This window comes from Amycolatopsis thermophila (assembly GCF_030814215.1).
GTDB lineage: Bacteria > Actinomycetota > Actinomycetes > Mycobacteriales > Pseudonocardiaceae > Amycolatopsis_E > Amycolatopsis_E thermophila.
The window spans coordinates 6,710,914-6,824,682 of sequence record NZ_JAUSUT010000001.1; the positions used below are offsets into that span (position 1 = coordinate 6,710,914).

Genomic DNA, 113,769 nt, shown 5'->3' on the forward strand with positions numbered 1-113,769 from the left:
GGCCTGCCCGAGGCGAACTTCGCCGGGCCGACTGCGTGAGCCGGCCGGCGAGTGCCAGGACGAGGTCACGGAGCTCGTCGGGTCGTTCGATGACGAACGGCAGGTCCAGCGACGCGAGCACGCCGGGCAGCCAGTCGAGCCGTTCCACCCGCAGTTCGACCCGGGACCAGTGATCGGTGTCGGAGTCGGCGCCGCTCACCGGCGGCGACTCCGCCACGATCGCGACGCCGGCGGGAAGCCGCGCGCGGATCTGCTCGGCAGTCCCCTGGATCCGCAGAGTCACCTCGTGGCGGTAGGGAACGGTGGCGAGTCCCGTCAGGACGCGCTCCGCGGGGTCGAGCCCTCCCGGCGGGTCGAACGAGCCGGGCAGGGGCCGCGCGCCGGCGATGCGATCCAGCCGGAACGTCCGGTCTTCGCCGATCGCGGGATCGGTGCCCGTCACGTACCACCTGCCCGAGTGGGCGACGAGCCCGTACGGGTGCAGGGTGCGTTCGCTGCGCCGGCCGTCGGCGGCGGTGTACCGGATCGAGACCGGCCGGTGGTGGCTCACCGCGTCGGCGATCGCGAGCAGGACCGCGGCCTCCGGGGCGATCGGCTCACCGGCTGGAGCCGTGAAGGCGATGGAGCCGAGCACGGCGTCGAGCCGGCGGCCGAGCCGCTCGGGCAGCACCCGCCGGATCTTGGCCGCCGCCGTCTCGCTCGCCGTGCCGGTGGCGGTCATCATGCCGGCCCGGCGCCCGGCGATCAGGCCGAGCAGCACGGCGAGTGCTTCGTCGTCGCTCAACATGAGCGGCGGCATGCGGTAACCGGAGGCGAGCCGGTAGCCGCCGTAGCGACCGCGCACCGACTCCACGGGCACGTCGAGGTCGACGAGGTGGTCGACGTACCGCCGCACCGTGCGCTCGTCCACACCGAGCCGGCCGGCGAGTTCGGCCACCGTCCGGGTGCCCCCCGACTGCAGGAGCTCCAGCAGGGTGAGCACGCGAGCGATGGGGCGGGACATGCCCGGAAGTCTGCCACCTGTACCGGGCGGGTTCTGCCCGGTATTCGTCCTAGCGTGCGGTCAGCAGCACCGACCGACCAGGAGTGAACCCATGGACTTCGTCTCGATCCGCATCATCACCGGCGACGTCGCCCGCCTCGTCGACTTCTACGAGCGCGCCACCGCGGTGCGGGCGAACTGGGCCAACGAGGACTTCGCCGAGCTCAGGACGGCCTCGGCCACCCTCGCGATCGCCGGCACCCGCACCGTTCCCCTGTTCGCGCCCGGCTCCGCCCACCCGGCCGCCAACCGCAGCGTCATCATCGAGTTCCAGGTCGACGACGTGGACCGCGTGCACCAGAACCTGACCGGCTTCGTGACGGACGTCCTCAACGAACCCACCACGATGCCCTGGGGCAACCGCGCACTCCTGTTCCGCGACCCCGACGGCAACCTGGTCAACTTCTTCACCCCGGTCACGAAGCGCCCCAGCCCCCGTCGAGGACCAGTTCGGTCCCGGTGATGGACGTCGCCTCGGGTGAGCACAGGTACGCCACCGCGCCGGCGACTTCGTCCGGCTCGATCAGGCGTTTCACCGCCGACCTCGCCAGCAGCACCTGCGACAGCACTTCATCGGTGGTCAGCTCGTGCACAGCCGCCTGGTCGGCCAGCTGGTTCTCGACCAACGGAGTGCGCACGTACCCGGGGCACACACAGTTGCTGGTCACGCCCTTCGCCGCGCCCTCCAGTGCGATGACCTTCGACAGGCCCAGCAGCCCGTGCTTGGCGCTGACGTAGGCGGACTTGTAGGCGCTCGCCCGCAGGCCGTGGATGCTCGAGATGTGGACGATCCGCCCCCAGCCGCGTTCGTACATGTTCGGCAATACGGCGCGGCTCAACAGGAACGGCGCCTCCAGCATCAGGCGCAGCATGAAGGCGAACCGCTCGGGCTCGAACCGCTCGACGGGCGCGACGTGCTGGATGCCGGCGTTGTTGACCAGGATGTCGGCGTCGAACTGCCGCTCGGCCAGGTCGGCGGTCCGGCTCAAGTCGATCGCCAGGGCCTCCCCGCCGATCCGCTCGGCCGTCCGCGCCGCGGCCTCGGCGTCGATGTCGCACACGACGACGTGGGCACCGAGCGCGGCGAGCCGGGTCGCCACGGCGGCGCCGATTCCGCTCGCCGCGCCGGTGACGAGGGCGCGGCGACCGGACAGGTCAGGCCCGGGAAGAGTGTTCATCACGACCTCGGGGAAGCGAAGGGATTGGCGCTGGCGTGGTGGTGGCCCCATTCGTCGGAGCGACCGAAGTCGTGGGGGACCCAGTCGTCGCCCACCTCGATGCCCCCGCATCCGATCTCCAGGTGGAACCCGCTGGGGTTGCGGACGTAGAAGGAGATCGCCTTGTCGTTCATGTGGCGGCCGAGGCTGATCGAGATCGGCACGTCGTTGGCCTTGGCCCGGTCGTAGGCCCGCCCGACGTCGTCGATCGAGGCGTGCTCGAACTCCAGGTGGTGGATCGACGGCGTCTCCGCGGCCGCGAGGGCGATGCTGTGGTGAGTCCGGTTGCAGCGGAAGAAGAACAGCCCGGGCGCGCGGTAGTCGGTCAGCTTGAACTCGAGCACGGTTTCGTACAGCTCGCGAAGCTCCTCGAGGTTGGGGCCGGCCAGCACGAAATGCCCCAGCCCGGTGACGCCGCGACCACCGGCCGGGCGGTCGGCGCCGACGCGCACCTTCGCTTCACCCACCGCCAGCTCCACCCGGTAACCCACCGGGTCGGTGAACCAGCGCAGGTGGGTGGCTCCGCGCAGCTCCCGCTCCTCCGCGGTTCCCTCCGCGACGGCGAAGCCGGCATCCCCCAGGCGCTGTGTGAGCCGCTCGAGCTCCCGCGGCGAATCGACGATCCACCCCAGTTCCCGGGGGCTGTCCTCGGTAGACGGATACAGCGCGACGCGGTACTTGAACTCGTCGAGTTCGGCCAGGGCGATTTCGTCCGTGCCCACCTTGGCGTGGGTGACGCCGACCCCCAGCGTGCGTCCGAGCAGCTCGACCCACGCGTCGATGTCGGTGACGTTGAGACCGACGTAGCCCAGCTTCCTGATACCCACCGTGGTCATCCCTCCGATGCGGCAGCTGCTCCGCCGTGCAGAAATTCGCGAACGATGTGGTTGAACTCGGGCGCGCGCTCGTACTGGACCCAGTGCCGGCAGTGCGGTAGTACGCGCAGCTCGGCGTCGGGGATCCCGTTGAGGATCTTGGGGGCCCAGGCCAGGGGAACGGTCTGGTCTTCCCGGCCCCACACGAGCAGCGTGGGGGCCTGGATGAGGGCCAGGTCGGGGGTCAGGTCGCCGAAGTTCGGGGGGATCGGCAGTTCGGGGTGCGCCCGGAGGCTCGATTCGTACCGCTCGTCGATGAGCGCCTCGGTCGCCAGGGACTCGTCGAACACCATGAGCCGGACGAACCGGGCCATGGCCTCACGCGAGGGCTTCTCCGCCGCCATGTACGCGAAAAGGTGTTCGAGCCCGACGGGCCACGGCGGCGCGTCCGCCGGGAGAACCCCGCCCGGCGCCATGAGAACGAGCCGGTCCACGCGATCCGGGTAGCGCATCGCGATCCGCATGGCCACGGCACCCCCGTAGGAGTTGCCGACCAGGTGGGCCCGGTCGATCCCGAGTGCCGTCATCGCGCGGCACACCCGGTCGGCGGCGTGGAAGATCAACGGCTCGTCCGTTTCCGGCCGCGAGGACTGTCCCCAGCCCGGCAGGTCGACCACGATGTTCCGGTGGTCGGCGAAGGCGGGCAGGTTGCCGCCGAAGTTGCTCATCCCGGTGGCGCCCGGCCCCGAGCCGTGCAGCCACACGACCGGACTGCCCGAACCGGAATCGGTGTAGGCCAGACGCGCGTCTCCGACATCCAAGGTGCTCGTCACTGTGCCGTCCTCGTCCCGTTGTATGTAGCGCTCACTATACAACGGGCGGCGGCATTATCAAGGCCGGCTTGTCAGCCAGGGGATGACCGGAGTACGACGGGCGCCGTCAGCGCTTCCGCTTCGCCCCGCCGTCGCGATGCTCGGCCAGGCCGCGGATCAGGGCGACGAACGGGGCGACCTGCGAGCTGTAGCTCATGCCGTCGAAGCTGTTGCCCACCGAAAGGCCGTCCGTCAAGGCTCGCCCGAGGACGGCCAGCTGCTCGACGAGGGCTTTGTTGTTCTTGCCGCCGTTCGGCGCGAAGATCGGCGTGAGCGCGTCCACCCAGGAGGCGTGGGCGCAGTCGCGGACACGGCGCACGGTCGCCTGGACCGCTTCGGAATCCTTCTGCGGACCAATGCTGATGGCCACCAGGAGCTGAAGGTAGTCCGGCCGCTGGTCGAGGGACCTGCAGGCCGCCGAGAACCACGCTTCCAGACGCTCGAGGGGCGCCAGGCCGTCGAACGAGGACGGGCTGGGGAACAAGGCGTGCAGCTCGTCGAAGGTGCGGTCGAGCAGTGCCGCCAGGACGCCGAGTTTGCTCCCGAAGTGGTAGTAGATCGAGCTGGGCGGGAACCCGGACTGCGCACTCAGGTCCGAGATGGCCATGCCGTCGTAGCCCTTTTCGCCGACGAGGGCGCGAGCCGCGTTCAGGATGACCTCCCGGGTGCCCAATTCGGCACCAGCCGGCGCGGAGCCGGAATCCCTCACCATGCCGCCATGATAGGTCCGCCTCGACCGCACACCCCCACCGGGCGCGACGTGCGGCGACCCGGCCGGCCGGACCGATGCCCCACGTCGGTCCGGCCGGAGTGTCAGGCGACGGTCGCGTCGACCGTCACCGGGATGTTGCCGCGTGTGGCGTTGGAATAGGGGCAGATCGCGTGCGCGGCTTCGACGAGTTCGTCAGCCGTCGCCTGGTCCACACCGGACAGTTCGACGTGCAACGCGGCGCTGAGGCTGAACCCGCCCTCCGGTGTGGCGTGCACCTGCACCTCGGCGACGACCGCGGAGTCGGCGACCCGGGTCTTGCGCTGCGCGGCAACGGCCTTGAGCGCGGAGTGGAAGCACGAGGCCCACCCCGCCGCGAACAGCTGCTCGGGGTTGGTCGCGCCACCGGGACCACCCATCTCCTTGGGGATCGCCAGGGTGATGTCGAGCAGGCCGTCGTCGGACCTCGCCTGCCCACCCGCCCTGCCGTCACCGGTCGAGGTCGCGATGCCGAGGTACAGGGGTTTGCTCATGACGGGAAGTCCCTTCTCGATCGCGAAACGCTTCGCGATACCGAACGTTCTATCTCAGTCCATCATGAGGCCACCGGAGGGCCGTGTCAAGACCGAACGTTCTACCTCTCGCCGGTGGGACAGGACCCGTCGCTGTCGTCCGCGCGACTCCGATGTGGACAGCGGCCCCGGGGCCGGTATCCGGATGTCAAGCCCGCAGGCAGAACGGGTGGCCGGCCGGGTCACGAAGCACGCGAAAGCGTTCCCGGCCGGGTTGTGACGTCTCCGCGGTGGCCCCGAGCCGGATCGCTTCGCGTTCGGCGGCGTCGAGGTCTTCGACGGCGAGGTCGAGGTGGAGCTGCTGCGGCCGCTCGTTCGACGGCCAGGTCGGTGGCCGGTGATCGTCGACCCGGACGGCACCGAGGTACATCGTGCCGGTCTTGACCGCACAGAAGCCCGGTGTCTCGATCGCCATCTCACCGTCCAGCATGGCGGCCCAGAAACGGGCCAGGGCGACGGGGTCGGCGCAGTCGAGGTTGATCGCGGCGATACGGGGCACGGACACTCCAGGGAAGATCGAATTGGCCGGCGGTCAGACCACGGGGACGAGCGGGACGTCGAGGAGACCGCGGTCGCCGTCGACGCCGTGGGCCAGGGCGGCCGTCGTGTCCTCGTGGGGAGCGCCCGGCCGGATCGCACTGACCTCGTCCAACAGCCGGTAGTGGTGCGGGCCGACCTCGACGTCCAGGGCGTCGAGGTATCCCTCCAGGTGGGCCGGGGTGCGGGGACCCACGACGGGGACCATCGAGGTCGTGGCCTCGGCGGCTCGCCGGCAGAGCCAGGCCAGCGCGACCTGGACCGGACCCGTCCCCACCTCCTCGGCGACCGCGAGGACCGCGTCGAGCACAGCGGAGCCCTCCCCTTCCGTCGCCTGGGCACTGAGGCGGCCCTGCTCGCCGCGCCGGTACTTCCCGGTCAGCAGACCACCCGCCAACGGGGAGTACAGGAGGACACCCAGCCCATGGGCCTGCGCCATCGGCAGGAGCTCCCGGTCCGCGGAGCGCTCGGCCAGGCTGTACTCGGTCTGGATGCCGGCCAGTGGCGCATGCCCGCCCAGCTCCGACCGGACCGCGGCACCCGCGACCCGCCAGGCCGGGAAGTTCGACAATCCGGCATAGCGGACCTTGCCCGACCGGATCAGGTCCTCGAACCCGGCCAGGATCTCCGGCATCGGGGTCACTCCGTCCGGGAAGTGCGGCATGAAGACGTCGACGTAGTCGGTCTTCAACCGCCGCAAGCTCTCCTCCAGGGAACGGATCATGGTCTTGCGGCTGTTGCCGGTCGTCCCCGGGCGGATCTGGGCGTGCCTGCTCCCGGTGTACTTGGTGATCACCACGAAGTCGTCGCGTTCGCGGCCGAGGAGATCGCCCAGGACGGCCTCGGCCTCGCCGTTCTGGTAGATGTTCGAGACATCGAAGGTGGTGCCACCGGCCGCGACGAAGGCCTCGAAGATCGACTTGGCGCCCGCCAGGCCGGTGGCCGCCGGCGCCGACCCGAAGTTGGCCGTGCCCAGCACGTACTCCGAGACCCGCAACCCGCTCTGTCGTCCGAAGATCTGATAACGCACGAAGTCTCCTGAAGCACGTGGGCGTTGGGGTATGGTCTGGACGCTACCAGAAAAAACGAATGGTCGTTCTTTATGCCAAGAGTCAGCCAAGCCCATCTCGACGCACGCCGGCAGCAGATCATCGACGCGGCCCGCGCCCGCTTCGCCACCCACGGTTTCGCGCGCACGTCCATGACCGACCTCGTCGCAGCCTCGGGCCTGTCCGTCGGAGCGATCTACCGGTACTTCCAGAGCAAGGACCAGATCGTCGCCGCCATCTGCGAGCAGGCCGGCCAGGAGCTGCCCGCCGAGCTGACGGCCCGATCCGCGCGCGACTTCCTCCAGCACATCCGCACCCTGGCCCGCGAGGAGGACCACGCCCGGCTGGTCGCGCAGATCTACGCCGAGGCCGCCGTCTCCCCGCTGCTCGCCACGCTCGTCCGCCGGCAACTGGACGACCTGCGCGCCGCGGTCGTCGCGCGCCTGCCCGATCGTGAGCCGGTGGACGCCGAACGCATCGCCGAAGCATTCGTGGCCCTCTGCCACGGCTACACCCAGCAACTCGCCGTGCGCGGCGACCTCGACCCAGCCCCCTTCACCGCAGCTCTCACCACGATCCTCGAATCGTGAGGAAGCACCGCCGGAACGGCGTCCCTGAGGCTGGATGCGACAGTGAGGCCATGGATGAGGACACCCCGCGACTGCTGGCCGACACGAACCCGTTACCCGAGACGATCGACGCGAGGCTAGCGCAGCAGCTCACGTTCCTCATCGAGATCGACCGGCTCAAAACCGTCCTGCGACAGTCGCCCTTGGCGGCTGCGGACCGCCGGGAGAACGACGCCGAGCACTCGTGGCACCTGGGCCTGATGGTCGCGATCCTGGCCGAGTACGCGGACGAGAACGTCGACATCGGACACACCATCGAGCTGGTCCTGATCCACGACCTCGTCGAGATCTACGCCGGCGACACTCCGCTCTACGACGCCGGCAAGGGCCTCGACCAGCGCGAACGCGAGGCGGCCGCGGCCGGCACGCTGTTCGGGCTGCTGCCGGCGGACCAGGCGGCCCGGTTCCGCGCGCTGTGGGACGAGTTCGAAGCGAGGCAGACCCCGGAAGCCCGCTTCGCCAAGGCCGTGGACCGGCTCCAGCCGCTGCTGCTGAACTGGATGGCACGCGGCGGGACGTGGCGGACCCCGGGCGTGACCGCCGACGACATCCGCGCGCGCAAGGCCGTGATCGGGGACGCTTCGGCGGCGTTGTGGGCGGCCGGCCAGGAGTTGATCGACGAGGGTGAACGCCGCGGCTGGTCGCGGCCCGGAAGCGCATCGATCACCTGAGCTGCCCGGCTCGGTGAACCACGGTGGCGCGGATCTCGCCGGTCGCGGTCCGCATCCGCGGGTCGGACTCGCCCACCGGACAGTCGCTGTTTCGCCACCGTAGGAAGCCGAATCGTCCCGAAGCGCCGGCTGCGGAGAGCAATCTCTCGAATTCCGTTTTCCCTTGGCCGAAGTTGTGGCACACCTGGCCGTTCCGGACGATTTTCGCGGGTTGGCCCGGGACCGGTCTGCGTTACAATCTCCAGGTATGTCGGGTGGTAGCCGGCACAGCGTTGTTCCTGCCCGCGTCGGTCGTCGTCGGGCAGTGACGTCGCCATGATCTGGGAAGTGCTGGCTCTCGGTTTCGTCCTCAGCCTCGACAATTTCCGGGTCTCGATCGCGCTCGGCACCGTCCCGTTCGGTCTCAAGCGCGCGGTGCAGGTCGCGCTGGCGTTCGGGCTGTGGGACGCCGTCATGCCCCTCGCCGGGCTGTTGGTCGGTCACCAGATCGGCGAGTCCGTCGGCGACGTCGCCGACGTGCTGGGTGCCGCCGCACTCGGCGCGTACGGGGTCTACCTCGTCATCTCGGCCCTGCGGAAACCCGCACCGGACGAAGTGGACCATCCGTGGGCGCTGTTCGGCATCCCGCTGACCCTGAGCCTGGACAACCTGTTCGCCGGGGCGAGCCTGGGGATCCTCGGTCTCTCGCCGTGGATCTCCGCCACCGTCTTCGGCGCCATCACGGCCGTGTTGTCGCTGATCGGACTGCAGGTCGGGCGGGCCGCGGCGCGCCTCATCCGGATCCGCTCGGACCTGGTGAGCGGCGTCACCCTGATCATCGCCGCCGCCGCGCTGCCGTTGGTGTTCGGCGGCTAACTCCCGGGACGGGCCCGGCGGGCAACGCCATGTGGGCGGGGAATCAGCGGGACACCTCGCGCCCGTGCGGGAAGGTTGGCCGCCTCGACGGCCCGGACGACCAGGTCGTGGTCGGGTGACAGGTGACAGACCGGGTCGGTGCGGGCGGCGTCACCGGTCAGCTGGAACGCCTGGCAACGACACCCTCCGAAGTCGACCTCCCGCCGGGGACAACTCCGGCAGGGATCCGGCATCCAGCCGGTCCCCCGGAACGCGGTCATCACCGGGGACCCGGTCCAGATCCGCTCCAGCGGATCCTCCCGCACACTCGCCCGCGGCAACGGCAGGGACTGCGCGGCCGGGCAGGGCAGGACGTCACCGTTCGGCGTCACCGTCAGCTGCCGGGAGGCCCAGCCACCCATGCAGGGCTTCGGGTAGCGGCTGTAGTAGTCGGGGATGACGTACACGACTTCCATGCGGTCCCGCAACCGCTCGCGGGCGGCGCGCACGACGGTTTCCGCTGCCTCGAGCTGACTCCGGCTCGGCAGCAGCGCGTCGCGGTTGCGCCAGGCCCAGCCGTAGTACTGGGTGTTGGCCAGCTCCACCCGGTCGGCACCCACCTCCTCGGCCAGCCCGATCACGGCGGCGATGCGCTCGATGTTGTACCGGTGCAGCACCACGTTCACGGTGAGCGGCCAGCCGAGTTCCTTGACCAGGCGCATCGCCTCGATCTTGCGGTGGAAGGACGGGGTCCCGGCGATCGCGTCGGACGCCGCGGGTTCGTCGGCCTGGATGCTGATCTGCACGTGGTCCAGACCAGCGGCGCGCAACTGCTCGCCCTTGGAACGTGAGAGCCCCAGCGCACTGGTGACGAGATTCGTGTAGAGCCCGACGTCGTGGGCGCCCGCGACGATGTCCACCAGGTCGCGCCGCAGCAGCGGTTCCCCGCCGGACAGGTGGCACTGCAGCACCCCCAGCTCACTGGCCTCGGCCAGCACCCGCAGCCACTCGTCGGTCCCCAGCTCGTCGGAGTACTCGGCGATGTTCAGCGGGTTGGAGCAGTACGAACAGGCCAGCGGGCAGCGGTAGGTGAGCTCGGCCAGCAGACCGAAGGGGCTATCCATCACCGACCTCCACGCAACGCCGGGCGACGAGCCGGGTCAGGAACTGCCGCACCTCGTCGCAGCGAACTTCGTGGTAGCGCGCGCTCAGCTCGGCCCCGATCTGGGCCACGGTACGTTCGCCGTCGCACAGTTCGACGATCGCCGCGCCGCTGCCGTTGAGCACCACCACCGTCTCGGGGTGCAGCAGGACGTGCCGCTGCCGGGCCCGGCTGAAGGTCAGCCGGACGTGGCGCGCCAGCCGCGGACGGTCCGATGTGGACACCTCGTGCCCGGTGACCGGGTCCATGGCGCTCACTCCGGGTAGCTCTGGTCGATGGCATCCATGAGGCTCCACAAGACGTCGCACTTGAACGACAGCGCCTCGACGGCGCGCGCCTGGGACTCGGCCGACCGGCAGTACGCGGTGACCACCTCGAGGGCGTGCTCGCAGTCCCGGGGGGCCTGGTCGAGGCGGGCGCGGAAGTACGCGAGGCCCGCCGGGTCGATCCACGAGTACCACCGCTCGAACGCGGCCAGTCGCTGCGCCATCAGGTCGGGCGCGAACAGCTCGGTGAGCGAGGAGGCCACCGCCTCCACCCACGGTCTGGACCGCGCGAAGTTCACGTAGGCGTCCACGGCGAACCGCACCCCGGGGACCAGATGCCGGTGGTCCCGGACCTCCGCGCGGGTCAACCCGGCGGCCTCGCCGAGGCGCAGCCACGCCTCGATCCCGCCCTCGCCGGATGCCGTGCCGTCGTGGTCGACGATCCGACGGATCCAGCGACGCCGGACGTCGATGTCGGGGCAGTTGGAGATGATCGCCGCGTCCTTGCGCGGGATGTTCTCCTGGTAGTAGAAGCGATTGGCGATCCAGCCCTGGATCTGGCGGCGGCTCAAGCCGCCCGCGTTCATCCGCACGTGGAACGGGTGCTGGTCGTGATAGCGCTGTGAGTGGGCCCGCAACCTCTCGACGAAGCCGTCGGCATCGGTTCTCGTCGTGCCGGCCGTCCCGCTGGTCACCGTCATGGCCCTACACCTCGACCTCGAGGCCGTCCACGGCCACCTCCACGCCACGGTCCTCCACGATGCGCCGCTCGGGCGTGTCCGGCAGCACGATCGGGTTGGTGTTGTTCAGGTGCAGGAAGATCGCCCGCCCGGCACCGAGCGCGGGCAGCTGCACCAGGCTGCCGTCCGGCCCGTCGATCGGCAGGTGGCCCATCTCCCGGGACGTTCTGCCGGCCACACCGAGCCGTACCAGCTCGTCGTCACGCCAGCAGGTCCCGTCGATCAGCAGGCAGTGGCAGCCCCGGATCTCCGCGCACACCGCCGGCGTGAGCGCCTGCACCCCCGGCAGGTACACCAGCGTCCGCCCGCTGCGCACGTCCGTGAACCGGTAGCCCACGACACGGCCGTCGTCCAGGCCGGGGCCGAACCGGGTCCGCTTCGTGGTGGGCACGTCGAACGCGCGGCAGGACAGTCCCTCGGCCAGGGGCATGTCGGCGCCGGGGACCACCGCCCGCCACGCCACCGGGCAATAACGCTCGAGGATCCGCCACAGCCCCGAGCCCGCACGCAGCGTCTTGTGGACCGCCGGGGTGGCGTACACCACCAGGCCGTCGCGGGCTTCGCGGAGCAACAGCAGGCCGAGCGTGTGGTCCAGCTCGGCGTCGGTGAGTAGCACCCCCTCGATCGGCGTCGTCCGGTCCTCGCGCGGGCGCAGCGCGGGGAACGCCTCGATCTGGGTGCGCACGTCCGGCGAGGCGTTGATCAGGAACCACCGCCGGCCCTCGGCGCTGACCGCGGCCGAGGACTGGGTGCGTGCCGGGCCGGCGCCGGACCGGACCGCGGCGCACACGGGGCAGCCGCAGTTCCATTGCGGGGAGCCACCTCCCGCGGCCGAGCCCAGCACCCGCAGCAACACCATGGCACTCCATCCGCTGGAAGGCGCCGGAGGGTGTCCGGCGCCGTCCCGCGTCCTGCTAGTCCTCCATCTGAGCGACGTACATCGTCACTTCCGGCGCGACTGCGATCTCCTCGAATTCAGGCGTCTCCCACGCACCGAGCTGAGACTCCACGGATCCACCTCCTCTCCGCCAGACTCCGGCCGGCCGTCCCGCCGCACTACGACGTTTCCGGGAGGGCGAACACGATCAGCGCGCTTCCGTGGCCGGCGCCGAGCATGCCCGGGAGGAACCCCTCCGACCAAGCGCCCCATCCGACCGGCACCGCGACGTACTGCCTGCCGTCGACCATGTAGGTCGTCGGGTTGCTGTGGTGACCGCTTCCGCACTGGAACTGCCACAACAGCTCCCCGGTCCGGGCGTCGAGCGCGTTGAACTCCCCGGACGGTTCGCCGGCGAACACCAGATCACCGCCGGTGACCAGCACCGAGGCGCACATCGGGAGCTCGTTGCGCCAGCGCCACTTCTCCTCACCGGTGGCGTCGAACGCGCTGATGCTCCCCGTCATGTCCTCGATGTCCACCTGAACACCGGCGCCCCAGTACGGAATGCTCTCCTTGAACTCCCGCCGCCGCCGGGTGGCGGTGGCCCCGACGTCCTGGACGGGGACGTAGAAGAGCTCGGTCCGGGGGCTGTAGGCCGCGTGGGTCCATTCCTTGGCACCGGCCGGTCCGGGGTAGAAGTGAACCGGCACGCCCTCCTCGTCGGGATACACCTTCGCCGTCACCTGGCCGTCCCGCGTGATCGCCCCCCAGGTGATCCGGTCCACGAACGGGGTGATCTGGACCAGCGCGCCGTTCGTGCGGTCCAAGACGAAGAAGTAGCCGTTCTTGTCGAAGTGCCCGAGCAGCTTGCGCCCGTCCGACTCGAACAGGATGCACTCGCCGATGCTGTCGTAGTCCCAGACGTCGTGCGGCGTGCACTGGTAGTGCCAGCGGATCTGTCCGGAATCGACGTCGACGGCGATGATGCTGTCGGTGTAGAGGTTGTCGCCCTCACGGACTGCGCCGTCGAAGTCGGGCGCCGGGTTGCCGGTCCCCACGTACAACAGGTTGGTCTCCGGGTCGAAGGTGCCGGTGATCCAGCAGTTCGCGCCCCCGCGAGCCCACGCCTCGCCGTCGGCGGGCCAGGTGTCCGAGCCCGGCTCCCCGGGCTTCGGGACCGTGTAGCAGCGCCACTGGTGCTCGCCGGTCTCGAGGTTGAACGCGTCCAGGTGGCCGCGCACCCCGAACTCCCCGCCGGAGCTGCCGACGATGACCTTGTCCTTCACCACGAGTGGGGCGACCGTGGCGCTCTCCCCGGCGCGCACGTCACCGTAGGTCTGGTCCCACACCTTCTTGCCCGTGGTGGCGTCGAGCGCGAGCACATGGGCGTTGGCCGTGACGACGAAGACCTTCCCGGCGGCCACCGCGACCCCGCGGTTGACGTTCCCGCAGCACAGCGACACGTCGAAGGGGACCGCGTGCTTGTACCGCCAGATCTCGACACCCGTCTTCGCGTCGAGGGCCCAGACCCAGCCGTCCCACCCGGAGAGGAACATGACCCCGTCGACCACGATCGGGGCGGCCTCGAACGAGTAGGTCGACGCGCCCGCGATGAGCCCGGTCGTGCCGGCCTGGAAGACCCACGCGGGGCCGAGGCGGTTGACGTTCTCCGTGTTGATCTGGTCCAGGGGGCTGTAGCGCTGCCCGTTGTAGGCGCCGTAGTAGGTGAGCCAGTTCTGCGGTTCCGACCGCGCGTTCAGAATGCGCTCGTAATTGACGTCGCGGACCACCGGCGGCGCGATTTCGCCACCCGCGACCTTGCCGCTGAGCCGGCCCTGGTCGATGGCCTCGCCCGCGTCGACGTATTCGACGGTCATGGTGCCTGCTCCTTTCTAAGGCCGGGGCTGGTCGGGACGGTCTAGGCGGGCCTCCGGTGGCACGTCGCCGAGCACGACGATCGCACCGGTCAATCCGCGGCCCTCGTCGTTACCGGTGGGGGAACTGAACCAGTAGTAGCCGGGGCCGTCGAGATTGAGCTTCGCCTTTCCTTTCGAATGGTTGACCAGCCAGATGAATTTGCGGTCACCATTGCTCGGCAGGAGCGCGCAATGCGTGTTGAGGTCGTCGTTGACGAGCTCGAGCTCGAGATCGCCGCCGTGGGGCAGCACCAGGATCGAAGGATCCCAGCTGATCTCGTCGGGCCGGATCCGGACGGTCGCCTCCATGCTTCCATCGGCCCTCTCCGTGGCCTGCCCGATGGTTCCGGTCCCCAGCACCTGACCCAATGCCGCCTTGTTCTGCGCATCCAGCCCGAGTTCGTCCAACAGGTCGGCGCGCTCCTGCGCGGTGGTCATCGGGCTCACCTCCTCATCGAAAAACCGAATCTCCTTCGCACACGCAGCACGCGGCGCGACACGGCACTGCCCCGGCCGCCGCGCGCGGTAGCAGATTTCGAAGGCGCGAACCTGATTGTGATCGCCTGAAACAACATCGAAACTGAACCCAGGAAATGCAAGATCACCGATCAGGAAGAACTTTACGCCGGGCCGAATCGCGCCGACAAGAGCGAGCGCGACGTCGGGCGCGTTCTGCCGTTCGTCCCGCCGCGCCCGCCGTTCGTGCCGGATTCGCCACCGCGGGAAGGAGGGTCAGGCGAGGTCGTACCGGTCGAGGTTCATGACCTTGTCCCACGCGGCCACGAAATCGGGGACGAACGTCTCCTCGGCGTCATCGCTCGCGTAGACCTCCGCGATCGCGCGGAGCTCGGAGTTCGAGCCGAACACGAGGTCGACGCGGCTGCCGGTCCACCTGACCTCACCCGTGGCCCGGTCGCGGCCCTCGAACGTGTCCGGTTCCGCACCAGACCCGGCCGCCGCACACCAGTGCGTGCCCACGTCGAGCAGGTTGACGAAGAAATCGTTGGTCAGCGCGCCGGGCGTCGCGGTGAACACGCCCAGCGGTGACTGCGCGAAGTTCGCGCCCAGCACGCGCAGGCCGCCCACCAGGACGGTCATCTCGGGCGCGGTGAGGCCGAGCAGGCTCGCCCGGTCGATCAGCGCGTGCTCCGGCGGCAGACGGCTGCCCTTCCCGCGGTAGTTGCGAAACCCGTCCGCGGCCGGCTCGAGCGCCGCGAAGGACGCCACGTCGGTCCACTCCTGGGAGGCGTCCGTGCGTCCCGGGGTGAACGGGACCACGATGTCGTACCCGGCGATCTTGGCCGCCTGCTCGACCGCCGCGCACCCGCCCAGCACGATGAGGTCGGCCAGCGAGATCTTCGTGCCCCCTGCCCGGGCACCGTTGAACGACTCCTGAATCCCCTCCAGGATGCGCAGCACCCGCGCCAGCCGGTCCGGGTCGTTGACGCGCCAGGTGCGCTGCGGCTCGAGCCGGATGCGCGCCCCGTTGGCCCCGCCGCGCTTGTCGCTGACGCGGAACGTCGAAGCCGACGCCCACGCCGTGGACACCAGATCGGCGACCGACAGCCCCGAACCGAGGATCGTGGATTTCAGGGCGGCCACCTCGTCCGCTCCGGCGAGCGGGTGGTCCACGGCCGGAACCGGGTCCTGCCACAGCAGCTGCTCCCGCGGGACGAGCGGGCCGAGGTAGCGGTGGATCGGGCCCATGTCGAGGTGGGTCAGCTTGAACCAGGCCCGGGCGAACGCGTCGGCCAGCTGATCCGGGTTCGCCAGGAAGCGCCGCGCGATCCGCTCGTAGGCCGGGTCGAACCGCAGCGCGAGGTCCGTCGTCAGGACCGTCGGTGCGCGTCGCTTCGCCGGGTCGTGGGCGTCCGGCACGGTGCCGGCCCCGGCACCGTCCCGCGGAATCCACTGCCACAGGCCGGCCGGGCTCAGCTCCAGGTCCCACTCGTAGCCGAACAAGGTCTCGAGAAAGCTGTTGTCCCAGCTCGTCGGCGTGGGCGTCCACGTGCCCTCCAGGCCGCTGGTGATGGCGTCGCGGCCCTTTCCCGTGCCGTAGGTGCTCTTCCAGCCCAGGCCCTGCTCCTCGATCGGGGCGCCCTCGGGCTCGGGGCCGAGATGACGTTCCGGATCCGCCGCGCCGTGGGTCTTGCCGAACGTGTGCCCGCCCGCGATCAGCGCCACGGTCTCCTCGTCGTTCATGGCCATGCGCCGGAACGTCTCGCGGATGTCGCGGGCCGAGGTGAGCGGGTCCGGGACGGTGTTCGGGCCCTCCGGGTTGACGTAGATGAGGCCCATCTGCACGGCGGCCAGCGGCGTGTCCAGCTCCCGGACGCCGCGGTGGCGTTCGTCGCCGAGCCAGGCGCGCTCGGGCCCCCAGTAGACCTCGTCCGGCTCCCAGACGTCGGCCCGGCCGCCGGCGAAACCGAAGGTCGGCAAGCCCATCGTCTCCAGCGCGCGGTTGCCCGCGAAGACCATCAGGTCGGCCCAGGAGATCTTGCGGCCGTACTTCTGCTTCACCGGCCACAGCAGCCGTCGAGCCTTGTCGAGGTTGCGATTGTCCGGCCAGCTGTTCACGGGCCCGAAGCGCTGCAGGCCGGCGGCCGGGCCACCCCGCCCGTCATGGGCGCGGTACGTCCCGGCGCAGTGCCACACCATCCGGATCACCAGCGGCCCGTAGTGGCCGAAGTCCGCCGGCCACCACTCCTGCGACGTCGTCAGCACCGCGTCGACGTCCTTGGCCAGAGCATCGAGGTCGAGCGTCCGGAACTGCGCGGCGTAGTCGAACTCCTCGCCCAGGGGGCCGGCCACGGCACTCGGTTTCCGCAGGACCGACAGGTCCAGCCGGTCCGGCCACCAATCGCGCAGGCGCACGCCCACGGCAGGGTGGCGGCGGGGTTCGGCCGGGGCGGAGAGGCCGAGGCCGCCCGCGTTCCCCACCTGCGTGCCGCCGGCGACGGCGTCCGGGCTGACAGACATGGGAACCCTCCCGAAACGATGGTGGTGCGGCGGAGTTCAGATGTCCAGGGCCCGCCGCACGGCCGGTACGTTCCGCCGCGAAACCGGCACCATCCGGTTCGTGCCGTCGTCCATCACCAGCGACAGCTCGCCCTTGCCGCCGCGCTCGATCTCACGGACTCGGCTGAGGTTGACCACATAGCGGCGGTGCACCCGGAGGAACCCCGCATCCGCCAGCTCGCCCTCGAACTTGTCCAGGCCCGCCGACGCGGCCCGCAACCGCCCCTGGTCGGTGGACAACCACACGTCGTTTCCCTCCGATTCCGCGAACGACACCTCCGGCAGCGGCAGCAACACCACGCGGTTGCCCCGCGTCGCGACCACCCGCCGCGGGTGCGCTGGAGGGTGCGCGGGCCCGTCCGCCGAGGGCAACTGAGCCCCCTCGGCGGCACCGAAGGAGACCAGGGTGCCGATCAGGTGCCCGGCCAGGAAGACCGGCCGGATGCTGAGCGAGGTCGGCTCGTCGGCGAGGTGGGTGAAGATCTGCGTCGAGCCGACCCAGTCGGGATTGCGATCCGCCTGCCGGCTGGCGTACCGGACCGCTCCGATCAATTCCGGCAGCCCTGGCTTCCACCGCAGCGTCGGGTCGACCGCCGGGGTGAAGGCGGGGACACCCATGAGCACACTCGCCGTCTCGTCCGCGATCACCACCTTGCCCGCGGTGTCCAGCGCGGCGAGCGCCGCCCGCGAGCGCGGCCTGGCCTGGGTGAACGCGGCGACCAGCTCCGCGCCGCTGTTCCGGGCGCGCCTGGTCAGCCTGGACTGGGCCCTGGTGACCGCGTTCGCCAGCCAGCTCGCCGCGGCGGCCGGGAGCTGGCCGCGCCAGCAGGACACGTTCAGGACCGCGATCGGCGCCCTGGTCACCACGTCACGAACCGACACCCCAGCGCAAACCCAGTTGTGGAACGCCTGGCACCAGTGCTCCGGCCCCCTGATCAGGACCGGACCGTGCGCCTCGAGCGCGGTGCCGATCCCGTTGGTGCCGGCCGCGCACTCCGACCAGCAGGCCCACGGCGCCAGGTTCGCCTCGGTGGCCCGGGACAGCGTGGCCTGGTCGCCCCACTCGGCCAGGACCCGGCCGGTGGCATCGGTGACCGTGACCAGCCCGGCCACGTTGGCCACTTCAGAAGCCACGGACGCGGCACGGAAACCCAGCTCGGCGAAGACGACGTCGTGCTCGGGCGAATGCCCGGCCTCCTCGACCGCCATCGGAACCTCGGTCAGGTGCGGGTCGACCCGGTACTGGTCCCGGCAGCGATACCACGAAATCGCCACCAGGGGCCGGACACCCGGAACCTGGTCCTCGCCCTGCACGAACCGTTTCCACGCCGCCAGCACGGTGCCGCTGCCCGGGCTCCCCGGCAAGGCGTCAACCCGATGTACATCCCTCATGGTGGAAACCGCCCTCGGTCCCTCCCCAACGCCCGGCGGCGTACGTGCCCTCCCGCGCCACGGCTGTCGCCCGCGACCGGCTGCGCACCGCGTCGTGCGTCCTCGGCTTCGCCACTCGTGCCGGGCCCGGTGACGGACCGGCACGCCCCAGCGTAGGCCGAAAAACCCGGCAGAGTCACCGGAGCAAACGGTTCAACCGGAAGGAAAGCCGAGGTGTCGCCGGCATACCTCCGACCTACGATGACGTGACACTCCAGTTCGTCGCCTCACCCGTGGAGCGCCAGCATGGCGGACGAGATCGAAGACACCGAAGAACCAGAGGAGCCACCGGACTACGCCGACAACGCCGAACCCGACGTTCTGCTCGACGTGCCGCACCTCGCGGTCGAAGAGATCGCCCTCGACGTGGAGACACTTCGCGCGCGGGTGTCGTTGCGGGCCGAAGTCCTCGATCTGCTCAAGCTCGGCGTGGGCGTGGACGCCGAATTGACGGGGGTCCACCTCGACATCAAGGGCGTGGACGCGGAGGTGCTGCTCAAGGCCCGGCTGGACACCGTTGCCCAGATCATCGACAGGGTGCTGACCACCGTCGACCGCAATCCGGAGATCATCGCGCAGGCGGCGGGCCTCGTCGAACCCGACCGCGAGGGCGGAGCGGAGACCGGACCCGAACGTGGCGGCACCGGGACCGTGGCGGGCTTCCCCGACGTCGCCGGGGAAGCCGTCAAGGGCGTGGACAAGGTCCTCGACACCTCGGGCCGGCTGGTCGAAGGCGTTCTCGGCGGCGGCGGCCGGAAGGCGACCGGTTCCCGCGCCGACCGGCCCAAGCGGCTGCGGGGACGGGAGGAGCAGCCGCCCTGAACTGAGGGTGCGCCCGAGATCGAACTCTCCGCCACCGTGCGCGCCGACGATTTGCGGTTCGCCGGAACACCGCACACGGAGATCCGGTTCAGCGGCACGCCGGACCACCAGTCAGCGACGCGCAGCGACCGCACCAACCTCCCGGACCAAGTCGAGGCGGGAGTCCCCTATCGCGACGTCCGGATCGAATACCGGCTGCAGAACACGATCGACGAGTGACCTTGCGAGTGGCCCGGCGGCTGCCGCCGCACGCGTCGTCGTGCACGCTCTCCGGCGAGCGCGCGTCGTAGCTGAGAGTGCCCTCAGCGTTCATTTCAACAGCTGTGGAAATCTGGCACACTGGGACGCATGACCATTCAGAATCGCCGTCCACCGGCCTTCGCCCAAGGGTTCAACAAGATCGCCGCCCGGCTCGCGGGTCACCGGTTGGTGCCGCTCTGGGCTCTGGTGCAGCACCGGGGACGCAAGTCGGGCAGGGCGTACCGGACCCCGATCGCGATCGTCGGGTCCACGCCGAGCTCCGTCTACATCGGACTGCCCTGGGGGCGTCACACGGACTGGATCCGCAACCTCCAAGCCGGCGGCGGCACGCTCGTGTGGAAGGGGCAAACGTTCGCCGTCGCAGAGCCGGCCTTCGCCGGCAAGGACGAGGTGCTGGCCAGCACCTCGGGCCTGCGCCGCGAACTCGCCCGACGGTGGCCCCTGCAGGACTACCTGCGGTTGACGGTGCAGCCGGCCGGGCACTGACCGGCAGACAGTTCCTGCCCGTGTCGCGAGAGTACGGCTGGGCTTGATCGACGACCTGCTGCCCAGTTCCGGCCGACCCGAAGCCCGGCAGGCGTGGTTGGTGCGCGCTATTCGTGGGCCCAGGTGCAGCCGCCGGAGAGTTCGAAGAACTCGCCGCTCTTGACGGTCACACTGGTCGGCCCTTGCACGATGCCGTTGGCGATGATGGCGCTGAAGTCGCCGGAGTCATTGCTGTTGCGGGACCAGTAACAGCCCAGTGAGCCACGGGGACCGGCGGTCTTCCACCGGCCGGCTTTCGCGTCGGTGCCGATGCGGTGCACGCCGTCGCTCAGGGTGCCGCTCCCGCCGGTGGCGGGAGCCGCCGCGGCGGCGGACGGTGTCACAGTCCGCGTCACGGTCACCGGCGGGGCCGTAACCGTGCTGACGATCGTGACCGGTGCGGCGGCGGTGGTCGAAGCCGGCACGGTCACGGTGCGCGTGACGGTGGCCGGGCCTGCCGCGGACGTCTGGTCGACGACCGGGCGCTGGACGGTCGCGCCGGCGGCGCCGACACCGACGAGGAACGCAGCGACCACGCCGACGATCCAGGGCCAGCGTCGCGCCGCGCGGGCGGTGGAGGTGGTCGGGGTTCCGGGCGCAGGCGGCATCGGCTGCTGGCTCATCGCAGGGCTCTCTCTGAGATGCGCGGAGCGCCCCGAGGGCTGTGAACCGGTCGTGGCTGAACCGTGCCTCCGCGGTTGACCGGCGTTCGCCGTGTACCTACCCGGAGACGGCGGCGGCCGTGCCCGCGTTACGGATCAGGGAGCGCTGATCATTCCGCATGGCGGGGCCCGGCGGCGCGGCGCAGCCGGTTGGCGATCGCGAGTCCGAGCCCCTCCTCCGGCGGCAGGGACGCGACGATGAGGTCACACCCCCGCTGATCGAGCTCCCGCAGGAATCCGTAGAGCTGGCGCGCGTAGGCGGCCATCGAACCGGGAACCGGCACCACCGCGTGCGCCGTCGCCGGGCCATCGCCGGACGAAGGGGGCAGCAGGACGCCCACCTTGTGCCCGCGCTCCTGCGCCAGCTCCGCTTCGACGACGACCTTCTCGGGCTCGACCAGCACGACCCGCGCCCGCGGCGCGTAGTGCGAGGGATGCTGACCCGGCACCCGGATGTGGCTCGTCGACGGGACCGCGACCGGGCGCTCCAGCACCGCTTCGAGGTCCTCGCGCGTCACCCCGCCCGGCCGCAGGACGCTCGGAGTCTCGCCCGTGACGTCGACGATGGTCGACTCCACCCCGACGTGACACGGACCGCCGTCCAGCACGAAGTCGACGGCATCGCCGAGCTCGGTCCGCACGTGATCGGCCATCGTGGGGCTGACGGAACCGAACCGGTTGGCGGAGGGGGCCACCACTCCCCCGCCGAAGGCGGACAGCAGCGCGAGCGCGACCGGATGATCAGGCACGCGCACCGCCACCGTCTCCAGGCCGCCCGTCGCTTCGAGCGGCACCCGGCGAGCACGCCGCAGGACCAGCGTCAGCGGCCCGGGCCAGAAGCGCTCGGCCAGCAGACGCGCCGTCGCGGGCACCTCCGCGACCCAGTCCCCCAGCTGGTCCGCGCCGCCGATGTGCACGATCAACGGATGCGACGGGGGCCGCCCCTTGGCCTGGAACACCCGCGCCACGGCGGACGCGTCCTCGGCGTTGGCGCCCAGGCCGTAGACCGTCTCGGTGGGGAAGGCCACCAGGCGCCCGGCGCGCAGCAGACCGGCCGCCTTGTCGATGTCACTGGTACTCGCCGTCACGCGCGCAATTCTCCCAGGTGCCGGAGGTCGGCCACCCCGGTGCCTCCTGCCACGGGCCGACGGCCTGGCTCCCTCGCGGTCAGGCGGTGGTCGTCTGCTGCTCGTCGCTCGTGGTGGGGCGGGAGCGCCGGCCCAGCTCGGCGAGCGGGGTGCGGTAGGTCTCGCGCATGGTGAGCATCGCGAGGCAGGCGACGACGCTCGCCCCGGTGGTCAGCGCGGCCACGGGCACCCAGTTCACCAGCCCCGGGCCGGCGAGGGCGGCCGCGATCGACGGCGCGAACCCGCCCAGGGCGAACCCGAACTGGGTTCCGACGGCCACCCCGGACATCCGGACGTCGGTGCCGAACTGCTCGGTCCACAGGGCGAAGCCGACCCCGCCGTACGCGCTGTACACGACGCCCGAGAGGAGGATGCCGATCACGAAGACGAGTGCGACGTTGCCCTGGCTGACCGCCCAGATGAAGGGCCAGATCAACACCGCGACGCCCAGCGCACCGGTGGCGTAGACGGGTTTGCGGCCGTACCGGTCGCCGAGGCGTCCCCACAGCGGGATGGCCGCGAGCGCGACGATGTTGCTCAGCATGATCATCCACAGCATCGCGCTGCGGGACAGGCCGATCGTGGACACCCCGTAGGTGAGCGAGTAGATGCTGACGATCGTGCTGGCCACCGACACCAGCGCGGCGAACACGACCTTGAGCACGTCCAGCGGGTAGTGCCGCAGCAACACCGCCAGCGGCGCCTTGGCCGCGGCGCGCTTCTCCCGCGCGTTCAGGAACTCCGGGCTCTCGTGCAGGGACCGCCGGATCCACCAGGCGATGACGGTGACCACGGCGCTGAACAGGAACGGGATTCGCCAGCCCCACGACAGCAACGCCTGGGTCGGCATCGCGGAGACCGGGATGAACACCGCGGTCGCCACGATCAGCCCGAACTGCGTGCCCGCGAGCGTGAAGCTGGTGAAGTACGCGCGCCGGCCCGGCGGCGCGTGCTCCAGGGTGGTCGAGCCCGCACTCGACTGCTCACCGGCGACCGCGACCCCTTGGACCAGGCGGAGCACGACCAGCAGGATCGGGGCGGCGACACCGATCGTGCCGTAGCCGGGCAGGGCGCCGATGAGGAACGTCGCGATGCCCATGCCGAACAGCGTCAGCAGCAACACGCGTTTGCGGCCGAGGGTGTCGCCGAGGTGACCGAGGATGAAGGAGCCGACCGGGCGGGCGACGTAGGCGACGCCGAAGGTGGCGAACGACGCGATCGTCGCGGCGGTGGCGTCGCCCGCGGGGAAGAAGACCTTGGGGAAGATCAGCGCGGCGGCGGTGCCGTAGATGAAGAAGTCGTAGTACTCCAGCGCGCTGCCGATCCACGAGGACACGGCAGCCCGGCCGGGCGTGCGGCCCACGGTGGGCGGATCCTGCTCCAGGCGCGTGACGGCGTCGTCCACGTCGGCCTCCCTTGATCGCGGCGATGCGAGAACCGGACGTTGAACGTACCGGTTAGTTAGTTGGGGATCGTGGTCGACGACATGGACGATGTCAACCCCTTCCCCTAAGGTACGAACCAGTACGTTAGCTGGAGCGGTGCCGGGGCTTCGATCCGCGACGACGTCCTAGAGTGGGCCCCATCAGCCGACGCGGGGAAGGATGTACGTGGCAGCACCATCGCCGGACGAGGTGTCGAACGTCGTCACGAAGGGCACCCCCGAACGCATTCGTGACGCCGACCGGACCCGTGCCGAGATCCTCGACATGGCCGCCCGCGAATTCGCCGAGAAGGGCTTCGACGGCGCCCGGGTGGACGAGATCGCCGCGAAGACCCGCACCACGAAGCGGATGATCTACTACTACTTCACCAACAAGGACCAGTTGTTCGTCGAGGTGCTCGAACGGGCCTACACGGTCATCCGGTCCCTCGAGCAGAACCTCGACGTCGACCACCTCGACCCGGCCGAGGCGATCCGGCAGCTCGCCGGGCTGACGTTCGACCACCACGAGTCGCACCCGGACTTCGTGCGGCTGGTCAGCATCGAGAACATCCACCGCGCCGAGCACATCGCCCGGTCGAACGCGCTGTCCAACCTGGCCAACCCCGCGCTCGACGTGCTCACCCGCATCCTCGCGCGCGGCCGCGAAACCGGTCAGTTCCGCGACGACGTCGACGCGCTCGACGTGCACATGGCCATCAGCGCGTTCTGCGTCTTCCGCACCGCGAACCGCCACACGTTCAACGCCATCTTCGACCGCGACATGCTCGACCCCGCCTTCCGCGACCACCACCGGCGCATGCTCGCCGACATGCTCGTCAGCTACCTGACGACGCGCTGACTCCGCCCGCGGTCACCGGTGCGGCGGGATATCGCCGGCGCGGCGCGCTGCAGTTCCGACGTCCCGGTGACCTGGACCGCGCCGGTCGATCACGCCGGACCCGCCCGACGCCCTGATCGCCACCGCCGCCGCCCATCGCAAGACCGTGTGCGGGGCCGGCTGGCGGGCCCGCCGCGCAGGCCCGCCAGCAGGTGGCGTTCAGACGAGCGACGCGGTGAGCCCGCCGTCGAGGACGTAGTGGCTACCGGTGATCCACGTCGCCCGGTCGGAGGCGAGGAAGGCCGCCACCTCGGCGATGTCCTCGGGGGTGCCGAGCCTGCCCTGCTTCATCGCGACGAGATCGCCGAAGGGGATCTGGGTCGCCGCCTCGAAGTCCGGCACCAGCCGTTCGACCATGGCGGTGTCGGCGAAACCCGGACAGACCGCGTTGACCCGCACGCCCGCCGGCCGCATCTCCACCGCCGCGACCCGGGTGAGCTGGATCAGCGCCGCCTTCGTCGCGCAGTACGAGCCGAGCAGCGGGCTGCCGCCGATGCCGGCGATGGAGGCGATGTTGACGACGTTCCCCTTGGACGCCACCAGGTGCGGGGTTGCCGCCTTCATCGCGACGAACGGCCCGCGCACGTTGACCGCGTAGATCCTGTCGAAGCTCTCCGTCGACTGCTGCAGCAGCGGCGAGGAGATCTCGATCCCGGCGTTGTTCACCAGGACGTCCAGGCCGCCGAGGAGGTCGGCCGTCTGCTGGATCGCGGCCTGGACCTGTCCCTCGTCGGTGACGTCTCAGTTCGCGACGCCCGCGGCGCCGATCTCGTCGGCCGCCCGTTTGGCCGCGTCGGCGTCGATGTCGCTGACCACGACCCGCGCGCCCCGTTCGATGAACAGCTTCGCGATCGCCTTGCCGATCCCGGCACCGGACCCGGTGACGAAGACCCGCTTACCCTCGAGCTCGGACATCTGTCTTCCTCTCACTTCGTTGTGCGGGAGGCGCCGCGGCGCGGAACCTCGGGATGGGGCTCTCGGTCGTCGCGGTCGGCTACATGGCCTCGACCTTCGGCATGATCTCCTCCTTGAGACGCTTGAGGTCGTCCAGCGTCTTGGTGACCGGCACGTCCGCGAACGGAGGCCAGAGCATCGGCATAGTCATGCCGGCCTCCCGGTAGCGCTTGAGCATGTCGGTGATCTGCGCGGCGGAGCCCGCCAGGAGGTTGGTGCCCTTGCCCAGGGGCGTCTGGTCCATGTCCTGGTCGGTGATGACGAACCAGATCATGCTGCTGATCTCGAGGTCGTCGATCGAGCGCGCGGTGTCGAGCTCATCGAGCTCGCGCTGGATCTCGCCGCGCCACCGCTGGATGTCCTCGGGCGAGTCCTGGATGCCGATCCAGCCGGCGAGGCCGTACTTCGCGATCCGGTTCGCCGCCCGCTTGGGGTCCTTCAGACCGCTGAAGAAGATCGGCGGGTGCGGCTGCTGCAGCGGCTTGGCGCCGAACCCGCACCGCTCGAAATCGGCGAACTCGCCGTGGTACTCGAAGACCTCGTTGTTCCAGATGCCCTGGATCACCTCGAGGGTCTCGCGCACGTGCTTGTTGCGCTTGGGGAAGATGTGCGAGGCGCTCGAGGCGGCGAACTCCTCGGGCATCCAGCCCGCGCCGAGCGCGACGTTGAGCCTGCCGCCCGAGAGGTGGTCGATGGTCCCCAGCTCCGCGGCGAGCACCCCGGGCGCGCGGTAGGGCGTGTCGATCACGCTCATGCCGATCCGGACCTTGGACGTCTTCGCCGCGAGCCACGGGAGCAGCGGCATGCCCTGGAACCACTGCCCCCGTGAGGACACCGGCAGCCCCTTGGGGAAGCCCTCGATCATCCCGAAGGCGTACTGCATCTCCTGGCGGTCCGACGCCTCGGGAACGACGATCCGGTCCAGCGTCCAGACGGAGTCGAAATCGAGGTCCTCGGCGAGGGCGGTGAGGTCCTCCAGCTCCTTGACGGTCACCTTTTCGCGGAAGTTGGGCAGGTAGAGGGCGAGCTTCACGGTGCGGCCTCCTTGCGGCTGCGTGAACTGGCGGTCGGTACCTCAGCGGGCGCTGAGCCGGGAACGGATCTCGGTCTTGAGGACCTTGCCGATGGTGGAGCGCGGCAGATCGGGCCAGATCTCGATCTGCTTGGGCGCCTTGACGCTGCCGATGCGGTGCTTGACGAAGGCGATCAGCTCGTCGAGGTCGATCTCCGCGCCGGGCTGGGGCTGGACCACCGCGGTGACCCGTTCGCCCCACTTCTCGTCGGGCAGGCCGACCACCGCGCAGTCGCGCACGGCGTCGTGGGCCATCAGCGCCTGCTCGACCTCGGCGGAGTAGACGTTGAACCCGCCGGTGATGACCATGTCCTTGGCGCGGTCGACGATGTGCAGGTAGCCGTCCTCGTCGAGGAACCCGATGTCCCCGGTGTGGTGCCAGCCGTGGGCGGAGACCTCCGCGGTCGCGTCCGGGTTCTGGTAGTAGCCGGCCATCACCAGCGACCCGCGCACGCAGATCTCCCCCCGCTCCCCCCGCGCGACGGGCCGGCCCTGCTGGTCGAGGATGGCGACGGTCACCAGGGGCGACGGCCTGCCCGCGGAGGACAACCGCGCGGTGTTGATCGCGCCGTCGGCATCACGGTGCTCGGCGGGCGACATCGTCGAGATCATCATGGGCGCCTCGGACTGGCCGAAGAGCTGCGCCATGGGCCCGATGCGGTCCAGCGCCTCGGACAGCCTGGCCGCCGACATCGGCGCCGCGCCGTACCAGAAGCACTGCAGCGACGACAGGTCCGTCTCCTCGAGCGCGGGGTGGCCGAGGACCATGTAGATCAGCGTCGGCGGCAGGAAGGTGTGGGTGACGCGGTGGCGCTCGATGAGCTCGAGGAACCGGCCGACGTCGGGCTCGGCCATGATCACGACCTCGCCCCCGCGGGCCAGCACCGGGAAGCACAGCACGCCGGCCGCGTGGGTCAGCGGCGCCAGGGCCAGGTACACCGGGCGCCCGTCGAACGGGTAGCTCATCAGCGTGATGGCCGACATCGCCTCGAGATTGCGGTCGGTGAGCATGACGCCTTTGGGACGTCCCGTGGTGCCTCCGGTGCCGACCAGCGCCACGACGTCGCCGGGCGGCGCTGCTTCGGCTGAGGGATCGTCGCGCGCGGCATCGAGCCAGGCACCGAAGCCCGCCGCCAGCTCGTCGCCATCGCCCAGCCGCACGAGTGCGGTCAGCTTCGGCAGGCGCGGCGCGATCGTGGCGACCAGTTCGTCGAAAGCCGGCTGGAAGATCAGCGCCGAGCAGTCGAACAGGTCGAGGAGCTCGGCGTTCTCCCCCGCCGCGTTGCGCGGGTTGATCGGGCACCACACCGCGCCCGCCCGCGCGATGCCGAACACGCAACTGAACGCGACCGGATCGTTGGCCGAAAGGATGCCCACCTTGTCCCCGGGCGCGACACCCGAGCGCCGCAGCGCCCTGGCAACCGCGTGCGACAGGTCGGCGACCTCACCGTAGGTCAGTGACTTCCCGTCGAGCGTCAGACAGGGCGCGCCCGGATCGAGGGAAGCGCCTTTGTCCAGGTAGAAGGTCAGGGACACCGTTGTCTCCGTCGGTCGCTGGGGCGCGGGAAGGGGCTGGTTCGGGAGTGCGGCCACCGTCGTCGGAGCCTGGCAGGACTGTTTCTCATCTTTGGACACTTGTCAAGATTTCTTTGGACAGTTGGTCAGGAAAACGCTCGATGGGTATCGTCATGGCGTGAGCAGCTCAGCAGCCGCGCGGCGGCGAACCCGCGTCGACAAGTTCGAGGACCGCCGCCGCGAGCTCGCGGACGCGGCACTGGCCACCCTGGCCGACTTCGGATACGCCCGCACCAGCCTGCGCACGATCGCGGACAACACCGAGTTCTCGCACGGGCTGCTGCACTACTACTTCGCGGACAAGATCGAGCTGATCACGTACTGCGTGCGGCGCTACAAGACGTCCTGTGTGCAGCGCTACGAGAACCTCCTCGCCGAGGCGTCCACCGTCGACGACCTGGCCGCCGCCTGCGGAGCCGGACTGGCCGCCACACTCGCCGAAGCGCCACTGATGCACCGGCTCTGGTACGACCTGCGCTCGCAGTCGATGTTCGAGGAGGCCTTCCGGGACGACGTCGCGGAGATCGACGGCAGCCTGCAGAACATGATCTGGCGCGTCGTCTGCGCCTACGCCGACCTGGCCGGCATCTCCCCGACGTGCTCACCCTCCCAGGCCTACGCCCTGTTCGACGGGCTGTTCCAGCAGGCGCTGCTGCGCCACCTCGCCGGTTCCGAAACGGCGCTGGACGACCTCCGCGAGGGGGCCCGCGACCTGCTGCCGCGCCTGTTCGCCTGACCGCCGGGCACTGCGCGGACGATCGACCAGGGCCCGACTAGTTCCCAGTTTCGGAAACACCTTGTACAGGTGTGCGGCCGCAATCCGGTGCGACACGGAGATCCGGTCGGCGATCTCGCGGTTGGTCAATCCGGAGGCGGCCGGCTGAGCGATCTGCAGCTCTTGTGAGGTCAACGTTGCCCTGAAGTGGTCCTCGGCTTCATCGTCGGTGGGGCCAGCAACAAGATCGCCGCCGCGGACGCCGCGGTCATCGGCAGGTTCATGTCCTCGGCCATCCGCAGCGCGTTCTGCGCTGTGATCACAACCGCCTCCGCCGCGGCCCTGCGACATCGCCTGAACACCCATCGACAACCCGACTCGAGAACCGAGCGGACCGACTATTGGGGGGCATCGCGCTCACCGCCTCGTCTCGTACCTGGTCAGCACCACCCCGCCTTGAAACGTCCGCGTCTCCACCAGGTTCAGGTTCACCCAGCCGTCCACCGCGGTGAAAACCGGTGTGCCGCCGCCCAGCAGCACCGGATGGGTCACGATCTCGTACTCGTCGACGAGCCCGGCCCGCATGGCCGCGCCGGCGAGCGTTGCCCCACCGACCCTCATCGGCTCGCCGTCCTCGGCCTTGAGCCGGGTGATCTCCTCGACCGCGTCGCCGGTGACCACACGGGTGTTCCAGTCGACCTTGCCGACCGTCGAAGAGAACACCACCTTCGGCGTATCCCGCCAGTTCCGCGCGAACTCGACCTGCGCCGGGGTGGCGCCCGGCTGCTGATCGCCGGTCGGCCAGTAGGAACTCATGGTCTCCCACAGCTTGCGCCCATACAGGAACAGACCGATCGCCCGCTCCTGGTCGAGCCACCACTGAAACAGCTCGTCGCTCGGCGCGCTCCAGCCGAGGTCGTCGCCCGGCGCGGCGACGTAGCCGTCCAGGGACACGTTCATGCCGTAGACCAGCTTCCGCATGGCGCCACGCCTTTCCGTCCGTCGGTCTCGGGAGTCTAGATCAGCCCGACGCAGAAAACCGCGAGTCCGCTCGCGAGGGCAGGAAGACCCGGGCAACGACAACGTGTCCGGCGAACGGGGGCAAGGTCATCCCGTCCATCGACCTTCAGTTGATGTTGTTGCGGCGTTCGAGGAGGACGGTGTCGTGCCAGGTGCCGTCGCGCTGGGCGATGCGTTCGCGGATGCCGATGGTGCGGTAGCCGGCCGAGTGGTGCAGGGCGAGGCTGGCGCGGTTCTCGGTGAAGACGGAGGTTTGCAGGGTCCAGTAGCCGGCCTCGTCGAGGGCGATGACTTGCCGGCGGATGAGGGCCTTGCCGATACCGCGGCCGCGGTAGCCGTCCGCGACGTAGATCGATGTCTCGGCGACGCCGGAGTAGCACTCGCGAGTGGAAACCGGGGTGGCGGCGGCCCAGCCGACCACAGTGCCGTCGATCTCGGCGGCCCACCGCTGCCCGGTGATCCACTTCGCGTCGAGGGTGGCGCTGCTGGGGACGGCGGTTTCGAAAGTAGCGACGCCGGTGTCCATGCCTTCGCCGTAGATGCGGCAGACCGCGGGCCAGTCGTCGTCGCGCAGGGCCCGGACGGTGACGTCGGCCGGGACGCCTTCCGGGCAGCACGGACGCGGCGCGAGCAGACCCATGACCGCGTCGGCGGCCTGCGGAAGGCCGGCACAGCAGGCCGCGTTGACGGTGACGATCGTGGCGGTGCCTTCTTTGCGCACCCGCACGAACCCGACGTCGGCGAGTTTCCGCACGTGGTGGGAGCACGTGGACTGGCTGATGCCGAGTAGTTCCGTCAGGGCACCGACCGTGATGCCGCGCGGCGCGGTGGCCACCGCGTGCAGGAGCCGCACCCGGGTGGGTTCGGCCAGGCAGGCGAACCAGCCCGCGTAGGTGGCGGCTTCGCCGTCAGGCAGGACCTGGGCCTGGGGCGCGGCGGTCGTGGTCACGAGCCGAGTATATCGACCCGAATCGATCATTGCTTCGATCGATGACTGTCGATACAGTCTGCCTCAACGACGCTCGATCGAGCTGGATCGATGAAAGGGGCCGGGATGAGCGAACTGCCCGTCGTAGTCGTGGGGGCCGGACCGATTGGGCTCGCGACTGCCGCCGAGGTGCTGGAGCGGGGTCTGGAGCCGCTGGTGCTCGAACGCGGATCGCAGGCCGGCGCGTCGGTGGCGCAATGGAACCACGTGCGCCTGTTCTCGCAGTGGAAGGAGCTGGTGGACCCCGCGGCCGGCCGCCTGCTGGAGGCGACCGGATGGGAGCGCCCCGCGGCCGAGGGCTACCCGACGGGGCAGGACTGGGTGGCCCGGTACCTCGCCCCGCTGGCCGCCGCGCTGGGCGAGCGGGTGCGGTTCGGTGCCGAGGTGGTCGGGGTGGCGCGCCGCGGTCGTGACCGCGTGGTCGACCACGGTCGCGACACCGAGCCGCTCACGGTGCACGTCCGGCACCGCTATGGCCGCGAGGAGCTGATCACCGCACGCGCGGTCGTCGATGCCTCGGGCACGTGGACCAACCCGAACCCGCTGGGCGGCGACGGTCTCCCGGCGCTGGGCGAGCGGGCTGCCGCCGACCGCATCACCTACCAGGTGCCCGATCTCCAGGACCCGGCCGTGCGCGCCCGGTTCGCCGGCAAGCACGTGGCGGTGGCGGGCAGCGGACACTCCGCCTTGACGGCGCTGGTCGCCCTGACCGAGCTCGCCCGCAGCGACGGCACGCGGATCAGCTGGATCCTGCGTCGAGGCTCGGTGGGCAGCACGTTCGGCGGCGGCGAGGCGGACCAGCTCCCGGCGCGCGGGGCACTGGGTCTGCGCGCGAAGGAGGCCGTGGATGCCGGATCGGTGCAGGTCGTTGCCGGGTTCCGGACCGAGGCGGTGGAGCGGGACGCGCAGGGACTGCTGGTGTTGCGCTCGCCGGACGGTCGCACGATCCAGGCTGTGGACGAGGTCGTGGTGGTGACCGGGTTCCGGCCGGACCTGTCCTGGCTGTCGGAGCTGCGGCTGGAGCTGGACGCCACCCTGCAGGCGCCGGTCGCGCTCGCGCCGCTGATCGACCCCAATGTGCACTCCTGCGGCACCGTCTACCCCCACGGCGCGAAGGAACTGTCCCACCCCGAGCCGAACGTCTACCTGGCCGGGATGAAGAGCTACGGCCGCGCCCCGACATTCCTCGCCATGACCGGCTACGAGCAGGTTCGCTCGATCGCCGCCGCCCTCGCCGGTGACCACGAAGCCGCCGCGCGCGTGGAGCTGGTGCTGGCCGAGACCGGGGTGTGCGGCGGGGCGGGCTTGTTCGACGAGCCCGCTGCTGACGCCTCGGCCGGCGGGTGCTGTGGCGGTTCGGCCGAGCCGGAGCTGATTCCGCTGTCCGCCCCTCCGGCAGACCGGTGACGGTCGATGCCTCCGCGCAGCCCGGCTCCCTGTCGAAGGCCGGGATGCGCCGGGTGCTGGTGACCTTGTGCGTCACCGAGATCACCAGCTGGGGCGTGCTCTACTACGCCTTCCCCGTCCTCGCGACGGACATCGCGACGTCGACCGGGTGGTCGTCCACGTCGATCACCGCGGGTTTCTCAGCCGGGCAGCTGGCCGCCGCGCTCGCCGGGATTCCCGTGGGGCGGTGGCTGGATCGGCACGGCCCGCGCTGGCTGATGACCGGCGGCTCGGCCCTGGCGGTGCCGGCGGTGGTGGCGATCGCGACCGCGCAAAACACCGCGTGGTTCGTCGCGGCCTGGCTGCTGGCCGGGGTGGCGATGGGCGCGACGCTGTATCCGCCGGCGTTCGCGGCGCTGACCCGCTGGTACGGGCCTCGCCGGGTGGGAGCGCTGACGGTGCTCACCCTCGCGGCCGGGCTCGCGTCGACGGTGTTCGCCCCGCTGACGGCCGCGCTGGCCGCGCACCTGGACTGGCGGCGGACCTACCTCGTGCTCGCCGTCGTACTGGCCGTGGTCACGATGCCGGGACACATCTGGGGGTTGCGGGGGCACTGGCCCGATCCCGAGCCGCACGAGCACCCCGCGCAGGTGGAGCAGACCGGTCCGGGACGCATCGCGCGCAGCCGCGCGTTCGTGGCACTGGTGCTGGCGTTGAGCTTGTCGGCGTTCGCGGCGTTCGCGGTGGTGATCAACCTGGTGCCGCTGCTCACCGAGCGCGGCCTCAGTCCCGGCGCCGCCGCCGTCGCGCTCGGACTCGGCGGGGCCGGCCAGGTGCTGGGCCGCCTCGGCTACACGACCTTCAGCCGTCACACGAGCGTCCGGGTCCGCACAGCGATCATCCTCGCCGCGGTCGCGGCCACCACAGCGGTCCTGGGCCTGCTGACCACCGCACCCGCACTCGTGATCGCCGCCGTGGTCGCCGGGATCGCCCGCGGCGTGTTCACGCTGTTGCAGGCCACCGCGATCACCGACCGCTGGGGCGCGGTCCATTATGGACGGCTCACCGGGCTGCTGTCCGCTCCCTTGACGATCACGGTGTCGCTCGCCCCGTGGGCGGGCGCCGCGATCGCCGACGGGCTCAGCGGCTACTCGAACACCTTCCTCGTGCTGGCTCTCGTTGCTGTGGCGGCCGTGGTGATCTCCCTGGCGAGCATCCCCCGCCGGATCACCCGGTAGCCACGTTTCGTGGTACTGAAAGGGCTTCGTCATGCCTGTGCTTACCGTCCTGCACTCCGGCGAATACCGCGAGCCCAGCCCCTTCGCCCGGGCAGCGCGTCGTGGTCGTCGGCGCGGCCAACTCCGCCGGGCATTTCCCGGTCGACCGGGTTGCGCCGACCACGATTCCCCTCGCCGTGTCCGGCAGGGCGCCGTTCGCGGGACGAGGTGGAGGTCCGGCACCGCGCGGTGCCGGACCTCCGGTCGTCACCACCGGGTACCGGCGGGCTCCTTGATCGTCACGTTGATGCGGTTGAACAGGTTCGTCAACGCGATCGTCAGGATCAGCCCGGACAACTGCCGCTCGTCGAAGTGGTCCGCGGCGTCGTCCCAGATCTCGTCCGGCACGCCGTCCCCGGTGCGGTCCGCCAGGCGCGTCGCGGTTTCGGCCAGCGCCAGGGCGGCCCGCTCGGCGCCGGTGTAGAACGGGGCCTCCCGCCAGGCCGAGACGTTGAAGATGCGCTCGTCGCTCTCCCCGCTTTGCGGGCCTCCTCGACGTGCCCGTGCACACAGGCGGAGCAGCCGTTGATCTGGCTCACCCGCAGCCCGGCGAACGCACGCACGGCGGCGGACAGCCCGCTGCCTTCGATGGCCTTCAGCAGCCCGCCGATGCCCTTCATCCCCTCGGGCAGCACGTAGGCCGGGTTCTTCATCCGCGTAGTCATGTTTTCCTCCGTCAAGTCGGTGACACTGCCCTGACGGACGCCGGCCGACGGATGTGACCATCACGGCCCCCTTCGCCGCTTCAAACCTTCCCCGGGGATCTTTCAAGATCCTTCCGCGACATCCGGACGGCCCGTCCTCGCTACGGTGCGGGCGTGGCACCGCTTCGCTCCGCTGCTTCCGGTCTTCACCGACAGGCCTGCTGGACCACCCTCGCCGCGCTCGCCCTCGCCGCCGGGTAGGCGGTGCTGGAGGCGGCACGGGCCGAGACCTCCGCCGCGCCCGCTCCCCGGCCGGTCCCCCCGCCGATGCCGCTGTCCAGCACCGCGGTGAGCAACGGCGCGGAGCGAGCCCAGCGCGCCGCCGCCCGCAGCTCAACAACGGCGACTTCCCACGCGACCTGCCTCCAGCCGAACTCGACTGACCACCTGAGGCCGGGAAATGTCGCCCACGACGCCGAGAATGCGCGCGTGGACGAGCATTCCGTTGTCGCGATGTCGCTGGATGACCTGCCCGAGCACCGGCGCGACGCCCTGTTGTGGCGCTATGCCGTGGAGCTGGACTACGACGGCGTCGAGGTACTGCGCGCTGACCGGCACGGCCGCCCCCGGACCGGTGTCACCGGCATCGTCGCGCACAAGGACGACTACCAGTGGTTTCCCGACCCGCACTGCGGCTATCGCACCAAGCCTGGCCCCTCCGCCCCTCCCGACGGGTACTCGACCAGGGGCCGCACCACCGTGACCTGGACCTTCGGACTGACTGGGGAGGACGTCGCTCCCGTCGACGCGATTGAGTCCGCGGTTACTCAGCGCAAGGTCACGTGTGTGGGCTGACCAGTCCTGTTTGGTAGGCGATGACGACCAGTTGGGCACGGTCGCGCGCACCGAGTTTCGCCATGGCGTGGCTGACGTGGGTGCGTGCGGTGGCTGGGCTGAGGAACAATGCGGTGCCGATTTCGTCGTTGCTCAGGCCCTGTCCCACCAGGGTGAGTACCTGGCGTTCGCGTTCGGTCAGCACCGCGAGTCGGTCCTCCGCGGCCTGGGTGGCTGTGCGGTGCGCGGTGAACTGGCTGATGAGGCGGCGGGTGATCCGCGGGGCGAGCAGTGCTTCTCCGGCGGCGATCACCCGGATGGCGTGGAGGAGCTCGGCCGGGCCGGCGTCCTTGAGCAGGAAGCCGCTCGCGCCGGCCTGCAGTGCCTCGACGACGTTGTCGTCGGTGTCGTAGGTGGTGAGGATGAGGACTCGGACCTGCTCCAGCCCGTTGGTCTCGGCGATCCGGGTGGTGGCTTGGATGCCGTCCATTTTGGGCATGCGGATGTCCATGAGGACGACGTCGGGGCGGGTGAGGCGGGCCTGCAAGACGGCCTCGGCGCCGTTGGTGGCTTCGCCCACCACGGTGATGTCGTCTTCGAGGTCGAGTAGGACCTTGAACCCGGATCGCACGAGTCCCTCGTCGTCGGCGAGCAGCACCTTGATCGGAGCGTTCACGGGCGTGGTCCGGTCGGCGCGAGGGGCAGGTGTGCCCTGACTTCGAACCCGCCGCCCGGCTGTGGTCCGGCGTTGAGGTCTCCACCGAGCAGTTGGCAACGCTCGCGCATGCCCAGGATCCCGCGGCCGGGATTGGCGCCGTTACTCGTCGGCTGCTGGGCTGGTACTCGGCGGCCGTCGTCAGTCACGCGGATCTGCAGGGCGTCGATCCCGGGGGTGAGCACCACCGTCACGCGGGTCGGACCGACGTGGCGGATCACGTTGGTGATCGATTCCTGAACGATCCGGTAGGCGGCGCTCTCCACGGCGCTCGGCAACGGCGCCGCGGGCGAGGCCTGCTCGAGTTGGATGTCGAGTCCGGCGTCGCGTGCTTTGGTGGTGAGTTCGTCGAGCTGCGCCAGGCCGGGAGTAGGCGCGTTTCCATCGCTGTCGTCGCGGAGTACTCCGAGGATGGTCCGCATCTCCTGCAGTGCCCGGGAACTGGTCTGCTCGATGGTGCGCAGTGCCTCGCGGGCGCGTTCCGGCTTCTTGTCGAGCACGTGCGCGGTGACTCCGGACTGGACGTTGATGATCGCGATGGCGTGGGCGACGGTGTCGTGGACCTCGCGTGCGATGCGGAGGCGTTCGGCGTCGGCTCGTGCCCGCGCGACCTCCTCGCGAGTGCGTTCGGCGAGTTCGGCTCGCGCCTGGGCTTCAGCCGCGATGACCCGTCTCGATCGGACGGACTCACCAAGGGCCGTGCTCATGACCGACACACCGATCCGGAAGAACACCCAGCCGATCGCGGCGCGGGGCTCGACGTCGGCCGCGGCGACCAGCCAGCCGGTGGCGAGCACCGTGATCCCCACGCCGGCGGTCACCAGCGACCGGCGCCCGTCGCCGTACGCGGCGAGGGTGTACAGGGCGACGAGCAGCCCGAGCCATCCGGGCCCGTCCGGGAAGTCGAGGCCGTAGTAGACCAGGCTGACGAGCGCGACGGCGACGAACACCGGCACCGGCCACTTGCGACGGGCGGCGACGGCCAACCCACTCACGATCAGCAGGATGTAGCCCAGGTGTCCGAAGTCAGCCAGGGGCCGCTCGGCTCCCTCGACACCCCGGACCAGGGTGCCCTGGACCTGCATCGCGGTGAGGAACAGCGCGAGCAACACGTCCTGCACCCGTGCGGGCAGGCGTGGTGATGCCGCGCGGTGGTTCATGTCGCGATCATACGGTTGCCCACCGCGGACACCCTCCGCCCGGAAGCGCGACCGCCTACGTCGACGGGCGTAGCCGGGCCCCGGTCGGCTACGCGGAATTGCGTAACCGCTGCCATCCGCTGTCCGAGGCGAACGTTGCCTCGACGACGCGACGATCATCGTCATGCGTAAAGCGTTCACCGGCCTGGCGATGTTGCTGATGTTGGCCGTAGTAGCACAGTTCTTCCTGGCCGCGAGCGGTGCGTTCGACCCGGCGCCGGTCGACGAGTCCTTCCGGCCGCACCGGGCGTTGGGGTACGGGATCGTCCTGTTCGCGCTCGTGTTGACGATCGTGGCCGCGATAGCCCGGATGCCCGGACGACTCATCGGGATGACTGGGCTGGTCGCCGGGCTGGCGGCCGTCCAGGGCGTGATCAGTGCCATCGCCAAGGCGTTCGGCGACACCGGCGGGCCGATCGTCTTCGGTCTGCACGCGGTCAACGCCCTGGTCATCGTGGCGGTGATCAGGACGGTCATCCAGCAGGCGCGCGCGCTGCCGGTGTCTGCCGTGCCGGTGTCATGACAACGGGTCGATTGATCCTCCTGGACCATGCGGTTGCGCTGCTGAGCATTGCCACGTGGCTCGGTGCCGGTATCGCAGCGGCCCGCCGGCGCACCCGGGTGGCGCTCGCACTCCTGGTGGCGGCCCTGCTGGTGACGCTCACCCGGGTGGCCACGGTGGTGGTGCTGACCAGCCGGGGCTGGTGGTTCGGGCAGGAGAAAGCGCTGCTGGTGCTGCCGATGCAAGCGATCGCCGGGCTAGTGGCCGGACTGGTCGCCGGCCCGCGACTGCTGGCGGCGAGGCGGGCGCCCGGCGAGGCCCGGCCGGCGACCAGCGTCGTCGTCCTGCTCACCGCGGCCTACGCGGCGCTGGCCGGTCTCGTGGTGACCTTCGTGGTCGGGTACCCGCTGACCTGGAGCGCGGCGCTGATCGCGATCTCCCTGGTGTATGCCGGAGCGTTGCTGACCCGGCGTGTGCTCGCGACGCCGGTCGAGAACACGCCCGATCACCCCGGGATCTCGCGCCGCCGCTTCATCGGTCTGACCGGTGGGGCGATCGTGGCGAGCACCGCCGGTACCGGCGTCGGCCTGTCGTTCCTGCCACCCGAACCGGTGACCACCGGCGGCGGTCCCGGGCCGTCGCTACGGGCCAGCGTGCCGGTGACCGAACTGCGAGGCGCAGGCGCACCGGCACCGGGCGGCACTCTCCGACAGCACGTGCTGACCGCGCGAACGGCCACCGTCCGCCTCCCGTCCGGACGTGTGGTCGACGCGTGGACCTTCGACGGCGAGCTACCGGGCCCGGCGATCACCGCGACCCAGGGCGATCTCGTCGAAGTGCGGCTGCGTAATGCCGACATCGCCGAGGGTGTGACCCTGCACTGGCATGGCTACGACGTGCCGTGTGGTGAGGACGGTGTGCCGGGCGTGACCCAGGACGTCGTGGCACCTGGTGCGGACTTCGTCTACCGGTTCCGCGCCGACCAGGTGGGGACCTACTGGTACCACACCCACCACGCGTCTCACGAGGGCGTGCGTCGAGGCCTGTACGGGCCCCTCGTCGTGACACCCCGCGACGCCGCCGCGGAACAACTGAATCTGACGCTGCCCGTGCACACGTTCGACGGCACCGTGGTGATCGCCGACCAAGACGGGCGCACCGAGCACACCGCACCAGCCGGCAGACCGGTGCGGCTGCGGTTGATCAACACCGATTCGGACCCGCACCGGTTCGCACTGGCCGGCACACCGTTCCGGGTGGCCGCGGTCGACGGCCGAGACCTCAACCAGCCCGGTGAGGTCACTGGCGTGGCACTACGCCTGGCCGCGGGCGGGCGATACGACCTGGTGTTCACCATGCCGGACACGCCCGTGGTGCTCGTGCTCGACAACGACCGCGACGGCGGCCTGTGGCTGCGCCCGCCCGGCAGTCCACCCGATCGGTCCATCGCGGACCCCGCCGACTGGCCGGAGCTCGACCTGCTGCGGTACGGAACCCCGGCCGCCGTGCCGTTCGACCCCGATGATGCCGACCGGCACTTCACCATGGTCCTGGACCGTGGGGTGGCCATGGTGGACGGCTCGCCGGCGTACGCGCAGACCGTCAACGGTCATGCTCACCCGTCGATCCCCGACCAGCTCGTCGCGGAGGGCGACGTCGTCCGGTTCACCGTGGTCAACCGAAGCCTGGAGACCCACCCCTGGCACCTTCACGGCCATCCCGTGCTGATCCTGTCCAAGGACGGGGTCCCGGCAACTGGTAGTCCACTGTGGATGGACAGTTTCGATGTTCGTCCGGGAGAGGTGTGGGAAGTCGTGTTCCAGGCCACGAATCCCGGGATCTGGATGAACCACTGCCACAACCTGCCCCACATGCATCAGGGAATGATGCTGCGGCTCCGCTACGACGGCATCACCGGAACTCACGAAGAAGGACACGAGGAGGAGCATTGAGAACCGAGACCTCCAATGCTGGTGGAGCGCTGGCGAGACTGGCGCGGTTCTGTTACCGGCGCCGCCGTCTGGTCCTGCTGACCTGGATCGTCGGCGTGATCGCGGTGGCCGTGGTCGGCTTCGGGTACGGCGCGGCCGCGGACAACGACTTCACCGGCGGAGACGCCGAGTCCGCCAAGGCACAGGAGCTGCTCGAGCAGCACTTCCCGCAGCAGCAAGGGGATACGCTGACCCTCGCGATCAAGGCAGAAAGCGGAATCGACGATCCCGCCGTTCGGCAGAAGATCGAGAAGATCATCGCCGACCTCGCCGCCTCATCCATCACCGGACCGGTGATTTCACCGTACCAGGACAAGAACCTGGTGACCGAGGATCGCCGCATCGCCCGTACGACCATCCCCCTGAGCGACAAAACCGCGGACAAGGCCGAGGTCAAGCCTTTGGTGGACATGGTCAAGGGCGCCTCCGACGACAGCGTCACCCTGGGGCTGGGCGGGTACATGGCGGAAAAGGCCGAGACGCCCCCGCAGGGTTCGGCCGAGAGCGTGGGCATCCTGGCAGCAGCAGTGATCTTGTTCATCGCCTTCGGATCCCTGGTGGCAATGGGCTTGCCGATCGTGACCGCCATCCTGGCAATCGTTGGCGGCCTCGCGCTGATGAAGCTGGTCGGACACGTGGTTCCCGGCCCGGACTTCACAGTGATCTTCGGCGCGATGATCGGGCTCGGTGTCGGCATCGACTACGCGCTGTTCATCGTGACCCGCTACAAGGACAGCCTGCAGGATGGCGATGCGCCCGAGAGCGCCACGGTCGCGGCTATCACCACCGCCGGTCGCGCGGTGCTGTTCGCCGGCACGACCGTCGTGATCGCGTTGCTGGGCCTGGTCGTCATGGGGCAGCGGCTGATGACCGGGGTGGCCGTCGCCACGTCCGTGATCGTGCTGGTGACGATGATCGCCGCAGTGACGCTGCTGCCCGCGTTCCTGGGCTTCATCGGCTACAAGATCAACTCGTTGCGCCTACCCCGTCGTACGTCCCGCCGGTATCAGCCGGGCAGTGCTCCGACCCAGCCTCGCCGCACCCTCGCCGAGCGGTGGGCCGGCGTGGTGCAGCGCAAGCCGCTGGTCGCCGCGGCGCTGGCCGGCGCGGTTCTCCTGCTGCTGGCCGCTCCCATGCTGTCGATGCGGCTCAGCCAGCCCGACGCCAGTGTCCAGCCCCGCGACAGGAGCAGCTACATCTCCTACGAGATCCTCTCCGAGGGCTTCGGGCCCGGCTACGGTGCGCCCCTGATCTTCGCCACCCGGGTCGACTCCACCTACGCCGATCTGCGGCCGGTCGTCGACGCGGTGAGCATGACCGAGGGCATCGCGTCCGCTACGCCACCCCGGGTCAGCGAGGACGGGCACGCCGTCACCTTCACCGCCTTCCCCACGACCGGGTACCAGGACGAGGCAACCGCGAACCTGGTGCACAGGCTCCGCGACACCGTGTTGCCCAACGCACCCGGCGGCCAACAGGTCCTCGTCGGCGGACCGAACGCCGCCACCATCGATCTCGCTGACGAGACCGGCTCGCGCCTGCCCCTGATGATCGCGGTCGTCATCGCGATCTCCATGGTCCTGCTGATCGCGCTCGTCCGGTCGGTCACGATCGCCCTGCAGGCCGCCGTGATGAACCTGCTGTCCATCGGCGCCGCCTACGGTGTGATCGTCGCGGTCGTACAGTGGGGATGGCTCGGCCCCACACTCGGGTTCCCCACCGCCATGCCAGTCACGACCTGGGTCCCGATGATGATGTTCCCGGTCCTGTTCGGCCTGTCCATGGACTACCAGGTCTTCCTGACCGCACGGGTCCGCGAGGAGTACGAACGAACCGGCGACACCCGCACGGCCGTCGCCCGAGGGCTCGCGCGGACCGCCAAGGTCATCACCGCGGCGGCCGCCATCATGTTCGCCGTCTTCACCACCTCCCTGCTCGGCCCCGACATCGCGGTCAAACAGGGAGGCCTGGGCATGGCCGTCGCCGTGCTCATCGACGCCACCATAGTCCGGATGATCCTCGTCCCCGCGGTGATGGAACTGTGCGGCAAGACCAACTGGTGGATGCCAGGCCGTCGGACACCGAAGCCGACCCCGGCCGCGCAAGCCAGCACCGAAGAGGCCAGGGTCTGACACTCACACGAGACCGAGTGCGGGCAACCCTCGGGCGGGTTCCCGCACTCTGTCGCACGGTCCTGTCCTCGCTCAGTGCCGCCGAACCGCCCCTGACCGAGATCATCCGGCGCACCGGTCACTTCTGTCACTCTCTCACTAAAGGCCAGTTGACCTGGGAAAACAGCTGTGACACTCGAGTGACACCAGGTGTGACAGCAGTTCCCCACACTAATCTCCTGTCACAGGGTTACAAGGCCGCTGAAACAGGCGGGGGGCGAGGCCCGGCGGACACCTCCGCCGCGGCCGGCACCTCCGCCGGCACGCTGCCCTGCGCCTGCGCGATCCGCGTCAACCGGTTCAGGTTCTCTCTCCCCCCGCCCGCCGCAGCAGCCGAGACACCCCCAGAATCTCAACAGCGATCGCCTCCCGCTGCGCCACGCTCAACCCCGACGCCGACCGGCAGAAGGCTTCCCACGTGCGGTCAGTGGCTGCGGCCGCTCCCAGCCAGCCGCCAGCAGGCGGTTACCAGCTTCCGCTTCGCGCGCCCGGCTCACCGGGATACCCACCAGAGGAAGCCGCGCTGGCGCGCGGCTTCGCCGCCACGGCGGCGCAGCGAGCATAGACGAGAAGCACGTCCTTGCCGGCAAGGTCGAGGACGGCTTCTCCCGGCTCGTCGAGGCCGTGCGCCGCACGGCGGGCCCGGACCGAAACCGCGTCCGCGAGCACCTGGTGGGCCTGTTCGACCTGTTCGACCCGGCCGACGACCGCGGCGCGGCGGCGCGGCGGAACCTGGCGTCGGCCCTGTTGTGAGACGGCGTTCCCCGCGCCGCGAGGTGGCGGCGCGGGGAGGCCCCCTCACCAGGGGATGACGCCCTCGTCGTCGAAGAAGCCGCCGCGCGGCCCGTCGTCGGGCAGGGTGGCGAGCCGGATCGCGATGGCCGCGCCCTGTTCGGGAGTCCGAGGCGCGGCGAAGCCGGTGAAGTCAGTCGCGACATAACCGGGGCAGGCGGCGTTCACGATGATGTTCGTGTCGGCGAGCGCGCGGGCGTACTGCACGGTGATGCTGTTGAGCATCGACTTCGACGGCGCGTACGCGGCCATGACCGGGCCGGTCCGCAGGGTCAGCGAGCCCATGTTGCTGGACATGTTGACGATGCGGGGCGCGCCGGCGCGGCGCAGCAGCGAGAGCATCGCGTTCGTGACCCGGACGACGCCGAACACGTTGGTATCAAGGACGGTCCGGACGACGTCCAGGTCAAGCGTGGTGGGGTCCTGCGCGCCGTCGTCGGTCCGGCCGCCGATGCCCGCGTTGTTGACCAGGACGTCGAGCCGTCCCGCTCTGCGCTCGATCGTCGCCGCGGCCGCCGCGACGCTGTCGTCGGAGGTGACGTCGAGGGCCACCCCGAACGCGTCGACGCCCACGGCGCGCAGCCGCTCGACGGCCTCCTCGCGGCGGGCGTCATCGCGGGCTCCGACGGCGACCCTGTGGCCGATCGCGCCGAGCCCTTGCGCGATCGCGTAACCGATTCCCTTGTTCGCGCCGGTGACCAGCGCAATCTTCGTGTCGTTCACGCGGCCCATGCTCGGCGCGCGGGAACGCGCTGTCCAAGACCAGTTGACTATCTTCTGATACTCCCCAGGTATCACACCGTAGACTCGGAATCGTGCGTGATCTGGAAACCCGCGAGCTCCGGTACTTCGTCACCGTCGCGGAGGAGCTGCACTTCGGCCGCGCCGCGGAGCGGCTCGGGATCGCGCAACCGCCGCTCTCCCGCGCCATCCGGCAACTGGAGCAGCGGCTCGGCGCCCGGCTCCTCGACCGCGACCGTCGCGGGGTGGCGCTCACCGACGCCGGCCGGGTGCTGCTCCGCGAGGCGCGGGTGGCCCTCGACGCGGTCACGGCCGCCGCGCGCCGGACGCGCCGCGCCGCGGGCCCGAACCGGCCGCTGGTGCTCGTGACGAAAGCCGGGGCGTCCCACGAACTCCTGCAAAGGCTCCTGGACGCCGTCGCGGCCGAACCGGGCGCGCCGCCGGTCGAGGTCCTCCTGTGCGAAGTGGGCGAGCAGGCCGGGTTGCTGCGCGACGGGCAGGCCGACGTGGCGATCATGCACCGCCCGTTCGACGACCTCGCCGGCTTCGACACCGAAGACCTCGTCGTCGAAGGCCAGGTCGCGATCCTGCCCGCGGCGCACCCGCTCGCCGCACGCGAGCAACTCACGCTCGCCGACGTCAGCGACGTCCCGGACCTGCCGATCGCGCGGTGGCCCCGGCTCGACGGCACCTATCCGCCCGGCCCCGGGCCGGAGGTGCGCACGCAGTCGAAGCTGGCCCAGCTCGTGGCACTGGGACGGACGCTGCTCGTCATCCCCGCATCCAGCCGCGCCTGGCAGTGGCCCGAGCACGTGGCGGTGCCCGTCGTCGACGCGCCGGAGGTCACGACCGTGCTCGCGTGGCCGGCGAGCAGCCGCTCACCTGCGGTCGCCGCACTCGTCCGCTCAGCGGTCGGGCTCTACGAGACCCCGTGACAGCACGAAGCGGTGAAGATCAGGCGGAGACGGTGTCCCGGACGATCAGGCCGGTGCCGCCGTAGGTGAGGCGCTCCGGGCCGTCCAGCTTGCCGGTGCGCAGCGCCCACGTCTCGAACCACCGGGCGAACAGCGGCGGGGGCACGTGGGGTAATAGCTTGCACGGCCACACCGATCAGCACCTCGTGAACGCTCGACGTCCCCGGATCGGCGGTTGAGCCTTGGTCATGCCGCCACCACCGGAGTCCCCACTGGGGGACGAACTCCCCCGCCGGGATGCGGTACTCGCCCAAGCAATCCCCTAAACCCAACCCGGTGGAAGAGCCTGCTGCCCGCTGCGGACCTCTGGCCAGCTGAACTCGACGCCTGCCCCAGCGCGGCCGATGGCCGCGGGTGGACCGCGCAACCAACTTCCGGGTGGCGCGACAAGCCGAGGGCCTGATGGGCGCCGCGGTCCATGTGGTGCCGGTTCGTCGGGTGAGGCCACTCCAGCGTCCAGCGCGGGCGGCCGGTACAGCTCGGGTGGCTGGGTTCCAACGCCGGTGCGCGGCATCGAGGACCGGGCAGGCGCCGTCACGAGGAGAGCAGGTCCATCGAGAACCCGACGGCGAACAGGGTGAGACCGATCCATTTCAACCGGGTCTCCAGGCCCGCGCGGGTTTTCAGGTTCCCGAGCGTGGTCACCACTAGCCCTTCGAGCAGCAGCAGGCACACCAGATATCCGACGGCACCCAGGAGTCCACCGATGATGACCCCGACGGCGATCGTTACCACGACAACAAAAATTGGCGTCGGGTCGTTGTTGGGTGAGGTGTCCTCGTAGTGCGCGGCGGCGAACACGAGAAAGCCCGCCACGACAGCGCCCGCGATGACGAACGCCCGTAAACCTGCTGGGTCGCCCGGCGGCGGTGGGGGCGGTTTGGGAGGTCCCGTGGCCGGAACGTGTTCGCCCTGCCATCGGGCGCGTAACTGGGCACGCCAGTCCCGCAGCGTGACATGCAACGCCGTCAGCTTCGTGATCGCCGGCGCCTTGCTGGATGCGAGCAGGTGGAGCGTCATTCCCACGAGCCCGTTGAGGAGCACCAGGCTGATCACATACGCGACCTCGCCGAAACCCACGCCGAGCATCCAGCCAACGAATACGAGAGACAGCTTTCCTAGTGTCTGCGCCGCGGCCGAACCGGTAACGTCCCAATACTCTATCTCCGCGAAAACTACCAACGCGATGGCGCCGATGCGGTGGAACGCGATGAGGCCAGGAGGGTGGACGAGCTTCGCCGGTACCGACCGCGCGGATCTCCGGCGTCCAGTGCGCCAGCGCCGCATGGTCGAGACGAGCCGGATACGCCTGTTCCGCAGGTGCGTGTGGACGGCTTCCATCCTTGTCCGGCCCAGTAGGTCGATCACGACGGTGAGGCCGCCGAGGAACTCGAGTGTCTTCCCGAGCCGCCCCCACCACAGAACCACGATCCCGAACACCCGGAGTTGGGCGGTGTCCTGGCCTGCGAGCCATTCACGCCATGCGTGTAGCAGATCCCACATGTCTCCCCAGTCCGTGCCAGCCGTCCGATGTCCTATTTGCGGGGTCGATCGTCCACGCTCAAGGAGAGATTCTGGCAGCAGCTATCCGGACAGCCCGAAGACCATCGTGGATGGTCACCGCGAACACGACACAGATGAATCCAACCCGGCGCCAGTAGCCTCAGTGGATGCGCGACTGACCAGCGCGGACGGTCGGCGCCGCGAGGCGGAGGCGTTCGAATACCCTGCGAGGTGGGGTACCCAGCGAAGGGAGCCGCGCTCGCGCGCGGCTGCGACGCTGCGGCGTTGCAGCCGGGCTGCCGAGAGTGCCGCGAAAGCAGGCCGAGCGCTGACCGCGTCGCACCCTCGGCTCCACCTCCACGACCAGCTCGGGCTTCGCCCGGCGCACACCAGGCCGGATCGAGGTTCGGTTCGACCGCCGGTGGGACACCTGGGGCGGCTGCTGGTGCTCGCCGCGCTGTCCCGCGGCCGCGGCTACGCCTGGTCCACGTCGAGCCCGGATCCTGCCGGTTCTGGAAGACGCTAACGCCCCATCTACCTGCTCGTTTCAGCACCGAGACCCGAGGCGCCACCACAGCCGTTCAGCGTAGCGGCGCACCATCTCCCGGCGGCGCGAAGTCAGCCCTTCCATGATCGCGCGAATGGTAGGCCGGTCCGGCAGGCTCTCGTGGAACGGGTCGTTCTTCTCCGACACCCACCGCTCTTCGGCGTAGCGGCGCAGGCTGGCCAGCGCGTGGTCGTCCAGCTCCTCGCTCACCGCCTCCACGGCGACCTTGTCCAGCGACCACTCGCCGGGGAACGGGTAGCCGAGATCGCGCATGAAGGCCTCGTACAGCACATGCGGGTGGCACCCCATGGCATTCGCCAGCCGAGTCAGCGTGACCGGGTCAGGCGGGCGCTTGCGCACCGCCGCCTCGCGCCTCTTGAAATACACGGCGAGGGACTCGGGCGAAACGCTCTGCCACTGGCTGCTCCATTTGAGTGTCTGGGCATGCGTACCACGTAGGGCCAGTGATCACACAATCGGCCGGTGCTGCTGCATCGTGCGCCAAAAGGCCTGGAGGGCTCGCAACTTTCGTGTATGCAGTCAACTCCCCTGGACTGCTGGCGTGTCACGCGGGGCGCCAGCTATCAGCAAGTGGGAGACGTCCACATGCGACCGATGCGAACGAAAGGAGGAACACTCCGGTGTGGAGAAATCTCTGCCTGACTGTCCGATTCCGAGCGTCCACAGGCTCTGCGCTGGAATTTTCTCCCGTGACATAAGTAGTGCCGACACTCGGATCCACTCGAATGGACTATCGTGGTGCTCGATGAGAGCGGGCCCCGTATCGCGAGGACACGAGGGCCGGTGTGGGCTTGCTACTTCACGGGCTGTCCAATCACGACTTGGCCTCTACCAAGGGATGCTTGGGTAGGTAGCCGACTGCGGGCAGAATGCGTGTCTCCTCGGTCGCCAGTTCGACTGCGGCAACGATCCGCGTCGGCAGCTTGGTCGAGACAACGGGCGCGAGCTGCCGGGTCGGTTCGTCTTCGATCGCGGTGGCCAGGTCCTCGGGCGTGCGAGTCATCCAGCTCTGGTCCTTGGCCTTGAAAATCGCCCAGTACATGGCCGGGCGGATCAGCAGCAGGTTCACCAGGGACACCAGTGGCGTGAGGAAGATCCACGCCGTCAGGCGGGTGCCGAGCTTCATCTCCGGCCGCATCGCCGCGTACATCGCGGTCTGTGCCCAGGTCATGATCACCCAGTAGCCGAAGCCCTGTATCAGCACGAGCTTGCTCTGTCCGGGCAGCAGGATCAGCACCCAGGCGTACACCAGCGGGCTGACCAGAGTGAAGATCATGCCGTATGCGCGGAACAGCAGAGGGATGAGCGGGAAGTGCTCGATCTCCCAGCCGACGTAGCGCCAGTAGCTCTTGAACCACCGGACTCGCTGCCGCCACATCTGCCCCAGGTGCTCGGGCAGTGCGGAGTGCACCAGGGCCTCGTTGACGGCGACCACCTGCCCGCGCAGGAGTGCGTAGTGGGTCAGGCGCCGGTCGTCCCCGGCGGTGCCGGAGGTGACGTAGTCCTCCAGGTTGTCGTAGACCAGGTCGGCCCGGTAGATGGCCAGGATGCCCGACGTCGGTGCGACCGCGCCGAGGATGGACCGGGCTACCCGGGTGACCATGCACCAGGTGACCATTTCCAGGTCCACGATCCGCGTGAGCAGGTTCCGGTGCCGGTTCTCCACGAGCGTGAGGCCGGTGGCCGCCTGAATCCGATCGTTGGACATTGCCCGCAGGACGTGGGCGAGGGCGTGCTTGTCCAGCACGGAGTCCGAGTCCACCGTGACGATGTAGTCGACCTTGCGCCGGTCGAGCTTGTTCAGCACGTTGGCCTGGGCGTGCCGCTTGCCCTGGTTGGTCTGGCGGTGCCAGGTGACCAGCGGGTGGTGGAACGGTTCGACCGGGACGGCGGAGCCGTCGTCGACCACGTGGATCTCATCCGGCGGCCGGGTCTGTTGCACCAGGGCCATGACGGTCCGGCGCAGCAGCTCGGCCTCTTCGTTGTAGGTGGGGACGATCGCGACCACCCACCCCTTCGCAACCGGCAGGTGGGTGAACTTGCGGCCGATCACCGCCGCCCCGAGGTAGTAGATCATGATCGCGGTCGCCACCGTGTAGAACCAGAAGGTGACGCTGGTGGGCTCTGAGTGCCCCCACACGAAGTGGTAGTAGGTCGTCCATGCCGTCGCGGCGAGCACGGAGACGACACAGGCCAGCAGCGGCCAGAACCGGCCGGACTTACTTGCTGTCGACACGGTGCCTCCGTCGAGAGCCGAAGCGGTACAGCACGATCCCGAGGACGATGAGGGCGACGGCGATGGCCACCATCCATTCCAGGCCGAAGTGAATGCCGGCAATGGTGAAGCCAGCGGCGCCGGTGTAGGCGAGCTTAGGGGTGTACACGATTCTCCTCGGGTCAGAGCACCTGGAGGTGCGGAAGCGTGAGTCGGTAGGTGGCGTCCAGAACCAGCTCCTCGTCGGCGAGCCAGTCCAGATCGAGGCCGGGATGGGCGGTGTGCACGATCACCAGATCCCACGACCCTTCCGGCGCATCGGCGGTCATCACGTGCTCGCCGACGCGGATCTGGTCGACCAAGGGGTCCGTGAAGTGGACGTCGGCGCCGCGCCGGTTCAGCTCCGCGATGATCTCCAGGGCCGGAGACTCGCGGACGTCGGCCACGCCAGGCTTGTAGGCCACACCCACCACGAGGACGCGAGCGCCGAACAGCGCGATGCTGTTGTCAGCCAGCACCTCCTGGGCGCGACGCACCACGTCGAGCGGCCGGTGCGCGATGGCGGTCATCGCGGCCTCGGTGATCGGGGAGCTGACGCGGCGACGGCGCAGCTCCCAGAGGAGATAGTGCGGGTCGCACGGGATGCAGTGCCCCCCGACACCGGGGCCAGGATAGAAGGGCATGAATCCGAACGGCTTCGTGGCCGCCGCCGTGATGATCTCCATCGGGTCGAGATCGAGGGAGCGGACCGCGCTGGCGAACTCGTTGGCGAAGGCGATGTTGACGGCCCGAAACGTGTTCTCCAGGAGCTTGGTGGCCTCGGCCGCCTCCGGCGAGGAGACCACGTGCACCACCGGCGCCGAGTCGGCCAGCAGCCCGATTGCTCGACGGGTGCACTCGTCGGTGACGCCACCCACCACCCGAGGGGTGCGCTCCGGCACGTGGTTGGCATCACCGGGGTCGATCCGCTCGGGGCTGAACGCCACGAAGACGTCGCGGCCCACGAACAGCTCGCGCGCCTCCAGTTCGGCCACGAGCAGATCGCGCGTGGAGCCGACATAGGTGGTGGAGGTCAGAACGATCGTCTGGCCGGGCATCGCAGCCTCGGCAACCATGACGCACGCATCGTGCAGCGGCCCCAGGTCCGGGACGAGGTGCTCGTCCACGGGCGTGGGAACGCACACGACGATCGCGCCCACCTCGGAGAGCCGCGTCGGCTCGTTGGTGATTTCCAGCCGCTCGCTCAGGTGCCGGGCAAGACGCTGGTGGTCACTGGCCAACAGATCGGCGCGGTCAGCCTTGATATCTGCCAGGCGGCTCTCCGAAATGTCGAAGCCGACGACCTGGCGACCGGCTTCGGCGAAGGCGAGCGCCGTGGGGAGCCCGACGTACCCGAGGCCGACGATGGCCACGGAGTCGAGCGTGACAGGAACCCCATCAGATCGATCACCTGATTGGGGCAGGAGGACAGAGGTCATGAACTTCCCCTGGATGCGCTGACAGCGATCTTGTTCGCTGTGTCAGCCCCTTCATCGCCGCCACAGAATCGGACGTTAACGGCGTTCAACCTCGTAAATCGGCAACAAACCGGCGGTATTCGATCTTCACCCGGCAGATACCAGCAGGTGGATCATGGGATCTTTTCCCATGATGATCCATCACAGAGCGCTCCTGATCGACGTTCAACTTCACTCGAATGGTCCAAAACTCGGCGGACGCTCAGGAACGCGCTGTTAGGCTGCCACGGCCTCGCCCGCCCCCTCCGGGTCGTGTTTGGATGCGCTGCTGGAGGCAGGCTGCGCGGGCGAGGCGCCTAGCTCTGCTCGCCTACGACACCGGCACCGCCCGCCGGATCGCCGAGCCGATGCCCACCCAGGCCACCGTCGAAGGCGACGCGCTGCTGCAAGCCGACATCGAGGTCGAGGACTGCTACTTCCGGATGCTCATGCCCGACGAGATCAAGCTCGCCATGGCCTTCCGGCACGACTTCGTGCTCCTGGGCAACAAGCGCGAGCAGGTCAAACTCGCCGGAAACGCCGTCACCCCGCCCGCCGCGCGCGACCTCAATGCCCTCGCGGCCTGACCGGCAGGTGGCACGCCCCGCAGCGGGCGGGCCACCAGCCCCACAAACTCGAAGACCAAGGAGAGATCCGATGAACACCGCTGCCGTGAAGAAGGCCCGCGCCGAGCTCGGCGACGACCACGAGTTCCTGTGCCGGGCGCTGGAAGGCCGCTACGGCGAACCCGCCTCACACCACGCCGACAGCCTGGTCCTCGAACCCGACGAGCTGGCCCAGCTGACCGAACCACAGGTCGCCGACCGGCCGATCGCCCACCTCGAAGCCGACGACGAGTAGGCACGGTGGGGACAACCACGGTCGCCCCCACCTGCCCCAGGTCGGTCGGGTTGCTGTTTCTTCGTCGACGACCACCCCGGCGAGGCGGGTGTATCCGGCCGGAGAGCGGGCGCCGGGATGTGCGTATGCCGACTGCTCCCTCAAACGCCCGCTCTGGCTGGCCCCAAGCTCTCTCCGAACTCTTCGTCCGGGATCCGAGAGGACGTGGCCCCCGCGCTGAGACGGCACGGGGGCCACGTTTATGTCAACGCCCACGACAGCGTCCGGATCCTGCGCCACATCACCGAGAAGAGCTTCGACGCCTACTCCTGGCAGACGGTGTCGCGCAAGGCCGAGTTCATCGCCCAGGTCATGCGCCGGACGCCTGGATGTGCGCGAGATCGAGGACATCGGCGACGCGGCGCTGTCCTACAACGAGGTCAAGGCCTTGGCGACCGGCCGGCCCGAGGTCATCGAGCACGCCGAAGCCAAGGCCGAACCCACCCGCCTGGAACGGCTGCAGCGCTCCCATGACCAGAACCGGGCCCGGCTGCACCGGCAGGTCGAGGACGCCCGTGCCCGGGTGCCCGAACTCGAGGAAAGACTGGCCGACACCCGGCGCGCGGCGGTGACCGTGCCGCCCACCCGCGGCGAGGCGTTCGCGCTCACCCTGCGCGACGGCACCCGGCTCACCGACCGGGCCGCCGCCGGCGACGCGCTCGTCAACCAGCTCGCCGAACTCGCGCAGCTGGCCCAACGACGCCGGTCAGCCGGCCAGCGGGTTTGTCCGCGCGCACGATCGCCGAGTGCATGTTCTCGGCCGCCTCGTGCGTCGGCGTGATCTCGATGTCGGTGAACCCCGCTTCGGCCAGGCCGGACCGGTACTCGGCGAAGCTCAGCGCACCCGCGATGCAGGCGGTGTACTCGCCGCGCTCGGCCCGCTCGGCGACGGTCAGCTGGTCCTCGGCGACCACGTCGGAGATGCCGAGCCGCCCGCCGGGCTTGAGCACGCGGAACATCTCGGCGAACACCGCGGGCTTGTCGACCGACAGGTTGATCACGCAGTTGGAGATGATCACATCGACCCGGTTCGCCGGCAGCGGGATCGCCTCGATGTGCCCCTTGAGGAAGTCCACGTTCGCCGCTCCGGCCTGCTGCGCGTTGGCCTGTGCGAGCGCGAGCATCTCCTCGGTCATGTCCAGTCCGTACACCCTGCCCGCCGGGCCCACCCGCCGCGCGGACAGCAGCACGTCGATGCCGCCGCCGGAGCCGAGATCGAGCACCGTCTCGCCCTCGCGCAGCTCCGCGACGGCCACTGGGTTGCCGCAGCCCAGGCTGGCCAGCACCGCTTCAGCCGGCAATGACGACCGCGCCGCCGCGTCGTACAAGCCGCCAGTCAGGTCGGGCACCTCGCTGTTGCATCCGCCGCCACAACACGACGCCGCCGCTCCGGTGCTCGCCCGCACCGCCGCCTCCGCGTACCGCTCGCGCACCTGTTCACGCAGCTCCCGCGTCTGCTCACTCACTTGAAACACCTCCACACCCGAATATCGATGCCCGTCGATGACAACCCCTGAATCGATGGACGTCAAGATAGAAGTTTGTTTAGATAGGGGCGTGTCGAAACAGCTGCCGATGGTGGACGCCGGGACCGAGTGTTGCTCACCGTTGGTGCGAGAGCCCCTGTCCGCGGCACAGGCCGCGGACCTGGCCAAGGTGTTCAAGGCCGTCGGCGACCCGGTGCGGTTGCGGCTGCTGTCGCTGATCGCCTCCCACGACGGCGGCGAAGCCTGCGTGTGCGATCTGACCGGCACCTTCGACCTGACGGGGCCGACCATCTCCCACCACCTCAAGGTGCTGCGCGAGTCCGGCCTGATCACCGGCGAGCGGCGCGGCACCTGGATCTACTACCGCGTGCAGCCCCAGACCCTGGCCCGGCTCTCGGCCGTCCTCACCCCCGCGGAAGGCTCGGTGGTGACGGCGTGACGACCACCGACACGGCGCCCGCCGGGGTTGTCGGCAAGCTGTCCACGCTGGACCGGTTCCTGCCGGTGTGGATCGGCGGGGCGATGGTCCTCGGGTTGCTGGCCGGACGCTGGATCCCCGGCCTGGGCACTGCCCTCGATGCGGTGGCCATCGACGGGATCTCGCTGCCGATCGCGCTCGGGTTGCTGGTGATGATGTACCCGGTGCTGGCCAAGGTCCGCTACGACCGGCTGGACTCGGTCACCCGCGACCGGAAACTGCTCTGGCCCTCGCTCGTGCTGAACTGGCTGGTCGGCCCGGCGCTGATGTTCGCGCTGGCCTGGCTGCTCCTGCCGGACCTGCCCGAGTACCGCACCGGCCTGATCATCGTCGGCCTGGCCCGCTGCATCGCCATGGTCATCATCTGGAACGACCTCGCCTGCGGCGACCGCGAGGCCGCCGCGGTGCTGGTCGCGCTCAACTCGGTCTTCCAGGTGATCATGTTCGGCGTGCTGGGCTGGTTCTACCTCTCGGTGCTGCCCGGCTGGCTCGGCCTGGACACCACCGCGCTGAGCGTGCCGGGCTGGCAAATCGCGAAGAGCACGCTGATCTTCCTCGGCATCCCGCTCGTGGCCGGTTACCTCACCCGTCGCCTCGGCGAACGCGCCCGCGGGCTCCAGTGGTACGAGTCCCGTTTCCTGCCGCGCATCGGGCCCATCGCCCTGTACGGGCTGCTGTTCACCATCGTCGTGCTGTTCGCCCTGCAGGGCAACGAAATCACCAGCCGTCCGCTCGACGTCGCCCGCATCGCGCTGCCACTGCTGGTCTACTTCGGACTCATGTGGGCCGGCTCCTACGCCCTCGGCAAGGCGATCGGCCTGAACTACGAGCGCACCACCACGCTCGCCTTCACCGCGGCGGGCAACAACTTCGAGCTCGCCATCGCCGTCGCTGTCGCGACCTTCGGCGCCACCAGCGGCCAAGCCCTCGCCGGCGTGGTCGGACCGCTCATCGAAGTGCCGGTCCTCGTCGCGCTCGTCTACGTCTCGCTCGCCCTGCGCCGCCGATTCACCCAGCCGGAGCCCACCCCATGACCACACCCGAAGTCCTCTTCGTCTGCGTCCACAACGCCGGCCGCTCCCAGATGGCCGCCGCCCTGCTCGACCACCACGCCGCCGGACGCGTCACCGTCCGCTCCGCCGGATCCGCCCCCGCCGACACCGTCAACCCCGCCGTCGTCGAAGTCATGGCCGAACTCGGTCTCGACCTGTCCAAGGAATTTCCCAAGCCGCTGACCACCGAGGCCGTGCAGGCGGCCGACGTCGTGATCACCATGGGCTGCGGCGACGCCTGCCCCGTCTTCCCCGGCAAGCGCTACCTCGACTGGCAACTCGACGACCCCGCCGGCAAAGGCGTCGACGCGGTACGTCCCATCCGCGACGAGATCGACCGGCGCGTGCGCGCCCTGCTCGACGAACTCGTGCCCGCACGAGCGTGATCCGGCCAGGGGTTTGGTGCGCGCCCACCCGCTCATCGGGCTGGTGAGGATCGGGCATCCCGAGTGGCGGGCCGCGCCATCGAGCACGGCCTTCCCGGAGAACGCCACGGGCCCAACCGGCCGAGAGCGGGCTGCCGCGGGACGCGGCTCGGTGAAGGACCAAACACCGGTTGCGCCGGCGCCGGAGCAGGCACCGTGCAGCAGGCGGGGCGCCGCTCGGCGAGCTCGCGGTCCAGGTGCTGAATGTCCGCGTCGCACAGCAAGTACCTCGGCAGGCTGGACAGCGGCATCAGCACCTGGCTTGGCGTCGCTGACCCGGACCGGGCTCGCGCCGGCGTAGACCTTCCGAGAGGGGCATCGCCAGCCGACCACGGCGTTGTCGCCGAAAACCCAGGGTTCTCGCATGCTCGACAACGACGGCGGCTGGGACCGCAACGGCAACCGCTGTGTCAAGTGCCGGATGCGGCACCGGCTGGCACATGACGACCGAGAGTGGCGGCTTCGTCGAAGGTTCGCGGGCGGGTGCCTCAGAGCAGTTTCCGCAGTGCCTCCCGCAGCGTGGTGAGTGCGGTTTCGGGCTGGTCCCAGAACACCATGTGCCCAGCGTCCGGGACCTCCACGACCTCGGCCGACGGGTTGGCCCGGGCGGCTTCCGCTGCGCCTTCGGCCGTCACGACCGGGCTGTCGCCGCCGTAGAGGAGGGTCGCCGGGGCGGGCACGCGGGGCCAGTGGTCGAAGAAGTCCTCCGACTCGAAGCCCGCGTGGGTGGCGGCGATGGCGGTGCGGGAGCACGACGACAGCCACCGGGCGCGCAGCTCCTGCTCCCGCCGCGGCCACCGTGGCCAGGACTGCGCCACCTCGTCGGCGTCCGTGCCGCGCCGGGCCTGCTCGAGTTGCCCGAGGAACGCCTCGAGTGTGGTGGGGTACGGGCCGCGGCCGGGGCCGCTCATCGGCGGGTCGACCAGGATCGTGCCGCGCACCTCGCAGCCGGCGGTGGCCGCGGCCGCGATCCGCGCCCCCATCGAGTGCCCGAGCAGGACGGGTCGCTCCAGACCCAACCCCGAGACGACGGCAGCGACATCGGTGGCATAGGTAGCCAGGTCGTAGCCCTCCGGCTCGGTGTCCGCGCTGTCGGACAGCCCGCGGCCCCGGACATCGAGCACGATCGGGCGCACCAGGTCGGCGAGCTCGCGCGCGACGAAGTCCATCGTGATCGCCGGGCTGGTGATGCCGGGCAGCACGAGCACCGGGACGCCGTCGTCCGGCCCGTAGTCGAGCAGGTGCAGCCGCACCTGCCCGGACCGGACCCAGCGGCTGGTCGCCGGGATGTCGCCGAGGTCGGCGAGTGCGGGCTGGCCCAGTGTGCGCTCAGCCGGGGACTCGGCCGGGATCGCGGAAATCATGTCAGGAAACCCTTCTGCCGGCCCGATCCACCGCGCCGAGGTAGGCCACGGCGTCCTCCAGGCCGATCACATCGGCGTATTTGGCGTGCAGGTCGAACAGCGCGGCCTCGTGCGGCCCGCGGGCCCGGTCCCCGCAGGCCTCGCGCACGACGAGGGTGTTGAAACCGGATTGGACGGCGTCGACGGCCGTCGCCCGGACGCACCCGGACGTGGTGGCGCCGCACACCAGCACGGTGTCCGCGCCCAGCCCGGTCAGCAGCGCCGCCAGCCCGGTTCCGTGGAACGCCGACGCGCCCTTCTTCAGCACGAGGTGGTCACCGTCGCGGCGGTCCAGCCGGGGATCGAGCGCGACGGCTTCACTTCCTTCGCGCAGGGCGCGCATCCCGGGCGCCTTGCGGAGCCAGGCGACGGCATCGCCGCCGGCCTCGGCCGGCGTGTAGCTGATCGCCGTGTAGATCACCGGGACGTGGCGCGGCCGGGCCGCGGCGACGAGCGCGGCGGCCGCGGTCACCTCGGCGGTCAGCTCGGCTCCGGACGGGAAGCCGGGTTCGGTGAAGCCGCGGGTCAGGTCGACCACGACCAGGGCCGGGGACTGTCCACGGGGGACGGTGGCGCCGAACCCGGCCCGGTCGTAGACGGCGTCGGTCTGCGCGCCGTGCAGGCCGTGGTGGTCATCGACGGGCACGCTGCAGCTCCTTGATCAGTTTGTCCTGGGTGCGGATCCGGCCCAGCAGCCAGCCCTGGAACAGTCCGAGTGCGGCGGCGGCCGCGATGGCGGCGTACCGCTTGGCGCCCGGGGGAAGCAGCATGGCCAGCCCGTCGAGCGACTCCCCACCGCCCGACGGGACCGGCGCCGCGGGTGCGGGACCGGCGCCACCGGCCGGGGCGGGCTGTGCGCGCAGCTGGCCGGCGAGGTTGCGGGCGAACTGGTCGAGCAGCCGGGTGGAGACGGCTCCGATCGCGCTCTTGCCGAACTGGGCGAGCTTGCCCCGGAGGGACAGGTCGGTGCGCAGGTCGATGGCGGCGCCGCCGGGAGCCTCGCGCACGGTCAGCGTCACGTCCGCTTCGGCGTCCCCGTTTCCGTGGGTGTCCGCTCCTCGCGCCGACAGCCGCAGCCGCCGCGCGGCGGTGTCGACCTCGGTGAACCGCACCTTGCCGGAATAGGCGGCGGTGATCGGGCCGACCTTGACCTTGACCCGGCCCAGGTAGGCGTCGCCCTCCTGCCCGTCGAGGGTGGCACCCGGCAGGCAGCCCGCCACCCGCTCGACGTCGTTGATCAGGGCGAACACCGCGTCGGGGTCGGCCGGAACGGACAGCTGGTTTTCCAGGATCACGGTGCAGTTTCCCTCTCGGTGTCGAGGCGGCGGGCCGCGGTGGCCGCGACCGCGTCCACGATCGTCTGGTAGCCGGTGCAGCGGCACAGGTTCGCCGAGAGCGCTTCGCGGATCTCCTCCCGTCCCGCGTCCGGCTGCTGGGCGAGGAAGCCCTCGGCGAGCATGAGGAACCCCGGCGTGCAGAAGCCGCACTGCAGCCCGTGGTGCTCGCGGAACGCCTCCTGCAGATCGGACAGCTCACCGTCCCGGCCGAGCGACTCGACCGTGCGGATGTCGGCCGCCTCCGCCTGCACGGCGAACACCAGGCAGGCCCGCACGGGTTCGCCGTCCACCAGGACGGTGCACGCCCCGCAGACGCCGTGCTCGCACCCGGCGTGCGCGCCGGTGAGGCCGAGGTCGTGGCGCAGCACGTCGAGCAGGGTCTTGCGGGGCTCGACGAGGGCCTCGTGGTCCTCGCCGTTGACGTTCAGGACGATCAGGTGCCGATCGTTCATGACGGGACGCTCATTTCTCGGTCGGCCGCCGCGTCGAGCGCGGCGAGCACGGTCTGCGGGTGCACCGGCGTGGTGTCGAGTTCCACACCGGTGTGGCGCAACGCGTCGTTGATCGCGTTCAGCACCGCGGCCGGCGCGCCGATGGTGCCGCCCTCGCCGGCGCCCTTGGCGCCGTTCTCGGTGAACGCGCACGGCGTTTCCAAGTGCGACACGGTGATGTCGGGGATCTCCGTGGCCGTCGGGACGAGGTAGTCGATGAAGCTGGCGGCCGACGGCTCGCCGTTGTCGGCGTAGGTGACCTCCTCGAACAGCGCGCCGGCGATGCCCTGGGCGATCCCGCCGCGGCACTGTCCGTCGACGACCTTCGGGTGGATCACGACCCCGCAGTCCTCCACGCACGCGTAGCGCAGGATCGTGACGCCACCGGTGCCCGGATCGGCCTCCACGACGACGGCGTGCGTGGCGTTGGAGAAGGTGCCGTCGCCGGGCACGTCGAAGCTCGCCGTGGCGGTCAGCGTCGGTTCGACGTCCTTGGGCAGCAGGTGGCTGCGCAGGTAGGCGACGTCGGCGATCTCCTCGAACGACGCCCGGCGGCCCGGATCGTCGATCTGGACCACGCCCCCGTCCCCGTCGAGGCGGACGTTGTCCGGGCTGGTGTCGAGCAGGTGCGCGGCGATCCGGCACAGCAGTTCACCGAGTCGCGTGGCCGCCAGCGCGACGGCCGAGCCGCCGATGGTCACCGACCGCGAGGCGAAGGTGCCCCATCCGTAGGCGATGCGCTCGGTGTCGCCCTGGCGCAGCTTCACCTGGTCGACGTGCAGTCCCAGCCGGTCGGCGACGATCTGCGCGAGCGTCGTCTCGTGGGACTGCCCGTGGTTCACGGTGCCACTGGTGACGACGACCGAGCCGGTGGTGTCCATCCGGATCTCGGAGATGTCGAACCCGGGCACCACGGTCATCTTCCGTTTCGCGAAGGCCTCCGACCCGTACCCGGTCCGCTCGGAGAAACAGCAGAACCCGATGCCGATGTGCCGGCCCTCGGCGGCCGCGCTGTCGCGGAGTTCGTACCACCCCTCGTCGCGCAGCGTGGCTTCGGCCAGGTCGAGCGACTCCCGGTAGGTGCCGGGGTCGTAGGTGATGCCGTTGACCCCGGTGTAGGGGAACCGGGTGATCAGGTTGCGCCGCCGGATGTCGAGCGGGTCGACGCCGAGTTCGCGGGCGGCGCGCTCCATGACCCGCTCGATCGCCATCACGTACTGGGGCCGGCTGACGCCGCGGTACGGCGCGGTGGGTGCCTTGTTGCTGGTGATGGCGCGGGCCCGGACGCGGTAGGCGGGCACCTGGTACACGCTGGGCATCTCCGCCGACGCCATCAGCGGCTCGATCCCGGCGGTGAACGGGTAGCAGGAGTAGGCGCCCATGTCGCACACGATGTCGACGTCCAGCGCGGTGATCCGCCCGTCGGCGTCGAAGGCCGCGCGGGTGCGGTAGCGCTGCTCCCGGGCCAGGAACCCGGCCGTCAGCGCCTCGCGGCGGTCTTCGATCCACTTCACCGGCCGGTTCAGGCGCCGGGCCGCGGCCGCCACCGCGATCTCCTCGCGGCCGACCACGCACTTCTGGCCGAACCCGCCGCCCATGTCCGGGACGGTGACCCGCACGGTCCGCTCGGGGACGCGCAACGAGCGGGCGAGCGCGGTGCGCACCTGGTGCGGGACCTGGGTGCACATCTGCACGAGCAGCTGGTCGTCGTGGTCGTCCCAGGACGCGATCACCCCGCGCGTTTCGAGCGGGAGGGCGTTCTGGCGTCCGCTACGGGTGACGACCTCGACGACGCATCCGCTCGCGTCCGCGAAGGCCTCGTCGACGCCGGGAGTGTCGAACATGGACACATCCAGCAGCACGTTGCCCGGCGCTTCCTCGTGCACCAGAGGGGCGTTCTCGGCGAGCGCGGTCTCCTCCGAGACGATCGCCGGAAGGGGTTCGTAGTCCACCACCGCCAGTTCGGCGCCGTCCTCGGCGAGGTAGGGGTCTCGGGCGACGACGAGCGCGACCGGCTCGCCGACGAACCGCACCTTCTCCCGGGCCAGGATCGGCATCGCGGTCGGCGCGAACTCCTCGGGCGGGCGGTCCAGGAGCGCGACGATGTCGCCGAGGTCGAGGTCGGCCGCCGTGTAGGCGGCGACGACCCCGTCGACCGCCAGGGTGGCCGACAGGTCGATCCCGGTGATCCGGGCGTGCGCGACCGTCGAGCGGACGAAGCTCGCGTGCAGCGTGCCCGGCAGCTGGATGTCGTCGACGAAGCGTCCCCGGCCGGTGAGCAGCCGCGGGTCTTCCCGCCGGGGCACCGACGCGCCGACCCAGCGTCCGCCTCGCCCGTCGAACTGCGGAGCTGCGTCGCTCATCGCGTCACTCCTTTCTGCCAGGCCTGGTGCAGGGCCTGGACGACCAGGGTCCGGGTGAGCCGGCGGCGGTAGGCGCTGCTGCCGGCGTCGTCGCCGGGTGGGTCGACGGCGGCCGCGGCGGCGTCGGCGCACGCGGCGAACAGGTCCGGCCCGTGATCGCCCCCGGCGAGGACGGCCTCGGCTTCCGGGACCCGGATGGGCGCGGGCGCGACCCCGCCGACGACCACCCGGCCGCCGTCATCGCCGAGGCTGACGGCGACGTCGACGAGCGCGAAGTCGCCGTGGCGGCGGGCGAACTCGGTCAGCGCGGCCCGGGGCGCGGGCCGGGTGAAGCGCACCGCCGTGACGACCTCGTCCGGTTCGACGGCGGTGGTGTAGAACCCGTGGAACATCTCCGCGGCCGGGATTTCCCGCCGCCCGCCGGGGCCTTCGGCGACGATCACGGCGTCGAGCAGGAGGGCGAGCAGGCACCATTCGGCGGTGGCGTCGCCGTGCACGATGCTGCCCGCCACGGTGCCGCGGGAGCGGATCGGCAGGTGCCCGACCCACCGCATGGCGCGGGAGAGCACGTCGAAGTCCGGCCCGAGCTCGGCTCCGGCCACCTCGACCGCCCGATGTGTGACCAGCGCGCCGATCTCCAGCTGCCCACCCTCGCGCCGCAGCCGGGTCAGGGCGGGATCCCGGCGCAGCGGCCCCAGATCGACCAGGGCGCTGGGCCGGGCGAGCCGGAAGTTCATCATCGGGATCAGGCTCTGTCCGCCCGAGATCAGCTTCGGTTCCTCGCCCGCCGCGGCGAGCTCGCCGAGCAGGCCGACCGCGTCGGGAACGTCGTGCGCCCGGTGGTAGGCGAACGCGGCGGGCTTCACGGTGTCGACCTCCTGTCAGTCACGCTCACGGCACCTGCGTGGATTTCGCGGGCACCACGGGCTCGGCCGCCACGGTGATCCGGTCGAGCTCGCGGCCCCGGGTCTCCGGCGCCCCCACCATCATGAACACCACCGCGGCCACCACGAGACCGCCCAGCACGGTGAACGTCAGCGGCAACCCGAGCACCGGCCACAGGAGGCTGCCGAACACCAGCGGCGCGAAACCGGTGATGGCCCGGCTCGACGACGACGCCCAGCCGAAACCGGAGGCCCGCAGTTCGGTCGGGTACAGCTCGGAGACGTAGGCGTACATCACCGGGATGACCACCAGCGACAGCAGCCCGAACGCGCCGATCGCCACCACCGCCGCGGTGGGTGTGCCCAGCAGCAGCGAGAACACCACCAGCGAGAGCGCGGCGAGCGGCCCGGCGACCGCGACGATCCGCTTCCGGCCGACCTTCTCCACCAGCAGCACCGCCACGGCGACGCCCACGATGCCCAGCGCGTTCATCAGCGCGGTCGAGGCGAACGCGGCGATCTCGCCGAAGCCCTGGGCGCGCAGGATCGACGGCATCCAGCTCAGGGCGGCGTAGTAGACGAGCATGACGGTGATGAACAACGACCACGCGACCGCCGTGATCCGCGGGTTGAACGCCCACACCCGGCGCAACTGGTCGAAGGCGGCCGTGATCGCGCCCCCGCGGGTGTCCTCCACCACCGCCGGCGGGATCGAGTACGGCTCGACGGGCGCTCCCGTGCGGCGGACGAGATCGTCGATGACCGCGCGCGCCTCCGTGTCGCGGCCCTTGCGGACCAGGTACAGCGGCGACTCCGGGACACCGCGCCGCGCCCAGAACAGCAGCAGCGCGGGCAGGATCATCAGCACGAGCATCCACCGCCAGTTCCCGGAGACCGGCACCAGCAACGTCGCCGTGACCGCGGCCAGCGTGGTGCCGACGGGCCACCAGCCGTCCATGGCCGACAGCACCCGGCCGCGGTGCCGCCGCGGCGAGAACTCGCTGACGATCGCGTAGTCCACCGGGATGCACCCGCCGAGCCCGACACCGGCGAGGAACCGCAGGAGCAGGAAGACCGCCACGTTCGGCGCGAACGCCCCGAACACGGAGAACAACGCGAACACCAGCAGCGTGATGCTGAACGCCCGTTTCCGGCCGATGCGGTCGGCCACGGTGCCCCACACCACGGCCCCCACCGCCATGCCGATCAGGTTGGCGGTCGCCACCAGGCCCTTCTGCCCCGGCGACAACCCGAAATCGGCCCCGACCAGTGGCGTGAGGAACCCGTTCAACGCCACGTCCCACGCGTCGAACATGTAGCCGAGGCCACCGATGAGGAAGATCTTTCCCTGCACGCTCCAGCGCCAGGGCAGGTCCTGGACGATCTGATCTCCGGTACGCATGAATCGCTCCGTTGCGATTGTCGGTCAGTTCGCCCGCCTCAGCGCGCGAACTGGTAGTGGATGGACTCGGTGTCGGGATCGGTGAGCGGGCTGCCGTTCCACAGCCAGTCGTAGGACACGTCGGACTCGCCGTCGAACCGGCGCAGCTTCTCGTCGCGCTCGCGTTGCTGCGGACCGTCGGGCAGGTGGTAGAAGCTCATGTTCTGCAGTGACGCGTCCTGGACCATGCCCGCGTGTTTGGCGCGCCGGTCGACGTAGCGGATCAAGGCGCCGTCGATCCCGTCGCGGGTGACGCGCCCCAGCTCCTCGGCGAGCACGGCGGCGTCCTCCATCGCCTGCGACGCGCCCTGCGCCTGGTAGGGCAGCATCGCGTGGCAGGCGTCGCCGAGCAGGGCGACGCGGCCGTCCACCCACACCGGATCCCGCCGGCGCCGGTACATCGCCCACACCGAGACGTCCTCGTCCTTGGCCTTCGACAACACGGTCGGGACCCGGTCGTCCCAGTCCTGGTACTCGGCCGCGAGCTCCGCGGCGGTCGCCGGGCCGCTCCACTCGCGGGCGATCGTCTCGCTGCACGGCACGATCGCGACCACGTTGAGGTACTCACCGCCACGGATCATGTAGTGCACCAGGTGCTTGTCCGGGCCGTACCAGATCGTGGAGTGGTAACGATCGACGAGGAACCGGGTGGCCGGGTCCTGGGCGATCAGGTCGCCGGGGATCAGGGCGCGGTAGGCCATCTCGCCGGAGAACTCCAGCGTGTCGTCGAACCCGGCGAGGTCGCGCACGGCGGAGCGGATGCCGTCCGCCCCGATCACCACGTCCCCGGCGAAGCGGCGGCCGTCGGCCGTGATCACGGCCGGCCGGTGCGGCTGCGCACGGTCCAGCTCGACCACCCGCGCACCGGTCGCCACCTGGACCACCGGCCCGTGGCCGTCCGGGTCGACGCACGCGTCCAGCAGCACGCGGTGCAGGTCGGCGCGGTGGTAGTGCCAGTACGGGGCGCCGTAGGTTCCGGTGACCCGCTGCCCCAGCGGCAGCTGGGCGATGATGCTGCCGTCGGCCCACCGGCGGCGGACCTGGTCCTGCGGCTCGGTCCGCACCCGCTCGAGCTGGGCCCGCAGCCCCAGTCCGATGAGGATGCGGCTGGCGTTCGGGGCGGTCTGGATGCCCGCGCCGATCTCGCCGAGCTGCGGCGCCGCTTCGACCACGGTGACCCGCAGGCCCCGTTGCCGCAGCGACAGCGCCGCGCACAGGCCACCCAGGCCACCGCCGACGACCACGACTTCGAACGACTGGCTCGCTGTCACGCCGACCTCCTCGTCACGCTGTCCGCCACGCCCGCTCCGGCGAGCAGCCGCCCGGCCCCGGGCACGCGCGGTTCGAGCCCGAGTTCGGACAGGATCCGGAACGTGGTCGCGGTCGCCGCCGACAGCACCGGGATGCCCACCTCGTCCTCCACCGCCTGGATCGACGGCAGCGACGGCATCTGCACGCACGCGGACAGCACCAGCGCGTCCACATCGGACAGATCGAGACTGCGGTAGTGCTCGCGCAGGTCGTGCGGGTCCAGCCGGGCCACCGCGAGGTTGTCCGGCACCTCCAGCGACAGCGCGTCGGCCACCTCGACGCCGGCGTCCTCGATGTAGTCGGCCACCGCCTGTGTCAGCGGCTTCAGGTACGGGGTGATGATCGCGATCTTCGCAGCGCCGAGCGCGGCGATCCCGGACAGCAGCGCCCCCGCGCTGGACACGACCGGCGCGGCGCACCCTTCGGCGCGCAGGACGCGGGTGATGTCGTCCTCGGCGGTGCAGTGGTAGCCGGGTCCCTGGGCCATGATCGCCACCAGGCAGGCGGTGGCGACCACGTCCGGGCGGGCGTCGGCGAGCTCGGCCGCCGCGCGCCCCGCCTGGGCGTTCATCGCGCGCAGCTGCTCGGGGTCGACGTGCTGCATGCGGGCCCGCGCGGAGTGGAAGACGAACCGGTCCCCCGGCTCGACCTCCTCCCGGGCACGCAGCATCCGGGGCAGCTCGGTCTCCATCGTGAGGTTCGAGCTGGGGACGATCATCCCGATGTGGTGGTCGGTCATCGCTTCTCCACCGGGCGCATCTCCGGGACGGTCAGCTCACCGGCGTCGACGATCAGCTCGTCGTCGAGGTAGAGCGAGTTGCCGCGCATGGGGATGTCGAAGTGGCACGGCGTGTCGTTGGGGCCGCCGAGCTCGTTGTTCGGGCCGATGGAGAACATCACGTTGCCGTAGAAACTGCGCAGCTCCATGCCCATCCCGCCGGGGAACTGGGTCAGGCCGTGCCAGTGCGCGCGCTCGTCCAGGCCCCAGCCCACGTGGCTCATCCCGTAGCCGCGGGGGTCGTGGAAGCTTTCGATGTAGGAGCGCAGCAGGTCGGCGTCCAAACCGGATGATCCGGCGCCGCCGCGGATGTCGCGGATGAACCCCTCCTCGATGGTGATCTCCACCGGCGTCTGCACGTAGGTGTTGAACGGCAGCAGCACGTCGCCGGGCGAGAGCACGATCTTGCCGTCGACACCGTCGTCGGCGCCGCCGGTGAAGACGAACGCGGCCGGCCAGTGGTCCCAGCGGCCGGGGGTATCGGTGTAGCCGTACTCCGACATCGTCGGGTACATGCCGAGCCGGTAGGTGACGTCGGTGCCGGCCGGGCTGGTGATCCGCATGGTGCTGGCCTTGGCGAGCAGCTCGGCGCCGATCTCCACCCGCTCGCGCAGTTCCCTGGTGGGCATGAGCCGGGCCAGCAGCTCGGGCGGCTCGACCGCGGTGAGGATGCGGGTGCCGGCCTCCTGGATGGCGAACTGTTCCTTGCTGAACAGCAGGAACGTGCAGTCGACCACCATGTCCACGTCCTTGAGCGCCTCCACCGCGCGGGGGATGTTCCCGAGCCCGGAATCGCCGACCGCCCACGCTCCGGACGCGCTGACCGGTGAGGGCAGCCGCATGTGGTAGGTCGCGGCGCCCAGCTGCTGGGCGGCCCACAGGAAGGCGTCGGCGTACTCCGCTCGCTCGCCGCCGCGGGTCAGCACGACCACGGTCTCGCCCTCGTGCACCCCGGAGAACGTCAGCTGGCGCAAGCAGATGTCGTTGAACAGGTTCTGGTCCATCGGTGACCACCTCCGCCATTAATCCGAACACGTACTATCCGGATACGCAAGAGTTGGCGGGGAAGTTCCGGATCGTCCGAGCACGTAGCATTGCGACGGACGGAGCAGTGGGCACGGTCGAGGTGGGAGGAACGGGATGGGTGAGCCGGTGCGCGCGAGCCGACGTGAGCGGGGGGTCCCCGCCGTGACGCCGGCGCCGCCACCCGACCTGCTGGCCGCCCCGGGCTACGGCGCGCGCCGGTTGTACCAGGCCTACCTCGCCGCCTGGAACCGGCACGTGGACCCCGTGCTGACGGGCCCGCAATTCGCCGTGCTGTCCGCGGTCCGCGCCTATCCCGGCAGCGACCAGAGCTCACTGGCCGGCGCCGTCGCACTCGACACCTCGACCATGGCCGACCTCTGCCGCAGGCTGGAAAGCCGGGGACTCATCCGGCGCGTGGAATCCCCCCGCGACGCCCGGCGGAAGCTGCTGTCGCTGACCGAGGAGGGCCAGACCGTCCTCGCCCGGGTCAACCGCCGCGCGCGCAAGCTGGACAGGGCGCTCCTGGCCGGCGACGACATCGCGGACGACGTGGACATCGCGGCGCTGCTCAACGCGCTCGGCGCACGGTGGGAAGCGGTCGCCGCCACCGAAGATCTGCGGTGACGGCGTTCGCCGGGCCGCGGCGCCCCGGGCGGCTAGGGTGTCGGAGTTGAGCCAGTACTCCACGAACTTGCCGTTGTCCATCGGCAGGGTGTCGGTACCGGTGAAGGTGACGTTGGTGCCGGGCTGGGCCTCGGCGCCGGGGAAGCCGCCGGCGTAGGTGCCGGTGGCCGGCCGCCTCGGAATAGTCGCCGTTCCAGACGCGAAGCCAGGCGTCGAGCATCGCCTGGGGGCTGTTGGCGGGCGCCTGGTGGCTGTTCGCCGTAACGGGGTGCGCGGACGAGGTCGACGCTGCGACCGTCGTCGCGCCGATGGCCAGGACGGCCAGGGCAGCGGCGACCGGTGGCACGGGTTCGACCAGCGAGCGGAACGGTCCACGCCATTCCCGAAGAGCACCACCGGCCCTGGTGCCGCACGCCCAGTGGTGGGACAACGCCGACCGCACCCTTCCGCGGTCGCGTCAGCGTGGTGCGCGTTTGAGGGTGACCGAGCTGACCCGGCCGGCGAGTTCGGATGGGATCGCCCAGTCCCCGGGCGCTCCGCTGACGCAGTCCGCGTGCGCACGGGCCGCCTGCACGATCGCTTCGGCGTCCTCGGGTGCCAAGCCGGAAAATCGGACGCGTGCTTTGCCGGGTCCGTCGACGGCGACGACGCCGTCGCGGGGACAGCCGCCGAGGCATTGGACGAAGCGGACCTCGATCCCGGCCGTTGCGGGGTCGTCGGCGAAAGCGTTTTCGAGGGCCTTGCTGAATTCTCCGCTGCGGTGGTTGTCGTAGCGGGGGCAGGTGCGGCAGACGAGCAGCATGGAACCCCTTGGGGTGAGCGGTGGTCCGGTGGGGATCGGCCGGGCCGCCCGCCGTGGAGGCCGGGCGGCCCGGTGGACGCCGGGCGTCAGCGCTGGTCGGGGGTTTCCTTGTGGAACCGGCCGTCCTTCATGATGTAGTGCAGTTTGTCCTTGTCCTGCAGGACCGTGATGTCGGCGAGGGGATCGCCGTCGACGAGCAGCAGGTCGGCCCGGTAGCCGGGCTGGACCTTGCCCAGTTCGCCGGGGCGGAGCATGATCTCGCCGCCCAGGGCGGTCGCCGCCAGGATCGCTTCCATCGGGGTGTACTCGAAGCGTTCGACGAAGTGCTGCAGGTCGCGGGCGTAGGTGCCGTGCGGGGTCCAGGCGAAGCCGTAGTCGCCGCCCGGCAGCACGCGAATGCCGCGCCGGTGCATCTCGATCATCGCGGCGGTGGCCATCTCCAGCTCGCGCTTGTAGCCGGCGGCCTCGGCCGCTTCCTGCGGGTAGCCGAAGTCCCCGGCCTCGTAGAGGGTGGCGACCAGCCAGTTGACACCGGGCGCGACGAAGATCCAGTCCTTGGCGGCCTCGAGCATGTCCATGCCTTCTTCGTCGGTGAAGCTGGCGTGGTAGACGATGTCGACACCGTGCCGGACGCACATCTTGACACTCTCGGCGCTACGGGCGTGGGCACAGACCCGCTTGCCGCGCCGGTGAGCTTCGGTGACGGCCGCAGCGACCTCCTCGTCGGACATGTAGGTGTCCTCGGCGCGCTGGGTGCCGGTGATCTCCTCACCGGTCATCGACAGCTTGATCTGGTCGACACCGATCTCGATCAGACGGCGCACCGCTTTGCGCATCTCCTCCGGCCCGTCGGCGAACCAGGTGATGCCCTTGACCAGTTCCCCACCGGTGACCGCGATCTCCGGCCCGTTGGCGAGGTAGTGCGGGCCGGGAATGCGGCCGGCGTTGATCGCGTCGCGGCAGACGACGTCGAGGCGGTCCTTGGCGGAAGCCGCGCCGAGACACATGGTGTAGCCGGAATCGATGTACGAGCGGGCCGACTCGATCGCGAACAGCAGGTGCTCCTCGACCGGCAGTGCCGCGAGTCCGTCGAGGTCGCCGCTGTTGTTCCAGGTGAAATGCGTGTGCGCGTCGCACAGCCCGGACATCAGGGTGCGACCACGTCCCTCGATGACGCGGGCACCGTCGCCGGCTCCCGGCGCCAGGGCGCCGACCGAAACGATGCGGTCGTGGTCGATGAGCACGTCGCCGCGGTAGGGCTCGGCTCCGGTGGAGTCCAGAATGGACACGTCCTGGAAGAGGATCTTGCTGGCGGGGATGGACATGAGGACCTCCTCATCGTTGAGGGTCAGGGACTTCGTGGTGGACGATCAGAGGAACTTGGCCAGCAGCTCGGTCGTGTCGCCGGCGGCTTCGAGCGCGGTCCAGTGCCCGACGCCCGGCAGGACGTGCACGCTCGCGTCCCCGTGCTCGCGCGCCAGAGCTTCGCTGACGGCGGGCGGTCCGACCTTGTCGTCGGTTCCGGTGACCAGCAGCAACGGCAGAGTTCCCGGGATCGGGCCGGGCGCGGTCGCGGCGGCGAGGGCTTCGCAGTTGCGGGCGTAGCCCTCCGGGTCCTGACGCATCACGAGTTCGCGCACGAACGCGGCGACCTCGGGCTTGTCGCGGCGGGTGGTCTCGGACAGGGCGTTGGCCACCACGCCGGGGGCGACGGCTGCGGTCCCCCGCTCCCGCAGCACCGCAGCCCGGTCGCGCTGCGCCTGCCGGCCGGCATCGCCGGGTTCAGCCACCGCGCCCAGGAGAGCGAGCGCGCTGACCCGCTCCGGGTGCCGGGCGGCCAGGGCCCTGGCGACGAGCGTGCCCATCGAGTGGGCCACCACCGCGGCGGTGGGCACCTCCAGCGCGTCGAGGACCGCAGCGAGGTCGTCGGCGTGCGAGGTGATGCTGATGCCCTCGCGCAGGGCCGATCGCCCCGCACCGGCGGAGTCGACCCGGACGACCCGGAATCGTTGCGCCAGCGCCTCGGCCTGCACCTGGTAGAAGTTGGACGTCCCACCCAGACCGTGCACCATCAGCACAGCCGGGCCGTCACCGTCGACCTCGACCGCGAGGTCGGCACCGTTGATGTTCATGCGAAGACTCCTTCCTGGTCAGGCGATCCGGTTGCGGAGCTGGCCCAGACCCGTGATCGCGACCTCGACGACGTCCCCGCTGCGCAGGAACTTCGGCGGCTCGAACCCGATCCCGACGCCGGCCGGCGTGCCGGTGGCGATGATGTCGCCGGGCAGCAGGGTGATCCCCGCCGACAGCGTCGCGATCAGGTCGGGGATGTCGAAGATCAGGTCCTTGACCAGCGCGAGCTGCCGGTTCTCACCGTTGACGGTGGTCTCCAGCTCCAGCCCGGCCACGTGGGGGACCTCGTCGGCGCTGACCGCGTACGGACCCATCGGGCAATGGGTGTCCAGCGACTTGCCCAGCAGCCACTGCTTGTGGTCGCGCTGCAGATCCCGCGCGGTCACATCGTTGATGACGGTGTAACCCCACACGTGCTCGAACGCGTCCTCCCGGGCGATACCACGGCCTCCGCGGCCGATGATCACGCCGAGCTCGCCCTCGTAGTCCAGCTCGCGGGTCACCCCGGGGTGTGACTCGACGTCGTCGAACGGGCCCGTCACCGACGTCGTCGCCTTCGAGAACACGATCGGCTTTTCCGGCAGGGCCTCCGACCGGCTCGGCGTGTCGTATCCGCTGCGGCCGAACTCGGCCACGTGCTCGCGGTAGTTCTTGCCCACGCAGAACACGTTGCGCCGCGGCGACGGGATCGGAGCGCGCAACCGCACCGACTTCAGCGGCACCGCCGGGAGCGACCCCACCTGCTCGGCAACGAGGGGCCCCAGCTCTGCCCAGCGATCGATCAGCTGGAGCACCCCGGTTCCGGCGGGCAGTAGCTCGGTCACATCACGCACCACGCCGGCTTCGACATCCACGACACCGACCCGGTCGCGCGACCCGGAGGAGAAGGTCACCAGCTTCATCTCGAACCAATCCTGACCAATATGAACCAAATTTGACCAGGGTCACGCTACGCGGACGACAGGAACCTGTCGATAGCTGCGGCGGTTTTGCTCTCGATGGTCGAATTGGTTCGCATTGGTTCCGGCGCTGCGTTATGATCCGTCCATGACGACGGTCGAACACGCCCTGCGGGCCCTCGTGACCGAGGGCACCCGCGACGGCAGCCTCGGCCCCGGCGCCAAACTTCCCACCGAGCGCGCGCTCGTCGAACGCCTGTCGGCGCCGCGCAGCGCCGTGCGCCGCGCCCTCGAAGCCCTCGAACGGGACGGCCTGGTCGAACGTCACGTCGGCCGTGGCACCTTCCTCACCGACGCGATCGCCAGCCACGCCGAGTCCGCCCCCTCGGACACCAGCCCGGCCGAGATCATGCAGGTCCGGCTGCTGCTCGAACCCCAGGTGACCATCCTCGCCGCCCGCGTCGCGACACAGCTGGACCTCGACCGCATCGGCCAGGCGCTCGCCGCCGGCGGCAGCGCGAGCGACTTCGACGGCTTCGAGCGCTGGGACGCCACGTTGCACCGCTCCATCGCCATCGCCGCCCACAACGGGCTGCTCATGAGCATGTTCGAGGTCATGAACACCGCCCGCTCCCTGCCCGTGTGGGGAAACCTCAAGCGCCGCACCTCAACCCCCGAGCTGCGCGCCTGCTACCACCGCGAACACACCGACATCGTGGAAGCCCTCCGCGACCGCGACCCCGACGGCGCCGGCGCGGCCATGCGCCACCACCTGCAGCACGTCACCGACACCCTCCTCGGCCGAGGCTGACCGCCGGATACCCGGGTCAGGTCCAACCGACAAGCCGGACGGACCGACTCCGGGTCCCCCGGCGGCGGTGACGAGCGTTCAGGGCAGCGGAAGGCGCGGCCAGGCGCGGAGCAGGTTGTCGCCGCGGTTTCGCAGGGTGGGCCAGCACGGTCACGTTGTCGACCTCGGTCCGTTCGAGGGACGTAGGCTGTTCGAGCGTGGTCTTGGTGGTCTCGCGCAAGTAGGACGCCAGCCATGACCGACGTGAAAGCCGACGGCGAACCGCGCTGACGTTTCCATAGCCGCGGTCGTGCGGAGGCCATCGAACCGCCGCTGGCCGGCCCCGTCGCATTGGCCTCAGTCGAGCCATCCCTCCGTGTAGGCTCATGACGCGATAGGCCAAGGATCAGACGTCGCACGTTCAGGGGCGATCGAAGATCGTCTCGTCCACCCGCTTTCCCGTGGCCGCTTCGATTACCTGGAAGATGTACGCGTTCTCCGACATGCCCGCCTCACGCGCGGCCTGCGCGAAAGCCAGCCGATCACCGAGGCGGGCACTCCGCCGAGCGCCGCCTACCTCGCCGGATACGCGGAAACCGCGCCACGGTACGGGTTCAAGCCCTCACCGCCCGACTGGCCGCCCGGGTGCGGCTCGGCAGACGAGCGCCGGTGTCGAGGCAGGAGGCATGGCGGACTCGCTCGGTCAGGTATGGACCGATCACCCGCCCATTTCCGAGAGTGCGCGCTCCCGGTGCGTGTCGCTCAGCTTCCGGCTTCGGGTGGTGGCGCTTCCCAATTCCGGTCCGTCGTGGCGCGGCGGACCTTGAACTTCCAGCCATCGGCCGTACGCACGAGCGTGTCGTGGTACGTGCCCGTCAACAGGAACGCGTTGTCGCGCCTGTCCGTGGACCGTGTGTAGCTGATGACCGTGCACCATTGCGTCGCTTCGTCACCGTTCACGACGATCATCGGGTCCGTGGTCGTGTGGACGATCCGTCCGGCCCAGTTGAGGCAGTCTCTGATGAACGCCTCGCGACCGCGGTGGTCCTCGACCCCGTCGAGCACCATCACCCCGTCCTCGGTCCACGTGTCCGCGTAGGCCTCCGCATCACAATCGTCGAAGGTCTTGTTGTAGCGCGCCGTCAGCTCCCTGATCTCCGCTTTGTCGATCAGGTCGCGGAGCTGAGCGAACACGGCATCAGGCACCGGTGCCACAGCCATCTATCCAACCTTCCATGCTCGGAAAACGAAATCAGTGTGAGAACTCGAGTACGATCCGTCCGCGGGTACCACCCTTTTCCCGGTCGGCGTGCGCGACGCCGGCGAGTTCGGCGTCGCACACACGGCCACCCGCGGGGTCAGCACTCCAGCGGCAGCGAGGTCGCGCACTCGAGCAGGTCGCTGCGGCCGCGTTGCCCAGCGACGTGGACGTCGTGCTTGCCGATCCCGCATCCGGGGTCCGCTGCGCCCCCAGCGACCGCACCAGTCCGGCGGCACCACCACGGCCCGACCCGCCGGCACCACCACCTGCTCGGCGAAGCCGCCTGCCGGGGACTCGAACGGGGAAACGATCGCCATCACCCTGTCCCCGACGGACAGATCCACTCCCTCGCCGACCGCGTCGACGAGTCCAGCCACCCCCATGCCGGCGACGTGAGGCGGGCGCCCCTGGCAGGCGCCTCCGCGCGCACCCCGCCCACAGCACCAGATCCGCCGGGGTGACGGCCGCCGCCACCACCCGGATTCGCACCTCCCCGCGGCCCACTCCGGCAGAGGCGAGGTAGCCCCCGTCCACCGGCGACGCGGTTCCGGTGATGAACGACGATTCGTCACTGCCAGGAAAAGCACGGTGGAAGCGAGCTCACGGGCCCGGCCCCCACGATTGAGGCACTGGTCGTCGCGGCCGTATTCCACGGCGTAGCACATCCGCACCGAGATCGGCCAGCAACATCCCGGCAGTCCGGCCTGCCCGCGCGCCGGTCAGCTCGAGTACGTGCATGCCCGCGAGCGGACTCGTCTTCGCCATGGGGCCTCCTCGGCGTCGATGCCGATAGCCAGTTAACTTTCTCAGCTCTGATGTTGCAATAGTCGAATGACGTGATGTTCAGCCCCTGACGATGGATCCGCCTACGAGGCATCCGTCCTGAACGCCTGGTAACCATCGTGCCCCGGCACAACTCTCGCAGTCCGTCCATTTTGGGCGTTGACACCGGAGCGCACCCATGGCTAAATCTTCCCGAGGTAGCGTTGCACTCATCGTCACTGTCTGACAGGTAGTCGACCAATCCCCGTACGACGGCGCGTCCGTCGTGCTGCCTTGCTGTGCTCGGGTACCGCCTGAGCGTCGATGATCAGGAAGGTGCGCAATGAGGCGTGCAGGCCGTGCTGGGCTGATGATCGCGGTATTCTCACTGCTGGTCGCCGCGTGCGGCGGACCGGGTGGTGGCGCTTCGCAGCCGGGAGCGCTCAACCGGTCCGCCACGTTGAAGGTCGCCTGGTCCGCAGCCCCGGGCTCGCTGGACCCGCATCACACCCCGGTGCCCTCTGCCGCGTTTCCCTACCTCGCACCGGTCTACGACCGGTTGACCCGCCTCGCGGCCGGTCCAGAAATCGAGCCGATGCTGGCGACGTCGTGGCAGTTCGCACCGGACGGCAAATCGGTCGAGTTCAAGCTGCGCGACGGCGTCACCTTCAGCGACGGCGCCCCGGTCGACGCCGCGGCCGTCAAGGCCAGCCTCGACCGCGCGCGCACACCGGATGCCACGACCCGCACCGATCTGGCGATGGTCACGTCGGTCGACGTCGTCGACCCGCACACCGTGCGCGTCAGCGCCAACCGGCCCGCGGACGACCTGCCCGCGGTCCTGTCCGACACGGCGGGCAGCATCATCAGTCCCCGTGCCATCGACTCGCCGGATCTGGCGCAGCACCCGGTCGGATCGGGTCCGTACCAGGTCACCGCGGTGCGCAGCGGGGATCGGGTGACCTACACCCGGCGGGACGGCTACTGGGATCCCGACGCGCAGCGGACCGCAGGACTCGAGGTGGTAAGCGTACCCGACCCGAACGCACGACTCGCCGCGCTGCGCTCCCGGCAGCTGGACATGGTGCTCACCGACCTGACCCAGGGACCCGAGGTGGCACATCTGGGATCCGGGTTCTCGTCGCACCTGTTCGCGCCCTCGCGCGTCTACGGGATGATCCTCAACACCAGCGCGCCGAACCTCTCCGACGTCCGAGTGCGCCAGGCCCTCGGGATGGCGGTCGACCGCAAGGTCATCAGCGAGACGCTCATGAAGAACTCGTGCGCGCCGACGACGCAACGGCTGGCGGCGCCGGGCAGCCAGGGGCACGTTGCCGACCTTCCCGATACACCCGCGCCCGACCTGGCCGGTGCGCGCGCCCTGCTCGCCCAGGCCGGTGTGCCCTCCGGCTTCACCATGACCGTCCTCGTCGGGACCGGGCTGCAGCCCCAGAACGACCTCGCTGTGGCGCTGCAGAACCAGCTCGGCCAGATCGGCGTGCGGCTGAACATCCAGCCGATGGAAATCACCCAGGCGCAAGCGAAGTTCGGACGCGGGCAGGCCGACGGGCTGGTCCACGCGCAAATCACCTCGGCGACGCCCGCGCTGACTCTGCGCGACAACTTCCTCAACCAGGCGCGGTTCCCTGGCGCGCTTCCCGCGGGCCTGGCCGACACCGTGAACCAGGCGTTCGATCCCTCCCTCGACGCCGCGGCCCGCGACCGGTTGCTGCAGCAGGCGAACCGGACGATCTCCGAGCAGGCACTGGTCACGTTCGTCTGCGCCTCCGGCGCGTTGTTCGCCTACTCCAACAAGGTCGACGGTGTGGAGCAGATGGCGCACGCGGACGTGGTCGGCACCTTCGACGTTCGCGGACTCGGCATCCGCGGCTGATCGACCGCGCAACTCTTGAACGCCGGCAACCCGGCACAGACAGCAGTTCCGATGGTGTGGGGGTTATACACACGATGCGCAACCACTGCCGCCGATGGAAACTCGGCCTCGCACTCGTCACGGTCGTGACCGTGCTTCTGTGCGCATGCGGCGGGAACGGCGGGAGCCCGGCCGGCGGAGCTGCGGACCCGAACGCGACGCTCCGCTTCGGCTACACGGTCACCCCGACGGGCCTCGACCCGCACGTCGCGCCCTCGGTGATCGCCCAGACGCCGTACCTGTTCCCGCTCTACGACCGGCTGACCCAGATCACCGCCGGGCCCAAGCTCGAGCCCATGGTGGCGAAGGCGTGGACGTTCGCTCCGGACGGCCGGTCGGTCACCTTCGCACTGCGCGACGACGTGAGCTTCCACGACGGCACCCCGCTGCGGGCGGACGCGGTCAAGGCCAGCCTGGACCGGGCGCTCACACTGCCCGCCTCCACCGTCAAAAGCCAGCTCTCGATGATCAGCGCGGTGACCGTCGTCGACCCCCTGACCGTCCGGATCGACACCAACCGCTCCGCCCCGGACCTGCCCTACGCGCTTTCGGCCACCGCGGGCTCCATCATCAACCCGAAGTCGATCGGCCGCCCCGACCTCGACCGGGTCCCGGACGGTTCGGGGCCTTACGTCGCGGAGTCGGTCCGGCTCGGTGACGGCGTCACCTACAAGCGAGCGCCGTCGTACTGGGATCCCCGGGCGATCAAGCTCGCGGGCCTCGAGATCCGTGGCATCACCAACGACAACGCGCGGCTCAGCGCCCTGCGCTCGGGCGAGATCGACGCGATGCTGTCCAAAGTCGGCCAGTACGACAAGGCGTCCTCGCTCGGGCCCGGCTTCGCTTTCCACTCCTATCCCGCCGCGGCGACATACGCGATCTTCCTGAACACCGCGCACCCCGTTCTCGACCGGGTGAAGGTTCGCCAGGCCCTGAACTACGCGATCGACCGGGACGCGCTCAACCGCGCCGTCCTGGCCGGGCAGTGCCCGCCCAACGGGCAACCGCTCACCCAGGTCTACCAGGGCGCCGGGTACCTCCCGAGTCCGCCCGTGACCTACACCCACGACGTGGCGAAGGCGAAGCAGCTGCTCGCCGAGGCGGGCGTGCCGGACGGCTTCGAGATGAAGATGCTCGTCGCCGCGGGCCTGTCACCGCAGGACCGGATGGCGCCCGTCGTGCAGGCGCAGCTCGCCGAGATCGGGGTCAAGGTGACCATCGACTCCCAGGACGCCGTCCAGGCGTTCGCGATGTGGAAGCCCGGCACCACGGCCGATGCCTACCTGCAGACGCGCACGGCGGGGCCGACCGGGGCCATGACCCTGCGGGACAGCTACCTCCTGCCGGGACGCTCGCCGGGGCCGATGCCCGGCGGCTTCGCCGACGCCGTCACCGCGGCCTTCGACGCCGGGTTGTCCGCCGACCAGGTCGACCACACGCTGCAGACGGCTTCCACCCTGGCCGTCGAGCAGCCACCGGACGTGTTCCTGTGTGCCCTGCCCACGCAGGTGGCCTACCGCAGCGGAGTCGTCGGCATGGACTCCATGGGCCAGTCGGATTTCCAGGGTGTCGTCGACCTGCGTTACGTCGGCATGACGAAGCGCTGAGGAGAAAAACCCCGATGATGAGCGGAAAAGCACAACCGCACTGGAGATCCACGATCTCGCGGTGGAGTTCCGGACGGAGCGCGGCTGGGTGCGCGTGGTCGACGGGGTGGACCTGACCGTCGGCCGCGGCGAGACCGTCGGGCTCGTGGGTGAATCGGGGTCCGGCAAGACGGTCACCTCGCTCGCGGCGATGGGCCTGCTGCCTCGTGGGCAGCATCGGATCCCCCAGGGCACCATCCGGCTCGCGGGGCGCGACCTGATAGGCCTGTCCGAGCGCGCGCTCGCCGACCTCCGCGGGGACCAGGTCGCGATGATCTTCCAGGAGCCGCGGCGGAGCCTCGATCCCGCCTTCACCGTCGGCGACCAGATCGCCGAGGTGTTCCGCCGGCATCGCGGGCTGTCCCGCCGGGCCGCGCTGGGGGAGGCGGCGGCGATGCTGGACGCCGTCGGCATCGCCGACGCGGGCAAGCGGGTACACGACTACCCGCACCAGTTCAGCGGCGGCATGTGCCAGCGCGTGATGCTGGCCATGGCACTGGCGTGCCGCCCGACCCTGCTCATCGCGGACGAGCCGACGACCGCGCTCGACGTGACCGTGCAGGCCGAGATGCTGCGGCTGATGAACGAGATGCAGGCCGAGCTCGGGGTATCGATCCTGTTCATCACACACGATCTCGGTGTGGTCGCGGAGATGTGCGACCGGGTCGCGGTGATGTACGCCGGGCAGATCGTCGAATCCGGCGTCCTGGAGGAGCTGTTCCACCGTCCCCACCACCCCTACACCGAGGGGCTGCTGGCGGCCATCCCGGACCACACAGCACCGGGCGAGCGACTGCGTTCGATCCCGGGCGCCGTACCCGCACCGTGGGCCCTGCCGCGGGGGTGCCGGTTCCATCCGCGCTGCGACTACGCGGTCGCGGGCCGGTGCGATGCCGGGAGCAACCCACTGCACGCCGGCCCCGACGAGCGCCCGGCTCGGTGTGTCCGGCTCGGCGAGCTCGACCTCGCGGGGGTGCCGCAGTGACCCCGCTGGTGGAGGTTTCCGGGCTGGGCAAGAGCTATCCGGCGCGACGGAACCTGCTCGGCCGGGTCGTCGAGCGCACTCACGCCGTGCGGGACGTCGGGTTCACCGTCGGCGCGGGCGAGACGCTCGGCATCGTCGGCGAAACCGGTGCGGGCAAGTCGACGGTCGGCCGCATGGTGCTGCGCCTGATCGAGCCCGACACCGGTTCGATTCGGATGTTCGGTCAGGACGCGCTGGCGCTCAAGGGGTCCGGCCTGCGTACCATGCGCCGCCGGGCGCAGATGATCTTTCAGGATCCGTTCTCGTCGCTGGATCCGCGGATGGTCGTGCGGGATCTGATCGGCGAGTCGCTGACGGTGCACGAGGGGTTGAAAGGTCGAAGGCGCGACGCCCGCGTCCTCGACCTGCTGACGCGGGTCGGGATGCGCGAGGATCACCTCGACCGGTATCCGCGGGAGTTCTCCGGCGGGCAGTTGCAGCGCATCGCGATCGCACGGGCGCTGACCACCGCGCCGGACTTCATCGTGTGCGACGAACCGGTCGCCGCGCTCGACGTCTCCATTCAGGCGCAGGTGCTCAACCTGTTACTGGATCTGCAGGCCGAACGCGGCATCGGTTTCCTGTTCATCTCCCATGACCTCTCGCTGGTACGGTTTCTCGCGCACCGCACGATCGTCATGCGCCACGGTGAGATCGTCGAGCAGGGGCCGACGGAACAGCTGTTCTCCGATCCCCGGCATCCCTACACCCAAGCGCTCGTCGCGGCCATCCCCTCGGCGCGCCCGCGACGCCGGCAGGCCCGCCAGGAGGCAGCGGAGGCAAAGCACAAGACCACGGAACCACAGGACGACCCGGCCGTCGGATCGGAGGTCTGACCGGTGCTGCGCATCGTCGTGCGACGGATCCTGTCGGCCATCCCGCTGCTGATCGTCCTGAGCTTCTTCGTCTTCGTCCTGCTCGATCTCATGCAGGGCAACGCCGCCGCGGCCGCGGCGGGCGAGAACGCGACGCCCCAGGACATCGCGGCCGCGGAGACCCGGCTCGGCCTCGACAAGCCCCTCCTCGTGCGATACTGGATCTGGCTCACCCACGCCATCCGTGGCGACCTGGGCACCTCGCTGACGTCCAGCCAGTCGGTCACCAGCCTGATCACCGAGCGCATCCCCATCACCCTGTCGCTCGCCCTGGTCACCCTGGTGATCGCGGTGCTGGTCGGTGTCCCGGCAGGCGTCACGGCCGCGTTGCACGCGAACCGCCTGCTGGACAGGGTGATCACCGCGATCACCTCCGTCCTGATGGCGGTGCCGCCTTTCGTCATCGGGCTGGTGCTGGTGCTGGTGTTCGCGATCAGCGCGTCGATGCTGCCGGCCACGGGCTACAGCCCGATCGGTGAGAATGGCTTCGGGGACTGGCTGAGCCATCTCCTGCTCCCCGCGCTCGCCCTGGCCGCGATCTCCGGTGCCGAGGTGGCCCGGCAGACGCGGGCCGCGATGGCCGACACCCTGGGCCAGGACTTCATGCGGACCGCGCGCTCAAAGGGCCTGCGCGCCCCCGTGATCATCGGCAAGCACGGGCTGAAGAACGCGGGCGTCCCGATAGTGACGATCGTCGGCTTGCAGGCGAGCCGGATCCTCGCGGGCTCGGTCACCATCGAGTTCGTCTTCGCGTTGCCGGGCTTCGGCAGTCTCGCGGTCACCGCGGTCAACCAGCGCGACGTTCCGGTGATCCTCGGCGTGGTCATGGCCAGCGCGGTGGCCGTGCTGATCGTCAACCTGATCGTCGACGTGTCCTACGGCTATTTCAACCCGAGACTCCGGCGATGACACCAAGCCCGAACCGCTCGGCGAGGAGCAGGCGATGACCCAGACCTCCACCACCGCGCCCACGCCTGCCGAGGCCCCCCTCGCAGGCAGACGACGGCGTGCGGGCCGCACCGTGCGGCAGCTTCGACGCAACCGCTCGGTGATGATCGCGCTGGGCTTCCTGGTACTCGTGGCGCTGGCCGCGGTACTGGCACCGGTGCTGGCCCCGGCCGATCCGGCCGCCCAGGACCTGGTAAACCAGCTCCAGGGCCCCAGCTCCGCGCACCTGCTCGGCACCGACAACTTCGGCCGGGACGTGTTGGCCCGCGCCCTGTTCGGCGCACGGGTCACGCTGCTCGCGGTGATCCAGGCGCTGGCCATCGCCGGGGTGGCGGGCATTCCGCTGGGGCTGGTCGCCGGGTTCGCCGGCCGCTGGGTGGACGCGGTGCTCAGCCGTATTTCGGACGCGCTGCTCAGCCTCCCGCCGCTGATCCTCGCGCTGGCCATCGTCGGGATCCTCGGCCCGGGTCTGACCAACGTCATGATCGCTATCGGGGTCGTTCTCGCGCCGCCGCTGTTCCGCCTGGCCCGCGGTGCCGCGCAATCGATCACGAGGGAGACCTTCGTCGAGGCGTGCCGGGCGATGGGCTACTCGCCATGGCGCATCGTGTGGCGGCACGTGCTGCCCAACGCCAGCTCGCCGCTGCTGGTCCAGCTGACGTTCTCGGCCGGCGTGATCATCATCGCCGAAGCGAGCCTGAGCTTCCTCGGGCTCGGCGTCCAGCCCCCCGACGCGAGCTGGGGAACGATGCTGCGGGACGCGTTCGACGCGATCTACGACTCGCCCTGGTTCATGGCCGCCCCGGCCGTGCTGATCGTACTGACGATCCTGGCCTTCGCCGTCCTCGGCGACGGCCTGCGGGACGCGCTCGAAGGCCGCGGCATCACCACCGACCGCGGACCCCGGGGCGTCCGCCGACTCGTCCGGATGGCGACCACCCGCGGCCACCGAGCACAACCTGAACCCGGGGAGGACAAGACACGGACAGCACCGTGAATGCGAACCGTCCGCCGACCTTCGACCCCGCGTCCGGTCGCCCCTCGCGACGGCTCCTCGGCCTTGATGCGCCGCTACGATCCCAGTCACGTCGGGCCCCGGGATCGACTCACCTTCTGGTGAACGCGCTGCCGCCGGCCGCTCGCTGATCCTGACCTCCACCCGGCATGGGTTGGGGAACAGCGGATACCAGTTCGGGTCGGCTGCCCGAGCGGTTGGTCATGTTGCCGGCGTTGTCGGTGTCCCAGTAGTGACCGCGGCAGACATGTGCGCTCCGTCCTCAATTCTCGCCCGCGGGCGCGGGGACGTCCTCGAGGATGTGGGCATACCGCTTGCGCGCCGCCTCCAGCTTCGGCGGGATGTGCTCGCTCGGGAACAGGCCGTCTGCCGGCTCGGCAGTCTTCAGCAGGCCCTTCGCGACTGTGAACCGGTGCACCTCGGTCGGTCCGTCCGCCAGGCCCATCACCGGGACGTGCTGCCACCAACCGGCCAGGGGGAGCTCGCCGGTGGTGCCGAGCGCCCCGTGGATCTGGATCGCCCGGTGGATGATGTCGTGGTAGACCTTCGCCATCGCGACTTTCGAGGACGCGATCAGTGAGCGCGCCGAGCCGTGCGGTTGCGTGTCGATCGTCCACGCGGTGTAGAGCACGAGCAGTCGCAGCTGGGTCAGCTCGATCGAGGAGTCCGCGATGAACGCCTGCACCGCCTGCGTGTCACCGAGCCGCCGGCCCTGGGTCCGCCGCGAGACCGCCCGCTCCACCATCATGTCGAGCGCCCGCTGACACTTGCCGACGGTGCGCATGGCGTGGTGGATCCGGCCGCCGCCCAGGCGGGCCTGGGCCACCGCGAAGCCGCCGCCCGGCCGGCCCAACATGGCGTCGGCGGGGACACGGACCTGGTTGTAGCGGATGTAGGCATGACTGCCCTCATCGAGCGAGGACCGCTCCCCCATGGTCGCGACGTTGCGGACGATCTCGACGCCCGGCGTCTCGGCAGGCACGATGAACATCGACATCCGGCGGTGCGGCGCGGCCTCGGGGTCGGTCACCGCCATCACGATGAGGAAGGACGCGTAGCGGGCGTTCGACGAGAACCACTTCTCCCCGTCGATGACCCACTCATCACCCTCCTGCCAGGCGCGGCACACGAACTCCTTGGGGTCCGCCCCGGCCTGGGGCTCGGTCATCGAGAAGGCGGAGACCAGGTCGCCGTCGAGCAGCGGCTGCAGGTACTGCTTCTTCTGCTCGTTCGTGCCGAACATGGCGAGGATCTCGGCGTTTCCGGTGTCCGGCGCGGCGGTGCCGAAGACCGTGGGGGCCCACAGCGATCTGCCGAGGATCTCGTTGAGGAGGGCGAGCTTTACCTGCCCGTAGCCGTGACCGCCGAGTTCCGGACCGAGGTGGCAGGCCCAGAGGCCCTGCTCCTTCACCCTCTCCCGCAGCGGGCGCAGGATCGCGCGGGACTTCTGGTTGTGCACGTCGAACGGGTCACCAGAGTGCGGGAAGAGGAGGTCCAGGGGCTCAACCTCCTCGGCGACGAACCGGGCCGCCCAGTCCAACTTGGTCTGGAACTCCGGCTCCACACTGAAATCGAACACCATCGTCCTCCTCGGTCAGCGGCCGGCGGTCAGCTGGGCGTGCGCCACGGCGAGCAGCGACGGGACGCCCCGGCGCGACTTGTCGATGGCGGGCCCGTCGTCGCCGCGCTTCTGGGCGTTCTTCACCAGGAGTGCCGACGCGGACGCTTGCTTGTACCGCGCGAGCGCGTCGAACCAGGGCAGATCCGGTACGGCAGCGCCGCTCGCCTTCTCGTAAACGGCCTGCAGCTCGTCGGGGTCGAGGCTGGGCGCCTGCGGCGCGAGGATCGTCGGGTGGCCGGGATCCGACATCAGCCGCATCCAGGCCAGGTCCAGCCGCGGATCGCCGACGGACCAGATCTCCCAGTCGATGACCGCGCGGATCTCGGCCCCCACGCACTGCATGTTGCCGAGCCGCCAGTCGCCGTGCAGCACCGAGGGCCGCGCGGCGTCGGGGATCGTGGCCGACAGCAGCCGGAAGCACTCCGCCTCCAGCCGAGCGGCCTTCTCCTCGAGCGTGCAACTCTCGAACGCCGCGCGCCAGCGGCCCAGCTCGCCGGCCAGAGTGCCGGGCGCGTCGCCGAGACCGAGCGACTGCGGGTCCGCGGCGTGCAGGCAGGCGAGCATCTCCGCGGCCGCGGCGGCGCGGGCGCGCACGATCTCGGCGGCCGGGCGGTCGGTGTCGGGGATGTCGACGTGCCGGGGCTCGTAGCTCTCCCCCGGTACGAACTCCATGACGAACAGCGGCGGGACGTTCGGCGGGTCGCCCGCGTCCTGGCCGTAGACCTCCGGCACGGCGACACCTTCGACCGGACCCAGCGCGGACAACAACCTGGCCTGCCGCAGCACGTCGCGGTTGCGCACCGGGGCGAGCCCACCCGGCGCCACCTTGACCACGACGGTCTTACCGCCCCACGCCGCGGAATACGTCAGGCTGGACCGTCCGCCCTTGAGTTCCCTCAGCCCGGTCACGTCACCACCCAGGGCACGCGCCGTGCGATTCAGCACGTCGTCGGGATCGGCCGTCCCGATCGCGACCGCCGGTCGATGGCCACCCCCGCGCCTCTTCGTCATCGCCCTCCTTCAGGTCGTGGGTCGCGCCGCGAGCCGGAAACACCGTCGTCGGCCGACTTTTCTGGACCCGAGAGCCCATCTTAGGCGATGATGCATCAGTCAATGAACATTTGTTTCACGGCCGCCGCGCTGTCAGTGACGGAATGATTCTTATTGACCAGCTGTGCAGTAAGTGTATGTTGTGTCTGGACGAAAGCCCTCAAGGCGGAGGAGACCCATGGCGGCCAAGGACGGTATGCCGATGACACGTCCAACCTTCGACCGTTCGATCTCGAGCTCTTGCGCATGGCGCCCGAGGAACTGACCAGTGTCATCGAGATCGTCCCGTGGGAGCCCCGCGGCTACGGGGGCGGGTACCTCGTCATGCGGCGCGCGGAGAACGGCCGACCGGTGGTGACCGCACGTGGTTAGCCCCGCGGCCGACTCGGAGGCCGCAGCGTTCTACGACCTCGCGGCCACCGCTTGCGCCGTCCGACGGTTCCGGCCTGATCCGGTGCCCGATGACGTCCTCGCCCGTTGCCTGCGCGCCGCAACGTGGGCACCGTCGGGCAGCAACGCGCAGCCCTGGCGGATGTGCGTGCTCCGCTCGCCCGAGGTTCGGCGGATCCTCGGCCCCGCGTACCGGCGCGGCTTCGCCGACCTGATCGAGCGGTACGGCACGGACCTCGACCGGGACACCCGAGCCGCCCGCACGGGCCGGGCCACGCGGGACATGGTCGAGAACTTCGAGGCCGTCCCGCTCTACGTGCTGCTCTGCCTGCGGGACCACCGCGGCGATCGCGGTCCGGCGGCGCACCGCTCCCCCGACCACATCGTCGGGGCGTCGGTGTTCCCGGCGATGCAGAACCTCATCCTGGCCCTCCGCGCGGAGGGGCTGGGCACTGTGCCGACCACCTGGTTCCGGCACTGCGAGGAGGAGCTACGGGCCAAGATCGGCATCCCGGACCACTGGGAACCAGCCGTGCTGCTCCCTGTCGGCTACCCGAGGGGCAGACACGTGCCGGTCCGCCGCCGCCCGGTTGCCGACATGGCGTGCGACGAGCGGTGGACCACGCCGTTCCAGGCCGGCTCTGCTCGAGAATGATCGGAAGAGGCATGCGCGCAGTCACCATCTCCCCCGGTTCCGTCCGCCTCGAGGACCTGCCCGCCCCGGGCGGGGCGCTCGCGCCGGGCGAAGCGCTGGTCCGGGTCACCGGTTGCGGAGTCTGTCGTACCGACGTCGAACTGGCGGCCGGTTGCGCCCTGCCCCCTGGCGTCGGCTACCCGCTGCGGCCCGGGCATGAGGTCGCAGGGATCGTGCAGGCGATCGGGCCGGCCGAGGACCCCTCGCTCAGCACGGGCGAGGGCCCGCTGCCCGAGGTGGGCGACGTGGTCGTCGTTCATCCGATCCTCAACTGCCGCGCCTGCGCGGCCTGCCTTGGCGGAAACGACAACCTCTGCAGCCGCGGGCAGGTCCTCGGCTTGCACCGGCCAGGTGGGATGGCCGAGTTCTTGGTGTGGCCCCTCAGGCGCATGGTCCGGACCACGCTCGCCGACTCCGCGAGCGCCGCGATCCTCGCCGACGCGGTCGCCACCGCCCACCGCGCCATCACTCAAGCCGGCGTGACCGAGGGCGGCACCATGGTGGTGCTCGGCGCGGGCGGCCTCGGTACGCAGGTCCTGCAGCTCGCCCCAGTCCTGGATCCCACCATCCGCCTCACCAGCGTGGTCCGGTCGGAGTCCACCGCGAATCGAGTCGCCGCGACCGGCGTGCGCACCCTCATCGGCATCGACTCCGCCGTGCGCGAATTGCGCACGATCAATCCGAACGGCGCCGACGCGGTCCTGGACTTCACCGGCGAACCCACGGCACCCGAGCAGGCGATGCGCATGCTGCGGCCGGGCGGGCGCCTGGTGCTGGGCTCCGTCCTGGACAAGGGCCTATCGGTCAACGCCCTGCGACTGCTGACCCGTGAACTCGAGCTCGTCGGCTCGTCCAGCTCGACGCTGGCGGACCTGCGCGCCGTGGTGCGACTCGCCGAAGAGGGCGCGCTGGACCTGCGGACCTCGGTGAGCCACCGGCTCTCTCTGGACGAGGCCGAGGAGGCCATCGCCATGGTCGAGCGACGCGACGCGAACATCGTGCGGGTCGTCCTGACCGCCTGAACCCAGCCGCTGTCGAGGAGGACACGTGATCGACTCACCCATCACCCTGACCCCCCAATACGACCGTGTGATCGTCACGGGGGGCGGGTCGGGCATCGGGCGCTCCGTCGCGCTCGCGCTCGCGGCCACCGGGGCCCACGTCTACGTCCTCGGCCGGCGGATGCCGCGCCTGGAGAAGACCGTCGAGCTGGGCACCGGCCTCAACGGCGAGATCACCCCGATCGCCTGCGACATCCGCCGGGCCGAGATCGTCGACGAGGTCTTCACCCGCATCGAGGCCGACGACGGCCCAGCCCCGCTGCTCTACCACTCCGCCGCGGCAGCGTACGCCGCACTGGCCGAGGACATCACGCCCGCGGGCTTCTTCAAGGTCGTCAACGCCTCACTCATCGGCGCCTTCCACGTCATCCACCGCTGGGGCACCGGCCTCATCGCCGCCGGCCTGCCCGGCGCGGCGGTGGCCGTGACCAGCGCACTCGCCTCCCGCGAGACCCCCGGGATCGCCCACTCCAGCGCCTCCAAGGCCGGCGTCGAGGGCCTGATCCGCTCCATGTCCCGCGAGTGGGGCCGCTACGGCATCCGGCTCAACGCGCTCGGACCGGGCCCGTTCCCGTCCGAGGGCACGAACGACCTCTGGGAGCACGACTCCATCCGCAACCGGATGGAGAGGACGACGGCGCTGGGCCGCTACGGCACCGAGGCCGAAATCGTCGGTCCCTCGCTGTTCCTGCTCAGCAAGTACGCCGCGTACATCACCGGCGTCTCCCTGCAGGTCGACGGCGGACTCCGGCTCGCCTCCTACACGGTCCACTCGCCGGAGGAGGTCGCGCAGCAGACCGCGACGACCTGAGCACCAGACCGAATCACGCAAGGAAGCAGCACCCGTCGACCGTTCGGTCGTCGAGCGACCACGCGAACTCCACCCCAGGCGGGACGGGCCCATCTCCTCAATGCGGGTCGGGGGCTGCGGCCGGGCGCCGATCCGGCAGTCATCAGCTCAGCGTCGTCGCCTGGCACAACATGCCGGGCGGCGATGGCTCAGGTCAGCGGACCCGGCGAAGGGTGAACACGCTGGAGGAGACCGTCGACCTCGTCAACAAGAACGGTGCCGAGGCGACGGCCACGGACCGCCGACCTGTCCACCCGGACGGCGCGGAGCCCAAGGAGACCGAGGCCTCGTCGGCGATCGCCGAGAAGGCTTGGTCGACCAGCTATCCAGGATCGTGTCCGCGCCCTCGACCAGCTCCGGCGGGCGAGTGCGTAGCCTCGGCAGCAGCGCCGCCCGCGGCCGAACGCGATGCGCGCCGGCTTCGATGACGACCTGTCAGTAGAGGTAGGTGATGTCATCCTGCCGGTCGGGTGCTGTCCTCGGCAGCCGGTCCCTGCTGCGCGAGTCAGGCCGCGTGCTTGTCGAAGTGCTGCAGCGTCACCTCCGTGAAGACCGACTCGGCCGTCGCCACCAGGGCGCCGCTCACCTGGAGCCGCATGTCCCCGTCGATGTACCAGTCTCCGCTCTCCACCCCGTCGACCAGCCACGCATGCCGAGCGGCTCCTCGATCGAAACAGGCCTGCGATAGTTCACCCCGAGCCACCGCGTCACGGCGAAATCCGGGCTGTCGATCGTCGTCGCGAGGCCGAGCATCTCGTCGAACACAACGCCGGCGGGACCGCCGTGGATCACCCGGGCCAGCCCTCCACGGGCGGAGGAGAACACGATCGGCCCATCCTCCTCCGTCCATTTCGTCAGGCCCAGCCGGCACCTGCCGGAATCCTCGCAACCGCCGCACAGCTGGTGCCGGCGGTGTTCCCGGAGGTACTCAGGCGTCAGCGGCACGCCTCAACCTTCGGCCGCCACCTGGTCGGCCGGGGTGGCGCCTGGTCCCCCCAGGTACAGCGCCTCCACCTCCTCCTCGCGCTCACGCAGCTCGGCCCCCGGCAGCTCCAGTCCGATCCGGCCCTCGGACATCACCAGGGCCCGGTCCGCGACATCGGCGGCGTAGGCGATGTGCTGCTCCACGAGCAAGACGGCCACGTTCGATGTGCGGGCGAAATCCCGGATGGTCTCGAACAGCCGGTCACACACCACCGGGGCCAACCCGAACGACAGCTCATCCAGCAGCAGGGCCTTCGGCCGCCGGCAGATAGCCCGGGCCAGCGACAGCATCTGCTGCTCGCCGCCGCTGAGCATGCCTGCCGGGACACCGATCCGCTTGCCCAGCTCCGGAAAGATCTCGGTGACCTCGTCGGCGGACACCCCTGCGATCTTCAGGTTCTGCGCGACACTGAGCTTGGCGAACACACTCCGCCCCTCGAGGACCAGCCCGAGATCGCTGCGCGACCGCTTGTGCGGTGGGCCGGAAAGCACCCTGCCGTCAACGGTGATGGCGCCCTTGGCCCTGGGCAGCACACCCGAGATGGCCATCAGCGTGGTGCTCTTGCCGGCACCGTTACGGCCCAGCACCGAGACGATCTCACCGCTGGCCACCGACAGGTCGAGACCCTCGACCACGGGCGCGTGCCCGTAGCCCGCGGTCAGCCCCCGCACGTCCAACCCGCTCACGAGACCGTCTCCTTCTTGGGCGCGATCGCCTGCTGCTCGGGAAGTTCGTGCGAACCGAGGTAGGCCTGCCGGACCTCCGGCCTGCCGAGGACCTCCTCAGGGGCGCCCTGGGCGATCACCCGGCCGAAGTCGATGGCGACGACGGTGTCGCACAGCCCGGCCACCACGTCGAGGTTGTGCTCCACCAGCAGCACACCGATCTTGGCCGTCTCGACCAGCGCCCGGATGGCCGTGATCACCTCGGCACGTTCGGTGCCGCTGAGCCCGGCTGTGGGCTCGTCCAGGCAGATGACCTCCGGCTCACTGGCCAGGGCACGGGCGATGGCCACGATCCGCTGCGTGCCCTGGGGCAGGTCCATGACCTGGCGGTCCAGCAGCTCCTCGAGACCGAGGAGCGCGACCGCCGTGGCCGCGACACCGGACAGCTCGTGCGGCCCCGAGCGGATCAGGCCGGAGGCATACCCCAGCAGGTCGCGACGGTCGGCCGCCGCGAGCAGGTTCTCCCGCACGGTCAGGTCGACGAACAGCTCCAGGTTCTGGAAGGTACGGGTCAGACCCGCCCGCGAGCGCTTGGTGGCCGACAGACCGATGAGCTCGCGCCCGCCGAGGGACACCGAGCCCGACGCGGTCGCGAAGCCCGTGATCGAGTCGATCAGCGAGGTCTTGCCCGCGCCGTTGGGGCCGATCACACCGATCACCGCGCCGCCGACGACGTCGAGGGTGACCGCGTCGACCGCCTTGACCGGGCCGTACTTCACCGTGACGTCGCGAACGGTGAGCAGCACCTGCCCGGCGCGGCGTTCGGCGCCGGGCAGGATCCGGTCAGTGCCCGAGGCCCGGTTCACCTCCGCGGAAACCGGCTCGGCGGCGGTGCGGTCCGGCTCGACGGGCGGCTCGGCCGCCACGGCCGGCGCGGCACCGCGGCCGCGAAGCTTGGCGAAGAGGTCGCCGAACTGCTTCTTCATCCGGTCGATCTCGCCATCCGGGTGCGTGATCATCACGATGACCACGAAGATTCCGGACAGCACCGGCAGCCACGCGTCGATCTCGTCGACGTTGCGCAGGATGTACGAGAAGGGGCCACCGGCCGCGGCGCCACCGGCGAACACCGCACCCGGAATCATGCCGAGGCCACCGACCGTCGTCCAGCCGAGCGCGTTGATCGACTTGAAGACGTCGAAGTTGTCGAATGTCGCGACCTGCATCCGGAAGGCCAGCAGCACGCCGGCGATCCCGGCGACACCACCGGCGATCGCGAACCCGGCCAGCTTGGCGCCCGGCACCGAGATGCCCAGCGCGGCGGCGCCACGCTCGTTGGCCCGCACGCCAGCCATCCGGCGACCGGCCCGGCTGCGGCGCAGGCACGCGATGCCGAGCGCGGCGAGGGCGAACACGACGCAGGCGAACACGGCGTACCCACGTGGGCTCCGGGCAGCCACCAGCGGGATACCGAAGATCCTGGGGTCGGTGATCGGCAGGCCGTTCAGGCCACCGTTGGTCTTCGGGTTGATCAGCAGCGCCGTCTCAATGACCAGGGCGAACCCCAGCGTCGCCACCGCCAGGTCGACACCACGCACCCGGATCGCGGGCAGGCCGACGAGCCAGCCGAGCAGGGTGGCCGCGATGATGCCCAGCACCAGGGCCAGGGCGATGTCGATGTGGAAGAGGCGCGACAGGTGGGCGACGAACAGCGACGTCGCGCCCGCGATGGCGAACGGGGCGAGGCTGAGCTGACCGGCGTAGCCCGTGGCCACGACGATCGACAGCGCGATCAGTGACACGATCGCCATCGTTGTCAGCGCGACCGCCCAGCCGACCGGCAGGAACAGCACCGCGACCACGGCCAGGACGGCCGCGACGAGGATCACCGGGGGCCGCAGCAGACCCGCGCCGATCCGCGGGAGCCGCTGCTCGGCGTGGCCACGGCCGGGAAGCGTGCTGCCACCCACCATCAACGCCACGATGATCACGCCGAACGGGATGATCTTGATGAACGCGCTGTCCCACTGGTAGGCGACGAACAGCGATTCCAGGATACCGATCGCCAAGCCCGCGATGATCGTCGACGGGTACTTGGTGAACTTGCCGAACAGTGCGGCGGCCAGCGCCGGGAAGATCAGAAGCGTCAGACCGGACGGGGAAAGCCCCGTGGTCGGGACAAGCACGATGCCCGCGGCGGAGGCGAGCGCGCCGCCGATGGTCCACATCAGCAGACCGCTCGCGTGCGGGGAGACTCCAAGAACACTCGCGGCGTCCGGGTTCTCCTGCACCGCGGCGGCGGAGAGCCCCAGCCGGGTCCGGCGGAACAGCGTCGCGAGACCGATCGCCAGCAGGATGGTGACGCCGAGGACGACGATGGTGCCGTAGCTCATCGAGGCGCCCCACAGGTGCAGGGCACCGTCGGGGACGAACGACTTGACGATCCTGACCCGCTCCGAGTAGATCACGGTCGCGAGGCCCTGCAGGACCATCAAGACGCCGAGCGTCGCGACCAGTCGCGCCAACTCGATGGAGTTGCGCAGCGGACGCATGACGACCGCATACACGATCGCGCCGAGCGCGGCGCCGGCGACGATGCCCGCGGGCACCGCGATCGAGGCGGGCAGTTTCTCCTGTTTGAACAATTGGAAGAAGACGTAGGTGCCGACCATGCCCATCGCGCCGTGGGCAAGGTTGATCACCCCGGTGCCGCGGTAGACGGTGACGATGCCGACCGCTGTCAGCGCGTACGCGCCGCCAGAGGCCAGTCCGAGTACGAGGAAGGGCCAGAGTTGGGACATCCTGGGGGCTCCTGTCGGCGTTGGCAGTGGGCCTTCGGGTGTGGCGATGGGTGGGGTCGCCGCGGACCCCACCCACCTGTCCGCGCTACGGCTGAGCCGGGCTCAGCGTTTCGGAGCGGGACCGGCCAAGGCCGACTCGAACGTGTCGGTGGTCGCCGACAGCTCGCCGTCCACCACCGGGCAAGGCAGCGCGTAGACATTGACCGCGCGGGGCTCCTTGGGGCTCGGCCCGGGCTTGGTGAAGTCCAGCGGCGCGCTCATGCCGGTGTCGATCGGGCCGGAGTTGAGCCACTTCACGATGCCCGCACTGCTGATGTCCGTGATCGTGCCGTTGTTGACGGCCTCGGCGAACAGGTTCGGGCCGAGCCAGGTCGCGATGGTCGACTCACTGATGGTGTCGTCGATGTCGCTCGCGTACTTCGCGGCGTCGTCGATCATCTGCTGGCGACGTGCGGACTTCGAGCCGTCCAGCTGGTATGTGGCCAGCAAGGTGGCCTTCAAGCCATTCGACTGCACCTGATCGAGGAACTGCTGCCCCAGCGTGCCGGTGGTGCTGACGACCGGGATGTTCAGGCCGACCTGCTTCATCGCCTGCATCAGCTGGATGGCGGCGGACTCCTGGAGCGCCGTGACGACGGCCTTGTCGCCGTTGGCCTTGAGCTGTGTGGCGACCGGGACCCAGTCCGTGGTGGTCGTGTCGGTCAGCACGTTGTCCACCTGGGTGGTCCGTCCGAGCGCGTGGAGGCCCGCCCGGATGTAGTCACCGGTGACCGCGCTGGTGGAGAAGCCCGCCATGCCGATCCGGTCCGCCGCCGGGTCCAGCACGAGCGCCACGTTCGAGAACGCCACCCGGGCGGAGCCGCACGGGAACGACCACTGGGAAGTCAGCTCCTGGGTCACCACGGGAGTGTTGCAGAACAACGGGATCTTCGCCGCCTCCAGGGCTGACAGCAGCGTCGCCTGCTGGCGCCCGATGGTCCCGGTCACGAAGAGGACCTTGTCCTCGTTGACGAGCTTGTTGGCGCACTGCGCCGCCGTGCCCGCCTCGTCCTTGTCGTCGCAGACGACGATCTGAATGGGCCGGCCCTTGACACCGCCGCGCGAGTTGATCCCGTGCTCCGCCGCCTTCGCGATCTTGGGGATGTCCGGGAAGGCCAGGGTCGCCCCCGCGATCGGAGCCATCACCCCGATCCTCACCGGTTCCCCGGTGAGTCCCGCGCTCGTGTCATCCGAGTCGCCACTCGAACACCCCGCGAGAGCCACGAGCGTCACCAGGGTCACGCCCATCGCCATTGAAAGCCGAACCCGCCGCACATTTCCTCCAGAACCGTCTCACCCGTTGGGTGACATTTAGTTAAGTGAATGACGTTTTGTTCATCGCCCAGAAGTGTGACATGCGACTGCCGGAGCGTCAACGGTTAACGCTGACGAAGTGCTCATGAACTGAACGGCATGTTCGCTTACCGAATGCGGGAGTATTACATGTCACCCTGCAGCGGGCAAGCGCGGAAAATGGGAAACATGATGCGGTGAAGACCGGTCAGGAAACCACCGGATTCAGGGTCGGCAATGTGCTCGGGTCCGAGGTAGCTGGTCGCCGTCAGGCGGACCGTGGTGGTATCCCCTTGGTCATTTCCCAGCTTCCGTGGTCGCCAGACGCCGGAGAGGTCGCCGTCCGCTGCCTTCGTCCCCATCTGTCTGTCCGAAGTGGCCGGTCGCCACCCGCACGGCCTGTCCAGCCTGGGGACAGCAGCCCGGCCCACCCGGCGTGCGGAACACTCCCAGGGAAAGGTCGGCGTCCGCTTCGCCCCATCGACCGCGGGACGAAGTTCCTTGTCGACGATGGTGCGAGTCAGTTCTGCCCGGGCGGCCGGCTTCGGGATGGCACGAGCCGGTCAGCGGGCATCGGTGTGCTCCGTCTCCCGCCCGGACAGGTAGCCGGGCAACCGAGCACCGATGATGTCCGCTGCCTCGGCCACGATGGTGTCGATGACCTCCCGGCAGCTGGCCACCTCGTCGATCAGGCCCTGCGTCTGGCCTGCCCACCACACTCCCCCGTCGACATCGCCGTCGATGAGCACGCGTTGCCGGCCCCGGGCGCCCGAAGCCAGCTCGGCGACATCGGCGAACGTCGCGCCCGGGCGGGAACCGATTTCGGCGATCTGCTCGGAGACCGCGTTTCGGGCCACTCGCGCGGTGTTGTGGAACGAGCGGAAGATCAGCCTCGTGTCCCGCTCGGAGTTGGCGACCACCTGCCGCTTGACGGCTTCGTGAACTGGAGCTTCGTCGGTGGCGATGAAACGAGTACCCATGTTGACCGCGCACGCACCCAGGGCGAGTGCGGCGACCAGTCCCGCACCGGTCGCGATACCGCCGGAGGCGATCACCGGGATGTCGAGCGCCTTCACCGCCGCCGGAATCAGGATCAGGCCCGGAACGTCGTCCTCGCCAGGGTGCCCGGCGCACTCGAAACCATCGATGCTGATCAGGTCCACACCCTTGGCCTGCGCCGACAACGCATGCCGCACGCTCGTCGCCTTGTGGATCACCCTGATACCGGCCGCCTTGAAGTCGGGCAGGTGCGGCTCAGGGCTGGAACCGGCCGTCTCGACGACCGTGATCCCCGCTTCGACGATCGCCATCCGGTACTCGTCGTAGGGCACCGGGTCGATGGTCGGCAGGATGGTGAGGTTGACCCCGAACGGCCGGTCGGTCAACTCCCGCGTCCGCGCGATCTCCTTGACCAGATCCTCAGGTGTCGGCTGAGTCAGCGCCGTCAGGAACCCAAGGGCACCCGCGTTGGCGACCGCACTGATCAACGGTGCGGTGCCGTATCCGGTCATGCCGCCGCACAGGATCGGGTGCTCGACACCGAACAGCCGGGTGAACTCGGTTTTGATCATCGGTCTCCTTCAGACGTCGAGCAACCGGCCGGGGTTCGTCGCGCGCCGGGCGGGATCACCCGGCGGATGCTCTCGACGCGCATCGCGAGCGACGAACGGTTCACGGTGCTCCCGGCGAGTGCGGCGTCATCGGCACTGGTGCCGCAGTCCATTCAGCGCACCTTCCATGATCCCGGCGTCGGCGTGGCACGAGCACGCAGCGTTGACGTCGACTTACCGACGCCGACGAACTTCCACGCACCCAGCGGAGCCCTCCTCACTCGTCCTGGTGCCGCAGGAGAACACTCGACGGCAGCCGGCCGGTTCTTCGTGTCGACCGCCCGCGCGTACTTCTGCTGCGGGCGAATGACCGCGACGTGGTCCTCCGCCTCCGACATAGTGCTGCCTTCCTCTGCGACTGCAGGTCGTCCAGGGACTGGTCGGCATCCGAGGACTTCCGAGTGGCCCAGCGGTGCGCCGACGGCGACGCCCCGCTGCCGCAACACTTTTCACGCGGCGGTGCGCATTGCCGAGGCAGACGGTGTCGCATGGAGCTGCTCGGGAGGTGGTCAACGTAACCATAGACAGGATTACAAGTCAACGAGTAACCACATCGTTCAATTACTTTACAGTGCTTCAGTAGATGCGTAAGCGGTTGGATGACCGGCGTGCGTGGAGGCCGTGGGTGTTCCTGCTGCAGGAGCCGGGATACGGCTCCGGGATGACGTACTGCGGCTGCTGCGGGACTGGACCGAGGCCGGCTGATCGGCTGGTCCCGCGCCGCGGTCCACGGCTCGCCTGTCGGGCGGTAAGGAGGCCGAAAACCGGTGCGAACCCGGTCGACCGCGCCCGCACCGGCTCCAAACATCATGTAGTCACCGAAGCGGCCGGATCCCGCCAGCGGTGACACCGACCAGCGGAAGCGCAACGACATTACCCAGCTTGCTCCGCTACTCGAGGCCCTCTCCCGGCGCGAGGCCGGTGTGGACGGCCCCGCTGCCGTCCGGACACGCCCTACGCCGACCTGCCTACGACTTCGACAAGCACCGGGACCCCGTGCGCGCCAGGGCATCGCATCTCGCTTCGCCCGCCGCGGCACCGAACACGGCTCCTGCCTCGGCCTCCACCGCTGGGTCGTCGAGCAAACCATCGCCCTGCCGCACTCGTTCCGGCGCCTGCACACCAGCTGGGAAATTCGCGCGATCCGGGTTCGTAGGCATGCCCGCGAACTCGTAAAAGCGGTGGAGCACGGCGAGGTCATCAGCCATGGAAGAGATCTCTCCTGCGCACACGGGTCAGGGATCAGGTCGGCACGCCGTCCGATTGGCGTGCCGGTCGAGGGTGAACCGAACCGGGCAACGCCGAGCCTAGACAGACCGTCGGGTCAATCAATAGGCTGTACGTCGCTTGCACGACGCTGTGTCAGCGGAGCACCGTAAGGAGGGGCGCCGTGAGCCGTGAGCTCGCTTCCCATGGTGTCGACACTCGCGCACAGAGCTCCTCATCAGCCGCGACAGACTCGGTGCCCGACTCGCGAACATCGGCGTCCCGCTCCGCCGGGTCTCGGCGTCGGAGCTTCGGCCGGGGACAGCACCGCGCCTGCCGCTGGACTCGCCGATTCAGCCGTGGGAGCCGGTGTCCATCAACTACACCAGCGGCACAACGGGCCCTTGACGGGCGCGCTGACCGCCTCCATGTGTGCGGCCATGACGGCCCACGGGGTGTTCACCACGTACGTCCTGCCCACGGACTTCCTGCTGGCCGGCCTGCAAGGCTTCCTTGTCCGCACGACGGCATCGATGCTGCTCGCGCAGCCGGAGAAGCCGGACGACGCGGATACTCTGCTGCGTCGCATCCTCGTGACGCCGATGCTCGGCGGCCCCGCGACGTTCATGCGCCGTTTCGGGCTGGACAACGTCTTCGGGTCCTGCGGTCCCACCGAGTGCGGGATCGAAACGATCCTCGACGACCCTGGCCGGACACGCGTGCCCTCGGCGTGCCGCGGGACGACATCCAGGTCGGACCGTCGACGAGCACGGCATTCCGGTCTCCTCCAGTACCGCCGGTGAGCTGATCGTCCGCTCCGAGCGCCCGTGGGAGCTCATGACCGAGCACTGAGGCCGGCCCATCGGTCCTGTCCGACGACCGCGCGACGCCGCGCGGCGAAAGGAGCACGACGTGAGCATTCACCAGTCCGCCGACCGGCCCGTCTTCGACGCGGCCGATCCCCTGCTCGTCGAGGACCCCGGCGCCTACTACGCGCGGATCCGCCGCGCGAACCCTAGCCATGTGGTGCCCGGAATGGGCCTGACGTTCTTCCGCCACGCGGAGTGCAACCGCGTCTTCCGAGACACCCGCTCGTTCGGCAACGACCCGCTCCGCTCGCTGCGCTTCCAGCAGCTCGAGCGCACGGATCCGGCTGCCGCGGCCGAGACCCGGCGATTCCTGGACCACCGCTTCTTCGACGAGATCGACCCGCCCGACCACACGCGCATCCGCCGGGTCTTCGACCGGCTCTTCGGTCGGCGCAACGCGCTCGCCCAGCGCGAGCGGATCACCGAGCTCTTCACCGCCCAGCTCGACCGGCTCGACGGCGCCCGCGAGTTCGACCTCGTCACCGACTACGCCTACGCCGTCCCGATCCGCATGGTCACCGAGCTGACCGGGATGCCCGCCCACGACGACCCGAAGATCGCCGGCTGGCTGTTCGACATCGCAAACAACTTCGACTTCCGCTTGATCGACGGAATGTACCGCGCGGGCGCGCCGCTCTTCGAGCACATCGAGGAGTTCGTCGCGGGCAGGCGCCGGGACCCCCAGGGAGGCTTCATCGACGAAGTCATCGCCGCCGAGGACACCGGCGAGCTCAGCCACGGCGAGCTCCTCGGCGCGATCGGAGTGCTGCTGGTGGGTGGATTCGAGACCACGGCCAGTGCCCTGTGCAATGGGGTGCACGCCCTGCTCGTCCATCCCGAGCAGTTCGCCCGGCTGCGCGACGACCCGGCCCTGCTCGAACCCGCGGTCGAGGAGATGCTCCGCTTCGACGGCCCGGTCGCGGCACAGAAGCGGATCGCACTGACCCGCGTGGAGCTCGGGGGGCACGTCGTCGAGCCCGGCGAGGAGGTGCGCGTCGTCATCGCCTCGGCCAACCACGACGAGGACGTGTTCGACGACCCCGGCACGTTCGACGTCGGGCGGCGGCCGAACCCGCACCTGTCCTTCGCGGCGGGAGTCCACCACTGCCTCGGCGCGCCGCTCGCGCGCCAGGAGATGCCGATCGGCGTCGAGGTGCTGATGCGCCGCTACCGCGAGATCCACCTGCTGGAGGCCGTCGAGCGGAAGGCCTTCGGCTCGAACACCCTGAACTCGCTGAAGGTCGCCGTCGTCCCACGGTGACGGCGCGCCGCCAGGAAACCACGCCCTCGAAGGGGAAGCGGCCCCACCGACGGTGAGCCCTCCGAAAGAACCCCGCCGTTCTCGCTGCCGCTCACTCGACAACCGCCCTGTGCGAATCGGGTAAAGAGGGCCTGTGAGACGAGCGGTGTCCGATGTGGAGAGCCGGAGGACTCGAACCCGCTGCCGGCCTGGATTGGGCTGGATGAGCAGCTGGTCAGCCAGTTGGTGGACCGCGCGAAGGCGGGTGGGCTGCAGAACCGGCCCTTGGACGTGGTGTATCCGGTGATCTTCACCGATGCGGTGCACGTCAAGATCCGTGACGGGCCAACGGCCCATCTACGTCGCGCTCGCGGTGACCTGCGAGGGGCATCGCGACATCCTCGGCCTGCGTGCCGGCGACAGTGGGAAGGGCGCCAAGTACTGCCTCACGTGCTCACCGAGATCGAAAACCGCGGTGTGACCGACGTGCTCACGCTCGCCTGCGACGGCCTGGCCGGGCTGCCCGAGGCCATCCCCCCGCGTGGCCGCGCACGACCACCCAGACCTGCATCGTGCACCTGTTGCGCAACAGCTTCCGACATGCCGGTCGCCGGCATGGGGACGCCATCGCCAAAGCCGTGCGCCCGGTCTATGCCGCCACACGGAGTCCGTCGCCAAGGAACGCTTCGCCGAGTTCACCGAAACCTGGGGCGGCAAGTATCCGGCCATCGCGCGGTTGTGTGGGTACGCCTGGGCCGAGTTCGTGCCGTTCCTGGCCTTCGACCCGGAGATCCGGCGGGTGACCTGCTCGACCAACGCCATCGACTCTGTCAACGCCCGCATCGGGCGTGCCGTGAAGGCCCGCGGGCACTTGCCCACCGGCACCGGGTGGAAACGGAGGACCATGCGCTGGAAAGCGGTACTGGTCGGCATTCTCGTTGTTGCACCAGCTGTTGGGGGGGTCCTGTCGGTGAGGCACGCGCGTCGTTGGTGCCTTCGAGTCGGTGGTGGTGCAACATCTCGTTGCCCTGGTCCCAGGCCGGCGGGCGGCACAAGCCCGGCAGGAGGCGGATGAACGTGCGGATCAGGGTGTCGCCGCCCGCTTGCGCGCTGGGGTCCGCGGCGAGGCGGTCCAGGATCGTGAACGGGTCCTGCGTTCCACCAGGGTGATGATCGCGGCCGTTGCCCGGCGCGGCGGAGCAGCCGGTCATCGATCTCAGCGAGGATCTCCACATTGTTCTTTTCTGCGGACGAGCCGCGCCGCTCAGAACCGCAGCACGATCCGGCCCCGCACCCCGCCCCGCGCCAGCTCGTCGTGCGCCGCGCTTGCCTCCACCGCATCCCGCACGTCGGTGTCGAGCGGGCGCAGCACCCCGGCGGCGGCCAGGTCGCGCACCCGCTCGAGCAGGTCCCTCCGGCCGCGGTCGCGGGTGACGAACACGTGGTGCCGTTCGATCCCTCGGCCCGGGGAAGTCGGCCGGGGCCGCACGCAGGCCAGGACCCCGCCGTCCCGTATCGCGGCGTCCACCAGCTCGTCCTGCACCGCGCAGTCGACGAGCCCGTCCACCCCGTCAGGCGCGACGGCGCGCAGGTGCGCGGCGACCGCATCCCCGCGCTCGACGACGTGGTCGGCGCCCAGCGCCCGCACCCGCTGGACGTCCGCGGGCGCGGCGTCGGCGAGGACCACCAGCCCCGCCGCGTGGGCGAGCTGGACCACCAGCCCGCCCACCGCGCCGGCCGCTCCCGTCACCCCGACCGTCGCGCCCTTCTCCAAGCCGAGCGCCTCCAGTGCGAGCGCGGCCGTCATCCCGTTCATCGGCAGGGTCGCCGCCCCGGCGAAGTCGAGGTCCGCCGGGATCACGACCGCCTGCTCTGCAGGCACGACGACCTGCTCCGCGTAGGCCCCGGTCGGCGAGTCGAACGGCGAGACGATCGCCATGACGCGGTCGCCGGGGGCGAAGGGCACGCCCTCACCGACCGCGTCGACGGTGCCGGCCGCCTCCATGCCCGGGACGTGCGGGGGAGTCCGGGTGCCGAGGGCCTCGGACCGGGCTCCCGCCCGGAACACGAGATCGGCCGGGTTGACGGTCGCGGCCGCCACCCGGATCCGGATCTCGCCGGGACCGACCGCGGGGACCGGGAGGTCGAAGGCCCGCAGAACCTCAGGCCCTCCGAAAGCGTCCAGACCGATGGCGCGCAAGGCCCCGGCTCCTCTCTGCAGATCTGGTGCGAAGACTAGGACTCGACGGCGAAGCCGGTCTCGACGCCGGCGAAGGCCCGCTCGACCACCCGGGCGTCGAAGTACTCCCGCCAGAGTGTCACCTTGTCGTCCCGCACCTTCACCACGCACACGTAGTGGTTGTCGTAGGCGCCGCCATTGCCGCGCAGCACCGAACGGCCCGTCCACTCCACGAAGTAGGTCCCCTCCTCGTCGGTGGCGAACACCTCGACGTCCCGCGCGGTGAAGCTCTCGAAGGTGTCGGACATGTTCGACATCCCACCGACGATGGCCTCCTTCCCGACGTACGACGTCGGGAAGCCCGCGGGCACGAACGGCCACTCCATCACGCCGTCGTCCGCCCAGAGGGCGAAGTACCGCGGCATGTCCATCGACGTCATGGCGTCGATGAGATCGCGCACCTTCTGCTTGCCGTCCACGGTGATCGTCATCGATCCGTCCTTTCGGGAAGGTGTTTCAGCTGCGGGAGGACCCGGGCACGGAGCCCCTGGGCCTGCTGAGGGCGGTGGCGAGGCAGCCGCCGTCGGCGGGCAGCGCGACGCCGGTGACGAACGACGACTCGCCGCTCGCGAGGAACAGGATCGTGGCCGCGAGCTCGCGCGGCTCCCCGATCCGGTTCAGGGCCTGGTCGAGGACGGAGTTGTCCTTCGCCTCGTCGAAGTTGGCCACCCAGTTGCGGGACATGGGGGTGTCCACGAAGCCCGCCTGGATGGAGTTGGCCCGGATCCCGTCTCGCCGTACCCGGCGGCGACCACCTTGGTCAGCGCCATGACCCCGGCCTTGGCCGCGCCGTGGAGGCCGATGTGCGGACACGCCACCGGTCCCGCAGAGGACGCCATTGTGACGATCCTGCCGCCGCCCTGGGCCTGCATCACCGGGATCGCGTACTTCATCCCGAGGAACGTCCCCTCGCAGGTTGACGTCGATCAGGGTGTCGGGAGTGACCGAACCGGGCACCGAGTACGTAGATCCCGGTACACGTCGTCGATCCGTCCGAGGCGATCGCGGTGTGGTCGAAGTCGACGACAACCTCGGACGGGACCCAGGGCGGGACGGTGGGGACGGTCGTCTGTTCGGTTTCGGACGTCATCGTTCGCTCCGATCTCTGGCGCGTTCCGCTCCGGAGAGCTCGGTGGGCCAGTGGATGAGGCACATCACACCGGCTGACTGACGCCGTGTCAAGTCATCGATGATGCATGTGCCTAATGACGACCTGGTGGCATCCCCCACGCACGGCCGTGCCCCGGAGTCCGTCGACGCGTCGAACTCCGGCAGACGCACGGATCTCTACCCGGCCCGAGAGCGGCAGCGGCTGCGCAGCCGGGCCCGGATGCTGGAGGCAGCGCTGGAGGTCTTCGACCGGGACGGGTACACGAAGGCCCCGGCGCGAGGAAGTAGCCACGGCAGCGGGCACGAGCCGAACGGCCTTCTACCCGCATTTCAGCTCGAAGGTCGATGCCGTGCTGGACATCTCGAGGCCGCTGTCGGAGGAGGCCCCGAACCCAGCTGTACGAGTCGCTCGAGGCCTACGAGGACCCCAGGTGGGGACATCTGCGGCAGTGGGCAGCCACCGCCGTCGACTTCTGGCGGCGCAACCGCAAGGCGATCGGCGACATCAACCAGGCGCCGGCGGTGGAGCCGGAATGGCACACGAGTTCCTCACGATGGTCGACGCGAGCGTCGAGGTGCTGAGCGGCCACCCGACCCGTTGGAGGGCGCGGAGCCCGAGGGCGCGCGGCTGCGGGCGAACCTGTTCGTCCCGCAGCTGGACCGCTTCTGCTACTTCTGCCTTCTCCGCGGCAGCCATTCGACGACGAGGCCTCACTGAGCGCGCTGACCGGCAGAGTCTGGGCACTGATCCACCCGCCGTCAGGGGACGTACTTCGCTCCTGACGGCCTCGCCCCGATGGATGTGTGGACTCAATGGTGAACGGCTCGCACAGTCTTTGCCCGTCGTCTTCCACTCCGGATCACCAGGCCCCGGACCCCGCGACAGAAGTGAGACGCCGGCCCCTCGCTACACCCGGCGAAAGCTCACGGTCTCGTCGATCCACTGCAGGGCCCGGGCGAAGAACTCCGGGGCGTTCGGCGCGAGGTTCAGGTCGTGCCCGCTGCCAGCCAGGACGAACGGCGTGACCGAGCGCGCGGCGGCATACCGCGGCCCCTCGACAAGGGCCACCTCCTCGGCCGTCGCGCACGGCCCCACGGCGCAATGGAAGATGCGCTCCCCACTGCCCTCCGCGAGCAGCACCGGTGCCGTGATCAGGTCCGACTGCACGCCCGCCATGCCGGTCGGGAACGTCGCGAGCTCGCCGAGCGTGATGGTGTCCGGGATCGCCTCGTCCGCCGCGAGCACGTCCGGGTCCGCGCCGCTGGGACCGTAGAAGTACTCGGCCCGGGCCCCGGGCTTCGGCTGCACTTCGCCCGGCTGCCCAGGCGCGGGCTCGACCAGGCGATTCGCGGCCAGGCCCGTCACCAGATCGGGGGCGGGAAAATGGGTGAAGCCGGACACGACAACCCCGTCCACGTCATGGAACAGTGCCGCCTCGTCGGTGGCGTTGATGGAGCCGAGGGAGTGCCCGACGGTGACGACCGTGGCGAACCGGTGGCCCGCCACACCGTCGTGGCGGAGCCGCTGGACGACCTGATGCAGCGTGTATGCGTCGTCCGGGGTGGTGACAAGGGGGGCCGGCACCGAGTCGCTGCGGCCGGTATTGAGCCGCTCGAACGTGATGGTCGCCCGACCGTGGGCGTTCATGAAGTCCACGTAGGAATTCCGCTTGACCGGAAAGTCCCAGTAGCTCGAGTTGTACGTCGCGCCGGGCACCAGTAGCTGCACGAGATCCGGGGTGTCATCGCCAGGTACGCAGAGCCGGACAGCCACCGCCTGCGCCGCGGGCAGGCCGGGCGCGAGCGCTACCGGAACCCGGTCATCCCAACAGGTTGGTACGGCGGCCTCCGCGCCGGGTGGCCGTACGGCCGCGACGGTCGCCAGCAGCACAGCCGCCGCTGCACTGACCATACGTCGAATCCTCGGCATGACCATCTCCATCGTCGTCGAGAGACCGATCCCGGATTATCGGGACACTATGTCACATAGTGACATTCAGTTCAGCACGTACGCGATCACGACCACTCGCGCGAGTGACGCAAGGCCGTTCAGGCATGGTGACCGGGGTGACGCTGAAGGTGCACAGCCGGAACGTGACGACCTTCTCGTTGTCACCAGCGGGTTGTCGAACACGGGACCGCGTCCGGCTGTTCGCCTTGACGGTCGATCTGCGGGCCACGGCGAGAGCGGCCGGCCTCCGGACCACCTCTACGGCCTCGACCGGTTCGCCCGCGAGGCGATCCGGATCGTCGACCACTCGGCCGGCAACCGGCGCGAGCGGGATCGGCGATTTCATGCCGAGAACGCGGCAACCGGGTCCGACACGCCGGAGGAAGCCGGTGGCCGGTTCTACGGGCACAGACGGTGCCAGCGCAATTCGCTGATCGATCCCGCCCAACTCCCCACTGCGGCCCCACCACTGCGGGTGCCCGCTCATCACATGGTCGCCGGCGCCGGCAACTCACCTGTCTCACAACGACCTCGATGATGCCGACCCCCAGGATCATTGGACACTGCGTCACGTGCTGACATAACTTCTACCGAACGCTTCACGCCAGGGCTATCGTCGAAGCGACGCGTGATGCCGGTGACTGCCACGACGAGGTGGAGGCCCATGAGCTCAGAGGACCCCGGTGTGCTGCGGATCGTGGATCATTTCGATCGACTGCTCGAAGAGTGCGCCGATCTCGCGACGGTGCTCCGCGAAACCGCGGAATTCGGCGGTTGCACCGTCGGTTTCCGCTCAGCCGACCAGGTACTGTGCAGCGAAGCAGCACCCGGCGCGCAGCAGGCCGGGCCCGCCGAGACGATCACACACCGATTGCCGTCCGGCGCCGAGGTGTGGCTGACGCGCGGCGGCCGCACCTCGGCACCCGACGCGGTGCTGCTCAAACGGCTCGCCGCGACATGCCGGATCGTGCTCGGCCGCGCCCGGTGGGAGCCACCGGTCCTGGGTGACCCGGCGCTGGTCGAGCTCGTCGTCAACGGGACCGCGGACGAGGTGGCCCGCTCACGCGCGCTGAAGCTGCTCGGCTACGAACCGTCGGCGCCGCTCCGCGTCCTGGCGATGATGGCCGACGACAAGAGCGCCCACACGGTCGCGCACCGCCTCGGTGGCCGTACCGGCGGGACTCACCTCGCCGGGCTCGGCCGGCTGCACATTGTGACCACCCCGCTCGAGGTGCCCGCCGACCTGGCGGTCCCCGTCGGCACGCACATCGCGGTGGGGCCGCGGCTCGCGGGCCTCGAAGCCCCGCGGTCCTGGCATGCGGCACGCGCCCTGCTGAGGTTCACGCTTCCCAGCACCCACGAATCCCCGCCCTATTCTCCGGAGGAAGCGGTGATCGCCGAGCTCGACAACGTCGGTTGCTTCACGCTACTCGCTCGCTATCTGCCCGCCGAAGCGATCTCGGAGGCCGACGAGGTCCCGGTGCTGGACGCGCTCGCCGCGGAGCCCGGCGGGGACGAGATGCTGCGCCTGCTGGAGACGGTAGCGGCGACCGAGTCGTTGCGGAAGGCCGCGGCCATGCTGCACCTGCACCACAACTCGGTGCGGCTGCGGGTCGGACGGGCCCAGCGCATGCTCGGGTTCGACGTCACCGCACCCTACGGGCGGGTCCGCCTCATGCTCGCGCTCGTCCTCCGCAGGCTCCGCGACTCCGCAGCACCGCCGCTCCAACGATCCGATTGGCGCGCAGATCGGCTGCAAAGCGGACCAGCTGCCCAGTGACTGGCGTCACAGGTCGTCTCATGCTGGATCTCGCCCGGACGAACGACACACCGGGGAACCCAGCAGAGAATGAGGAAACCTATGGCATTGGACGAGGCAACAAAGTCGTTCCTCGCGCAGATGTCCGCCGCGGGCGGCAGTCCGCTCCACGAACTCGACCCGGTCACCGCGCGGAAGGCCAGCGCGCTGCCGGAGGACCTGATGGGACCGGGGCCCGAAATGGCGCGGGCCGAGGAGAAAGCACTGGCCACACCCGACGGCGGCGTGCTCGGGATACGCGTCCTGGTACCCGGCGACTCGCCCGCCGGCGTCATCGTCTACTACCACGGCGGCGGCTGGGTGATCGGCGACATCGACCAGTTCGACACCCTCGGCAGGGTGCTCGCGGACCGGACCGGCTGTGCCGTCGTTCTGGTGAACTACCGCAAAGCCCCCGAACACCCCTACCCCACCGCCGTCGAGGACGCCTGGCAGGCCCTCAACTGGGCACACGACAACCTCGCCTCGAACTCAGGACGCACCCTGCCACTGATCGTCGCCGGAGACTCCGCAGGCGGCAACCTCGCGGCTGTGATGGCACAGCGGGCCAGGACACGGAACGGCCCGAACATCACGCTTCAGGTCCTGATCTACCCCGTCACCGACGCGGACTTCGACCGCCCCTCCTATGTGGACCCGCAGAACCAGCTGATGCTCAGCCGCGACACCATGATCTGGTTCTGGAACCACTACGCCGATCCCGCTCGCCGCAGGGAACCCGACGTGAGCCCGCTGCACGCCGACGACCTGTCCGGGCTACCACCCGCAGTGGTGATCACGGCCGAACACGACCCCCTCCGCGACGAAGGCCAGGCCTACGCCGCAGCGCTGGAAGCCGCCGGGGTTCCGGTGCACCACCGGCTGTTCACCGGGCAGATGCACGGCTTCTTCACGATGGTCAACCTCCTGCCGGGCAGCGCGGCCGGCATCGACTTCGTTGCCACGGAGATCACCGGGCACCTGCGCAACGACACCGCCGGACGCTGAGGGGAGCCAGGATGACCGACTACGACTTCGACGCTTGTGTGATCGGGGCCGGGTTCGCCGGCATGTACATGCTCAAACGGCTCCGCGACGCCGGTTTCACCACCCACGTCTTCGAAACCGCCGACGACGTCGGCGGCACCTGGTACTGGAACCGCTACCCGGGCGCCCGCTGCGATGTGGAGAGCCTCTATTACTGCTACAGCTTCGACGAGGAACTGCAACAGGAATGGGAATGGAGCGAGCGCTATCCGGCGCAGCAGGAGATCTTGCGCTACTGCCAGCACGTCGCCGACCGCTACGACCTGCGCGCCGACATCTCCTTCTCCACCACCGTCGAATCCGCCATCTACAGCGACGACACCAGGCTGTGGACCCTGCGCACCACGACCGGCAGGGAGGTCACCGCGCGCTACCTGATCAGCGCCGTCGGCTGCCTCTCCGCCGCCCGGGTGCCTGACTTTCCCGGGCTGGACGCCTTCCGCGGCGAGACCTACCACACCGGACAATGGCCGCACGAGGGCGTCGACTTCAGCGGCAAGCGCGTCGCCGTCGTCGGCACCGGCTCATCGGGCATCCAGGCCATTCCGGCGATCGCGCGCTACGCCGAAGACGTGACCGTCTTCCAGCGAACGCCCAACTACAGCGTCCCGGCGCGGAACCGCCCGCTGGATCCGGCCGAGCAGGCGAAGGTGAAGGCGGACTACCCGCGATTGCGCGCCGAAGCCCGGATGACCCCGGCCGGCACGCTCGCCGAGCCCACGGGTAAGAGCGTGTTCGAAGTTCCCGAAGACGAGCGCCGCGCCGAGCTGGACCGGCGCTGGGAGAACGGCGGAGCGGCCTTCCTCGCCGCGTTCGCCGACACCATGCTGAACGTGGAGGCCAACGAGTTCTCGGCGGACTACGTGCGCGGCAAGATCCGGGAGATCGTGCGGGACCCGGATACCGCGGAAAAGCTCACCCCGCGGGACTACCCCCTCGGCGCGAAGCGCATCTGCGTCGACACCGACTACTACGCCACCTACAACCGCCCCAACGTCCACCTCGTCGACCTGCGTGCGAACCCGATCGAAACCATCACGCCCACCGGAATCCGCGCGGGCGGCACGGATCACGAGTTCGACGCGATCGTGTTCGCCACCGGCTACGACGCCATGACCGGCCCCCTCAACCGCATCGACATCCGCGGCACCAACGGACAACGGCTGCGTGACAAGTGGTCGGCCGGGCCGCGGACCTACCTAGGGGTCGCCACCGCCGGCTTCCCGAACCTGTTCATCATCACCGGACCCGGCAGTCCTTCCGTGCTGAGCAACATGATCGTGTCCATCGAGCAGCACGTCGAATGGGTCGCCGACTACCTCGAATACCTGCGGGACAAGGGTTTCACCCGGGTCGAGGCCGCGCTGGACGCCGAGGACCAGTGGGTCGACCACGTCAACGAGGTCGCCTCTGCGACCCTCTACCCGAAGGCCGCGTCCTGGTACCTCGGTGCGAACGTTCCGGGCAAACCGCGCGTGTTCATGCCCTACCTCGGCGGCGTGGACGTCTACCGCGGCATCTGCGACGACGTGGCGGGCAGTGACTACAAGGGATTCCTGCTCCAGGACTGACCCCGCCGGGAGACGGGCAGGTGGCTCGCTGCCTGCCCGTCTCCACGGCGCTGGGCCGCCGGCTCAGACGCCGAGCAGGCGGCCGAGCGTTTCGGCGTGGCGGGCGGGGTCGCCGAGCAGCCGCTCGCTACTCAACGCTCGCCGCAGGTACAGGTGCGCCTGGTGCTCCCAGGTGAACCCAACGCCACCGTGGATCTGGATGCTGTCCAGGCACGTGGCCAGGAACGCGCTTGTCGCGCTGCTGCCGGCCAGCGCCGACGCGAGCTCGAGCGCTTCCGGTCGCACGTCCGCGACCTTCGCCGCGTAGTCGACCGCCGCCCGCGCGCACCGGAGCCGCACCAGCAACTCGGCGCACTTGTGCTTGATGGCCTGGAAGCTGCCGATGGGACGCCCGAACTGCACTCGGTCGAGCGAGTACTCGACCGTCATCTCCAGCACACGCTCGCCGGCGCCGGTTTGCTCGGCGGCCAGCACCACCGTCGCGAGGCGGCGCACGTCCCGCAGTACCTCGATCGCGGCACCCGGTTCCCCGAACCGGCGTGCCGGGACGCCGTTCAGCTCCAGCGCCGCCTGCGGCCGCGTCCAGTCCAAACCGGACAGCGCCGTCCGCCCGACATCGGCCGAGCGGGTGTCGACCAGGTACAGGCTGCCGTCGGCAGGCACGACGACGAGATCAGCGGTGGCACCGTCGAGCACCGCATCCAGCTTGCCGGTGAGCCGGATTTCACCGTCGACACTTGTCGTGTCACACTGCTGCCAGGCCACTGCCGCAGTCGTGGTCCCGCGAGCGACACCGGGCAGAACCTCGTCACACACATCGTCGTCACCCGACGCCAGTAGCGCGTTGGCGGCGAGCACGACACTGGCGAAGTACGGGGAGGCCAGCAGCGCGCGGCCCATCTCGCTCGCGACAACCGCTTGCTCGGTCACGCCGAACCCCGCTCCCCCGAACCGTTCCGGGAGCGCCAGCGCGGCCAGTTCGAGCTGGTCACACGCCAAGTGCCACACCTTCGCGTCGTAGGACGGCGGCTCGGCGGGAGCCGCGACGGGCGCGTGCTTGTCCAGGAACCGGCGCACGGTCCGCGCCAGCTCGACCAGTTCGGGGGTGGCGCGGAAGTCCACCGACTCATCGACCGACAGTTCGTTCATCGCGCGGCCTGCTGTTCCCTTGGCATCCCGAGCACGCGCTCGGCGAGGATGTTGAGGATGATCTCCGACGTCCCCGCGGCGATGGTCGAACCCCGCGAACGCAGGTACTCCCACACCGCGGGCGGGAGTGCTTCCCCTTCCCAGGCCTGCGGGCCGTCGAGCTGGTAGCCGAGCCGCGCGGCGCGTTGCCTGCCCCGGCTCCAGCCCAGCTTGAGCAGCGACGGCTCGGCGCCGGGAGCGGTTCCGGCCTCAGCGTCTGCCAGCAGGCGCAGCGCGACGAGGTGAAGCAGTTGTCCCTCCTCGAAGCAGCCGATGAGCTCGTCCCGTTCCTGGGCTCGCAGCGTTCGCCCACGTGCCTTCCCGGCGAGGGTGCCGATCGACGCGACGAGCTCGCTGATGAGGCCGACGGTGTTCGCGCGTTCGTGGCCGAGCGTGGTGTTCGCGACCTTCCAGCCCTGCCCGGCGGGGCCGAGCCGGTCGGCCTCGGTCAGTTCGACACCGTCGAAGAACAGCTCGCCGAACTCGCTGTCCCCGGTCAGCTGCCGCAGTCCGCGCACGGTGACGCCGGGCCGGTCGAGCGGGACCAGGAAGCACGTGATGCCAAGGTCTTCCTTCCCGTCGACGGCACGCGCCAGCAGTGCGCACCAAGTCGCGTGCGTCGCCGAGGAGGTCCACACCTTCTGGCCGTGCAGCCGCCAGCCCCCGCCCGTCCGCACTGCCTTGCTGCGCAGGTCGCGCAGGTCCGACCCGGCTTCGGGCTCGCTGAAGCCCTGGCACCAGATCTCCGCGCCGGACAGGATCGACGGCAGGTGCGCGCGCTGCTCCTCGGTGCCCCAATGGGCGATGGTCGGCCCGATGTTGTTGACCCCCAGCACCCCGGCGATCGAGGGCGCCCCGCGCCGGGCGGCCAACGCCTCACACGCCACCCGCGCCCGGATGTCGAGGCCACGGCCGCCGTCCCGCTCGGGCCACGAGAGCCCGACCCACCGGTGTTCCGCCATGAGCCGCTGCCACGCCCGTTTCGTCTCGAAGGCCGTGATGTCCGGGTGCTCCACGAGGAAAGGGCCCAGCTCGCGGTCGAGGAACTCCCCGAACCGCGCGACTTCTCGTCCTTCCGTCATGTCGCCTTCCGCAGGAGAATCGCCCCGGACGGTACTCCGCCGCCGTTGGTCACGACCGCGACGCGCGCGTCCGGCACCTGCCGGTCACCGGCTTCGCCGCGCAGCTGCAGCATCGCCTCGCGGGTGAAGCCGTAGCCGTGCAAACGGCCTGCGGACAGCTGTCCGCCATGCGGGTTGAGCGGCAGCTCCCCGTCGAGGGCGATCGTCTTGCCGCCCGCGATGAAGTCCGTCGCCTCGCCGAGTCCGCAGAAACCCAGTCGTTCCAGCCAGGACAGGGCGTTGAACGTGAAGCCGTCGTAGAGCAGCGCCACGTCGACATCGGCGGGCGTGAGGTCCGTGCGGGTCCACAGGTGCGCCGACGGCCCGAGTGCCTGTGGCATGTGGGTCAGTGTGTCCTGATCCCACGACAGCCGCTCCAGCACCTTCGTGCCGACCGCTTCGACGAGCACCGGCCTCGACGGCAGGTCCGCGACCGTGTCGATCGCCGAGACGACGACCGCGATGGCCCCGTCCACCGGAACGTCGCAGTCGTACAGCCCGAAGGGGGTGCTGATCATCCGGGCCGACAGGTAGTCGTCCATCGTGAGCGGGTCGCGGAACACCGCGTCCGGATTGCGCCGCGCGCCGTCCCGCGCGGTGACCGCGATCGCGCCCAGCGCCTCGCGCCCGGCGCCGTAGCGGTGCAGGTAGTGCGAGGCGTGCATGCCGATCCATTGCGCGGCCGAAGAAGCGCCGAAGGGCAGCCGCCATTCGTACGCCCCGGTGGCCCGCGCGACCGGGGTCTCCCAGGCACCGGAGCGTTGCATCGCGGTGAGGGAGGATTCCCACACCGTCCGGAAGCACAGGACGTGCCGGCACAGGCCGGACGCGACGGCGAGCATGGCCGTGATGATCGAACCGGACTGCCCCGGCACCTCACCCGCGCCGTTGAGCCACGTCGGCCGGATCTGCAGCGCCTCCGAAACGGCCATGACGCCGCCCTCGGTCAGCCCGGCGTACGGCGAGATGCCCGGGTACGTGGACAGCCCGTCGATGTCGTCGAGCTCGAGCCCGGCGTCGGCCACCGCGGCGCGGCAGGCCTCGACGGTGAGCGCGAGCGGGTCGGTCATGAGCCTGCGTCCGGTACGGGACTGGGCGACCCCGGTGAGCGCGACCTTGTCCTCGAACCGGCGCGACCGCGGGAGCCGCGAGAGCGCACTGACCTCGGCGGAGACGTCGCGCGGCTCCGGCAGCGGGCCGGGCCCTTGTGCGGCTTCGGTCTCCGGGTCGGGTTCGAACAGGGGCAGCCAGATGCCGCCGTGCTGTTCGAACCGGACGCGCACGCGCATCCCGATCCGCACGTCCTCCGGCGCACAGCCCACGACGTTGGTGGTGAGCCGCGCCGCATCGTCCTCCGCCAGGGCGACGATCGCGACGGCGTAGGGCGGAGGGAACGCGGGCAACCACGGCTGGTGGGTGACGGTCACCGCCACGACGGTCGCCTGGCCGGAGACGGGGTCGAGGGCGACGTCGTCGCTGCGGCAGTGCACGCAGATCGGCAGCGGCGGGTGGAACCAGCGCCCGCAGGCGTGGCAGTGCTTGACCCGCAGCGTCCCGTCCGCGCCGGAGGCCCAGAACCCGGCGCTCTCCAGGGACGGCTGGGGCAGTGGTTTCGCCGGTGGTTCCGGCGCCCCGTCCGGTCGTGGCCCCCGCACTGGTCGCGGGGCGTCCGCAGGCTCAGCCATCGTCTTCCCCGGTTCGCTTCGGCCCGATCGAGACGTGCTGCTGGATGTCCGCCCGCCGCCTGCCCGCCGCGTCGAGCAAGGACGCCGACGCCAGCGCGATGCGCTCGCCGGCCTGCCGGCCGACCCGGAGCAGCTGCCACGGGTCACCGGCCGGGTCGTGCTCACCGGCTCCCCACCAGCGCACGCTCAGGTCCAGGCTGAACGACCGGCTCCGGTCGGCTCGCGCCGACTCCACGACGGACTCGGCGAGGTGCGCGTCGGCGAGCATCACGTCACACGCCTGCCGGGCGAGCAACGAGCTCATCTGCCACGGGTCCCGGAGCTTGATCCACAGCTCCACGTCACCTTCGAGCGTCGTGAACCCCGCGCGGTCACGGGGGAAGTTGACCACGCTGCGCGCGTAGGCCGCGTCGAACGCGTTCTTGTTGTCCCGCCAGCTGGGGACCGGTTCAGCCGGCGGCCGGGCCGGGCTGCCGTGGCGCGGTCCCGGCGGCAGACGGTCGGGCCGGACGAACCAGGCGGACAACGCGACGCGCGTCTCACCGTCCTGCGTCAGGTGGGCGCACACGACGCTGCTCGCCCTGCCGACGCGCACGTCGGTCGTCTCGACCCGGTACGGCCCGACAGTGCAGGGCGACATGAAGACGAGGTTCGCGGAGAGGACCGCGCTGTTCTCCGGGGCGAACGACGCCGCACCCAGCAAGGTCGCGGCGGCGCTGTAACCGCCGAACATGCGGCCGGCGAACCCCCAGAACGCCGGGGCCTCGCCGAGGACCACGCCGTCAGCGGTCTGCTGCCGGAAGTGCTCGGCCAGATCGCCGGTGAGCGCTGCAGACAAGGAGAACTCCATTCGTTGCGTCCGGTCGGGGCTGTGGCGAGCGGCCCGCCCGCGTGGGAAACGCAGGCCGGTCCGGCGCCTTCTCCCGCGCCGCCCAGTCCAGCCTGGCCCGGAACACGGAGTCGACCGTGAAATCGATCATCGTCGTCCTCGCATCCCGCGCGCGGTACAGTGCATCAATCATTACACACACTGTACAGCGCCCGAAACGTTTGACGGTGTGTTCATCCAGTGTAGTGTCCATCAGTGAATCTGGACCACTCTCGCACGGAAAGAGAGCGCTATGGCGACCAAGGACGGTATGCCGGTCGACCCGCCCGAGCTGCGGCCCTTCGACCTCCACCCGTACAGGATCGGAGTCATCAACGACTTCCCCGGTATCGCGGGTGACCTGGCCGACGACTGGGTGCGGGCGATGGAACTCGCGTTCGACGAGGCGTACGCGTCGCGGCGCATTTCGCGGCCGGTGGAGATCGTGCGCAAGGAGCTCTACGGCCACCCCTACCAGTCCGCGTACTCCGGCCAGGCCGTGTACCGCGAGCTGGTCGAAAAGGAGCACGTGCTCGGCGTCATCGGCCCGATGAAGACCGACGACTCGCTGGCGGTGCAGTCCGAGGTGGAGAAGCTGCACGTGCCCTACATCTCGATGTGCGGCAGCGAGCACGTGGGCGGCCCGGAGGTGTTCGTCTGCCAGCAGGGGAACCTGCCCGACGAGCCACCGGTCGCGCTGGACTGGCTGGCCGCCAAGGGGATCACCACCGTCGCGCTCGTCGCCGAGAACAACGCGATCGGCTACGAGTACATGGACTACTTCCTCGACAACGCCCCGCAGCGTGGTGTCGAGGTGGTCGCGCTGTCGACCTCGATCGCGCAGGCCGACGACCTCGACCACATCGCAGCCGAGTTCGAGCGGCTCAAGCGATCCGGCGCGCAGTGCCTGGCCTACTGGGGCTTGGGGCACAACAACACCAAGCTCAACCCTGCGCTGGAGAAGGCGGGCTGGGAGCCCGAGGTGAAGATCATGTCCAGCGCCTTCGTCACGGCGGCGATGGGCGAGCGCTGGGCGAGGGCGCTCGACGGCTGGGCCGGCCTGGACCAGTTCGACGAGCGCAACCCGCACTACCAAAGCCTGCTCGACCGCTACGAGAAGCGGTACGGCAAGCGCCCCAACAACGCCATGTTCCCCTGCGGCTACGACATGGCGCGCGTGATGGTGGAGGCGCTGGCCCGTCTCAAGTACATGGCGCCGTCCGCGGTCACGAAGGGCATCGAACGGGTCCGCCGGCTGCCCGCCGCCGCGGGCGCGCCCGGCACCTACATCTCGTTCGGGCCCTGGGAGCGCCGCGGCTACCGCGGGGACTACCTGGTGGTCCGCCGCGCGGAGAACGGCAAGTCCATTCTGGACGAGACCTGGGTCGAGAAGGTGCACAACCGGACGTAGTCCGGACCGGGGCGCCGGCACCCCTCCCCGGAGGTGCCGGTGCCCTCTTCGCTCAGTCTTCGCGGGTGATCTCGATCCCGGCCGCCAGCCGGTCCCAGGTCGCGGGGCCGGTGCCACGGGTGCGGAGCACATACTTCTCGATCTTGTTGCTGCGCGTGCGCGGCATGGACTCGACGACCTCCACGTAGCGCGGGACCGCGAAGTAGGCCAGCCGTGTACGCAGGTACTCCACCAGCTCGGCCGGGTCGAGATCCGCCGTCCCGCTCGGGGTCACGAACACCATCACGTCCTGGTCGCCGTGCTCGTCCGGCACGCCGACGCACGCCGCCTCAGCGACGGCCGGGTGGCTCAGGACCTCCCGTTCCACCTCCAGGCTGGAGATGTTCTCGCCCCGGCGGCGCAGACTGTCCTTCTTGCGGTCGACGAAGTAGTAGTCGCCGTCCTCGTCCACGCGCATCAGGTCCCCGGTGTGGAACCAGCCGTTGCGCCACGCCCGCGCTGTCTCCTCCGGGCGCCCGTGGTACTCCGTCGTGATCACCCACGGCACGGCGGAGCGGATGATCAGCTCGCCCGGCTCCCCCACCGGGACCGGCATGTCGTGCTCGTCCACGAGCCGCACCTCGGTGATGTCGTGCGGGCGCCCGCAGCTCGTCCACTTCGTCCTTCCCGGCGGGGTCGCCAGCACCGCGGGCGCCTCGGTCATCGAGAAGGACCCGACGATGTCCTCGAGCCCGTAACGGCGCATGAACGCCTGCGGGTCCGGCGGTGGCGGGTTGGCGCTGACGTACCGCAGCGGGTTGTCCGCGTCGTCGGGCTTCGGTGGCTGGGCGGCGAGGAAGTTCACCATCGAGCCGACGAGGACGCTCATCGTCACTCCGGCCTCGCGGACGACGTCCAGATACCGGGAGGCGGTGAACCGGGGCCGCAGCACCGAGCGCGCGCCCGTGCTGAGCGGGAGGAAGACCGTGTTCATCCCGCCCACGTGGAACAGCGGCAGATCCGCGAGGAACACGTCCTCAGGACCGGTGCGGTGCCGGTGATGCAGGCCCTGGTAGTAGGCGGCCAGGAAGGTCGTGACGGCACCCTTCGCCCGGCCGGTCGTACCGGAGGTGTACACGACGGCGTGCGGATCCCACACCTCGATGGACCGGGTCAGCGGCGGCTCCTCCGCACCGCCGTCCACCAGCGCCCCGCGGTCCAGCCGCGGCAGGCCGGGGGCCACCTCGGCCAGCCTCTCTGCGTAGGGGTGTTCCGTGACGGCGAGGACGGCGTCGGCCTCCTTCACCAGGTCGGCGAGAGCCGTGCCGCGTGCGGCTGTGTTGACGGGCACCACGACGGCGCCCAGGAAGGACGTGCCCCACCACGCCCGGAGCCAGCCGGGCCCGTTACCGAGCATGATCAGGACACGGTCGCCCTGACGAACCCCTTGTGCTGCAAGGATATTCGCCGCGCGTACCGCGTTCAGCCGCGCGTCGGCGAAGGTCCAGCCGCCGTCGCCGAGATCGACCGCCGTGGCGGCCGGCGTCCGGGCGGCCCAATGGTCCAGGATGTCCCGGATCACGACCTGGGTGGCGCGGGTCATACCGCAGTCCAGCCGCCGTCGACCGTCACCACGGAACCGTTGATGTAGCTCGCCGCGTCCGAGGCGAGGAAAAGATGCACCCGAGCGACCTCTTCCGGGGTGCCCTTGTGCGTGTTGGTCGCCTGGATGCTGGGTCCCCACCCGGCGAGCCAGCCGTCCGCGGGCGGGCCGGGCGGTTGGGGCGCGTCCGGGGCCGCGGACCGGATCGACCCCGGCGCCACGCCGACGCACCGGATGCCCGAGTCGCGGTAGGCCACCGCGATGTGCTTGGTGAGGCCCACCATCGCGTGCTTGCTGCACGTGTAGCTGACGCCGCCGCGCGC

Annotated in this window: 112 protein-coding genes and 6 pseudogenes (2 of these 118 cut by a window edge); 44 read left to right on the plus strand and 74 right to left on the minus strand. The window is 70.0% G+C overall.

What is annotated here, in order from left to right; translation table 11 throughout:
- Positions 1-1,003, minus strand: partial view of a helix-turn-helix transcriptional regulator gene (locus FB470_RS32835; protein ID WP_306997909.1) — the 5' portion only. Its footprint begins 17 nt before the window's first position; the window shows 1,003 of its 1,020 coding nt (coding positions 1-1,003); the start codon lies at positions 1,001-1,003; the stop codon falls past the left edge of the window.
- A gap of 91 nt (positions 1,004-1,094) precedes the next feature.
- Here FB470_RS32835 and FB470_RS32840 point away from each other — a divergent pair, with 91 nt between their 5' ends.
- Positions 1,095-1,505 (plus strand): VOC family protein, encoded by a 411-nt coding sequence (locus FB470_RS32840; protein WP_306997910.1) that lies wholly within the window; start codon positions 1,095-1,097, stop codon positions 1,503-1,505.
- Here the strand turns inward: FB470_RS32840 and FB470_RS32845 are convergent.
- The 7 genes from FB470_RS32845 to FB470_RS32875 all read right to left on the minus strand — a co-directional run bounded on the left by FB470_RS32845 (position 1,459) and on the right by FB470_RS32875 (position 6,794).
- A complete protein-coding gene (locus FB470_RS32845; RefSeq protein ID WP_306997912.1) occupies positions 1,459-2,220 on the minus strand; it encodes a 3-hydroxybutyrate dehydrogenase in 762 nt (253 codons plus the stop codon). The two genes, FB470_RS32840 and FB470_RS32845, sit on opposite strands and share 47 nt — an antisense overlap.
- The gene (locus FB470_RS32850; RefSeq protein ID WP_306997914.1) at positions 2,220-3,086 is read right to left on the minus strand and encodes a VOC family protein; all 867 of its coding nucleotides are present in this window, start codon (positions 3,084-3,086) and stop codon (positions 2,220-2,222) included. Before FB470_RS32850 ends, FB470_RS32845 begins: the two co-directional genes overlap by 1 nt.
- A 5-nt stretch (positions 3,087-3,091) precedes the next feature.
- Positions 3,092-3,907, minus strand: a complete 816-nt coding sequence (locus tag FB470_RS32855; protein WP_306997916.1) for an alpha/beta fold hydrolase — start codon at positions 3,905-3,907, stop codon at positions 3,092-3,094.
- Positions 3,908-4,013: 106 nt separating this feature from the next.
- Entirely contained in the window at positions 4,014-4,658 is a 645-nt protein-coding gene (locus FB470_RS32860; protein ID WP_306997918.1) for a TetR/AcrR family transcriptional regulator, read from the minus strand.
- A gap of 101 nt (positions 4,659-4,759) precedes the next feature.
- Positions 4,760-5,188, minus strand: a complete 429-nt coding sequence (locus FB470_RS32865; protein ID WP_306997920.1) for an organic hydroperoxide resistance protein — start codon at positions 5,186-5,188, stop codon at positions 4,760-4,762.
- A 187-nt stretch (positions 5,189-5,375) separates the two neighbouring features.
- Positions 5,376-5,732, minus strand: a complete 357-nt coding sequence (locus FB470_RS32870) for a VOC family protein (protein ID WP_306997922.1) — start codon at positions 5,730-5,732, stop codon at positions 5,376-5,378.
- 27 nt (positions 5,733-5,759) lie between these two features.
- The gene (locus FB470_RS32875; protein ID WP_306997924.1) at positions 5,760-6,794 is read right to left on the minus strand and encodes an aldo/keto reductase; all 1,035 of its coding nucleotides are present in this window, start codon (positions 6,792-6,794) and stop codon (positions 5,760-5,762) included.
- Between the two features lie 72 nt (positions 6,795-6,866).
- On the opposite strand from FB470_RS32875, the gene FB470_RS32880 reads away from it, so the two are divergent.
- The 3 genes from FB470_RS32880 to FB470_RS32890 all read left to right on the plus strand — a co-directional run bounded on the left by FB470_RS32880 (position 6,867) and on the right by FB470_RS32890 (position 8,968).
- On the plus strand, positions 6,867-7,403 hold the full coding sequence (locus FB470_RS32880; RefSeq protein ID WP_306997926.1) for a TetR/AcrR family transcriptional regulator: 537 nt from the start codon (positions 6,867-6,869) through the stop codon (positions 7,401-7,403).
- 50 nt (positions 7,404-7,453) lie between these two features.
- Positions 7,454-8,113, plus strand: a complete 660-nt coding sequence (locus FB470_RS32885; RefSeq protein ID WP_306997929.1) for an HD domain-containing protein — start codon at positions 7,454-7,456, stop codon at positions 8,111-8,113.
- A 315-nt stretch (positions 8,114-8,428) separates the two neighbouring features.
- Positions 8,429-8,968, plus strand: coding sequence for a manganese efflux pump MntP (locus FB470_RS32890; RefSeq protein ID WP_306997930.1), 540 nt, complete (start codon positions 8,429-8,431; stop codon positions 8,966-8,968).
- Here the strand turns inward: FB470_RS32890 and pqqE are convergent.
- From pqqE to FB470_RS32935, 9 genes are all read right to left on the minus strand, one after another.
- Positions 8,965-10,071: a pyrroloquinoline quinone biosynthesis protein PqqE gene (gene pqqE / locus FB470_RS32895; RefSeq protein ID WP_306997932.1), complete on the minus strand. Its 1,107-nt coding sequence runs from the start codon at positions 10,069-10,071 to the stop codon at positions 8,965-8,967. The genes FB470_RS32890 and pqqE overlap by 4 nt on opposite strands.
- Entirely contained in the window at positions 10,064-10,357 is a 294-nt protein-coding gene (pqqD, locus tag FB470_RS32900) for a pyrroloquinoline quinone biosynthesis peptide chaperone PqqD (RefSeq protein WP_306999604.1), read from the minus strand. Before pqqD ends, pqqE begins: the two co-directional genes overlap by 8 nt.
- A 5-nt stretch (positions 10,358-10,362) precedes the next feature.
- Entirely contained in the window at positions 10,363-11,076 is a 714-nt protein-coding gene (pqqC, locus tag FB470_RS32905; protein WP_306997933.1) for a pyrroloquinoline-quinone synthase PqqC, read from the minus strand.
- 4 nt (positions 11,077-11,080) lie between these two features.
- Positions 11,081-11,974, minus strand: coding sequence for a pyrroloquinoline quinone biosynthesis protein PqqB (gene pqqB / locus FB470_RS32910; RefSeq protein ID WP_306997935.1), 894 nt, complete (start codon positions 11,972-11,974; stop codon positions 11,081-11,083).
- A 55-nt stretch (positions 11,975-12,029) separates the two neighbouring features.
- Complete coding sequence (gene pqqA, locus FB470_RS32915) at positions 12,030-12,125, minus strand: pyrroloquinoline quinone precursor peptide PqqA (RefSeq protein WP_306997937.1); 96 nt, start codon at positions 12,123-12,125, stop codon at positions 12,030-12,032.
- Positions 12,126-12,171: 46 nt separating this feature from the next.
- The gene (locus FB470_RS32920; RefSeq protein ID WP_306997939.1) at positions 12,172-13,872 is read right to left on the minus strand and encodes a PQQ-dependent dehydrogenase, methanol/ethanol family; all 1,701 of its coding nucleotides are present in this window, start codon (positions 13,870-13,872) and stop codon (positions 12,172-12,174) included.
- Positions 13,873-13,887: 15 nt separating this feature from the next.
- The gene (locus tag FB470_RS32925) at positions 13,888-14,349 is read right to left on the minus strand and encodes an MSMEG_3727 family PQQ-associated protein (protein ID WP_306997941.1); all 462 of its coding nucleotides are present in this window, start codon (positions 14,347-14,349) and stop codon (positions 13,888-13,890) included.
- A 294-nt stretch (positions 14,350-14,643) separates the two neighbouring features.
- Complete coding sequence (gene katG / locus FB470_RS32930; RefSeq protein WP_306997943.1) at positions 14,644-16,890, minus strand: catalase/peroxidase HPI; 2,247 nt, start codon at positions 16,888-16,890, stop codon at positions 14,644-14,646.
- A gap of 36 nt (positions 16,891-16,926) precedes the next feature.
- Entirely contained in the window at positions 16,927-18,321 is a 1,395-nt protein-coding gene (locus FB470_RS32935; RefSeq protein ID WP_306997945.1) for a DNA-binding protein, read from the minus strand.
- Between the two features lie 285 nt (positions 18,322-18,606).
- Here FB470_RS32935 and FB470_RS32940 point away from each other — a divergent pair, with 285 nt between their 5' ends.
- From FB470_RS32940 to FB470_RS32950, 3 genes are all read left to right on the plus strand, one after another.
- Positions 18,607-19,182 carry a hypothetical protein gene (locus FB470_RS32940; RefSeq protein WP_306997947.1) on the plus strand — a complete coding sequence of 192 codons (576 nt, stop codon included), beginning with the start codon at positions 18,607-18,609 and terminating at the stop codon, positions 19,180-19,182.
- A gap of 36 nt (positions 19,183-19,218) precedes the next feature.
- Complete coding sequence (locus FB470_RS32945; RefSeq protein ID WP_306997949.1) at positions 19,219-19,401, plus strand: hypothetical protein; 183 nt, start codon at positions 19,219-19,221, stop codon at positions 19,399-19,401.
- Between the two features lie 129 nt (positions 19,402-19,530).
- On the plus strand, positions 19,531-19,929 hold the full coding sequence (locus tag FB470_RS32950) for a nitroreductase family deazaflavin-dependent oxidoreductase (protein ID WP_306997951.1): 399 nt from the start codon (positions 19,531-19,533) through the stop codon (positions 19,927-19,929).
- A gap of 107 nt (positions 19,930-20,036) precedes the next feature.
- Here the strand turns inward: FB470_RS32950 and FB470_RS32955 are convergent, their stop codons facing one another.
- The 3 genes from FB470_RS32955 to FB470_RS32965 all read right to left on the minus strand — a co-directional run bounded on the left by FB470_RS32955 (position 20,037) and on the right by FB470_RS32965 (position 23,162).
- Positions 20,037-20,591 carry a hypothetical protein gene (locus tag FB470_RS32955; protein WP_306997954.1) on the minus strand — a complete coding sequence of 185 codons (555 nt, stop codon included), beginning with the start codon at positions 20,589-20,591 and terminating at the stop codon, positions 20,037-20,039.
- Between the two features lie 149 nt (positions 20,592-20,740).
- On the minus strand, positions 20,741-21,718 hold the full coding sequence (locus FB470_RS32960; protein WP_306997956.1) for an L-threonylcarbamoyladenylate synthase: 978 nt from the start codon (positions 21,716-21,718) through the stop codon (positions 20,741-20,743).
- Positions 21,719-21,797: 79 nt separating this feature from the next.
- A complete protein-coding gene (locus FB470_RS32965) occupies positions 21,798-23,162 on the minus strand; it encodes an MFS transporter (RefSeq protein WP_306997958.1) in 1,365 nt (454 codons plus the stop codon).
- Between the two features lie 205 nt (positions 23,163-23,367).
- On the opposite strand from FB470_RS32965, the gene FB470_RS32970 reads away from it, so the two are divergent.
- A complete protein-coding gene (locus FB470_RS32970; protein ID WP_306997961.1) occupies positions 23,368-24,042 on the plus strand; it encodes a TetR/AcrR family transcriptional regulator in 675 nt (224 codons plus the stop codon).
- 198 nt (positions 24,043-24,240) lie between these two features.
- On the opposite strand, the pseudogene FB470_RS32975 reads toward FB470_RS32970, so the two are convergent.
- The 3 genes and pseudogenes from FB470_RS32975 to FB470_RS32985 all read right to left on the minus strand — a co-directional run bounded on the left by FB470_RS32975 (position 24,241) and on the right by FB470_RS32985 (position 27,643).
- Positions 24,241-24,996 (minus strand): annotated as a pseudogene (locus FB470_RS32975) (SDR family NAD(P)-dependent oxidoreductase).
- A gap of 79 nt (positions 24,997-25,075) precedes the next feature.
- Entirely contained in the window at positions 25,076-26,068 is a 993-nt protein-coding gene (locus FB470_RS32980) for an LLM class flavin-dependent oxidoreductase (protein ID WP_306997963.1), read from the minus strand.
- Positions 26,069-26,110: 42 nt separating this feature from the next.
- The gene (locus FB470_RS32985; protein WP_306997965.1) at positions 26,111-27,643 is read right to left on the minus strand and encodes an acyl-CoA synthetase; all 1,533 of its coding nucleotides are present in this window, start codon (positions 27,641-27,643) and stop codon (positions 26,111-26,113) included.
- Positions 27,644-27,800: 157 nt separating this feature from the next.
- Between FB470_RS32985 and FB470_RS32990 the strand changes: the two genes are divergently transcribed.
- The gene (locus FB470_RS32990) at positions 27,801-28,418 is read left to right on the plus strand and encodes a TetR/AcrR family transcriptional regulator (protein ID WP_306997967.1); all 618 of its coding nucleotides are present in this window, start codon (positions 27,801-27,803) and stop codon (positions 28,416-28,418) included.
- A gap of 99 nt (positions 28,419-28,517) precedes the next feature.
- Here the strand turns inward: FB470_RS32990 and FB470_RS32995 are convergent.
- From FB470_RS32995 to FB470_RS33010, 4 genes and pseudogenes are all read right to left on the minus strand, one after another.
- Positions 28,518-28,592, minus strand: a pseudogene (locus FB470_RS32995) (hypothetical protein); the annotation flags it as partial.
- Positions 28,589-28,720: a hypothetical protein gene (locus tag FB470_RS33000; RefSeq protein WP_306999632.1), complete on the minus strand. Its 132-nt coding sequence runs from the start codon at positions 28,718-28,720 to the stop codon at positions 28,589-28,591. The gene FB470_RS33000 and the pseudogene FB470_RS32995, both read right to left, overlap by 4 nt.
- Positions 28,721-28,814: 94 nt before the next feature.
- Positions 28,815-29,378: a dihydrofolate reductase family protein gene (locus FB470_RS33005; RefSeq protein WP_306997969.1), complete on the minus strand. Its 564-nt coding sequence runs from the start codon at positions 29,376-29,378 to the stop codon at positions 28,815-28,817.
- A 145-nt stretch (positions 29,379-29,523) separates the two neighbouring features.
- Positions 29,524-30,396 carry a helix-turn-helix domain-containing GNAT family N-acetyltransferase gene (locus FB470_RS33010; RefSeq protein WP_306997971.1) on the minus strand — a complete coding sequence of 291 codons (873 nt, stop codon included), beginning with the start codon at positions 30,394-30,396 and terminating at the stop codon, positions 29,524-29,526.
- A 75-nt stretch (positions 30,397-30,471) separates the two neighbouring features.
- Between FB470_RS33010 and FB470_RS33015 the strand changes: the two genes are divergently transcribed.
- Positions 30,472-31,812 (plus strand): NAD(P)-binding domain-containing protein, encoded by a 1,341-nt coding sequence (locus FB470_RS33015; protein WP_306997973.1) that lies wholly within the window; start codon positions 30,472-30,474, stop codon positions 31,810-31,812.
- The gene (locus FB470_RS33020) at positions 31,809-33,029 is read left to right on the plus strand and encodes an MFS transporter (RefSeq protein WP_370876632.1); all 1,221 of its coding nucleotides are present in this window, start codon (positions 31,809-31,811) and stop codon (positions 33,027-33,029) included. The genes FB470_RS33015 and FB470_RS33020 overlap by 4 nt, the downstream gene beginning before the upstream one ends.
- 246 nt (positions 33,030-33,275) lie before the next feature.
- Here the strand turns inward: FB470_RS33020 and FB470_RS33025 are convergent, their stop codons facing one another.
- Complete coding sequence (locus FB470_RS33025; protein ID WP_306999634.1) at positions 33,276-33,416, minus strand: carboxymuconolactone decarboxylase family protein; 141 nt, start codon at positions 33,414-33,416, stop codon at positions 33,276-33,278.
- On the minus strand, positions 33,353-33,733 hold the full coding sequence (locus tag FB470_RS33030) for a carboxymuconolactone decarboxylase family protein (protein WP_306997975.1): 381 nt from the start codon (positions 33,731-33,733) through the stop codon (positions 33,353-33,355). The genes FB470_RS33025 and FB470_RS33030 overlap by 64 nt, the downstream gene beginning before the upstream one ends.
- Positions 33,734-34,201: 468 nt before the next feature.
- Here FB470_RS33030 and FB470_RS33035 point away from each other — a divergent pair, with 468 nt between their 5' ends.
- Complete coding sequence (locus tag FB470_RS33035) at positions 34,202-34,567, plus strand: hypothetical protein (protein ID WP_306997977.1); 366 nt, start codon at positions 34,202-34,204, stop codon at positions 34,565-34,567.
- Here the strand turns inward: FB470_RS33035 and FB470_RS33040 are convergent.
- Together FB470_RS33040 and FB470_RS33045 are read right to left on the minus strand one after the other, a co-directional pair.
- Positions 34,551-35,210, minus strand: a complete 660-nt coding sequence (locus FB470_RS33040; RefSeq protein ID WP_306999607.1) for a response regulator — start codon at positions 35,208-35,210, stop codon at positions 34,551-34,553. The two genes, FB470_RS33035 and FB470_RS33040, sit on opposite strands and share 17 nt — an antisense overlap.
- An 8-nt stretch (positions 35,211-35,218) precedes the next feature.
- Positions 35,219-36,586 carry a sensor histidine kinase gene (locus tag FB470_RS33045; RefSeq protein ID WP_306997979.1) on the minus strand — a complete coding sequence of 456 codons (1,368 nt, stop codon included), beginning with the start codon at positions 36,584-36,586 and terminating at the stop codon, positions 35,219-35,221.
- On the opposite strand from FB470_RS33045, the gene FB470_RS33050 reads away from it, so the two are divergent.
- From FB470_RS33050 to FB470_RS33065, 4 genes and pseudogenes are all read left to right on the plus strand, one after another.
- Positions 36,585-36,983: a DUF6220 domain-containing protein gene (locus tag FB470_RS33050; RefSeq protein WP_306997981.1), complete on the plus strand. Its 399-nt coding sequence runs from the start codon at positions 36,585-36,587 to the stop codon at positions 36,981-36,983. The two genes, FB470_RS33045 and FB470_RS33050, sit on opposite strands and share 2 nt — an antisense overlap.
- Positions 36,984-37,081: 98 nt before the next feature.
- Positions 37,082-38,914 carry a multicopper oxidase family protein gene (locus tag FB470_RS33055; protein WP_306997983.1) on the plus strand — a complete coding sequence of 611 codons (1,833 nt, stop codon included), beginning with the start codon at positions 37,082-37,084 and terminating at the stop codon, positions 38,912-38,914.
- Between the two features lie 95 nt (positions 38,915-39,009).
- The gene (locus tag FB470_RS33060; protein WP_306997985.1) at positions 39,010-41,085 is read left to right on the plus strand and encodes an MMPL family transporter; all 2,076 of its coding nucleotides are present in this window, start codon (positions 39,010-39,012) and stop codon (positions 41,083-41,085) included.
- Between the two features lie 621 nt (positions 41,086-41,706).
- A pseudogene (locus FB470_RS33065) lies at positions 41,707-41,877 on the plus strand (tetratricopeptide repeat protein); the annotation flags it as partial.
- Positions 41,878-41,922: 45 nt separating this feature from the next.
- On the opposite strand, the gene FB470_RS33070 reads toward FB470_RS33065, so the two are convergent.
- A complete protein-coding gene (locus FB470_RS33070) occupies positions 41,923-42,648 on the minus strand; it encodes an SDR family oxidoreductase (protein WP_306997988.1) in 726 nt (241 codons plus the stop codon).
- 83 nt (positions 42,649-42,731) lie between these two features.
- Here FB470_RS33070 and FB470_RS33075 point away from each other — a divergent pair, with 83 nt between their 5' ends.
- Positions 42,732-43,592: a LysR family transcriptional regulator gene (locus tag FB470_RS33075; protein ID WP_306997990.1), complete on the plus strand. Its 861-nt coding sequence runs from the start codon at positions 42,732-42,734 to the stop codon at positions 43,590-43,592.
- Positions 43,593-43,611: 19 nt separating this feature from the next.
- On the opposite strand, the pseudogene FB470_RS33080 reads toward FB470_RS33075, so the two are convergent.
- From FB470_RS33080 to FB470_RS33105, 6 genes and pseudogenes are all read right to left on the minus strand, one after another.
- Positions 43,612-43,731 (minus strand): annotated as a pseudogene (locus tag FB470_RS33080) (DUF3817 domain-containing protein); the annotation flags it as partial.
- A 434-nt stretch (positions 43,732-44,165) separates the two neighbouring features.
- Complete coding sequence (locus FB470_RS33085; protein ID WP_306997992.1) at positions 44,166-45,134, minus strand: hypothetical protein; 969 nt, start codon at positions 45,132-45,134, stop codon at positions 44,166-44,168.
- 547 nt (positions 45,135-45,681) lie between these two features.
- A complete protein-coding gene (locus tag FB470_RS33090; RefSeq protein WP_306997994.1) occupies positions 45,682-45,972 on the minus strand; it encodes a hypothetical protein in 291 nt (96 codons plus the stop codon).
- Positions 45,973-46,516: 544 nt separating this feature from the next.
- Positions 46,517-47,938 (minus strand): glycosyltransferase family 2 protein, encoded by a 1,422-nt coding sequence (locus FB470_RS33095; RefSeq protein ID WP_306997996.1) that lies wholly within the window; start codon positions 47,936-47,938, stop codon positions 46,517-46,519.
- Entirely contained in the window at positions 47,922-48,086 is a 165-nt protein-coding gene (locus tag FB470_RS33100; protein ID WP_306997998.1) for a hypothetical protein, read from the minus strand. The genes FB470_RS33095 and FB470_RS33100 overlap by 17 nt, the downstream gene beginning before the upstream one ends.
- A gap of 13 nt (positions 48,087-48,099) precedes the next feature.
- Positions 48,100-49,329: a nucleotide sugar dehydrogenase gene (locus FB470_RS33105; protein WP_306998001.1), complete on the minus strand. Its 1,230-nt coding sequence runs from the start codon at positions 49,327-49,329 to the stop codon at positions 48,100-48,102.
- A 365-nt stretch (positions 49,330-49,694) separates the two neighbouring features.
- Here FB470_RS33105 and FB470_RS33110 point away from each other — a divergent pair, with 365 nt between their 5' ends.
- Both FB470_RS33110 and FB470_RS33115 read left to right on the plus strand, forming a co-directional pair.
- Positions 49,695-50,000, plus strand: a complete 306-nt coding sequence (locus FB470_RS33110) for a hypothetical protein (RefSeq protein ID WP_306998003.1) — start codon at positions 49,695-49,697, stop codon at positions 49,998-50,000.
- 70 nt (positions 50,001-50,070) lie between these two features.
- Positions 50,071-50,274 carry a hypothetical protein gene (locus FB470_RS33115; RefSeq protein ID WP_306998005.1) on the plus strand — a complete coding sequence of 68 codons (204 nt, stop codon included), beginning with the start codon at positions 50,071-50,073 and terminating at the stop codon, positions 50,272-50,274.
- 349 nt (positions 50,275-50,623) lie between these two features.
- Here the strand turns inward: FB470_RS33115 and FB470_RS33120 are convergent, their stop codons facing one another.
- Both FB470_RS33120 and arsM read right to left on the minus strand, forming a co-directional pair.
- Positions 50,624-51,010, minus strand: a complete 387-nt coding sequence (locus FB470_RS33120; RefSeq protein ID WP_306998007.1) for a hypothetical protein — start codon at positions 51,008-51,010, stop codon at positions 50,624-50,626.
- Positions 50,976-51,779, minus strand: coding sequence for an arsenite methyltransferase (arsM, locus tag FB470_RS33125; protein WP_306999609.1), 804 nt, complete (start codon positions 51,777-51,779; stop codon positions 50,976-50,978). The genes FB470_RS33120 and arsM overlap by 35 nt, the downstream gene beginning before the upstream one ends.
- Positions 51,780-51,870: 91 nt before the next feature.
- Between arsM and FB470_RS33130 the strand changes: the two genes are divergently transcribed.
- Genes FB470_RS33130 through FB470_RS33140 form a run of 3 tightly spaced genes read left to right on the plus strand, consistent with a single transcriptional unit; the run spans position 51,871 to position 53,716 of the window.
- On the plus strand, positions 51,871-52,239 hold the full coding sequence (locus FB470_RS33130; protein WP_306999610.1) for an ArsR/SmtB family transcription factor: 369 nt from the start codon (positions 51,871-51,873) through the stop codon (positions 52,237-52,239).
- The gene (arsB, locus tag FB470_RS33135; protein ID WP_306998009.1) at positions 52,236-53,312 is read left to right on the plus strand and encodes an ACR3 family arsenite efflux transporter; all 1,077 of its coding nucleotides are present in this window, start codon (positions 52,236-52,238) and stop codon (positions 53,310-53,312) included. The genes FB470_RS33130 and arsB overlap by 4 nt, the downstream gene beginning before the upstream one ends.
- Complete coding sequence (locus tag FB470_RS33140; RefSeq protein WP_306998011.1) at positions 53,309-53,716, plus strand: arsenate reductase ArsC; 408 nt, start codon at positions 53,309-53,311, stop codon at positions 53,714-53,716. Before arsB ends, FB470_RS33140 begins: the two co-directional genes overlap by 4 nt.
- Before the next feature lie 527 nt (positions 53,717-54,243).
- Here FB470_RS33140 and FB470_RS33145 read toward each other — a convergent pair.
- Genes FB470_RS33145 through FB470_RS33190 form a run of 10 tightly spaced genes read right to left on the minus strand, consistent with a single transcriptional unit; the run spans position 54,244 to position 64,767 of the window.
- Positions 54,244-55,119: an alpha/beta fold hydrolase gene (locus tag FB470_RS33145; RefSeq protein WP_306998013.1), complete on the minus strand. Its 876-nt coding sequence runs from the start codon at positions 55,117-55,119 to the stop codon at positions 54,244-54,246.
- Between the two features lies 1 nt (position 55,120).
- The gene (locus FB470_RS33150) at positions 55,121-55,804 is read right to left on the minus strand and encodes an isochorismatase family protein (protein WP_306998015.1); all 684 of its coding nucleotides are present in this window, start codon (positions 55,802-55,804) and stop codon (positions 55,121-55,123) included.
- Positions 55,791-56,453: an SRPBCC family protein gene (locus FB470_RS33155; protein WP_306998018.1), complete on the minus strand. Its 663-nt coding sequence runs from the start codon at positions 56,451-56,453 to the stop codon at positions 55,791-55,793. Before FB470_RS33155 ends, FB470_RS33150 begins: the two co-directional genes overlap by 14 nt.
- Complete coding sequence (locus tag FB470_RS33160; RefSeq protein ID WP_306998020.1) at positions 56,450-56,947, minus strand: (2Fe-2S)-binding protein; 498 nt, start codon at positions 56,945-56,947, stop codon at positions 56,450-56,452. The genes FB470_RS33155 and FB470_RS33160 overlap by 4 nt, the downstream gene beginning before the upstream one ends.
- Complete coding sequence (locus tag FB470_RS33165) at positions 56,944-59,349, minus strand: xanthine dehydrogenase family protein molybdopterin-binding subunit (protein WP_306998022.1); 2,406 nt, start codon at positions 59,347-59,349, stop codon at positions 56,944-56,946. The genes FB470_RS33160 and FB470_RS33165 overlap by 4 nt, the downstream gene beginning before the upstream one ends.
- Positions 59,346-60,215: an FAD binding domain-containing protein gene (locus tag FB470_RS33170; RefSeq protein ID WP_306998024.1), complete on the minus strand. Its 870-nt coding sequence runs from the start codon at positions 60,213-60,215 to the stop codon at positions 59,346-59,348. Before FB470_RS33170 ends, FB470_RS33165 begins: the two co-directional genes overlap by 4 nt.
- Before the next feature lie 25 nt (positions 60,216-60,240).
- Entirely contained in the window at positions 60,241-61,635 is a 1,395-nt protein-coding gene (locus FB470_RS33175; protein ID WP_306998025.1) for an MFS transporter, read from the minus strand.
- 38 nt (positions 61,636-61,673) lie between these two features.
- Positions 61,674-62,945, minus strand: coding sequence for an FAD-dependent oxidoreductase (locus tag FB470_RS33180; protein ID WP_306998027.1), 1,272 nt, complete (start codon positions 62,943-62,945; stop codon positions 61,674-61,676).
- Positions 62,942-63,724 carry a maleate cis-trans isomerase family protein gene (locus FB470_RS33185; protein ID WP_306998029.1) on the minus strand — a complete coding sequence of 261 codons (783 nt, stop codon included), beginning with the start codon at positions 63,722-63,724 and terminating at the stop codon, positions 62,942-62,944. Before FB470_RS33185 ends, FB470_RS33180 begins: the two co-directional genes overlap by 4 nt.
- A complete protein-coding gene (locus FB470_RS33190) occupies positions 63,721-64,767 on the minus strand; it encodes a M29 family metallopeptidase (protein WP_306998031.1) in 1,047 nt (348 codons plus the stop codon). Before FB470_RS33190 ends, FB470_RS33185 begins: the two co-directional genes overlap by 4 nt.
- A gap of 136 nt (positions 64,768-64,903) precedes the next feature.
- On the opposite strand from FB470_RS33190, the gene FB470_RS33195 reads away from it, so the two are divergent.
- Complete coding sequence (locus FB470_RS33195; RefSeq protein ID WP_306998033.1) at positions 64,904-65,413, plus strand: MarR family winged helix-turn-helix transcriptional regulator; 510 nt, start codon at positions 64,904-64,906, stop codon at positions 65,411-65,413.
- A gap of 457 nt (positions 65,414-65,870) precedes the next feature.
- On the opposite strand, the gene FB470_RS33200 is transcribed toward FB470_RS33195, so the two are convergent.
- From FB470_RS33200 to FB470_RS33215, 4 genes are all read right to left on the minus strand, one after another.
- The gene (locus tag FB470_RS33200) at positions 65,871-66,215 is read right to left on the minus strand and encodes a DUF1636 family protein (RefSeq protein WP_306998036.1); all 345 of its coding nucleotides are present in this window, start codon (positions 66,213-66,215) and stop codon (positions 65,871-65,873) included.
- Between the two features lie 86 nt (positions 66,216-66,301).
- Positions 66,302-67,540, minus strand: a complete 1,239-nt coding sequence (locus FB470_RS33205) for a metal-dependent hydrolase family protein (RefSeq protein WP_306998038.1) — start codon at positions 67,538-67,540, stop codon at positions 66,302-66,304.
- Positions 67,541-67,585: 45 nt separating this feature from the next.
- Positions 67,586-68,347, minus strand: coding sequence for an alpha/beta fold hydrolase (locus FB470_RS33210; protein WP_306998040.1), 762 nt, complete (start codon positions 68,345-68,347; stop codon positions 67,586-67,588).
- A gap of 18 nt (positions 68,348-68,365) precedes the next feature.
- Positions 68,366-69,250 carry a fumarylacetoacetate hydrolase family protein gene (locus FB470_RS33215; protein WP_306998042.1) on the minus strand — a complete coding sequence of 295 codons (885 nt, stop codon included), beginning with the start codon at positions 69,248-69,250 and terminating at the stop codon, positions 68,366-68,368.
- Positions 69,251-69,395: 145 nt separating this feature from the next.
- Here FB470_RS33215 and FB470_RS33220 point away from each other — a divergent pair, with 145 nt between their 5' ends.
- Positions 69,396-70,058 (plus strand): FadR/GntR family transcriptional regulator, encoded by a 663-nt coding sequence (locus FB470_RS33220; protein ID WP_306998043.1) that lies wholly within the window; start codon positions 69,396-69,398, stop codon positions 70,056-70,058.
- A gap of 741 nt (positions 70,059-70,799) precedes the next feature.
- Here the strand turns inward: FB470_RS33220 and FB470_RS33225 are convergent.
- Genes FB470_RS33225 through FB470_RS33230 form a run of 3 tightly spaced genes read right to left on the minus strand, consistent with a single transcriptional unit; the run spans position 70,800 to position 72,063 of the window.
- Complete coding sequence (locus tag FB470_RS33225; RefSeq protein ID WP_306998045.1) at positions 70,800-71,258, minus strand: nuclear transport factor 2 family protein; 459 nt, start codon at positions 71,256-71,258, stop codon at positions 70,800-70,802.
- Complete coding sequence (locus FB470_RS35895; RefSeq protein ID WP_370876634.1) at positions 71,259-71,963, minus strand: alcohol dehydrogenase catalytic domain-containing protein; 705 nt, start codon at positions 71,961-71,963, stop codon at positions 71,259-71,261.
- On the minus strand, positions 71,899-72,063 hold the full coding sequence (locus tag FB470_RS33230; protein ID WP_306998047.1) for a CoA transferase: 165 nt from the start codon (positions 72,061-72,063) through the stop codon (positions 71,899-71,901). The genes FB470_RS35895 and FB470_RS33230 overlap by 65 nt, the downstream gene beginning before the upstream one ends.
- A gap of 367 nt (positions 72,064-72,430) precedes the next feature.
- Between FB470_RS33230 and FB470_RS33235 the strand changes: the two genes are divergently transcribed.
- From FB470_RS33235 to FB470_RS33260, 6 genes are all read left to right on the plus strand, one after another.
- Complete coding sequence (locus FB470_RS33235) at positions 72,431-73,954, plus strand: ABC transporter substrate-binding protein (RefSeq protein ID WP_306998049.1); 1,524 nt, start codon at positions 72,431-72,433, stop codon at positions 73,952-73,954.
- 125 nt (positions 73,955-74,079) lie between these two features.
- On the plus strand, positions 74,080-75,600 hold the full coding sequence (locus tag FB470_RS33240; protein ID WP_306998051.1) for an ABC transporter substrate-binding protein: 1,521 nt from the start codon (positions 74,080-74,082) through the stop codon (positions 75,598-75,600).
- A 61-nt stretch (positions 75,601-75,661) separates the two neighbouring features.
- On the plus strand, positions 75,662-76,624 hold the full coding sequence (locus tag FB470_RS33245; RefSeq protein ID WP_306998053.1) for an ABC transporter ATP-binding protein: 963 nt from the start codon (positions 75,662-75,664) through the stop codon (positions 76,622-76,624).
- Entirely contained in the window at positions 76,621-77,499 is an 879-nt protein-coding gene (locus tag FB470_RS33250) for an ATP-binding cassette domain-containing protein (RefSeq protein ID WP_306998055.1), read from the plus strand. The genes FB470_RS33245 and FB470_RS33250 overlap by 4 nt, the downstream gene beginning before the upstream one ends.
- Positions 77,500-77,502: 3 nt before the next feature.
- A complete protein-coding gene (locus FB470_RS33255; RefSeq protein WP_306998057.1) occupies positions 77,503-78,447 on the plus strand; it encodes an ABC transporter permease in 945 nt (314 codons plus the stop codon).
- A gap of 34 nt (positions 78,448-78,481) precedes the next feature.
- Positions 78,482-79,483 carry an ABC transporter permease gene (locus FB470_RS33260; protein WP_306998060.1) on the plus strand — a complete coding sequence of 334 codons (1,002 nt, stop codon included), beginning with the start codon at positions 78,482-78,484 and terminating at the stop codon, positions 79,481-79,483.
- A gap of 280 nt (positions 79,484-79,763) precedes the next feature.
- On the opposite strand, the gene FB470_RS33265 is transcribed toward FB470_RS33260, so the two are convergent.
- Both FB470_RS33265 and FB470_RS33270 read right to left on the minus strand, forming a co-directional pair.
- Positions 79,764-81,083, minus strand: coding sequence for an acyl-CoA dehydrogenase family protein (locus tag FB470_RS33265; RefSeq protein WP_442320441.1), 1,320 nt, complete (start codon positions 81,081-81,083; stop codon positions 79,764-79,766).
- Between the two features lie 12 nt (positions 81,084-81,095).
- Positions 81,096-82,133 (minus strand): phosphotransferase family protein, encoded by a 1,038-nt coding sequence (locus FB470_RS33270; RefSeq protein ID WP_306998062.1) that lies wholly within the window; start codon positions 82,131-82,133, stop codon positions 81,096-81,098.
- 285 nt (positions 82,134-82,418) lie between these two features.
- On the opposite strand from FB470_RS33270, the gene FB470_RS33275 reads away from it, so the two are divergent.
- The 4 genes from FB470_RS33275 to FB470_RS33290 are packed head-to-tail and all read left to right on the plus strand — an operon-like array spanning position 82,419 to position 85,128.
- On the plus strand, positions 82,419-82,544 hold the full coding sequence (locus FB470_RS33275; protein WP_306998064.1) for a hypothetical protein: 126 nt from the start codon (positions 82,419-82,421) through the stop codon (positions 82,542-82,544).
- Entirely contained in the window at positions 82,537-83,217 is a 681-nt protein-coding gene (locus FB470_RS33280) for a nitroreductase family protein (protein ID WP_306998066.1), read from the plus strand. Before FB470_RS33275 ends, FB470_RS33280 begins: the two co-directional genes overlap by 8 nt.
- Complete coding sequence (locus FB470_RS33285) at positions 83,178-84,278, plus strand: zinc-dependent alcohol dehydrogenase (protein WP_306998068.1); 1,101 nt, start codon at positions 83,178-83,180, stop codon at positions 84,276-84,278. Before FB470_RS33280 ends, FB470_RS33285 begins: the two co-directional genes overlap by 40 nt.
- A 25-nt stretch (positions 84,279-84,303) precedes the next feature.
- A complete protein-coding gene (locus FB470_RS33290) occupies positions 84,304-85,128 on the plus strand; it encodes an SDR family NAD(P)-dependent oxidoreductase (protein ID WP_306998070.1) in 825 nt (274 codons plus the stop codon).
- Positions 85,129-85,749: 621 nt separating this feature from the next.
- Here the strand turns inward: FB470_RS33290 and FB470_RS33295 are convergent.
- The 5 genes from FB470_RS33295 to FB470_RS33315 all read right to left on the minus strand — a co-directional run bounded on the left by FB470_RS33295 (position 85,750) and on the right by FB470_RS33315 (position 92,521).
- Positions 85,750-86,112: a hypothetical protein gene (locus FB470_RS33295; protein WP_306998072.1), complete on the minus strand. Its 363-nt coding sequence runs from the start codon at positions 86,110-86,112 to the stop codon at positions 85,750-85,752.
- A 3-nt stretch (positions 86,113-86,115) separates the two neighbouring features.
- Positions 86,116-86,823, minus strand: coding sequence for an ABC transporter ATP-binding protein (locus FB470_RS33300; RefSeq protein ID WP_306999613.1), 708 nt, complete (start codon positions 86,821-86,823; stop codon positions 86,116-86,118).
- Between the two features lie 11 nt (positions 86,824-86,834).
- Entirely contained in the window at positions 86,835-89,618 is a 2,784-nt protein-coding gene (locus tag FB470_RS33305) for an ABC transporter permease subunit (protein ID WP_306998074.1), read from the minus strand.
- Positions 89,619-89,720: 102 nt separating this feature from the next.
- Entirely contained in the window at positions 89,721-90,932 is a 1,212-nt protein-coding gene (locus tag FB470_RS33310) for an ABC transporter substrate-binding protein (protein WP_306998076.1), read from the minus strand.
- Positions 90,933-91,513: 581 nt separating this feature from the next.
- Positions 91,514-92,521 (minus strand): NAD(P)H-dependent flavin oxidoreductase, encoded by a 1,008-nt coding sequence (locus FB470_RS33315; protein WP_306998078.1) that lies wholly within the window; start codon positions 92,519-92,521, stop codon positions 91,514-91,516.
- A gap of 1,649 nt (positions 92,522-94,170) precedes the next feature.
- On the opposite strand from FB470_RS33315, the gene FB470_RS33320 reads away from it, so the two are divergent.
- The 5 genes and pseudogenes from FB470_RS33320 to FB470_RS35910 all read left to right on the plus strand — a co-directional run bounded on the left by FB470_RS33320 (position 94,171) and on the right by FB470_RS35910 (position 96,950).
- Entirely contained in the window at positions 94,171-94,569 is a 399-nt protein-coding gene (locus FB470_RS33320; protein WP_306998080.1) for a hypothetical protein, read from the plus strand.
- Positions 94,570-94,678: 109 nt separating this feature from the next.
- On the plus strand, positions 94,679-95,896 hold the full coding sequence (locus tag FB470_RS33325; RefSeq protein ID WP_306998082.1) for a cytochrome P450: 1,218 nt from the start codon (positions 94,679-94,681) through the stop codon (positions 95,894-95,896).
- 273 nt (positions 95,897-96,169) lie between these two features.
- Positions 96,170-96,349 (plus strand): annotated as a pseudogene (locus tag FB470_RS35900) (hypothetical protein); the annotation flags it as partial.
- A 98-nt stretch (positions 96,350-96,447) separates the two neighbouring features.
- On the plus strand, positions 96,448-96,678 hold the full coding sequence (locus FB470_RS35905; protein WP_370876715.1) for a hypothetical protein: 231 nt from the start codon (positions 96,448-96,450) through the stop codon (positions 96,676-96,678).
- On the plus strand, positions 96,603-96,950 hold the full coding sequence (locus tag FB470_RS35910; protein ID WP_370876717.1) for a transposase: 348 nt from the start codon (positions 96,603-96,605) through the stop codon (positions 96,948-96,950). Before FB470_RS35905 ends, FB470_RS35910 begins: the two co-directional genes overlap by 76 nt.
- A gap of 189 nt (positions 96,951-97,139) precedes the next feature.
- Here the strand turns inward: FB470_RS35910 and FB470_RS33330 are convergent, their stop codons facing one another.
- From FB470_RS33330 to FB470_RS33345, 4 genes and pseudogenes are all read right to left on the minus strand, one after another.
- Complete coding sequence (locus FB470_RS33330) at positions 97,140-98,075, minus strand: NADP-dependent oxidoreductase (RefSeq protein WP_306998084.1); 936 nt, start codon at positions 98,073-98,075, stop codon at positions 97,140-97,142.
- Positions 98,076-98,110: 35 nt separating this feature from the next.
- Positions 98,111-98,545, minus strand: coding sequence for a nuclear transport factor 2 family protein (locus tag FB470_RS33335; RefSeq protein ID WP_306998086.1), 435 nt, complete (start codon positions 98,543-98,545; stop codon positions 98,111-98,113).
- A gap of 25 nt (positions 98,546-98,570) precedes the next feature.
- Positions 98,571-99,013, minus strand: a pseudogene (locus tag FB470_RS33340) (SDR family oxidoreductase); the annotation flags it as partial.
- Positions 99,014-100,131: 1,118 nt separating this feature from the next.
- Positions 100,132-101,136 carry an alpha/beta fold hydrolase gene (locus FB470_RS33345; protein WP_306998091.1) on the minus strand — a complete coding sequence of 335 codons (1,005 nt, stop codon included), beginning with the start codon at positions 101,134-101,136 and terminating at the stop codon, positions 100,132-100,134.
- Positions 101,137-101,152: 16 nt separating this feature from the next.
- Between FB470_RS33345 and FB470_RS33350 the strand changes: the two genes are divergently transcribed.
- From FB470_RS33350 to FB470_RS33365, 4 genes are all read left to right on the plus strand, one after another.
- The gene (locus FB470_RS33350; protein ID WP_306998093.1) at positions 101,153-101,713 is read left to right on the plus strand and encodes a hypothetical protein; all 561 of its coding nucleotides are present in this window, start codon (positions 101,153-101,155) and stop codon (positions 101,711-101,713) included.
- Positions 101,714-101,839: 126 nt separating this feature from the next.
- Positions 101,840-102,955: a helix-turn-helix domain-containing protein gene (locus FB470_RS33355; RefSeq protein ID WP_306998095.1), complete on the plus strand. Its 1,116-nt coding sequence runs from the start codon at positions 101,840-101,842 to the stop codon at positions 102,953-102,955.
- 81 nt (positions 102,956-103,036) lie between these two features.
- Positions 103,037-103,981, plus strand: a complete 945-nt coding sequence (locus FB470_RS33360) for an alpha/beta hydrolase (protein WP_306998097.1) — start codon at positions 103,037-103,039, stop codon at positions 103,979-103,981.
- A gap of 11 nt (positions 103,982-103,992) precedes the next feature.
- Positions 103,993-105,591 carry a flavin-containing monooxygenase gene (locus FB470_RS33365; RefSeq protein WP_306998099.1) on the plus strand — a complete coding sequence of 533 codons (1,599 nt, stop codon included), beginning with the start codon at positions 103,993-103,995 and terminating at the stop codon, positions 105,589-105,591.
- A 63-nt stretch (positions 105,592-105,654) separates the two neighbouring features.
- Here FB470_RS33365 and FB470_RS33370 read toward each other — a convergent pair whose 3' ends face one another.
- From FB470_RS33370 to FB470_RS33385, 4 genes are read right to left on the minus strand one after another with little or no spacing between them, the layout of a single operon-like run.
- Positions 105,655-106,740 carry an acyl-CoA dehydrogenase family protein gene (locus FB470_RS33370; protein ID WP_306998101.1) on the minus strand — a complete coding sequence of 362 codons (1,086 nt, stop codon included), beginning with the start codon at positions 106,738-106,740 and terminating at the stop codon, positions 105,655-105,657.
- On the minus strand, positions 106,737-107,861 hold the full coding sequence (locus FB470_RS33375; protein ID WP_306998103.1) for an acyl-CoA dehydrogenase family protein: 1,125 nt from the start codon (positions 107,859-107,861) through the stop codon (positions 106,737-106,739). The genes FB470_RS33370 and FB470_RS33375 overlap by 4 nt, the downstream gene beginning before the upstream one ends.
- On the minus strand, positions 107,858-109,585 hold the full coding sequence (locus tag FB470_RS33380; RefSeq protein ID WP_306998105.1) for a thiolase C-terminal domain-containing protein: 1,728 nt from the start codon (positions 109,583-109,585) through the stop codon (positions 107,858-107,860). Before FB470_RS33380 ends, FB470_RS33375 begins: the two co-directional genes overlap by 4 nt.
- Positions 109,578-110,423, minus strand: coding sequence for a thioesterase family protein (locus FB470_RS33385; protein ID WP_306998106.1), 846 nt, complete (start codon positions 110,421-110,423; stop codon positions 109,578-109,580). Before FB470_RS33385 ends, FB470_RS33380 begins: the two co-directional genes overlap by 8 nt.
- A 283-nt stretch (positions 110,424-110,706) precedes the next feature.
- On the opposite strand from FB470_RS33385, the gene FB470_RS33390 reads away from it, so the two are divergent.
- Complete coding sequence (locus FB470_RS33390) at positions 110,707-111,864, plus strand: ABC transporter substrate-binding protein (RefSeq protein WP_306998108.1); 1,158 nt, start codon at positions 110,707-110,709, stop codon at positions 111,862-111,864.
- A 52-nt stretch (positions 111,865-111,916) separates the two neighbouring features.
- Here FB470_RS33390 and FB470_RS33395 read toward each other — a convergent pair whose 3' ends face one another.
- Both FB470_RS33395 and FB470_RS33400 read right to left on the minus strand, forming a co-directional pair.
- Positions 111,917-113,446 (minus strand): AMP-binding protein, encoded by a 1,530-nt coding sequence (locus tag FB470_RS33395; RefSeq protein WP_306998110.1) that lies wholly within the window; start codon positions 113,444-113,446, stop codon positions 111,917-111,919.
- Positions 113,443-113,769: the final stretch of an SDR family oxidoreductase gene (locus FB470_RS33400; RefSeq protein WP_306998111.1), read on the minus strand. Its footprint extends 486 nt past the window's final position; the window shows 327 of its 813 coding nt (coding positions 487-813); the start codon falls outside the window, past its right edge — the gene reads right to left on this strand; it ends in the stop codon at positions 113,443-113,445. Before FB470_RS33400 ends, FB470_RS33395 begins: the two co-directional genes overlap by 4 nt.

Coding starts and splice junctions, on each gene's coding strand:
- FB470_RS32840 (WP_306997910.1), top strand. CDS start 1,095: ATGGACTTCGTCTCGATCCGCATCATCACCGGCGACGTCGCCCGCCTC.
- FB470_RS32845 (WP_306997912.1), bottom strand. CDS start 2,220: ATGAACACTCTTCCCGGGCCTGACCTGTCCGGTCGCCGCGCCCTCGTC.
- FB470_RS32860 (WP_306997918.1), bottom strand. CDS start 4,658: ATGGTGAGGGATTCCGGCTCCGCGCCGGCTGGTGCCGAATTGGGCACC.
- FB470_RS32865 (WP_306997920.1), bottom strand. CDS start 5,188: ATGAGCAAACCCCTGTACCTCGGCATCGCGACCTCGACCGGTGACGGC.
- FB470_RS32880 (WP_306997926.1), top strand. CDS start 6,867: ATGCCAAGAGTCAGCCAAGCCCATCTCGACGCACGCCGGCAGCAGATC.
- FB470_RS32885 (WP_306997929.1), top strand. CDS start 7,454: ATGGATGAGGACACCCCGCGACTGCTGGCCGACACGAACCCGTTACCC.
- FB470_RS32890 (WP_306997930.1), top strand. CDS start 8,429: ATGATCTGGGAAGTGCTGGCTCTCGGTTTCGTCCTCAGCCTCGACAAT.
- pqqE (WP_306997932.1), bottom strand. CDS start 10,071: ATGGATAGCCCCTTCGGTCTGCTGGCCGAGCTCACCTACCGCTGCCCG.
- pqqD (WP_306999604.1), bottom strand. CDS start 10,357: ATGGACCCGGTCACCGGGCACGAGGTGTCCACATCGGACCGTCCGCGG.
- pqqC (WP_306997933.1), bottom strand. CDS start 11,076: ATGACGGTGACCAGCGGGACGGCCGGCACGACGAGAACCGATGCCGAC.
- pqqB (WP_306997935.1), bottom strand. CDS start 11,974: ATGGTGTTGCTGCGGGTGCTGGGCTCGGCCGCGGGAGGTGGCTCCCCG.
- FB470_RS32920 (WP_306997939.1), bottom strand. CDS start 13,872: ATGACCGTCGAATACGTCGACGCGGGCGAGGCCATCGACCAGGGCCGG.
- FB470_RS32925 (WP_306997941.1), bottom strand. CDS start 14,349: ATGACCACCGCGCAGGAGCGCGCCGACCTGTTGGACGAACTCGGGCTG.
- katG (WP_306997943.1), bottom strand. CDS start 16,890: ATGTCTGTCAGCCCGGACGCCGTCGCCGGCGGCACGCAGGTGGGGAAC.
- FB470_RS32935 (WP_306997945.1), bottom strand. CDS start 18,321: ATGAGGGATGTACATCGGGTTGACGCCTTGCCGGGGAGCCCGGGCAGC.
- FB470_RS32940 (WP_306997947.1), top strand. CDS start 18,607: ATGGCGGACGAGATCGAAGACACCGAAGAACCAGAGGAGCCACCGGAC.
- FB470_RS32950 (WP_306997951.1), top strand. CDS start 19,531: ATGACCATTCAGAATCGCCGTCCACCGGCCTTCGCCCAAGGGTTCAAC.
- FB470_RS32955 (WP_306997954.1), bottom strand. CDS start 20,591: ATGAGCCAGCAGCCGATGCCGCCTGCGCCCGGAACCCCGACCACCTCC.
- FB470_RS33005 (WP_306997969.1), bottom strand. CDS start 29,378: ATGCGGAAGCTGGTCTACGGCATGAACGTGTCCCTGGACGGCTACGTC.
- FB470_RS33010 (WP_306997971.1), bottom strand. CDS start 30,396: ATGATCGATTCGGGTCGATATACTCGGCTCGTGACCACGACCGCCGCG.
- FB470_RS33015 (WP_306997973.1), top strand. CDS start 30,472: ATGAGCGAACTGCCCGTCGTAGTCGTGGGGGCCGGACCGATTGGGCTC.
- FB470_RS33030 (WP_306997975.1), bottom strand. CDS start 33,733: ATGACTACGCGGATGAAGAACCCGGCCTACGTGCTGCCCGAGGGGATG.
- FB470_RS33050 (WP_306997981.1), top strand. CDS start 36,585: ATGCGTAAAGCGTTCACCGGCCTGGCGATGTTGCTGATGTTGGCCGTA.
- FB470_RS33045 (WP_306997979.1), bottom strand. CDS start 36,586: ATGACGATGATCGTCGCGTCGTCGAGGCAACGTTCGCCTCGGACAGCG.
- FB470_RS33070 (WP_306997988.1), bottom strand. CDS start 42,648: ATGGGCCGCGTGAACGACACGAAGATTGCGCTGGTCACCGGCGCGAAC.
- FB470_RS33085 (WP_306997992.1), bottom strand. CDS start 45,134: ATGTGGGATCTGCTACACGCATGGCGTGAATGGCTCGCAGGCCAGGAC.
- FB470_RS33110 (WP_306998003.1), top strand. CDS start 49,695: ATGCGCTGCTGGAGGCAGGCTGCGCGGGCGAGGCGCCTAGCTCTGCTC.
- FB470_RS33115 (WP_306998005.1), top strand. CDS start 50,071: ATGAACACCGCTGCCGTGAAGAAGGCCCGCGCCGAGCTCGGCGACGAC.
- FB470_RS33140 (WP_306998011.1), top strand. CDS start 53,309: ATGACCACACCCGAAGTCCTCTTCGTCTGCGTCCACAACGCCGGCCGC.
- FB470_RS33145 (WP_306998013.1), bottom strand. CDS start 55,119: ATGATTTCCGCGATCCCGGCCGAGTCCCCGGCTGAGCGCACACTGGGC.
- FB470_RS33160 (WP_306998020.1), bottom strand. CDS start 56,947: ATGAACGATCGGCACCTGATCGTCCTGAACGTCAACGGCGAGGACCAC.
- FB470_RS33165 (WP_306998022.1), bottom strand. CDS start 59,349: ATGAGCGACGCAGCTCCGCAGTTCGACGGGCGAGGCGGACGCTGGGTC.
- FB470_RS33175 (WP_306998025.1), bottom strand. CDS start 61,635: ATGCGTACCGGAGATCAGATCGTCCAGGACCTGCCCTGGCGCTGGAGC.
- FB470_RS33185 (WP_306998029.1), bottom strand. CDS start 63,724: ATGACCGACCACCACATCGGGATGATCGTCCCCAGCTCGAACCTCACG.
- FB470_RS33190 (WP_306998031.1), bottom strand. CDS start 64,767: ATGGACCAGAACCTGTTCAACGACATCTGCTTGCGCCAGCTGACGTTC.
- FB470_RS33195 (WP_306998033.1), top strand. CDS start 64,904: ATGGGTGAGCCGGTGCGCGCGAGCCGACGTGAGCGGGGGGTCCCCGCC.
- FB470_RS33200 (WP_306998036.1), bottom strand. CDS start 66,215: ATGCTGCTCGTCTGCCGCACCTGCCCCCGCTACGACAACCACCGCAGC.
- FB470_RS33205 (WP_306998038.1), bottom strand. CDS start 67,540: ATGTCCATCCCCGCCAGCAAGATCCTCTTCCAGGACGTGTCCATTCTG.
- FB470_RS33210 (WP_306998040.1), bottom strand. CDS start 68,347: ATGAACATCAACGGTGCCGACCTCGCGGTCGAGGTCGACGGTGACGGC.
- FB470_RS33215 (WP_306998042.1), bottom strand. CDS start 69,250: ATGAAGCTGGTGACCTTCTCCTCCGGGTCGCGCGACCGGGTCGGTGTC.
- FB470_RS33220 (WP_306998043.1), top strand. CDS start 69,396: ATGACGACGGTCGAACACGCCCTGCGGGCCCTCGTGACCGAGGGCACC.
- FB470_RS33225 (WP_306998045.1), bottom strand. CDS start 71,258: ATGGCTGTGGCACCGGTGCCTGATGCCGTGTTCGCTCAGCTCCGCGAC.
- FB470_RS35895 (WP_370876634.1), bottom strand. CDS start 71,963: ATGTGCTACGCCGTGGAATACGGCCGCGACGACCAGTGCCTCAATCGT.
- FB470_RS33230 (WP_306998047.1), bottom strand. CDS start 72,063: ATGGCGAAGACGAGTCCGCTCGCGGGCATGCACGTACTCGAGCTGACC.
- FB470_RS33235 (WP_306998049.1), top strand. CDS start 72,431: ATGATCGCGGTATTCTCACTGCTGGTCGCCGCGTGCGGCGGACCGGGT.
- FB470_RS33260 (WP_306998060.1), top strand. CDS start 78,482: ATGACCCAGACCTCCACCACCGCGCCCACGCCTGCCGAGGCCCCCCTC.
- FB470_RS33265 (WP_442320441.1), bottom strand. CDS start 81,083: ATGGTGTTCGATTTCAGTGTGGAGCCGGAGTTCCAGACCAAGTTGGAC.
- FB470_RS33270 (WP_306998062.1), bottom strand. CDS start 82,133: ATGACGAAGAGGCGCGGGGGTGGCCATCGACCGGCGGTCGCGATCGGG.
- FB470_RS33275 (WP_306998064.1), top strand. CDS start 82,419: ATGGCGCCCGAGGAACTGACCAGTGTCATCGAGATCGTCCCGTGGGAG.
- FB470_RS33305 (WP_306998074.1), bottom strand. CDS start 89,618: ATGTCCCAACTCTGGCCCTTCCTCGTACTCGGACTGGCCTCTGGCGGC.
- FB470_RS33315 (WP_306998078.1), bottom strand. CDS start 92,521: ATGATCAAAACCGAGTTCACCCGGCTGTTCGGTGTCGAGCACCCGATC.
- FB470_RS33335 (WP_306998086.1), bottom strand. CDS start 98,545: ATGACGATCACCGTGGACGGCAAGCAGAAGGTGCGCGATCTCATCGAC.
- FB470_RS33345 (WP_306998091.1), bottom strand. CDS start 101,136: ATGGTCAGTGCAGCGGCGGCTGTGCTGCTGGCGACCGTCGCGGCCGTA.
- FB470_RS33350 (WP_306998093.1), top strand. CDS start 101,153: ATGACCATCTCCATCGTCGTCGAGAGACCGATCCCGGATTATCGGGAC.
- FB470_RS33355 (WP_306998095.1), top strand. CDS start 101,840: ATGAGCTCAGAGGACCCCGGTGTGCTGCGGATCGTGGATCATTTCGAT.
- FB470_RS33360 (WP_306998097.1), top strand. CDS start 103,037: ATGGCATTGGACGAGGCAACAAAGTCGTTCCTCGCGCAGATGTCCGCC.
- FB470_RS33365 (WP_306998099.1), top strand. CDS start 103,993: ATGACCGACTACGACTTCGACGCTTGTGTGATCGGGGCCGGGTTCGCC.
- FB470_RS33370 (WP_306998101.1), bottom strand. CDS start 106,740: ATGAACGAACTGTCGGTCGATGAGTCGGTGGACTTCCGCGCCACCCCC.
- FB470_RS33375 (WP_306998103.1), bottom strand. CDS start 107,861: ATGACGGAAGGACGAGAAGTCGCGCGGTTCGGGGAGTTCCTCGACCGC.
- FB470_RS33380 (WP_306998105.1), bottom strand. CDS start 109,585: ATGGCTGAGCCTGCGGACGCCCCGCGACCAGTGCGGGGGCCACGACCG.
- FB470_RS33390 (WP_306998108.1), top strand. CDS start 110,707: ATGGCGACCAAGGACGGTATGCCGGTCGACCCGCCCGAGCTGCGGCCC.
- FB470_RS33395 (WP_306998110.1), bottom strand. CDS start 113,446: ATGACCCGCGCCACCCAGGTCGTGATCCGGGACATCCTGGACCATTGG.